General features: G+C 61.6%; 115 protein-coding genes, 1 other RNA gene, 1 pseudogene and 1 riboswitch (2 of these 118 running past the window's edge). Of the genes and pseudogenes, 71 read left to right on the top strand and 46 right to left on the bottom strand.

Annotated elements, in window-relative coordinates:
• Positions 1 to 180, bottom strand: partial view of a Tll0287-like domain-containing protein gene (locus KI610_RS19350; RefSeq protein WP_226496566.1) — the beginning only. The gene continues 387 nt to the left of window position 1, outside the view; only the first 180 of its 567 coding nucleotides appear in the window; it begins with the start codon at positions 178 to 180; its stop codon lies beyond the left edge, outside the window.
• 93 nt (positions 181 to 273) lie between these two features.
• On the bottom strand, positions 274 to 681 hold the full coding sequence (locus tag KI610_RS19345) for a winged helix-turn-helix transcriptional regulator (protein WP_226496565.1): 408 nt from the start codon (positions 679 to 681) through the stop codon (positions 274 to 276).
• 89 nt (positions 682 to 770) lie between these two features.
• On the opposite strand from KI610_RS19345, the gene KI610_RS19340 reads away from it, so the two are divergent.
• On the top strand, positions 771 to 1,646 hold the full coding sequence (locus KI610_RS19340) for an SDR family oxidoreductase (protein ID WP_226496564.1): 876 nt from the start codon (positions 771 to 773) through the stop codon (positions 1,644 to 1,646).
• A 302-nt stretch (positions 1,647 to 1,948) separates the two neighbouring features.
• Complete coding sequence (locus KI610_RS19335; RefSeq protein WP_226496563.1) at positions 1,949 to 2,863, top strand: DMT family transporter; 915 nt, start codon at positions 1,949 to 1,951, stop codon at positions 2,861 to 2,863.
• Positions 2,864 to 2,971: 108 nt separating this feature from the next.
• Here KI610_RS19335 and KI610_RS19330 read toward each other — a convergent pair whose 3' ends face one another.
• The 8 genes from KI610_RS19330 to KI610_RS19295 form a co-directional block, all read right to left on the bottom strand.
• Positions 2,972 to 3,376: a bacteriohemerythrin gene (locus KI610_RS19330; RefSeq protein ID WP_226496562.1), complete on the bottom strand. Its 405-nt coding sequence runs from the start codon at positions 3,374 to 3,376 to the stop codon at positions 2,972 to 2,974.
• A gap of 341 nt (positions 3,377 to 3,717) precedes the next feature.
• Complete coding sequence (gene pepA, locus KI610_RS19325; RefSeq protein ID WP_226496561.1) at positions 3,718 to 4,542, bottom strand: flocculation-associated PEP-CTERM protein PepA; 825 nt, start codon at positions 4,540 to 4,542, stop codon at positions 3,718 to 3,720.
• A gap of 5 nt (positions 4,543 to 4,547) precedes the next feature.
• Positions 4,548 to 4,841, bottom strand: coding sequence for a hypothetical protein (locus tag KI610_RS19320; RefSeq protein ID WP_226496560.1), 294 nt, complete (start codon positions 4,839 to 4,841; stop codon positions 4,548 to 4,550).
• 46 nt (positions 4,842 to 4,887) lie between these two features.
• Positions 4,888 to 5,280, bottom strand: a complete 393-nt coding sequence (locus tag KI610_RS19315) for a VOC family protein (RefSeq protein WP_226496559.1) — start codon at positions 5,278 to 5,280, stop codon at positions 4,888 to 4,890.
• A gap of 244 nt (positions 5,281 to 5,524) precedes the next feature.
• On the bottom strand, positions 5,525 to 5,782 hold the full coding sequence (locus tag KI610_RS19310; RefSeq protein ID WP_226496558.1) for a DUF2442 domain-containing protein: 258 nt from the start codon (positions 5,780 to 5,782) through the stop codon (positions 5,525 to 5,527).
• Positions 5,754 to 5,915: a DUF4160 domain-containing protein gene (locus KI610_RS19305; protein WP_264179110.1), complete on the bottom strand. Its 162-nt coding sequence runs from the start codon at positions 5,913 to 5,915 to the stop codon at positions 5,754 to 5,756. Before KI610_RS19305 ends, KI610_RS19310 begins: the two co-directional genes overlap by 29 nt.
• 151 nt (positions 5,916 to 6,066) lie before the next feature.
• Complete coding sequence (locus tag KI610_RS19300) at positions 6,067 to 6,657, bottom strand: DUF429 domain-containing protein (RefSeq protein ID WP_226496556.1); 591 nt, start codon at positions 6,655 to 6,657, stop codon at positions 6,067 to 6,069.
• A gap of 87 nt (positions 6,658 to 6,744) precedes the next feature.
• The gene (locus KI610_RS19295; RefSeq protein WP_226496555.1) at positions 6,745 to 8,361 is read right to left on the bottom strand and encodes a helicase HerA-like domain-containing protein; all 1,617 of its coding nucleotides are present in this window, start codon (positions 8,359 to 8,361) and stop codon (positions 6,745 to 6,747) included.
• A gap of 159 nt (positions 8,362 to 8,520) precedes the next feature.
• On the opposite strand from KI610_RS19295, the gene KI610_RS19290 reads away from it, so the two are divergent.
• The 8 genes from KI610_RS19290 (at position 8,521) to ruvB (ending at position 14,481) form a co-directional block, all read left to right on the top strand.
• Positions 8,521 to 9,246, top strand: a complete 726-nt coding sequence (locus KI610_RS19290; RefSeq protein ID WP_226496554.1) for a YebC/PmpR family DNA-binding transcriptional regulator — start codon at positions 8,521 to 8,523, stop codon at positions 9,244 to 9,246.
• Between the two features lie 72 nt (positions 9,247 to 9,318).
• Positions 9,319 to 9,795 (top strand): hypothetical protein, encoded by a 477-nt coding sequence (locus KI610_RS19285; protein WP_226496553.1) that lies wholly within the window; start codon positions 9,319 to 9,321, stop codon positions 9,793 to 9,795.
• Between the two features lie 29 nt (positions 9,796 to 9,824).
• Positions 9,825 to 10,331: a 3'-5' exonuclease gene (locus KI610_RS19280; RefSeq protein ID WP_226496552.1), complete on the top strand. Its 507-nt coding sequence runs from the start codon at positions 9,825 to 9,827 to the stop codon at positions 10,329 to 10,331.
• Positions 10,332 to 10,337: 6 nt separating this feature from the next.
• Positions 10,338 to 11,189 (top strand): DMT family transporter, encoded by an 852-nt coding sequence (locus tag KI610_RS19275; RefSeq protein WP_226496551.1) that lies wholly within the window; start codon positions 10,338 to 10,340, stop codon positions 11,187 to 11,189.
• The gene (gene ruvC / locus KI610_RS19270; RefSeq protein WP_226496550.1) at positions 11,186 to 11,725 is read left to right on the top strand and encodes a crossover junction endodeoxyribonuclease RuvC; all 540 of its coding nucleotides are present in this window, start codon (positions 11,186 to 11,188) and stop codon (positions 11,723 to 11,725) included. The genes KI610_RS19275 and ruvC overlap by 4 nt, the downstream gene beginning before the upstream one ends.
• A gap of 49 nt (positions 11,726 to 11,774) precedes the next feature.
• Positions 11,775 to 12,356, top strand: coding sequence for a Holliday junction branch migration protein RuvA (gene ruvA, locus KI610_RS19265; RefSeq protein ID WP_226496549.1), 582 nt, complete (start codon positions 11,775 to 11,777; stop codon positions 12,354 to 12,356).
• Positions 12,356 to 13,411 carry an AI-2E family transporter gene (locus KI610_RS19260; protein ID WP_226496548.1) on the top strand — a complete coding sequence of 352 codons (1,056 nt, stop codon included), beginning with the start codon at positions 12,356 to 12,358 and terminating at the stop codon, positions 13,409 to 13,411. Before ruvA ends, KI610_RS19260 begins: the two co-directional genes overlap by 1 nt.
• Complete coding sequence (gene ruvB / locus KI610_RS19255) at positions 13,408 to 14,481, top strand: Holliday junction branch migration DNA helicase RuvB (protein ID WP_226496547.1); 1,074 nt, start codon at positions 13,408 to 13,410, stop codon at positions 14,479 to 14,481. Before KI610_RS19260 ends, ruvB begins: the two co-directional genes overlap by 4 nt.
• Here the strand turns inward: ruvB and KI610_RS19250 are convergent, their stop codons facing one another.
• Positions 14,482 to 15,963, bottom strand: a complete 1,482-nt coding sequence (locus KI610_RS19250) for a sensor domain-containing diguanylate cyclase (protein ID WP_226496546.1) — start codon at positions 15,961 to 15,963, stop codon at positions 14,482 to 14,484.
• Between the two features lie 121 nt (positions 15,964 to 16,084).
• Between KI610_RS19250 and ybgC the strand changes: the two genes are divergently transcribed.
• From ybgC to KI610_RS19190, 12 genes are all read left to right on the top strand, one after another.
• A complete protein-coding gene (gene ybgC, locus KI610_RS19245) occupies positions 16,085 to 16,507 on the top strand; it encodes a tol-pal system-associated acyl-CoA thioesterase (protein WP_319004195.1) in 423 nt (140 codons plus the stop codon).
• The gene (gene tolQ, locus KI610_RS19240) at positions 16,504 to 17,181 is read left to right on the top strand and encodes a protein TolQ (RefSeq protein WP_226496545.1); all 678 of its coding nucleotides are present in this window, start codon (positions 16,504 to 16,506) and stop codon (positions 17,179 to 17,181) included. The genes ybgC and tolQ overlap by 4 nt, the downstream gene beginning before the upstream one ends.
• Positions 17,182 to 17,184: 3 nt before the next feature.
• The gene (gene tolR / locus KI610_RS19235; RefSeq protein WP_226496544.1) at positions 17,185 to 17,586 is read left to right on the top strand and encodes a protein TolR; all 402 of its coding nucleotides are present in this window, start codon (positions 17,185 to 17,187) and stop codon (positions 17,584 to 17,586) included.
• A gap of 6 nt (positions 17,587 to 17,592) precedes the next feature.
• A complete protein-coding gene (locus KI610_RS19230; RefSeq protein ID WP_226498582.1) occupies positions 17,593 to 18,369 on the top strand; it encodes an energy transducer TonB in 777 nt (258 codons plus the stop codon).
• 31 nt (positions 18,370 to 18,400) lie between these two features.
• On the top strand, positions 18,401 to 19,672 hold the full coding sequence (tolB, locus tag KI610_RS19225) for a Tol-Pal system beta propeller repeat protein TolB (RefSeq protein ID WP_226496543.1): 1,272 nt from the start codon (positions 18,401 to 18,403) through the stop codon (positions 19,670 to 19,672).
• Positions 19,673 to 19,697: 25 nt separating this feature from the next.
• Complete coding sequence (gene pal, locus KI610_RS19220; RefSeq protein WP_226496542.1) at positions 19,698 to 20,243, top strand: peptidoglycan-associated lipoprotein Pal; 546 nt, start codon at positions 19,698 to 19,700, stop codon at positions 20,241 to 20,243.
• A 5-nt stretch (positions 20,244 to 20,248) separates the two neighbouring features.
• Positions 20,249 to 20,989, top strand: coding sequence for a tol-pal system protein YbgF (gene ybgF / locus KI610_RS19215; protein WP_226496541.1), 741 nt, complete (start codon positions 20,249 to 20,251; stop codon positions 20,987 to 20,989).
• Positions 20,990 to 21,628 (top strand): 7-carboxy-7-deazaguanine synthase QueE, encoded by a 639-nt coding sequence (gene queE / locus KI610_RS19210; RefSeq protein ID WP_226496540.1) that lies wholly within the window; start codon positions 20,990 to 20,992, stop codon positions 21,626 to 21,628.
• Positions 21,629 to 21,642: 14 nt separating this feature from the next.
• The gene (locus KI610_RS19205; RefSeq protein WP_226496539.1) at positions 21,643 to 22,005 is read left to right on the top strand and encodes a PilZ domain-containing protein; all 363 of its coding nucleotides are present in this window, start codon (positions 21,643 to 21,645) and stop codon (positions 22,003 to 22,005) included.
• A gap of 264 nt (positions 22,006 to 22,269) precedes the next feature.
• Positions 22,270 to 24,414: a putative bifunctional diguanylate cyclase/phosphodiesterase gene (locus KI610_RS19200; RefSeq protein WP_226496538.1), complete on the top strand. Its 2,145-nt coding sequence runs from the start codon at positions 22,270 to 22,272 to the stop codon at positions 24,412 to 24,414.
• Between the two features lie 173 nt (positions 24,415 to 24,587).
• Positions 24,588 to 25,265, top strand: coding sequence for a 7-cyano-7-deazaguanine synthase QueC (gene queC / locus KI610_RS19195; RefSeq protein WP_226496537.1), 678 nt, complete (start codon positions 24,588 to 24,590; stop codon positions 25,263 to 25,265).
• 2 nt (positions 25,266 to 25,267) lie between these two features.
• Positions 25,268 to 26,371, top strand: coding sequence for a YeeE/YedE family protein (locus KI610_RS19190; protein ID WP_226496536.1), 1,104 nt, complete (start codon positions 25,268 to 25,270; stop codon positions 26,369 to 26,371).
• A gap of 49 nt (positions 26,372 to 26,420) precedes the next feature.
• Here KI610_RS19190 and KI610_RS19185 read toward each other — a convergent pair whose 3' ends face one another.
• A complete protein-coding gene (locus KI610_RS19185) occupies positions 26,421 to 26,639 on the bottom strand; it encodes a hypothetical protein (protein ID WP_226496535.1) in 219 nt (72 codons plus the stop codon).
• A 71-nt stretch (positions 26,640 to 26,710) separates the two neighbouring features.
• Between KI610_RS19185 and KI610_RS19180 the strand changes: the two genes are divergently transcribed.
• Positions 26,711 to 27,724, top strand: coding sequence for an MBL fold metallo-hydrolase (locus KI610_RS19180; protein WP_226496534.1), 1,014 nt, complete (start codon positions 26,711 to 26,713; stop codon positions 27,722 to 27,724).
• Positions 27,725 to 27,821: 97 nt separating this feature from the next.
• Here the strand turns inward: KI610_RS19180 and KI610_RS19175 are convergent, their stop codons facing one another.
• The 10 genes from KI610_RS19175 to KI610_RS19130 all read right to left on the bottom strand — a co-directional run bounded on the left by KI610_RS19175 (position 27,822) and on the right by KI610_RS19130 (position 40,718).
• Positions 27,822 to 29,795: a hybrid sensor histidine kinase/response regulator gene (locus KI610_RS19175; protein WP_226496533.1), complete on the bottom strand. Its 1,974-nt coding sequence runs from the start codon at positions 29,793 to 29,795 to the stop codon at positions 27,822 to 27,824.
• Entirely contained in the window at positions 29,792 to 30,343 is a 552-nt protein-coding gene (locus tag KI610_RS19170; protein ID WP_226496532.1) for a YfiR family protein, read from the bottom strand. Before KI610_RS19170 ends, KI610_RS19175 begins: the two co-directional genes overlap by 4 nt.
• Positions 30,344 to 30,345: 2 nt before the next feature.
• A complete protein-coding gene (locus KI610_RS19165) occupies positions 30,346 to 32,379 on the bottom strand; it encodes a TonB-dependent receptor plug domain-containing protein (protein ID WP_226496531.1) in 2,034 nt (677 codons plus the stop codon).
• A gap of 195 nt (positions 32,380 to 32,574) precedes the next feature.
• Complete coding sequence (locus tag KI610_RS19160; RefSeq protein WP_226496530.1) at positions 32,575 to 33,456, bottom strand: Tim44 domain-containing protein; 882 nt, start codon at positions 33,454 to 33,456, stop codon at positions 32,575 to 32,577.
• A gap of 100 nt (positions 33,457 to 33,556) precedes the next feature.
• A complete protein-coding gene (locus tag KI610_RS19155; protein ID WP_226496529.1) occupies positions 33,557 to 34,840 on the bottom strand; it encodes a cobyrinate a,c-diamide synthase in 1,284 nt (427 codons plus the stop codon).
• Between the two features lie 9 nt (positions 34,841 to 34,849).
• Entirely contained in the window at positions 34,850 to 36,463 is a 1,614-nt protein-coding gene (locus tag KI610_RS19150) for an adenosylcobinamide amidohydrolase (protein WP_226496528.1), read from the bottom strand.
• A gap of 10 nt (positions 36,464 to 36,473) precedes the next feature.
• Positions 36,474 to 37,064: a cob(I)yrinic acid a,c-diamide adenosyltransferase gene (gene cobO / locus KI610_RS19145; RefSeq protein WP_226496527.1), complete on the bottom strand. Its 591-nt coding sequence runs from the start codon at positions 37,062 to 37,064 to the stop codon at positions 36,474 to 36,476.
• Between the two features lie 64 nt (positions 37,065 to 37,128).
• Positions 37,129 to 37,902, bottom strand: coding sequence for an ABC transporter ATP-binding protein (locus KI610_RS19140; protein ID WP_226496526.1), 774 nt, complete (start codon positions 37,900 to 37,902; stop codon positions 37,129 to 37,131).
• Entirely contained in the window at positions 37,899 to 38,876 is a 978-nt protein-coding gene (locus KI610_RS19135; protein WP_226496525.1) for a FecCD family ABC transporter permease, read from the bottom strand. Before KI610_RS19135 ends, KI610_RS19140 begins: the two co-directional genes overlap by 4 nt.
• Before the next feature lie 6 nt (positions 38,877 to 38,882).
• The gene (locus tag KI610_RS19130; protein ID WP_226496524.1) at positions 38,883 to 40,718 is read right to left on the bottom strand and encodes a TonB-dependent receptor domain-containing protein; all 1,836 of its coding nucleotides are present in this window, start codon (positions 40,716 to 40,718) and stop codon (positions 38,883 to 38,885) included.
• A 108-nt stretch (positions 40,719 to 40,826) separates the two neighbouring features.
• Positions 40,827 to 41,033: riboswitch (cobalamin riboswitch) on the bottom strand.
• A 115-nt stretch (positions 41,034 to 41,148) separates the two neighbouring features.
• On the opposite strand from KI610_RS19130, the gene KI610_RS19125 reads away from it, so the two are divergent.
• The 5 genes from KI610_RS19125 (at position 41,149) to KI610_RS19105 (ending at position 43,188) form a co-directional block, all read left to right on the top strand.
• A complete protein-coding gene (locus tag KI610_RS19125) occupies positions 41,149 to 41,346 on the top strand; it encodes a hypothetical protein (RefSeq protein ID WP_226496523.1) in 198 nt (65 codons plus the stop codon).
• 1 nt (position 41,347) lies between these two features.
• A complete protein-coding gene (locus KI610_RS19120; RefSeq protein ID WP_226496522.1) occupies positions 41,348 to 41,683 on the top strand; it encodes a cell division protein ZapA in 336 nt (111 codons plus the stop codon).
• Between the two features lie 33 nt (positions 41,684 to 41,716).
• A non-coding RNA gene (gene ssrS / locus KI610_RS19115) (6S RNA) lies at positions 41,717 to 41,895 on the top strand.
• 43 nt (positions 41,896 to 41,938) lie between these two features.
• Complete coding sequence (locus KI610_RS19110; protein ID WP_264179091.1) at positions 41,939 to 42,391, top strand: EVE domain-containing protein; 453 nt, start codon at positions 41,939 to 41,941, stop codon at positions 42,389 to 42,391.
• Positions 42,388 to 43,188, top strand: a complete 801-nt coding sequence (locus KI610_RS19105) for a sulfite exporter TauE/SafE family protein (protein WP_226496520.1) — start codon at positions 42,388 to 42,390, stop codon at positions 43,186 to 43,188. The genes KI610_RS19110 and KI610_RS19105 overlap by 4 nt, the downstream gene beginning before the upstream one ends.
• Positions 43,189 to 43,285: 97 nt before the next feature.
• Here the strand turns inward: KI610_RS19105 and KI610_RS19100 are convergent, their stop codons facing one another.
• The 4 genes from KI610_RS19100 to KI610_RS19085 all read right to left on the bottom strand — a co-directional run bounded on the left by KI610_RS19100 (position 43,286) and on the right by KI610_RS19085 (position 46,242).
• Positions 43,286 to 43,945 (bottom strand): NrsF family protein, encoded by a 660-nt coding sequence (locus KI610_RS19100; RefSeq protein WP_226496519.1) that lies wholly within the window; start codon positions 43,943 to 43,945, stop codon positions 43,286 to 43,288.
• Positions 43,946 to 44,509, bottom strand: a complete 564-nt coding sequence (locus tag KI610_RS19095; RefSeq protein ID WP_226496518.1) for a sigma-70 family RNA polymerase sigma factor — start codon at positions 44,507 to 44,509, stop codon at positions 43,946 to 43,948.
• A 116-nt stretch (positions 44,510 to 44,625) separates the two neighbouring features.
• The gene (locus tag KI610_RS19090) at positions 44,626 to 45,402 is read right to left on the bottom strand and encodes an alpha/beta hydrolase (protein ID WP_226496517.1); all 777 of its coding nucleotides are present in this window, start codon (positions 45,400 to 45,402) and stop codon (positions 44,626 to 44,628) included.
• Positions 45,403 to 45,555: 153 nt separating this feature from the next.
• The gene (locus KI610_RS19085; RefSeq protein ID WP_226496516.1) at positions 45,556 to 46,242 is read right to left on the bottom strand and encodes a GntR family transcriptional regulator; all 687 of its coding nucleotides are present in this window, start codon (positions 46,240 to 46,242) and stop codon (positions 45,556 to 45,558) included.
• Positions 46,243 to 46,432: 190 nt separating this feature from the next.
• Between KI610_RS19085 and dctP the strand changes: the two genes are divergently transcribed.
• Genes dctP through KI610_RS19030 form a run of 11 tightly spaced genes read left to right on the top strand, consistent with a single transcriptional unit; the run spans position 46,433 to position 56,362 of the window.
• Positions 46,433 to 47,458 carry a TRAP transporter substrate-binding protein DctP gene (gene dctP / locus KI610_RS19080; RefSeq protein ID WP_226496515.1) on the top strand — a complete coding sequence of 342 codons (1,026 nt, stop codon included), beginning with the start codon at positions 46,433 to 46,435 and terminating at the stop codon, positions 47,456 to 47,458.
• Positions 47,459 to 47,504: 46 nt separating this feature from the next.
• Positions 47,505 to 48,089, top strand: a complete 585-nt coding sequence (locus KI610_RS19075) for a TRAP transporter small permease subunit (RefSeq protein ID WP_226496514.1) — start codon at positions 47,505 to 47,507, stop codon at positions 48,087 to 48,089.
• Positions 48,086 to 49,426: a TRAP transporter large permease gene (locus KI610_RS19070; RefSeq protein WP_226496513.1), complete on the top strand. Its 1,341-nt coding sequence runs from the start codon at positions 48,086 to 48,088 to the stop codon at positions 49,424 to 49,426. Before KI610_RS19075 ends, KI610_RS19070 begins: the two co-directional genes overlap by 4 nt.
• 18 nt (positions 49,427 to 49,444) lie before the next feature.
• Positions 49,445 to 51,097: a malonate decarboxylase subunit alpha gene (mdcA, locus tag KI610_RS19065; protein ID WP_226496512.1), complete on the top strand. Its 1,653-nt coding sequence runs from the start codon at positions 49,445 to 49,447 to the stop codon at positions 51,095 to 51,097.
• 5 nt (positions 51,098 to 51,102) lie between these two features.
• Positions 51,103 to 51,417 (top strand): malonate decarboxylase acyl carrier protein, encoded by a 315-nt coding sequence (gene mdcC / locus KI610_RS19060; RefSeq protein WP_226496511.1) that lies wholly within the window; start codon positions 51,103 to 51,105, stop codon positions 51,415 to 51,417.
• Positions 51,414 to 52,316, top strand: a complete 903-nt coding sequence (locus tag KI610_RS19055) for a biotin-independent malonate decarboxylase subunit beta (protein ID WP_226496510.1) — start codon at positions 51,414 to 51,416, stop codon at positions 52,314 to 52,316. Before mdcC ends, KI610_RS19055 begins: the two co-directional genes overlap by 4 nt.
• The gene (mdcE, locus tag KI610_RS19050) at positions 52,313 to 53,035 is read left to right on the top strand and encodes a biotin-independent malonate decarboxylase subunit gamma (RefSeq protein WP_226496509.1); all 723 of its coding nucleotides are present in this window, start codon (positions 52,313 to 52,315) and stop codon (positions 53,033 to 53,035) included. Before KI610_RS19055 ends, mdcE begins: the two co-directional genes overlap by 4 nt.
• A 4-nt stretch (positions 53,036 to 53,039) precedes the next feature.
• Positions 53,040 to 53,708: a malonate decarboxylase holo-[acyl-carrier-protein] synthase gene (gene mdcG, locus KI610_RS19045; RefSeq protein ID WP_226496508.1), complete on the top strand. Its 669-nt coding sequence runs from the start codon at positions 53,040 to 53,042 to the stop codon at positions 53,706 to 53,708.
• Complete coding sequence (mdcB, locus tag KI610_RS19040) at positions 53,701 to 54,594, top strand: triphosphoribosyl-dephospho-CoA synthase MdcB (protein ID WP_226496507.1); 894 nt, start codon at positions 53,701 to 53,703, stop codon at positions 54,592 to 54,594. Before mdcG ends, mdcB begins: the two co-directional genes overlap by 8 nt.
• A gap of 1 nt (position 54,595) precedes the next feature.
• Positions 54,596 to 55,510, top strand: a complete 915-nt coding sequence (gene mdcH / locus KI610_RS19035; protein WP_226496506.1) for a malonate decarboxylase subunit epsilon — start codon at positions 54,596 to 54,598, stop codon at positions 55,508 to 55,510.
• A gap of 42 nt (positions 55,511 to 55,552) precedes the next feature.
• Complete coding sequence (locus tag KI610_RS19030) at positions 55,553 to 56,362, top strand: sulfite exporter TauE/SafE family protein (protein WP_404827437.1); 810 nt, start codon at positions 55,553 to 55,555, stop codon at positions 56,360 to 56,362.
• 9 nt (positions 56,363 to 56,371) lie between these two features.
• Here the strand turns inward: KI610_RS19030 and KI610_RS19025 are convergent, their stop codons facing one another.
• Complete coding sequence (locus KI610_RS19025; protein WP_226496505.1) at positions 56,372 to 57,148, bottom strand: enoyl-CoA hydratase/isomerase family protein; 777 nt, start codon at positions 57,146 to 57,148, stop codon at positions 56,372 to 56,374.
• 131 nt (positions 57,149 to 57,279) lie between these two features.
• Here KI610_RS19025 and KI610_RS19020 point away from each other — a divergent pair, with 131 nt between their 5' ends.
• The 4 genes from KI610_RS19020 (at position 57,280) to KI610_RS20095 (ending at position 61,193) form a co-directional block, all read left to right on the top strand.
• Complete coding sequence (locus KI610_RS19020) at positions 57,280 to 57,600, top strand: DUF485 domain-containing protein (protein WP_226496504.1); 321 nt, start codon at positions 57,280 to 57,282, stop codon at positions 57,598 to 57,600.
• The gene (locus KI610_RS19015; RefSeq protein WP_226496503.1) at positions 57,600 to 59,273 is read left to right on the top strand and encodes a cation acetate symporter; all 1,674 of its coding nucleotides are present in this window, start codon (positions 57,600 to 57,602) and stop codon (positions 59,271 to 59,273) included. The genes KI610_RS19020 and KI610_RS19015 overlap by 1 nt, the downstream gene beginning before the upstream one ends.
• A gap of 143 nt (positions 59,274 to 59,416) precedes the next feature.
• A complete protein-coding gene (locus KI610_RS19010) occupies positions 59,417 to 59,935 on the top strand; it encodes a PAS domain-containing protein (protein ID WP_226496502.1) in 519 nt (172 codons plus the stop codon).
• Positions 59,910 to 61,193: a methyl-accepting chemotaxis protein gene (locus KI610_RS20095; RefSeq protein WP_319004194.1), complete on the top strand. Its 1,284-nt coding sequence runs from the start codon at positions 59,910 to 59,912 to the stop codon at positions 61,191 to 61,193. Before KI610_RS19010 ends, KI610_RS20095 begins: the two co-directional genes overlap by 26 nt.
• Before the next feature lie 25 nt (positions 61,194 to 61,218).
• Here KI610_RS20095 and KI610_RS19000 read toward each other — a convergent pair whose 3' ends face one another.
• Positions 61,219 to 61,878 (bottom strand): GntR family transcriptional regulator, encoded by a 660-nt coding sequence (locus tag KI610_RS19000; protein WP_226496501.1) that lies wholly within the window; start codon positions 61,876 to 61,878, stop codon positions 61,219 to 61,221.
• Between the two features lie 166 nt (positions 61,879 to 62,044).
• Between KI610_RS19000 and scpA the strand changes: the two genes are divergently transcribed.
• From scpA to KI610_RS18980, 4 genes are read left to right on the top strand one after another with little or no spacing between them, the layout of a single operon-like run.
• Positions 62,045 to 64,195, top strand: coding sequence for a methylmalonyl-CoA mutase (gene scpA / locus KI610_RS18995; protein ID WP_226496500.1), 2,151 nt, complete (start codon positions 62,045 to 62,047; stop codon positions 64,193 to 64,195).
• A 7-nt stretch (positions 64,196 to 64,202) separates the two neighbouring features.
• Positions 64,203 to 65,213 carry a methylmalonyl Co-A mutase-associated GTPase MeaB gene (gene meaB / locus KI610_RS18990; RefSeq protein ID WP_226496499.1) on the top strand — a complete coding sequence of 337 codons (1,011 nt, stop codon included), beginning with the start codon at positions 64,203 to 64,205 and terminating at the stop codon, positions 65,211 to 65,213.
• 36 nt (positions 65,214 to 65,249) lie between these two features.
• On the top strand, positions 65,250 to 66,785 hold the full coding sequence (locus tag KI610_RS18985; protein WP_226496498.1) for an acyl-CoA carboxylase subunit beta: 1,536 nt from the start codon (positions 65,250 to 65,252) through the stop codon (positions 66,783 to 66,785).
• A 21-nt stretch (positions 66,786 to 66,806) separates the two neighbouring features.
• Entirely contained in the window at positions 66,807 to 68,819 is a 2,013-nt protein-coding gene (locus KI610_RS18980; protein ID WP_226496497.1) for an acetyl-CoA carboxylase biotin carboxylase subunit, read from the top strand.
• Between the two features lie 66 nt (positions 68,820 to 68,885).
• On the opposite strand, the gene KI610_RS18975 is transcribed toward KI610_RS18980, so the two are convergent.
• A complete protein-coding gene (locus KI610_RS18975; RefSeq protein WP_226496496.1) occupies positions 68,886 to 70,421 on the bottom strand; it encodes a hypothetical protein in 1,536 nt (511 codons plus the stop codon).
• 29 nt (positions 70,422 to 70,450) lie between these two features.
• Here KI610_RS18975 and KI610_RS18970 point away from each other — a divergent pair, with 29 nt between their 5' ends.
• Positions 70,451 to 70,723, top strand: a complete 273-nt coding sequence (locus KI610_RS18970) for a hypothetical protein (protein ID WP_226496495.1) — start codon at positions 70,451 to 70,453, stop codon at positions 70,721 to 70,723.
• Here the strand turns inward: KI610_RS18970 and napF are convergent.
• The 14 genes from napF to KI610_RS18900 form a co-directional block, all read right to left on the bottom strand.
• On the bottom strand, positions 70,710 to 71,189 hold the full coding sequence (napF, locus tag KI610_RS18965) for a ferredoxin-type protein NapF (protein ID WP_226496494.1): 480 nt from the start codon (positions 71,187 to 71,189) through the stop codon (positions 70,710 to 70,712). The genes KI610_RS18970 and napF overlap by 14 nt on opposite strands.
• Positions 71,190 to 71,199: 10 nt before the next feature.
• Entirely contained in the window at positions 71,200 to 72,039 is an 840-nt protein-coding gene (gene ccmI / locus KI610_RS18960) for a c-type cytochrome biogenesis protein CcmI (protein WP_226496493.1), read from the bottom strand.
• Positions 72,036 to 72,524, bottom strand: a complete 489-nt coding sequence (locus KI610_RS18955) for a cytochrome c-type biogenesis protein (protein ID WP_226496492.1) — start codon at positions 72,522 to 72,524, stop codon at positions 72,036 to 72,038. The genes ccmI and KI610_RS18955 overlap by 4 nt, the downstream gene beginning before the upstream one ends.
• On the bottom strand, positions 72,521 to 73,105 hold the full coding sequence (locus tag KI610_RS18950) for a DsbE family thiol:disulfide interchange protein (protein ID WP_226496491.1): 585 nt from the start codon (positions 73,103 to 73,105) through the stop codon (positions 72,521 to 72,523). Before KI610_RS18950 ends, KI610_RS18955 begins: the two co-directional genes overlap by 4 nt.
• Positions 73,102 to 75,096: a heme lyase CcmF/NrfE family subunit gene (locus KI610_RS18945; RefSeq protein ID WP_226496490.1), complete on the bottom strand. Its 1,995-nt coding sequence runs from the start codon at positions 75,094 to 75,096 to the stop codon at positions 73,102 to 73,104. Before KI610_RS18945 ends, KI610_RS18950 begins: the two co-directional genes overlap by 4 nt.
• A gap of 2 nt (positions 75,097 to 75,098) precedes the next feature.
• Positions 75,099 to 75,584, bottom strand: coding sequence for a cytochrome c maturation protein CcmE (gene ccmE / locus KI610_RS18940; protein ID WP_226496489.1), 486 nt, complete (start codon positions 75,582 to 75,584; stop codon positions 75,099 to 75,101).
• Positions 75,581 to 75,769: a heme exporter protein CcmD gene (ccmD, locus tag KI610_RS18935; RefSeq protein ID WP_226496488.1), complete on the bottom strand. Its 189-nt coding sequence runs from the start codon at positions 75,767 to 75,769 to the stop codon at positions 75,581 to 75,583. Before ccmD ends, ccmE begins: the two co-directional genes overlap by 4 nt.
• Positions 75,766 to 76,512 carry a heme ABC transporter permease CcmC gene (gene ccmC / locus KI610_RS18930; protein WP_226496487.1) on the bottom strand — a complete coding sequence of 249 codons (747 nt, stop codon included), beginning with the start codon at positions 76,510 to 76,512 and terminating at the stop codon, positions 75,766 to 75,768. Before ccmC ends, ccmD begins: the two co-directional genes overlap by 4 nt.
• Positions 76,509 to 77,177 (bottom strand): heme exporter protein CcmB, encoded by a 669-nt coding sequence (ccmB, locus tag KI610_RS18925; RefSeq protein ID WP_226496486.1) that lies wholly within the window; start codon positions 77,175 to 77,177, stop codon positions 76,509 to 76,511. Before ccmB ends, ccmC begins: the two co-directional genes overlap by 4 nt.
• 13 nt (positions 77,178 to 77,190) lie before the next feature.
• Positions 77,191 to 77,799, bottom strand: coding sequence for a cytochrome c biogenesis heme-transporting ATPase CcmA (ccmA, locus tag KI610_RS18920; protein ID WP_226496485.1), 609 nt, complete (start codon positions 77,797 to 77,799; stop codon positions 77,191 to 77,193).
• Between the two features lie 138 nt (positions 77,800 to 77,937).
• Complete coding sequence (locus KI610_RS18915; protein ID WP_226496484.1) at positions 77,938 to 79,926, bottom strand: cytochrome b/b6 domain-containing protein; 1,989 nt, start codon at positions 79,924 to 79,926, stop codon at positions 77,938 to 77,940.
• Positions 79,927 to 80,025: 99 nt separating this feature from the next.
• Positions 80,026 to 82,197, bottom strand: coding sequence for an MtrB/PioB family outer membrane beta-barrel protein (locus KI610_RS18910; protein ID WP_226496483.1), 2,172 nt, complete (start codon positions 82,195 to 82,197; stop codon positions 80,026 to 80,028).
• An 11-nt stretch (positions 82,198 to 82,208) separates the two neighbouring features.
• Positions 82,209 to 83,069 (bottom strand): cytochrome c3 family protein, encoded by an 861-nt coding sequence (locus KI610_RS18905; RefSeq protein ID WP_226496482.1) that lies wholly within the window; start codon positions 83,067 to 83,069, stop codon positions 82,209 to 82,211.
• 56 nt (positions 83,070 to 83,125) lie between these two features.
• The gene (locus tag KI610_RS18900; protein WP_226496481.1) at positions 83,126 to 83,467 is read right to left on the bottom strand and encodes a c-type cytochrome; all 342 of its coding nucleotides are present in this window, start codon (positions 83,465 to 83,467) and stop codon (positions 83,126 to 83,128) included.
• A 462-nt stretch (positions 83,468 to 83,929) separates the two neighbouring features.
• Between KI610_RS18900 and KI610_RS18895 the strand changes: the two genes are divergently transcribed.
• Together KI610_RS18895 and KI610_RS18890 are read left to right on the top strand one after the other, a co-directional pair.
• Positions 83,930 to 84,628 (top strand): response regulator transcription factor, encoded by a 699-nt coding sequence (locus KI610_RS18895; protein ID WP_226496480.1) that lies wholly within the window; start codon positions 83,930 to 83,932, stop codon positions 84,626 to 84,628.
• A 3-nt stretch (positions 84,629 to 84,631) separates the two neighbouring features.
• Positions 84,632 to 86,029: a HAMP domain-containing sensor histidine kinase gene (locus KI610_RS18890; RefSeq protein WP_226496479.1), complete on the top strand. Its 1,398-nt coding sequence runs from the start codon at positions 84,632 to 84,634 to the stop codon at positions 86,027 to 86,029.
• An 87-nt stretch (positions 86,030 to 86,116) separates the two neighbouring features.
• Here KI610_RS18890 and KI610_RS18885 read toward each other — a convergent pair.
• Positions 86,117 to 86,683 (bottom strand): annotated as a pseudogene (locus tag KI610_RS18885) (cytochrome-c peroxidase); the annotation flags it as partial.
• Positions 86,684 to 86,694: 11 nt separating this feature from the next.
• Between KI610_RS18885 and KI610_RS18880 the strand changes: the two are divergent.
• Positions 86,695 to 86,886: a type 2 periplasmic-binding domain-containing protein gene (locus KI610_RS18880; RefSeq protein ID WP_226496478.1), complete on the top strand. Its 192-nt coding sequence runs from the start codon at positions 86,695 to 86,697 to the stop codon at positions 86,884 to 86,886.
• On the opposite strand, the gene KI610_RS18875 is transcribed toward KI610_RS18880, so the two are convergent.
• On the bottom strand, positions 86,868 to 91,889 hold the full coding sequence (locus tag KI610_RS18875) for an EAL domain-containing protein (RefSeq protein ID WP_226496477.1): 5,022 nt from the start codon (positions 91,887 to 91,889) through the stop codon (positions 86,868 to 86,870). The genes KI610_RS18880 and KI610_RS18875 overlap by 19 nt on opposite strands.
• Positions 91,890 to 92,144: 255 nt before the next feature.
• Between KI610_RS18875 and KI610_RS18870 the strand changes: the two genes are divergently transcribed.
• The 17 genes from KI610_RS18870 to hypE all read left to right on the top strand — a co-directional run bounded on the left by KI610_RS18870 (position 92,145) and on the right by hypE (position 107,100).
• Positions 92,145 to 93,239, top strand: a complete 1,095-nt coding sequence (locus tag KI610_RS18870; protein WP_319004193.1) for a hydrogenase small subunit — start codon at positions 92,145 to 92,147, stop codon at positions 93,237 to 93,239.
• 3 nt (positions 93,240 to 93,242) lie between these two features.
• Positions 93,243 to 95,033, top strand: coding sequence for a nickel-dependent hydrogenase large subunit (locus KI610_RS18865; RefSeq protein ID WP_226496476.1), 1,791 nt, complete (start codon positions 93,243 to 93,245; stop codon positions 95,031 to 95,033).
• A 22-nt stretch (positions 95,034 to 95,055) separates the two neighbouring features.
• A complete protein-coding gene (cybH, locus tag KI610_RS18860) occupies positions 95,056 to 95,760 on the top strand; it encodes a Ni/Fe-hydrogenase, b-type cytochrome subunit (protein WP_226496475.1) in 705 nt (234 codons plus the stop codon).
• A gap of 63 nt (positions 95,761 to 95,823) precedes the next feature.
• Positions 95,824 to 96,438: a HyaD/HybD family hydrogenase maturation endopeptidase gene (locus KI610_RS18855; protein WP_226496474.1), complete on the top strand. Its 615-nt coding sequence runs from the start codon at positions 95,824 to 95,826 to the stop codon at positions 96,436 to 96,438.
• A gap of 1 nt (position 96,439) precedes the next feature.
• The gene (locus tag KI610_RS18850) at positions 96,440 to 96,742 is read left to right on the top strand and encodes a HypC/HybG/HupF family hydrogenase formation chaperone (protein WP_226496473.1); all 303 of its coding nucleotides are present in this window, start codon (positions 96,440 to 96,442) and stop codon (positions 96,740 to 96,742) included.
• Complete coding sequence (locus tag KI610_RS18845; RefSeq protein ID WP_226496472.1) at positions 96,739 to 97,197, top strand: thioredoxin domain-containing protein; 459 nt, start codon at positions 96,739 to 96,741, stop codon at positions 97,195 to 97,197. Before KI610_RS18850 ends, KI610_RS18845 begins: the two co-directional genes overlap by 4 nt.
• A complete protein-coding gene (locus KI610_RS18840; protein ID WP_226496471.1) occupies positions 97,194 to 98,057 on the top strand; it encodes a hydrogenase expression/formation protein in 864 nt (287 codons plus the stop codon). Before KI610_RS18845 ends, KI610_RS18840 begins: the two co-directional genes overlap by 4 nt.
• An 11-nt stretch (positions 98,058 to 98,068) precedes the next feature.
• On the top strand, positions 98,069 to 98,266 hold the full coding sequence (locus KI610_RS18835; protein WP_226402793.1) for a rubredoxin: 198 nt from the start codon (positions 98,069 to 98,071) through the stop codon (positions 98,264 to 98,266).
• A 147-nt stretch (positions 98,267 to 98,413) separates the two neighbouring features.
• Positions 98,414 to 98,881 carry a [NiFe]-hydrogenase assembly chaperone HybE gene (gene hybE, locus KI610_RS18830; RefSeq protein WP_226496470.1) on the top strand — a complete coding sequence of 156 codons (468 nt, stop codon included), beginning with the start codon at positions 98,414 to 98,416 and terminating at the stop codon, positions 98,879 to 98,881.
• Positions 98,878 to 99,807, top strand: coding sequence for a hypothetical protein (locus KI610_RS18825; RefSeq protein WP_226496469.1), 930 nt, complete (start codon positions 98,878 to 98,880; stop codon positions 99,805 to 99,807). Before hybE (KI610_RS18830) ends, KI610_RS18825 begins: the two co-directional genes overlap by 4 nt.
• Positions 99,800 to 100,141: a hydrogenase maturation nickel metallochaperone HypA gene (hypA, locus tag KI610_RS18820; RefSeq protein ID WP_226496468.1), complete on the top strand. Its 342-nt coding sequence runs from the start codon at positions 99,800 to 99,802 to the stop codon at positions 100,139 to 100,141. The genes KI610_RS18825 and hypA overlap by 8 nt, the downstream gene beginning before the upstream one ends.
• Positions 100,142 to 100,154: 13 nt before the next feature.
• Entirely contained in the window at positions 100,155 to 101,207 is a 1,053-nt protein-coding gene (hypB, locus tag KI610_RS18815; protein ID WP_226496467.1) for a hydrogenase nickel incorporation protein HypB, read from the top strand.
• A gap of 7 nt (positions 101,208 to 101,214) precedes the next feature.
• Positions 101,215 to 103,566, top strand: coding sequence for a carbamoyltransferase HypF (gene hypF, locus KI610_RS18810; RefSeq protein ID WP_226496466.1), 2,352 nt, complete (start codon positions 101,215 to 101,217; stop codon positions 103,564 to 103,566).
• A complete protein-coding gene (gene hybE / locus KI610_RS18805; RefSeq protein WP_226496465.1) occupies positions 103,563 to 104,045 on the top strand; it encodes a [NiFe]-hydrogenase assembly chaperone HybE in 483 nt (160 codons plus the stop codon). The genes hypF and hybE (KI610_RS18805) overlap by 4 nt, the downstream gene beginning before the upstream one ends.
• Before the next feature lie 29 nt (positions 104,046 to 104,074).
• Positions 104,075 to 104,320, top strand: a complete 246-nt coding sequence (locus KI610_RS18800; RefSeq protein ID WP_226496464.1) for a HypC/HybG/HupF family hydrogenase formation chaperone — start codon at positions 104,075 to 104,077, stop codon at positions 104,318 to 104,320.
• Positions 104,320 to 105,447 (top strand): hydrogenase formation protein HypD, encoded by a 1,128-nt coding sequence (hypD, locus tag KI610_RS18795; RefSeq protein ID WP_226496463.1) that lies wholly within the window; start codon positions 104,320 to 104,322, stop codon positions 105,445 to 105,447. The genes KI610_RS18800 and hypD overlap by 1 nt, the downstream gene beginning before the upstream one ends.
• Positions 105,448 to 106,047: 600 nt before the next feature.
• On the top strand, positions 106,048 to 107,100 hold the full coding sequence (hypE, locus tag KI610_RS18790) for a hydrogenase expression/formation protein HypE (RefSeq protein WP_226496462.1): 1,053 nt from the start codon (positions 106,048 to 106,050) through the stop codon (positions 107,098 to 107,100).
• Positions 107,101 to 107,107: 7 nt separating this feature from the next.
• Here hypE and KI610_RS18785 read toward each other — a convergent pair whose 3' ends face one another.
• The gene (locus KI610_RS18785; RefSeq protein ID WP_226496461.1) at positions 107,108 to 107,314 is read right to left on the bottom strand and encodes a hypothetical protein; all 207 of its coding nucleotides are present in this window, start codon (positions 107,312 to 107,314) and stop codon (positions 107,108 to 107,110) included.
• Positions 107,315 to 107,481: 167 nt separating this feature from the next.
• Here KI610_RS18785 and KI610_RS18780 point away from each other — a divergent pair, with 167 nt between their 5' ends.
• The 3 genes in view from KI610_RS18780 to KI610_RS18770 are tightly spaced (each overlapping or abutting the next) and all read left to right on the top strand, a layout consistent with a single transcriptional unit that may run on beyond the window.
• Positions 107,482 to 109,161, top strand: coding sequence for a hydrogenase maturation protein (locus KI610_RS18780; protein WP_226496460.1), 1,680 nt, complete (start codon positions 107,482 to 107,484; stop codon positions 109,159 to 109,161).
• Positions 109,158 to 110,636, top strand: a complete 1,479-nt coding sequence (locus tag KI610_RS18775) for a sigma-54-dependent transcriptional regulator (protein WP_226496459.1) — start codon at positions 109,158 to 109,160, stop codon at positions 110,634 to 110,636. The genes KI610_RS18780 and KI610_RS18775 overlap by 4 nt, the downstream gene beginning before the upstream one ends.
• Positions 110,633 to 111,025: the start of an NADH-quinone oxidoreductase subunit B family protein gene (locus KI610_RS18770; protein WP_226496458.1), read on the top strand. The gene runs 609 nt beyond the window's last position; only the first 393 of its 1,002 coding nucleotides appear in the window; its start codon is at positions 110,633 to 110,635; its stop codon lies off the right edge, out of view. Before KI610_RS18775 ends, KI610_RS18770 begins: the two co-directional genes overlap by 4 nt.

The raw sequence follows: 111,025 nt of genomic DNA, 5'->3' as shown, positions 1-111,025 counted from the left end.
CTTGCACACGGGAATCGCGCCGGTAACGCCCTTTTCGGCAACGGCTTCCTGCATGGCGGCGACGACCTTGGGGACAACCGGTAGCACGGCTTTCTTGGTCTCGGCGGTCAGCGCGCCGATGTCTTGAGCCAGTGCAGGCAGGGCGGCAAGCAACAGGGCGACGGGGAGAAGTGCTTTCATGGCGGACTCCAATCTAAATCAGAAAACGCTTATTTTACGTCAGCTTGATGACAGTCTGGCGATTCCCCGCTTGGCCAGCCGCCCCGGCACCGCTCAGTCCTCGGGAGTGGGCTGAGCGGCCATGATTTGCGGCAGGTTCCCCTCGATCCAGTCGGCCAGCGCTTCGACCTTGAGGGCGACCTCGTGGCCGAGCGGGGTCAGGCTGTATTCGACGTGGGGCGGTACGACCGGATAGGCCTTGCGCGCCACAAAGCCGTCGCCTTCTAGCCATTTCAGGGTTTGGGCGAGCATGCGTTCGCTGACGCCGGCCGTCTTGCGGCGCAGGTCGCTGAAGCGGTGGGTGCCGCCGAGCAGGGCGACGAGGATGAGCACGCCCCAGCGGCTGGTGACGTGTTTGAGGACGTCGCGCGACGGGCATTTCTCGGCGAACAGGTCACCGCGGCGCATCTTGGCCGACAGCGTGGAAGATGCCTCGGCGACTTGGGTGCTGTCGTTGTGCATGGGTACTTACCTTTATGTGCGTACTTACTAAAAATTAGTATGGTTGATATTCTGCCATTTCTCCTCAACCAACCCAAGGAATTTCAACCATGATCGCCATCACCGGAGCCTCCGGCCAACTCGGCCGTCTTGTCATCGAAGCGTTATTGAAAAAATTGCCGGCTGCCGAAATCGTCGCTGCCGTGCGCAATCCGGATCGGGTCGCCGACCTGGCCACGCGCGGGGTGAACATCCGGCACGCCGACTACAACCAGCCGGCGACGCTGGAAGCCGCCTTTCGCGGGGTGGACAAGCTGCTGCTCATTTCTTCGAGCGAAGTCGGCAGCCGCCTCCCGCAGCACCGCGCCGTCATCGAAGCGGCCAGCCGCGCCGGGGTCAAGCTGATCGCTTACACCAGTCTGCTCCATGCAGATACGTCGCCGCTCGGGCTGGCTGACGAACACAAGGCGACCGAGGCGCTGCTCAAGGATTCCGGGGTGCCCTTCGTGCTGCTGCGCAACGGCTGGTACTCGGAAAACTATCTGGCCAGCGTGCCGACGGCCTTGCAGTTCGGGGCGCTGATCGGCAGTGCCGGCGATGGCCGGATCGCCTCGGCCGCACGGGCCGACTATGCTGCCGCCGCGGCCGCGGTGCTGACCGCCGACGACCAGGCCGGACGCGTGTACGAACTGGCCGGCGATGCCAGCTATTCGCTGGCCGAGCTGGCCGCCGAGGTGGCGCGCCAGTCCGGACAGCCCGTCGTCTACCAGAACCTGCCCGAAGCCGAATTCAAGGCGGCGCTGGTCGGCGCCGGATTGCCCGAGGGCTTTGCCGGCTTGCTCGCCGACTCCGATGCCGGCGCCGCTCAGGGCGCGCTGTTCGATGACAGCCATCAGTTGAGCCAGCTGATCGGACGCCCGACGACGCCGATTGCCGCGCAGATCAAGCCGGTGCTTGACGCACTGCACAATATGCCGGCAAAATGAATCCATGACTTCTGCAATTTCCCTGTTCGCCCTGAAAGCCCCGTGCCGCCGCGTTCTGCGTGCGTGGCGCGTTGCCGTTTGTCCGGGGCCCGGGGTGAGGTAGTCGACGTTTTCTGACCCGATTTCAGCAAAGGCCGCGGATTTGAAACCCGCGGCCTTTTTGTTTTCTCCCTGTTTTTTCCCACCGAAAGGAAGTGCCATGACCCGTATTGCCAACTGGACCCTGCTCGCCAAAGTACGTCACAACGCCGATCGCATCATGCATCCGCCCTCGCCCCAACCTCACTAAATCGGAGAAAGTCGTGTCCATACCCTTCGCCTATCTCGGCATCATCCTGATCTGGTCCACCACGCCACTGGCCATCCAGTGGAGCACCGAGGGCACCGGTTTTGCCCTTGCCGTCTTCGCCCGCATGCTGATCGGCGTCCTTGTCGCCGCCGCTGTCATCATCATCTGGCGCATCCGTTTTCCGCTGCATGACCGGGCGCGTCGCGCCTATGTGGTCGGCGGCCTTGGCCTGTTCTTCGCCATGGCGCTCACCTACTGGGCAGCGCGCTACATTCACTCCGGGCTGATTTCTGTCCTCTTCGGCCTGTCGCCGCTGGCCGCCGGCCTCCTCGCCGCGCTCTTCCTGGGTGAGCGCTCACTGACGCGCCTCAAGCTGATTGGTATGTTGCTCGGCGCGCTGGGGCTGGCGACGATTTTCATCAACGGCGACAGCCTCGGTCATGAGAATGCGCTGCTTGGTCTGGTCGCGTTGCTGGTCGCCGTCTTCATCTATTCCGGCTGCCTCGTCTGGCTCAAGCATATCGGCGACGACAGCCCACCACTCGCCACCACCGTCGGCACGTTGACTGTCGCGTTGCCCTTTTTCGGCCTCGTCTGGTACCTGACTGACGGCCGACTGCCCGAGATGGTCCCGTCGCGCGCCGGGGCGGCCATCGTGTACCTCGGCGTCTTCGGTTCGGTGATCGGCTTTGCGCTCTATTACTACGTGATCAAGCACCTCGAAACCTCGAAGGTGGCGCTCATCACGCTGATCACGCCGGTCATCGCGCTGTTGCTCGGTCACTGGCTCAACGGCGAGAGCATCGGCCTGCGGCTGTGGTTCGGGACCGGCCTGATCCTGCTCGGACTCAGCGTGCACGAATGGACGATGCTGGCCGGCCTGCTGCGTCCGGGCAAAGCGGAGGTCGCGGAACAGACTGTCCGTTGATTCCCACGGTCAACCGGATTTTTTACCTGAAACGTAAATGATGGCCAAAAAAAACCGGGCGGCAGGGCCGTCCGGCAAAAGAGTGGGGAGACGGGGGTCTCCCCACTTTCAGGGTTGCATGGACGAGAGGGTCGGGCCGTATTTGCGATCGACGTGCGGGATATGTTCCTTGAGCCAGTCGCGCAGGAAGGCGGTGGTTTCCTCGGTGATCTCGGTGGCCCCGGCATGGAACTGCTGTTGCAGGTTAACGCAGGTTTTCACCAGTTTTTCGTGTTCAAGGCGATGCAGATCCAGGGCCGGGTAGGCGGCCTTGCGCATATTTTCCTCCTCAGCCCCGAAGTGTTGGGCGACGAAGGCGATCAGGCCATCCAGGGAGCGGCCGATGGAGCCTCGTTCGCCACTGCCAACCGAGGCATGCAGCCCGTTGAGCAGCCCGAACAGGTGCTTGTGTTCCTCGTCGTGCTGCGTGACGCTGGTGCCGAATTCCTCAGGGGTCCATTTGATCAAAGACATGGTTAGCTTCCTTTTGTAGAACAGGTTGACGATGGTGTCTGTGCGGCGCGCCTGAAGCAGCGGCGGCACGACGGCCGGAACGAAGCCTAAATAATTCCAATGGCATGCACAATAACGCGATGGTCATACGCCGATGGGCAGAGGACTGACGATTTATTGTTGTTTAACAAATGCTTGGCGAGCTCCGCCGATCTGCCTTGTCGGGTGGTGGCGACATGTTTTTTTGCGTGGATCGGCAATTCCCACGGTCAACCGGATTTATGGCGTGAAACGTAAAAAAGGCTCACCAATGAAAATGGCGCGAACGATGTCGCGCCATTTTCATTGGGCAGAACGGTCGATCAAATGTGCTCGGGTCCTTGCTGCGAACGACGCCGACGGGCAACGGCGGCAACCACGCCGAGTCCGGCCAGCAGCATGGCTGACGACTCGGGTTCGGGTACTGCAGAAATGGTCACCGAGCCCCTGTCCTGGACGGTATACGCCAGGGGCGAGAGCGAAACCGGACCGCTCGAACAGGCCTGGGCCAAGCCGCAGACAATCCCCGAAATGATCGGACCATCGGGGATGCTCGGCTGATTGAACAGGGCCAGTTCGAGCTGAACGTTCGAGAGAGTCGCCATATCGGTGCCGGCGGCGTTGAAGAGATAACCCTCGGCAAAGCTGCCGGCGATGCCGCGGGCGTTCACAATAAACAGCCCCTGATCGTTTGCCAGGTAGCCGTCGACAATCTCGAAACTGGCGAAGCGGGTGCCATTGTCGGCGCCATAATGGGTCGCGCCGGTGCCGAAATCGAGATTGGCGTCGGAGTACAGATCGATCCGTCCAGCCGACATGCGCAGCGCACTTTGGTCAAGAAAGTTGCCGGAACCGGAAACCGAATAGCTCACGGTGATTTCATGCGCACCGAATTGCGTACTGCCATCCGTGTTGAGCGCCCGATAGGCGCCATGTTCAATGAAACTGAACAACCCCGGCGCGTTGTCGTCAGGCTGTACCTGCACGAAGCCTACGCCGTTGACATCGAGCGCCGAGACGGCCGTCGCACCGCCAGCGCCACTACCGGCCGAATTGATCTGCCAATCATTGGCCGCCAGGGCTGACTGAGAGGACACAGCAATGGCCAGAATGCTCAGGCCGTACATCATTTGTCGAAGAATACGCATGACTTTCAGATTGCTTTCTTGAGTGTATTGAACAGAGGCCTGTATTGACTACAGCGCCGCAGGTAAGGCATCCGGCCACCGAAATCAAGGTCACCGGAATATGCCAAATGAAAATGCCGGGCGATTTTATCTTCGTCGAGAGAAATGATATTGATATATATCATTTGAATTCGCGGCACATGCCGGTGTCGGCTCACCAGCAAGGCGCTAACTGCATGAAATCGCCGCTTGGCGGGATTGCTACGGTCAACCGGAAAAAAGGGCCAAAAATGAAAATGGCGCAGGAGGTTCCGCGCCATTGTTTTGAGTTGAGCCGATCAGGGCGTCAAAGTCAGGCCGCGCCTTTCACCGGGCATCCGCTCCGGTTTTTGCGGCGGGTGAGCAAAACCAGAGCTTGTTGCCCTCGCTGTCGAGAAAACTGCCAACGTAGAAATCGCCATAAACCTGCACCTCGTTGGCAATCACAACGCCGCGCGCCTGCAATGCCTCCTGCGTTGCCGGAGCATGATCGGTGGCCAGCGTAACGCGTGGATTCGGGAGTTCCGTCGGCGCCGCCCAGTCCGGCTTGAGCATCAGGATCACCTGACCCAGCCACCAGCCAACCCGTTCTTCGCCCTCGAAAGCCGGCTCCAGGCCGAGCGTTTCCTTATAGAACCGATTGGCCCGATCAATCTCCCTGACGGCCAGGGCAACAACCTTGACCCGCTGAATGCCGAGGGGCGGTAGTGTCTGGCTCATGATCTCCCTCCTGTTTTTGAACGCTGGCACAGCATTCAGCCATGCCGTTTTCCGTCTGTGGTGGACAATTTCAATCGGCTGAAATTCCCGTTTTTCACACGAATGGGGCGCCTATGCGCCTTCACCGCCGATGCCACGGTCAACCGGAAAAAACGCCCAAAAATGAAAATGGCGCAGGAGGTTCTGCGCCATTGGCTTGAGTCGATCTGGAGAATAAATTTACGCTGGCTTTTGAAGCATTTTCTCAGCCCCCTGATTTGGCTACCAGCGGGAATGTGTCTGGCTGGCGAATTGACGCCAGCGAGAGATCGATATCCAGTTCGGGCCAGTAAAGATGTTCAGGCGTGGGCCACTCGACATGAGAAATCTGATCAATCGTGGCGCGACGGAACCAGGGGAACTGCTCAAACGGCAGAAGAACCTCTTCATCGGCCAGCAGCAACCAGAATCCGTGTTTCGAAACGTGGGTGACTTCAGGCGCCGAAATGACTGTGCCAGGCATTGGTAATCTCCCCAAGATGGTTTTCGACAATGGATTGCGCTTCGCGAAGCAGGCGTTGGTTGAGACCAACCGATGTTGCCAGATGAACGTTCGGTGTCAGCCAGAACTTGGCTTCGCCGTCGGGGTGTGACACGTGGACATGGATGCGTGGCTCTTCCCGTGAAAAGAAGAAAAGCCGAAATTGACCATCGCGAAGAACTGTAGGCGCCATGCCTATACTTTACACCGTGCGCAAAGGGAGGCCGTGGTGAGAGCTGGGGTAACCGGTCTGTCCCTTGTTTTGTTCATTGGCATGGGAACCAGTAAGAAACGACATGGCCGCTTGGGAAAAATGGGGCAGTCTCATCTAGCAGGAGATCGCGCCAGCCTGAGAAATGCGCCACTGTGGCCCAAGCTGAAAATGCAGCGAGTGCGGCGTCGCGCTCATGCTCGGTGGGCGGGTTGGGAAGATATAGCTCGAGGAAGTCACTCGCAGCGGGATGGACCCGAAGAAGAGCCTTCGGGTGTGCTTCCGTCACACTGGCAGACGGCCATAGATTTGCAACTTGGTGTGCAGCGAGTATGCCTTGAACCAAGCATGCACCGCGCAACGAATTAACATGCCCGACTGTGCCCGAGTGTCCGCCAGCAGCACAAACAAGCTTGCGAATGCACGCATCAGCACTGCGATCACCTTCCATTACCCAGAAAAGCGGCGCGTCAATTCCGACTGCTATGGGCATCGCGCCGCCCGAGCGACTTGCTTCATTGAGCGCATTGGACGCGCTTGACGATACACCCGTCTCAAGGGCTACAGGGGTGCCAGACTCACCGATACGCAAGGTTGCCCAGCCAAAGCTCTTCTGGCCACCTGGATCAAGTCCAATAAAGTTCATGCTGCTCCAAAGGCATAACGGCAAAACTCATACGAGCGCGGTCAGGCCACAAATTAGGGAAAACGGGAATACGGGGCTGACTATCATTCAGCGCCTTCCGCCGAGTATTGACCCCAACACCCCCCGCAAAATCTGCTTGCCAATCTCCCGGCCAACCGTCCCGGCAACGCCGCGCGCCGCGCTTTTGGCGGCGCTTTCGAGGACGCCTTCGCGGCGTCCGCCGCGCGGGCCGGTGGTGCCGCCGAGCAGGTCGCCGATGCTGCCGAAGATGCCGCCGGATTCTTGCAGTGCCGGGGCGCTTTCGCGGGGTTGCGGGGCGGGTTCGCGGCGCGTCGGCTCCTGATTGGCGCTGTTGCCCCAGTCGCTGTCGTTGAGATTGCCGCCGGCCGGCGGGGCGGGGATGGCGCCGGGGGCGGCTTGCGTGGCGGCGGGTTTGCCGCGCAGGATTTCGTAGGCGGATTCGCGGTCGATCGTGGTGCCATAGGTGGCGAGCAGCGGGCTCGATTTGATGAAGGCCTGGCGTTCGTCGGCGGTCAGTGGGCCGAGGCGGGAAGCGGGCGGGAAGATGAAGCCACGCTCGACGATGGTCGGTCGGCCTTTTTCGTCGAGGAAGGAAACCAGGGCTTCGCCGACGCCGAGTTCGGTGATCGCAGTGGCCGCATCGAATTTCGGGTTGGCACGCATCGTTTCGGCGGCTGCCTGAACGGCTTTCTGGTCGCGCGGGGTGAAGGCGCGCAGGGCGTGCTGGACGCGGTTGCCGAGCTGGCCGAGGATTTTTTCCGGGACGTCGAGCGGGTTCTGCGTGACGAAATAGACGCCGACGCCTTTGGAGCGGATCAGGCGGACGACCTGCTCGACCTTGTCGGTCAGCGCCTGGGGGGCGTCGCTGAACAGCAGGTGGGCTTCGTCGAAGAAGAAGGCGAGCTTGGGCTTGTCGAGGTCGCCGGCTTCGGGGAGTTGCTCGAAGAGTTCGGAGAGCAGCCAGAGCAGGAAGGTGGAGTAGAGGGCCGGGGCTTGCACGAGCTTTTCGGCGGCCAGCACGTTGATGACGCCGCGGCCGTTTTCATCGACTTTCATGAGGTCGTTGATGTCGAGCATCGGCTCGCCGAAGAACTGGTCGCCGCCTTGTTGTTCGAGCGTCAGCAGGCCGCGCTGGATGGCGCCGATCGAGGCCGAGGCGACGTTGCCGTATTCGGTGGTGAAATTCTTGGCGTTGTCGCCAACGTGCTGGACCATGGCGCGCAGGTCCTTGAGGTCGAGCAGGAGCAGGCCCTGGTCGTCGGCGATCTTGAAGACCAGTTGCAGGACGCCGCCTTGCGTGTCGTTGAGGTTGAGCAGGCGGGCAAGGAGCAGCGGGCCCATGTCGGAAACGGTGGCACGGATCGGCACGCCGTTTTCGCCGAAGACGTCCCAGAAGGCGACCGGATTGGCGTAGGGGGCGAAGCCTTCAAGACCGAGTTCGGCGATGCGTTTGAGCAGCTTTTCCGAGGGGCTGCCGGCGGCGCCCATGCCCGAGAGATCGCCTTTCACGTCGGCCATGAAGACCGGCACGCCGGCGAAGGAGAGCCGTTCGGCCATCGATTGCAGGGTCACCGTCTTGCCGGTGCCGGTGGCGCCGGTGATCAGGCCGTGGCGGTTGGCCATCTGCGGCAGCAGGGCCGGGTAACCGTCTTCGGATTTGGCGAGGTACATGGGTTCGGACATGACGGCAGACTCCAGCGGGAAAGGTATTCCGGCATTCTAGCAACGCTGCGATGGCGCTTTGTTAAATAGCGTAAGTTGGCGTGCTACGTCGGCCTGACGGGAAGCCGCCGGGCGAGTAAAATCACGCCTTCTTCGTTATTTGCATTCAGGGAAAACAGCATGGCTGGTCATTCCAAGTGGGCCAATATCCAGCACCGTAAAGGTCGCCAGGACGAGAAGCGCGGTGCCGCCTTCTCGAAGATTGCCAAGGAAATTACCGTTGCGTCCAAGATGGGCGGCGGCGACATCAACTTTAACCCGCGCCTGCGCGTCGCGGTCGACAAGGCCAAGGGCGTCAATATGCCCAAGGACAAGATCGACACGGCGATCAAGAAAGGGACCGGCGAGTTGGAGGGCGTCGAGTACATCGAGATCCGCTACGAAGGCTACGGCATCGGCGGCGCGGCGATCATGGTCGATTGCCTGACCGACAACAAGGTGCGCACGGTGGCCGAAGTTCGCCACGCGTTCTCCAAGTTCGGCGGCAACATGGGTTCCGACGGTTGCGTTGCTTTCCAGTTCAAGCATGTCGGCCAGATGATTTTTGCCCCGGGGACCGACGAAGCGGCGCTCATGGATGCCGCCATCGAAGCCGGCGCCGACGACGTGACGACCAACGACGACGGCTCAATCGAAGTCCTGACCCCGCCGAACGACTACATGGCCGTCAAGGATGCGCTTGAAGCCGCCGGCTTCAAGTCGGAATTCGGCGAAGTGACGATGAAGCCGGAAGGCGAAAACGTCTTCGCGGGCGAGGAAGGCGTGAAGATGCAGAAGTTGCTCGACGCATTGGAAAACCTCGACGACGTGCAGGAAATCTACACCACGGCCGTCATCGAAGACTGACGTGCAGCGAGGTGCGTCGCCCTCGGGTGGCGCGCCTCGACCCAGCATTGCCGTTGCAGCCAAAGGACTTCCATGAATCTACGTTCGCTCACCCTTGTCCTGTTCGCTGCCACGCTGAGTCTTGCGGCCTCTGCCGGCCAGCTGGCCTGCCCCGAACTGGCCGCCACCGTCCAGGTCAATGCCTGCCCGAGCGAAGAAGAGCTCAAATTCACCTACAACGGTTATTGCAGCGATAACGCCAAGGCCTATGCCAATCAGACCGATTCATGCGTTCGCTACGAAGACTATCGCCAGATGAAGAACACGGCGCGCTGGGAATCGAAGGATGGCGAATTCGACGGCTATGTCTCCTGCGATCTGCCGGCCGACAAGTTCAAAGGGCTCAAGGCGACGAGCATGAAAGTCGTGGCGCAGGGCAAGCTGACCAAGCTGGTGTGCACCTACCCGAGCGGGATCAACTTCACCTACCGGACCAAGGGCGCCTGCAAGGTGGTCGATGCCAAAGCCTGCGCCGCCGATGCGGCCAACTGCCAGGCGGCCTGCGACTGAAATCCGAGACGCACGAGGCGCGGCAGGCCATGACGCTGCCTATCATCATCGACATCGAAGCCTCGGGCTTCGGCAAGGGCAGCTATCCGGTCGAGATCGGCTATTTCATGCCGGACGGCAGCTCGTTCTGCACACTGATCCGTCCGGAACCGGGGTGGACGCATTGGGACAGTTCGGCCGAGGCGGTGCATGGCATCGCCCGTGAACAACTGGCCAGCCACGGAAAATCCGCCGTCGATGTCTGTCTGGCGCTCAACCGCGGCCTGCGCCGCCAGCGTGTCTATTGCGACGCCTGGTCCTACGACTACGTCTGGCTCAGCGTGATGTACGACGCGGCCGATCTGGTGCCCTCGTTCGAGTTCCGGGATATCCGCGAACTGCTGTCCGAGTGCGAGAAATCGCTGTGGCACGCCACCCGGGCAGTCGTTGAAGCGCGCCTCGCGCTGCGTCGGCACCGGGCCAGCGGCGATGCGCGAACCCTCTTTGAAACGCTGCTCGAAACCCGCCGGCAATGCACCGGCGAACTGAGCGTCTGACTCTTTATGCAACGCTTTTACCCCTTTCTCTTCGTCTTCCTGTGGAGCACCGGTTTCATCGGCGCCAAGCTCGGTCTGCCTTACGCCGAGCCGCTGTCCTTCCTGCTCAGCCGTTATGGGCTGGTCATCACGCTGATGCTGCTCATCGCCCTGGCGACCCGGGCGCCCTGGCCGGAAAAGCCGCGTGACTGGCTGCACATCGGGGTTTCCGGCGTGCTCGTCCATGCCGTTTATCTCGGTGGCGTTTTCGTCGCCATCAAGCACGGCCTGCCGGCTGGGGTGACGGCGCTGGTCGTCGGTATGCAGCCACTGCTGACGGCTTTTGGCGCCGGCTGGCTGCTTGGTGAGAAAGTGAGCACTCGCCAATGGGCAGGGCTCGGGCTCGGTTTCGTCGGCGTCGGCCTGGTTGTTTCGGGAAAGCTCGGCGACGGCGCGCTCGGGCCGATGCTGATTCCGGCGGTCGTCGCACTGCTCGGCATCACGGCCGGCACGCTGTACCAGAAACGTTTCTGCCCGAAATTCGACCTGCGCACCGGCTCGGTCATCCAGTTCGTGCCGACGGCCATTGTCACGGCGATTGCCGTTGCCGTCTTCGAGGATTACCGGATCGACTGGAATGGCCAGTTCATCTTCGCCCTCGGCTGGCTCGTGCTCGTTCTTTCGCTCGGCGCCATTAGTCTGCTCAATCTGCTGATCCGCAGCGGCAGCGCGGTCAATGTCGCCAGCCTGTTCTACCTGACGCCACCGACGACGGCCCTGATCGCCTATTTCATTTTTGGCGAAAATTTGACGTTGACCGCAGCATTCGGCATGGTCGTGGCCGTGAGTGGCGTTTATCTGGTGGCGAGGACGAAATGAGCATCACCGCACCGCGTATTCTTGGCATCGATCCCGGTCTGCGGATCACGGGCTTTGGCGTCATCGAAATGCATGGCAATAAGCTCGTTTATGTCGCCAGCGGCTGCATCAAGTCGAACGACAAGGAGTCGCTGCCCGACCGCATCAAAACGCTGTTCGCCGGCATCAGCGAAGTGATCGCCACCTACGCGCCGAATCAGGCGGCGGTCGAAAAAGTCTTCGTCAACGTCAATCCGCAATCGACGCTGCTGCTCGGCCAGGCCCGTGGTGCTGCGCTCAGTGCGCTGGTCCATGCCGGTCTGCCGGTGGCCGAATACACGGCGCTGCAGACCAAGCAGGCCGTCGTCGGCCACGGCAAGGCGGCCAAGGAGCAGGTGCAGGACATGGTTGTTCGTCTGCTCAACCTGCCCGGCGCGCCGACGGCAGACGCCGCCGATGCGCTGGCCTGCGCCATCTGCCACGCGCATGGCGGGCAGGGGCTGGGGGCGCTGGCGACGGCCGGCTATCGCGTTCGTGGCGGACGGCTGGTAGGATGATAGACTGTGTGAAATTACAGTACTTTCTCCAGAAAGAGATGACCCGGAAATGATCGGAAGACTGACCGGCCTGATCGCCGAAAAGAACCCGCCGCAGATCGTGCTCGACCTCAACGGCGTCGGCTACGAGCTCGATGTGCCGATGAGCACCTTCTACAACCTGCCGGCGAGCGGCGAAAAGGTCACGCTGCTCACCCACTTTGCGGTGCGCGAGGACGGTCATTTTCTCTACGGTTTCCTGAGCGAAGCCGAGCGCTTCGCCTTCCGCCAGTTGCTCAAGGTCTCCGGCATCGGCGCCCGCACGGCGCTGTCGGTGCTCTCCGGCCTGTCGGTCAATGACCTGGCCGCCGCCGTGGCGCAGCAGGAACTCGGCCGGCTGATCAAGGTGCCGGGCATCGGCAAGAAGACGGCCGAGCGCCTGCTCCTCGAACTCAAGGGCAAGCTGGCCGACACCATCGGCGGCGTTTCACTGCACGCGGCGGTCGACGATGCCAAACAGGATATTTCCAACGCCCTGCTCGCCCTCGGCTACAACGAGAAGGAAGCGGCCGCGGCAATGAAACAGCTGCCGGCCGACATCGGCACCTCGGACGGCATCCGGGCGGCCCTCAAGTTGCTGTCGAAGGTCTGATGATCGAAGAAAACGATCCCAAGCGACTGGCGCAAATTGCGCTGGTGGTGCTCCTCATCATCGGCTGCATCGCGCTCCTGCTGCCCTTCATCGGTGCCGTGCTGTTCGCTTTCGTGGTCTGGATGTGCACCTGGCGCTTCTACGCCGAAAAACTGCTGCCGCGACTCGGTGGGCGCGACACGCTGGGCGCTTCGCTCATGACGCTGGCGCTGGTCCTCGTCATGCTGTTGCCGACGCTTTTCCTGGCCGGCTCGCTGGCCAATGGCGCCGACAACCTGATCGATTTTCTCAAGCCCTACATCGAGCAGGGCCTGCCCAACGATCCGCCGGGCTGGCTGATCGGCCTGCCGTTCGTCGGCAGCGAAATCGACGCGACCTGGCATCGTCTGGCCGGCAATCGCGAGGAACTCAATGGCCTGGTCAAGCAGATGATCGCGCCGGCCCGCCAGTTCGCGCTGGCCCTCGGCGGCATCGCCGCCAATGGCCTGCTGCAACTGGCGCTGGTCCTCTTCGTGACTTTCTTTTTGTATCGCGACGGTGCGGCGATCAGCAACGCGCTCTACGTCGGCGCCCGCAAGCTCGGCGGCGAGCTCGGCGAAAACATGATGGACAAGGCGCGCGGCACGGTCGTCGGCGTCATGCTCGGCATCGTCGGCACGGCGGCAGCGCAGGGTACGGTGGCCATGATCGGTTTCCTGATTGCCGGCGTGCCGGCCGCCATGCTGCTCGGCTTCGCCACCTTTTTCCTGTCGATGATCCCGGTCGGCCCGCCGCTCATCTGGGGCGGCGCGGCGGCCTGGCTGTACAGCGAAGGGCAAACCGGCTGGGCGATTTTCATGGTGCTCTACGGCCTGTTCGTGATCAGCAGCATCGACAATTTCGTCAAACCCATCCTGATCGCCCGCGGCGCCGGCATTTCCATCCTGCTCATCGCCCTCGGCGTATTGGGCGGCGTGCTCGTCTTCGGCTTCATTGGCATCTTTCTCGGCCCGGTTTTGCTGGCGCTCGGCGACATGCTGCTGCAACGCTGGCTGCGTGAGGAACCTTTCGCATGATCGAAACCGACAAACTGAGTCCCTCGGCGATTCCCACGGTCGACCGGATAATTGCCCCAAATTCGAAATCGGCCCAGGAAGAAGCGCTCGAACGCGCCCTGCGCCCCAAGCGGCTGGCCGACTACACCGGTCAGGTGAAGATCCGCGAACAGCTCGAAATCTTCATCCAGGCTGCCAAAAACCGCAGCGAATCGCTCGACCACGTGCTGCTCTTCGGCCCGCCTGGGCTGGGCAAGACGACGCTGGCTCACATCGTCGCCGCCGAAATGGGCGTCAACCTGCGCCAGACTTCCGGCCCGGTGCTCGAACGAGCCGGCGACCTCGCCGCCATCCTGACCAATCTCGAACCGCATGACGTGCTGTTCATCGACGAAATCCATCGCCTGAGTCCGGTCGTCGAAGAAATCCTCTACCCGGCGCTTGAAGACTTCCAGATCGACATCATGATCGGCGAAGGCCCGGCTGCGCGCTCGGTCAAACTTGATCTGCCGCCCTTCACGCTGGTCGGCGCGACAACCCGCGCCGGCATGCTGACCAACCCGCTGCGCGACCGCTTCGGCATCGTCGCCCGCCTTGAGTTCTACACGGCCGAAGAACTGCAGAGCATCGTCAGCCGTTCCGCCGCGCTGCTCAACGCGCCGATCGATCCGGAAGGCGCCTTCGAGATCGCCAAGCGCTCGCGCGGCACGCCGCGCATCGCCAACCGCCTGCTCCGCCGTGTTCGCGACTACGCCGAGGTCAAGGCTGACGGCAACATCACGCGCCAGGTGGCCGATGCCGCGTTGGTCATGCTCGACGTCGACTCGGCCGGGCTCGACATCATGGACCGCAAGCTGCTGTCGGCCATCATCGACAAGTTCGGCGGTGGCCCGGTCGGCGTGGACAACATTGCCGCCGCCATCGGCGAAGCGCGCGACACCATCGAGGACGTGCTCGAACCCTATCTGATCCAGCAAGGCTATCTGCAGCGCACGCTGCGCGGCCGCATCGCGACGCCGGCAGTCTATCGCCACCTCGGTCTGGCCGAGCCAGCCAGCGCGGTCGTTCGCGACCTGCTGGCTGATAGCTGATCAGGCTGCGTTGTCGCTCGGGGCGGAATCACCAGCCAGGCAGACGCGATTGCGCCCGGCGGCCTTGGCCGCATAGAGCGCCGCATCGGCCCGATTCACCGTATGGTCAGTCGATTCGGTGCCGTCGAACTGGCTGACGCCCAGGCTGATGGTGACCCGGATTGACGGGGCTTCCGGGCATGGAATGGCTTCTGCTATGGCCAGCCGGAGTTTTTCGGCGATCTGGCGACCCTCTTCGGCGGGGCAGCCGGGCAGCACCATGAGAAATTCCTCGCCACCCCAGCGCACGGCGAAATCGGCGGCGCGCAGCGTCGAGCGCAACCGGTGCGCGACGCTGGTCAGTACCTCGTCGCCAACGCGGTGGCCATAACGGTCGTTGATGCTCTTGAAATGGTCGATATCGGCGAGCAGGACGGTAATGGCTTGCGGGTTGCGCCGATAGTTGGCCATCAATTTGTCGATCAGGATGCTGAAGGCGTGGCGATTGAGGAGGCCGGTCAGTTTGTCGGTCGACGCCATTTCCTCGATCCTCGATTGGTAATGGCCGAGGGCAAGGTAGGTCAGGAAAATCACGACCAGCGTGACGGCCAGGCTGATCGCCAGATTGACATAAAGTGTCTGGCGAATGCCGGCCAGTGACACATCCTCGTTCTGCTCGACGAACAGGTACCACTTGAGTTCGGAAACGTAATTGACGTTGAGAATGTGGTTGTCGCCGCCATCGAGGAACTGATACGAGCCGCTGCGTTCGGCCAGGATGCGGTCAAGGATCGTGGCCATCCCCGGTCGGCTGCGCAGATCCGGCGCCTGGCCTTTCTGGCCACCGTGGAGGACAACGCGACCGCTGGCGTCGGCAAAGTAGATGGTGCGCTGGAAGCGGGCCTGATATTCCTGGATCAGGCGGCGAACCGAATCGACAGTCAGGCCGATGCCGGTGGCGCCGATGTATTGCCCGGCAAAATCGGAAACGCGGTAATTGATGAAAATGGTCAGCTTGTCGTTGTTGGCGAGATCCGGATCGACATTGATTTCATAGTCGTCCGGCATATTACGCACCCGGTAGTACCAGGCATCGCGCGGTTCGGCTTCGGATACCTGCTTGAAAGCGCCTTCGCCGGTGTAGTAATTCCCAGTCTTGTCGGAGACGAAGAAGCTGCTGAAAGCTCTGTTGCGCAGTTTGACCTCGGCCAGGTAACGGGCCAGTTCGCTGACCTCCTTTTCGCCCCTGAGCACCCATTCGCGCAGGAAAGTGTCGTGGGCCATGGTCGACGAAATGAGAACGGGCCGGACCAGATCCTTCTGGATTTCCGAATAGATGTTGCTCGAGGTCAGCGGCAGATCCTGGCCGATGATGGCGCTGCGGATGGCTTCCTTGGAGACGAAATAGCCGAACAGCGTTGTGGCGAAAAAGCCGGCACTGAGGAGCAGGCTCAACAGCAGGATCAGGCTGCGTCGATCAACGATTTTGAAATGACGGGGCATAAGCGCGATTATGTGGGACGGTTGCCGGGAACGCCATGCCTTCGCTTTGTTGGCGAGAAAAATATTGGTCTGGAAACAGATCGTTACAAAACAATGTTGCGGCGCAATGTAAAATCCCGGGATGAAATATGAGCCGAAACCCAACGCCTTCACCATTCCGGTCCGCGTTTATTACGAGGATACGGATGCTGGCGGTGTCGTTTACTACGCCAATTATCTGAAATTCTTCGAACGCTGCCGCACCGAGTGGATGCGTTTTGCCGGCCATGACCAGTCGGCACTGGCTGCCGAGGCCGGCATCGGCTTCGTCGCCCGCAAGGCGAGCTGCGAGTATCTCAAGCCGGCACGTCTCGACGACGAGTTGATCGTCGGCCTCGAAGTTGAAAAACTGACCCGTGTCCGCGTTATTTTTCGCCAGCACGTCCGCCGCGGCGACGTCGAGCTGGTTACCGGCACCGTCGAAATCGCCTGCGTCAATATGGCTACCATGACGCCCTCCGCCATCCCCGAATTCCTGCACAGCAAACTGGAAGCGCTTAAATGAACGTCACCCAGGATCTTTCCATCCTCCACCTCATTCTCCAGGCCAGCGCCGTCGTCCAGGCCGTCATGGCCTTGCTCGCCGGCGTCTCGTTCATGTCCTGGTACTACATTTTCATGAAGTGGTTTGCCGTCAAGCAGGCGCGCACCAAAACCGAAACCTTCGAGCGCGATTTCTGGTCCGGCGGCGACCTCAACAACCTCTTCAACAGCGCCGTCAATGACCGTCACCACGCCGGTTCGATGGAACGCATCTTCGAGTCGGGTTTCCGCGAATTCACCAAGCTGCGCGGCCAGAAGAACCTTGAATCCAAGGACTTCGTCGACGGCTCGCGCCGTGCCATGCGCGCCACCTACCAGCGCGAGATGGATTCGCTCGAAGCGCATCTCGCCTTCCTCGCTTCGGTCGGCTCGGTCAGTCCCTACATCGGCCTGTTCGGCACCGTCTGGGGCATCATGCACGCCTTCCGCGCCCTCTCCAATGTTGGCTCGGCGACGCTCGCCTCGGTCGCCCCGGGCATTGCCGAAGCGCTGGTTGCCACCGCTATCGGCCTGTTTGCCGCTATTCCGGCCGTGCTCGCCTACAACCGCTTCTCGCATGACATCGACCGTCTGGCCACGCGCTACGAGTCGTTCATGGAAGAGTTCTCGAACATCCTGCAAAGGCAGATGCGTTAAGCCATGCGCCAGCGTCGTCTAAAAAGCGAAATCAACGTCGTTCCCTACATCGACGTCATGCTCGTGTTGCTTGTCATCTTCATGGTGGCGACGCCGATGATGACGACCGGCTCGGTCGATCTGCCCGCCTCGGGCACGGCGCCGCAGAAGCCGGACAAGTACGTCAAGGTGCAGATCAAGGACGATGGCAGCCTGTCGCTGTTCAGCATCAAGGGTGATGAAACCAAGCTCAAGGGCATCAAGGATCTCAAGGCGCAACTGACGGCCCTCAACGAGGCGGATAAAAACACCCCGATCCTCGTCGCCGGCGCCAAGGAAACCCAGTACAAGAACGTCATCGAAGTGCTCGACGAAGCCAAGCGCGCCGGGTTCCAGCGAGTCGGCCTGGAAACCGCCAGCAAATAAGTGGACATGATCCTCGACCGTCCCGAAGAGCCCGGCAAGAAGTACGCGCTGGCGTTCACCATTTTGGTGCACGTGGCCTTGCTCGCTTTTCTGTTTTTCGGGGTGCAATGGAAGCGCAGCAAGCCGGAGGTCATGGAGGTCGAGTTGTGGTCGCCGCGGCCGATGCCGGCGCAGTACGTGCCGCCGCCACCACCGCCACCCGAGCCGGTGGTGAAAGCGCAGCCCAAAGTCGAGCCAAAGCCGGAGCCGGTGGTGAAAAAACCGGAAATCGTGGTCAGGGAAGAAAAGAAGAAGCCGGAGCCGAAGAAGCCCGAGCCCAAACCGGAGCCTCCCAAGCCTGAGCCGAAAAAGCCGGAACCGAAGCCCGAGGTCAAACCGCCGCCCAAGTTCGATTTCGGCAAGGAACTGGCGCAGGAAACCGCCAACCTCAAGCCGCGCCCGAACACCCAGCAGCTGGCCAATGCCGCGGCAGCCGAGGCCGAGCAGCGGGCCTCGTCGAACAAGCGCGGGCTGGCCGACTACGCGACCAAGATCCGCGTCAAGGTGCGTGGCAACATCATGCTGCCGCCCGGCATCCAGGGTAATCCGGAGGCCGTGTTCGTGGTCAACCAGCTGCCCGGCGGCGAAGTGCTCGACGTGACCCTCAGGCGTTCGAGCGGCAACCCGGCGCTCGACAGCGCCATCGAGCGCGCCATCCGCAAATCCTCGCCCTTGCCCAAGCCCGACGACCCGTCGCTGTTCAAGCGGGAGCTTGAAATCAAATACCGGCCGTTAGAAGAGTAAAATCGCGCGATTCTTTATGAAAATGACTGCAATGTCCCGAATTTTCCGTTTCATTTTTCTGCCTTTTTTCCTGTTGACCGTGGGATTCGCCCAGGCCCAGCTGTCGATCGAGATTACCGGCGCCGGCGCCAATCGCATTCCGGTGACCATTGTCGATTTCCCCGGCGATCCGACTGCTTCCCGCGTCATTACCTCCACCGTGCGCGCCGATCTTGAGCGCAGCGGCCTGTTCAAGCTGATCGATCACAGCAACCTGGCTTTCGACGAAAATGCCCCGATCAACCACGCCGACTGGAAGAGCAAGGGAGCCGATGCGCTGGCAGCCGGCAGCATCGCGCGCAGCGCCGATGGCCGCATGGAAGCCCGCTTCCGCCTTTACGACACGCAAAAAGGCGTGTCGCTGGGCGGTGCCGCCTACGTCACCAGCAATGCCCAGTTGCGCGCCGCCGGCCACCGCATCGCCGATTTCATCTACGAAAAGCTGACCGGTGAAAAGGGTGTCTTCTCGACGCGCATCGCCTACGTCGTCAAGGCACGCGGCCAGTTCCTGCTGCAGATTGCCGATTCGGATGGCCAGAATGCGGCAACCGCCCTGACCTCGAGCGAGCCGATCATCTCGCCGGTGTGGTCGCCCGACGGCGGTCGTCTGGCCTACGTTTCCTTCGAAAAGAAGAAGCCGGTCATCTACGTGCATTCGCTGGCTTCCGGCCAGCGTCACATCGTCGCCAACTTCAAGGGCTCCAACTCGGCACCGGGCTGGTCGCCGGATGGTCGCAAGCTGGCTGTAGTGCTGTCGAAGGACGGTTTCTCGCAGCTCTATTCGGTCAACGCCGATGGCAGTGGCCTGCAGCGCCTGACCCAGTCGTCGGGCATCGACACCGAGCCGCGCTATTCGGCCGACGGCAGCACGATCTATTTCACTTCCGACCGTGGCGGCAGCCCGCAGGTTTACCAGATGGCGGCCAGCGGCGGCGATGTCCGTCGCGTCACCTTCGAAGGCAGCTACAACGTCTCGCCGCGTCCGTCGCCGGACGGCAAGAGCCTCGCTTTCATCAGCCGCCGTGAAGGCCGCTTTCAGCTCGCCGTGATGGATCTGGCCAGTCGCCAGGTCCAGGTGGTGAGCGATTCGAACAAGGACGAATCGCCAAGTTTCGCCCCCAACAGCCGCATGATCCTGATCGCCACTGATGTCGGCGGGCGCGGCGTACTATCGGCTGTCTCCAGCGATGGCAGGATCAAACAACGTCTCACGGTCGCCGCGGGTGATGTGCGCGAACCGGCCTGGGGCCCTTACTCTCAATAATCCTCACATCCATCCGGAGAACTTTGTGAAAAAACTGCTTATCCCCGCCCTGCTGTCCGCCCTTCTCGTCGGTTGTTCGACCACCCCGCTGCCGGAAGATACCGCCGGCGCCCCGGTCGAGTCGCGCAGCGGTGCCTCCACCGGCGTTGCTTCGGTGACCGCCGGCGGTGTTGACGCCAACGGCCTGCCGCGCGAACTGACCGATCCGAAGAGCAAGCTGTCGCAGCGCAGCATCTACTTCGACCTCGACAAGTATGAAGTCAAGGACGAGTACAAGGATCTGGTCGCTTCGCACGCCAAGTATCTGAGCGCCAACAAGGGCTTCAAGGTGCTGCTGCAAGGCAACACCGACGAGCGCGGCAGCCGCGAATACAACCTGTCGCTCGGCCAGAAGCGGGCTGAAGCCGTCAAGCGTTCGCTGACCCTGCTTGGTGTCTCGGAAGCCCAGATTGAATCCGTCAGCCTCGGCGAAGAAAAGCCGAAGGACGCCGGTCATGACGAAGCTGCCTGGTCGCAAAACCGTCGTGCCGACATCCTGTACAAGGGTGCTGACGGTCGCGGCGAGTTCTAAGCATCATGCGCCCGGTTCGAATCGCCCTTTTTATCGCCGCGCTGGGGGCCGTCCAGGCTCACGCCGGCGTGTTTGACGACGAAGAAGCGCGTCGCCAGGTTGCCGATCTGCGGATCAAGACCGAGGCGCGATTCGACCAGCAGGCCAAGGGCCAGCTGGATCTGGCCAGCCAGATCCAGCGCCAGGCCGACGAGATTGCCCGCCTGCGCGGCCAGATCGAAACGCTCAATTACGAGCTGGAGACGGCCAAGAAGCGCCAGCAGGACTTCTACCTCGACCTCGACACCCGCCTGCGCAAGTTTGAAACGGCCGACAGTGCCAATGCCACGGTCAACCCGGAAAACGGGCCAAATTCCAAACCGGCCACCGACCCGGCCAAGGAAAGCCAGGACTACGAAGCCGCACTGAACCAGTTCAAGGCCGGCAAGTACAAGGAAGCCGCCGCTGGTTTCGGCGCTTATGTGCAGAAATATCCGGCCAGCTCGCTCGCCCCCAATGCCCAATACTGGCTCGGCAACGCCTGGTACGCCCAGCGCGACTGCAAGCGCGCCATCGAAGCGCAAAGCGTGGTTACTACCAAATACCCTGAGAGCCCGAAGGCAGCCGATGCCTGGCTGGCCATCGCCACCTGCCAGCAGGAACTCGGCAACCCGACGGGCGTCAAGCGCTCGCTCGAAACGGTCATGACCAAGTACCCGGGAACCCCGGCGGCCGATACGGCCCGTGATCGCCTCAAAAAGAAGTAATTGGCTCTGCGTCTCACCGAAATTTTTTATTCCCTGCAGGGCGAGGCGTCGCGCGCCGGCCTGCCGACGGTTTTCGTCCGCCTGACCGGCTGCCCCTTGCGGTGCACCTGGTGCGACACGACCTACAGTTTCACTGGCGGCGAACCGGCGACGGTCGAATCCGTGCTAGCTGAAGTCGGCAAATATCCGGCCCGCCAGATCTGCGTCACCGGCGGCGAGCCGCTGGCGCAGAAGGACTGTCTGGCGCTGCTCACGGCGCTCTGCGACGCCGGCTACGACGTTTCGCTGGAAACCTCCGGGGCGCTTGATGTCGCGGGCGTCGACCCGCGCGTGGCGCGCATCATGGACCTCAAGGCGCCGGATTCCGGCGAGTCGGCGCGGAATCTGTGGAGCAATCTCGATGTGCTCAACCGGCGCGACGAGATCAAGATCGTCATCGCCTCGCGCCGCGACTACGAGTGGGCGCGCGATGTCCTGCGCGAAAGACAGCTCGATCGCCTCTGTCCGGTGCTTTTGTCGCCGGCCGGCGGCCTCATCGAGCCGCAGTCGCTGGCCGACTGGATACTCGAAGACGGCCTCAACGTGCGCTTCCAGCTGCAACTGCACAAGCTGCTTTGGGGTAACATGAAAGGAAAATAAAGGAGGAGACGATCATGGAAAGTAATCGCCGCAAGTTTTCCCGTATTTCTTTCCGGGCCGAAGCCAGCCTTTTCCTGCCCGATGGCGAATATGTCGTCGAGGTGCTCGATCTCTCGCTCAAAGGCGCGCTGATCCATCCCAACGCCAATGTCTTCATCACGGTCGGCACCAACTGCACGCTCAAGATTCAACTCGATCAGACGGGTTCCAGCATTCGCATGGAAGCCACGGTCGTTCATCACATGGCCAATTACTACGGTCTTTCGTGCCGCGACATCGATCTCGACAGCGTGACCCATCTGCGTCGGCTGGTTGAACTCAATCTCGGTGACGAGGCGCTGGCGGAGCGGGAATTCTCTTCGCTTACTCACGATTGACTGTCGCTGTAAATCAGGTATTTCGGTATTAGCGCTTGCTGAAATGCCTATTCCTTCGCCATAATCCCCCTCGGAGCCCCTGACTATTTAAACCAATTCACGGGGGTCACATGGTTCTGGGAGGATCCATAGTCGAAAGGCGGCATTGCCGCGGCTTGACACCGTGCAGGATGGAACCGCCCTTCGGCAAGCTTGTGTCTCATGACGTCTGGCCCCCCGGTTGAGCATCCGTGCTGTTTGAGCGAATTCGCTCCAGGCGCAGTGGTGCGTCCGCCCGAGCTCTGCGCGATTCAGCAGGCGATCTTTGAAAGTGCCGGCCGCGCCATTGTCCTGACCGATCCCGATGGCCTGATCATCTATTTCAACAGCGCTGCCCAGCGGCTGCTTGGCTACTCGGCGGATGAGGTGGTGAATCGGGTCACGCCGATGATCTTCCATCTGGCCGATGAGCTGATCAGTCGGGCCGAGGCCTTGACGGCCGAGCTGCAACGACCGGTAGCGGCCGGATTCGACGTATTCATTGCCGGGCTGGGGATCAAGGCGCAATACGACACCGACTGGACACTGGTCCACAAGGATGGCTCCCGGCTTCCGGTCAGTCTGGCGGTCAGTGTCTTGCGCGATGCGCAGGGGCGCATCCAAGGCTACCTCGGCATTGCCGCCGATATCTCGGTTCGGCGCAAGCTCGAGCAGGACTTGCGCATTGCGGCGATCGCCTTCGAGTCGCAGGCGGCGATTCTGGTCACCGATGCCCGCCAGCGCATCCTCCGGGTCAATGCCGCATTTACCGAGTTGACCGGCTATTCCGCCGACGAGGCGATTGGCCAGACTCCCAGGCTGCTCAAATCCGGACGCCAGGAGAGTGCATTTTATAAAGGCATGTGGGAAACGCTTGAGCGGAACGGCCATTGGCAGGGCGAAATCTGGAATCGCCGCAAGAATGGCGAAGTCTTTCCGGAATGGCTGACCATCAATGGCGTGCGCGATGGCCAAGGCAAGATCACGCATTACGTCAGTACCTTTTCGGACATCAGCAACCTCAAAGTGGCCGAATCGGAAATCCATAACCTGGCTTTCTACGACCCGTTGACCGGGCTGCCCAATCGCCGTTTGCTCCTCAACCGGATCAACAAGGCCTGTTCCGCCGGCAAACGGAGTGGCAAGTACGGCGCCCTGCTGATCATCGACATCGATCATTTCAAGACCTTGAACGACACGCTCGGCCACGATGTCGGCGACCGCTTGCTGGTCGACGTGGCGACGCGCCTCGGGGCCTGCATTCGCGAGGGAGATACGGCCGCTCGCCAGGGCGGCGACGAATTTGTCGTGATGCTCGAAGAGCTGGGCAGCGATGCGGAAAGTGCCGGCGTCCAGGCTGAAACGGTCGCCGAGAAAATTCGCGTTGAACTCGGCATGCCGTACTTGCTGGGCGACGATGCCGAATACGTGCGAACGGCCAGTATCGGCATCAGCCTCTTTCTCGGTCAGGAAAAATCGACCGATGTATTGCTCAAGCAATCCGATATCGCCCTCTACAAGGCTAAGGATGCCGGGCGAAATACCATTCGTTTTTTTGACAATGCGATGCAGACGGCGCTCGACGAACGGGCGGCGCTCGAGGCCGGTTTGCGCCGTGCCTTGGCGCGCAACGAACTGCTGCTCCATGTCCAGCCACAAGTCGACACCCAGCGCCGGCTGATCGGCGCCGAAGCCCTGCTCCGCTGGCAACCGCCAGGCAAGCCGATGGTGCCGCCAGGTGATTTCATCCCGCTGGCCGAGGAGACCGGGTTGATCGTCGCGGTCGGACTCTGGGTTCTCGACCAGGCCTGTGCCGGCTTGCGCCGCTGGGCCGACGATCCACGGACGAGCGGCCTGTCGATGGCGGTCAACGTCAGTGCCCGCCAGTTCCGCCAGGCCGATTTCGTCATGCAGGTTGGCGATGCCTTGAGCCGCCATGGGGCAAATCCGCACCTGCTCAAACTGGAGCTGACGGAAAGCCTGCTGCTCGACAACGTTGAGGACACCGTAGCCAAAATGCAGGCCCTGCGGGCAACGGGCGTGCGTTTTTCACTCGACGATTTCGGCACTGGCTACGCCTCGTTGGCGTACCTCAAGCGTTATCCCTTCGAACAACTCAAGGTCGATCGCTCCTTCATCAGCGACATCACGCACAATCCCGATGCGGCGGCCATCGTCCGGGCGATCATCGCCATGGGCAATACGCTGCGCCTCGGGGTGGTGGCTGAAGGCGTCGAGGCCAGCGTTCAGCACGACTATCTGGTCGAGCATGGTTGCAGCCAGTTCCAGGGTTACCTGTTCGGCAAACCGATGTCGTTCGCCGACTTTGAAGTAGCCCTGGACGGATTGTCCGGGGCGTTGCTTGAAGAGTGCGACGACTGGGTGATCTGAATGCCTGGATAGCGCTCCCGGAAGTAATGGTTTGCACCCAGTGCAGGGGCCAGGATGATCAGGCGAAGCGATATTGATGTTTCCAGGCCAGGGGCGCAATGCGGCAAATTGTGGCGCAGGAACAAGCAGATACCGGATCAAAGGCGGCCAATTTTCAGGTATATTCGCGCCCCATGATGAAGCCAGCCGTCGTTCTCCTTTCCGGTGGACTCGATTCCGCCACTTGCCTCGCCATTGCCCGCAGCCAGGGTTTTGACTGTTACTGCCTGTCGTTCAACTACGGCCAGCGCCATTGCGCCGAGTTGCAGGCGGCCGAACGGGTCGTCAAGGCTCTGGGTGCCGTCGAGCACCGCGTGCTCAATCTTGCCTTGGCCCAGTTTGGCGGATCGGCCTTGACCGATAACTCCATCAATGTGCCGGTCGATGGCGTCCAGCCGGGCATTCCCGTCACCTACGTGCCGGCCCGCAACACCATCATGCTGTCGCTGGCCCTGGCCTGGGCCGAGGTGCTGGGCAGCCGCGACATTTTCGTTGGCATCAATGCGGTCGATTACTCCGGCTATCCGGATTGCCGGCCGGAGTACCTTGCCGCTTTTGAGAAGATGGCCAATCTGGCCACGCGGGCCGGCGTCGAGGGCGTCAAGTTGAGCATTCACGCACCGCTGATCGACCTTTCCAAGGCCGACATCATCCGCACCGGCGCCGCCCTGGGCGTCGATTACGGCTTGACCGTTTCCTGCTACCAGGCCGATGAACTTGGCCGAGCTTGCGGTGTCTGTGATTCTTGTCGTTTGCGCGCCGAAGGCTTCGCTGCCGCCGGCTTGACCGACCCGACCCTTTACCGAGCCTGACCATGGAAACTGCAGCCCTGTCGAATACCGTTCTCTGGCTGGCCTTTGCCGTTTCCTTCGTGTTCGGCGCCATCGGCCAGAAAACCCATTTCTGCACCATGGGTGCCGTCTCGGACATCGTCAACATGGGCGACTGGAGCCGCATGCGCATGTGGCTGCTGGCCATCGGCGTCGCCATCCTGGGGGCCGGGGCGCTGCATGCGGCGGGGCTGATTGATCTCGGCAAATCGATCTACCGGACACCGAATTTCACCTGGCTGTCGTACATCGTCGGCGGTGCCACTTTCGGCATCGGCATGGTCTTCGCCTCCGGTTGCGGTTCGAAGACGCTGATCCGTATCGGTGCCGGCAACCTCAAGTCGCTGGTCGTTTTCCTGGTGCTCGGACTGGTTGCCTACATGACCATGCGCGGCGTGTTCGGCGTTTTCCGCGTCAATGTGCTGGAAAAGGCAGCGATCACCTTTCCGGGGGGGCAGGATATTCCGGCGCTGCTGACGGCGGCCGGCCTGGAAGCGAAGACGGCGTTTTGGCTGGCCGTGCTCGCCATTGGTGGCGGCCTGACCGCTTTCTGCCTGCTCAATCGCGATTTCTGGACGCTCGACAATCTGCTTGGCGGCCTCGGTACCGGGCTCGCCGTCGTCGCCGCGTGGTACATCAGCGGTCACCTTGGCTACCTGGCCGAACATCCCGATACGCTCGAAGAGGCTTTCCTGGCGACCAACAGCGGCCGCATGGAATCCCTGACCTTCGTCGCGCCGCAGGCTTACACGTTGGAACTGCTGATGCTGTGGTCCGACACCAGCCGCACGCTGACTTTTGCCATTGCCACGGTAATGGGCGTCATCGCCGGTTCCGGCACCTGGGCCTTGCTGACCGGGAATTTCCGCTGGGAAGGCTTCGCCAGCGTTGAAGATACGGCCAGTCACCTGCTCGGTGCCGCCTTGATGGGCTTCGGCGGCGTGGTGGCGATGGGGTGCACCGTGGGTCAGGGCATCTCGGGCTTTTCGACACTGGCCCTCGGGTCCATCGTCACCTTCCTGGCGATTGTGGCCGGCGCGGCGGCGACGCTCAAATTCCAGTACTGGCGGCTGATGCGCGAAGCCTGACCGGGCATTGCCACGGTCAACCGGAAATTTGGCCGAAATTTGAAACCGCTCAGGAGCCTTCGTTTTCCTTGAGCTTCTCGATGATCAGCGGGAAGGCGCCCGAGCCGATCAGGGCGATGGCCGAAACGATGAAGGCCAGTCCGGCCATCGGGTCGTCGAGTACCGGATGAATGCTGGCGCCGAAACCGGCCAGGCTGATCGCGCCAGGAATGGCGCAGAGAACGCCCAGGGCGGTCAGGGCAACAAAAGAGAAGGGGTAGCGGCGCATGGTGTGAGTGTAGACGAGCGCCCGATTCGGCGCGATGATAGGCCGCTATTTTAACGTTTCAGGAGATGCTCATGAACCGTCGCGATTTTATGCGTTCAGTCGCCGCCATCTCGGCGCTGGGGGCGGCCGAGTTTGCTCCGTGGCACGCCGTAAGCGCCTTCGCCCGGGAGGTTGACGATTTCGTCCGTGGCCCGGCCATCAAGGACTACCCGCTGCGCCAGATTTCGCGGCACGTGGCTATCATCTTCACCCCCGACGGTTTCCCCACCCCGGAAAACCAGGGGATGATGAGCAACGTCACTTTCGTCAATACGAGCAAGGGCATCGTTGTCGTCGATACCGGCGCCTCGGTGCAGATCGGCGAAATGTCCATCCGGCAACTGGAAAAGCATCTGAAAAAGCCGGTCATCGCCATCATCAACACGCATTATCACGGCGACCACTGGCTCGGTAATCATGCCTACGTCGACCGCTTTGGCGACAGCCTGCCGATCTACGCCCATCCCGGCACCATTCAGGCGGTCAAGGGCATACAGGGCAATCTCTGGCTGACCTTGATCGAAAAGTCGACCAATCAGGCTTCGCTCGGTACGCGCATCGTGCCGCCCAATACCCCGCTTGAACATGGTGCGGAGCTCAAATTCGGCGACGTCACGTTGCGTATCCATCATTACGGCACCGTGCACACACCCTTCGACCTCTGCGTCGAGGTCGTCCAGGACGGCGTCACGCTGGTCGGCGACATCGCCATGGACCGGCGCATTGCCAATATGGACGACGGCTCCTACCTCGGTACCTTCAAGGCCTACGACACGCTGGTCAAGAAAACGGGGAGCCGGATCTGGTTGCCGGCGCACGGCGAACCGGGCGAGCATGTGCTGAAGTGGAACCGCGAACTGTTCGAAGGCATCTACCGCCCCTGCGAGCAGGCGATCAAGGATGGACTGCCGCTTGAAGAAGCCAAGGCCCTGGTCCTCAAAGACCCACGTGTGGCCAGTCGGGCCAAGGAAACCAAGGGTTTCGAGGCGAATATTGGCAAGTACGTCAGCATCGCTTATCTGGAAGCCGAGGCGGCTGGCTTCTAGGCATTCTTCCTCGCTGTCGGGTGAATGCTACGGTCAACCCGAAAAAACGGCCAAAAATGAAATCGAATTTTGCCGATCTGGCGCTGCCGGCTGACGTCTAGCTGACGCTCTCCGGCTGGCGTGCCCGCAGCCACTTGAGCATGATCACGAACAGCTTGTCGGGATCGACCGGCTTGGCGATGAAGTCGTTCATGCCGGCGTCCAGGCACAGCGCGCGGTCCTCGGCAAAGGCATTGGCGGTCATGGCGATGATCGGCGTGTCGGCGTAGCCGTCAATTTCGCGGATGGCCTGGGTGGCACCCAAACCGTCGAGCTCAGGCATCTGCATGTCCATGAGGATCAGGTCGTAGCGCTGGCTGATCGCCATGTCGAGGGCCTGGGCGCCGTCCGCTGCGATATCGACCGCGAAGCCCAGCGATTCGCGCAGAAGCTCGAGGGCGACTTCCTGGTTGACCCAGTCATCCTCGGCGACGAGAACGCGGCAATCGGGGAATTCGGCACACAAGGCATGCTCGGCAGCGATGCCGGACTGATGCGTTTCGGCTGGTTCGCCTTCTGCGGTTATCACCTTGGCCCGGCTCAGGCGAATGGCGAAAGTAAAGACGCTGCCCGACCCCGGCGTGCTGACCACCTCAATTTCCCCGCCCATCAGGCCCACGAGGCGCTGGCAAATGGGCAGACCAAGCCCGGTGCCGCCATATTTGCGCGTCGTCGAGCCATCGGCCTGCTCGAAAGGCCGGAAGATGCGTTCAAGCGCCTCCGGCGCAATGCCGATGCCGGTATCCCAGACCGAAAGTTCAAGCAGCACGGATTCGGCGCCATCTTCGGCGATGCGGGCGACGACGCGGACTTCGCCACGCTCGGTGAATTTGATGGCATTGCCGGCCAGGTTGAGCAATATCTGCTGCAGGCGCAGCGGGTCACCGAGCAGCTGAAGCGACTTGAGGCGCTCATCGATGTCGAGAATGAAACGCAGGTTTGCCGCTTCGGCCCGGGGGGCCAGCAGGTTGGCCAGTTCATGCGTCAGGGCGTCGACCATGAAGGCGGTCTGCTCCAGCGTCATCCGGTCGGCATCGATTTTCGACAGGTCGAGAATGTCGTTGAGCAACTGCAGGAGATGGTTGGCGGCATGGTCGATCTTGCTCAGCTTGTCGATCTGGCCAGTGTCATCATTGTTGCGCTGGAGCATGTAAGTCATGCCGATGATGGCGTTCATCGGCGTGCGCAATTCGTGGCTCATGTTCGACAGGAAGGTACTCTTGGCGCGGCTCGCCGCCTCGGCCGCCTCCTTGGCCAGGGACAGGGCATGGGTCCGTTCCAGCACAGTGTCCTCAAGATGGTCGCGCTGGTCGGCCAGTTGGCCGTCGCGCTCGGCGATCTCGCTGAGCATGGTGTTGAAGGCATTGCCCAGATGGCCGATCTCGTCATCCGAATAGATTTTGGCGTGCCGCGTGTAATCCTTCGATTCGGCCACGTACTGCGCCGTGTCGGTCAGCGAGCCGAGCGCGGCGAGAATCGACGCCAGCATTTGCCGGGCGATGGCGAAGGCAATGACGAACGATATGGCCAGCGCCAGCAAGGACAGGGTCAGGTTCCAGACAATTGCCCGCCAGACGGCGTCGAGGCTGGCCGAAATGGACACCGTACCGACTACTTCATCGTCCGAGCGGATGGGCACGGCGACGGTGACCGACGACCAGTCGGCATAGACCGCCCGCTCGCGATGCGCCTTGTCGCCAAGCGCCACCTGGGCCGGTAGCGGACGTTCGGCCGCATCGTAGCGATAGTGGAAATCCGAGGTGATGCCAATCAGGCGCACCGCCAGCACATCAGGGTGTTCGGCAAACGAGCTGAGCAGACGCTTGGCGCCCAAGACATCGCGGAACTCGATGACGGCGGACGCATTGAAGGCGACGACGTCGGCCATGGCAAACAGCTCGGTCGTTTTTGCTTGGCGCCGCTGATCGATTTCGCGCACGGCAAAGGTCAGGAAGGAAAGCAGCAAGCCCACACCGAGCGACGCTGCAATGGCCAGCGCAATTTTTTTCCGGATGGTCTGGCGAGCCTTCATCGGTCGCCTCCGATCACCCGGTTGGCCAGCCGCAGCATTTGCGAGCTCGGATTCAGCCCGTGCCGCGACAGGGTCTCAGCATTGACGATGAATTGCACCCGTCCGCCATTGCGCAGAAGCTCGATGCCGCCGCCCGAGCGGGCAAACCCGTCGGCATTGCTGGCAGCCAGGATGGGCATGCCCTGTATCCAGCGCAAAACGGCACCGATACGGGCTTCCTCGACATCGGGGATATACACCAGCTGGCAGTTCGGCATGTCGTCAGGGCTTTGGACCCGGCGAATACGCAATTCCTTGCCGCCAATCACTCGCCCTTCATGGCCGCTCAGGAAAGGCCCCAGCGTATCGCGGCCAAACAGGCAGATGGTGGCCGTGCTCCGGTTGCTGGCCGGCCACTCGACATACTTCAGGAAATTGACCAGATAAGCCGATTCCAGTTGCGGTTCCGAGTCAGGCTGGGCAAAAGCCAGCGAAACGCTGGCGAGCAGCACGGTTGCCAGCCAGCGAAGCGGGCAATTTCGCGGAGAACTTGAGGCGGCGGTACGCACGATCAGAATTTCCAGCGCCCCGACAGTAACAAGGAAGGTTCGATGATCACGGGCGTGGCTGGTACATAGTCGGTCACGTACTCAATGCGCCGGGGTCCGACCAGATTGCGGCCGGTCAGCGCCAACTCGATGTCCTTGTTCACCTTGTAGGCGTAACGTAAATCCAGCGTCACGTAGCCCGGGACGCGGATCGTCGTGGTGTACGGGGAAAGCGTGCGGTCAATGCCGGAAGAACCCCGTATCCAGGCATCGAATTGCTGGCTGGGCGAGACGTTCCATTGCGAGCGCAAGGACCCATAATGGCGAGCCGTGCCGCGCTCTTCCTTCAGGCCTTGAGCCTGTGTAATCGGATTGGCCGAATCGTCCATGTCGACATGCGTGTAGGTATACGACAACTGCATCCGCCAGGTCGGCGCAAGCAGCCAGTCCACGCTCAGTTCGGCCCCACTTAACCAACCATTGCCATCGTTGTTGCGGTCGAGATTCTGAACGGCAACTGGAACCCCGGAGATAACCACGGGATACAGCATATTTCCTTGGGCGCTTGATACGATATCCGTGTAGCGATACCGGTAAACCGAGACATCGAGGCCAAGCCGCTGGCTTAGCTGGCTGCGATATCCCAGTTCGAAGCCTTCCATCGTTTCCTGGCGCAAGCTGGCGTTACCGGGCTGGGCGCGAAACACCACGGGGGGCGTGAACAGGGTGGGCGGCTGGTAGCCGGTCAGCATGGTCACGTCGAATTCGGCACGTGCCGGCATCCGTGGCGCCTTCGAGTACTTTGCCCAAAGCGTGTCATTGCGCGTTGGCGTCCACATCAATGTGGCGTTCGGCGAGAAGGTGTTGCCGCCCAGATTGGTCTGGTCCCAGCGAGCCCCCAGGCCAAATTGCAGGGTGTCCTGGATCAGCGTCCAGTTGTCATGAATGAAAAAGCCGGTTGTTCTTTGCGTGAATTCTGCAGTGCCAATCTCGACTACGTACTTCGACCAGACCTCATCGGAAACGGTCCGGTGACTGGCTCCCCACAAAAGATCGTGTTCGGCGAAGGTGTAGCGGCCCTGGTAGTCGATATCGAACTGTGTGTTGTTTACCTCGAGTGCCCCCTTCAGCTCAATGCTGGAGCCGCCAATCGAAGCCTGCACGGATGACTCGATACCTGCCCCGCTCAGCCAGCGATAGCGGCCGCCCAGCGTCTGGGTGGAAATTTTCTGAGTTATCGATACAGGGGTAAGCGTGAGGGGATTGAGCGGATTGGGCGTCAGCGGATAAAGGTCGCCCAGTGAGGATTTTCCGGCATTGGCCCAGACTCGGAAATCGCTGCCGCCAGACAGCGAACGGTCGAAGCGAAAATCGACCACGCCGTTGCTCAGGTCGTCTTCGCTGTAGTGATCGTTGGCGAGTTGTCGCGAAGGCTCGGCATGACGTCCCTGGGCGGATAGTTTCCAGGTGGTGTCGGCATCGATGCGGCCGCCGGCCCGGGTGTACAACTGGCCCTGACCATTGCTGCCTATCGTTCCGGCCACCATGCCGCCAGCCTGCGTGCGGGAGTGGCGGCTGATGATGTTGATCACACCATTGACGGCGTTGACGCCCCACATGGCAGCGCCGGCACCGCGAATGACTTCAATGCGTTCGATGTCCTCGAGCGGGATCGGGTCATATTCCCAGAGAATCCCAGAGAAAAACGGGTGATAAACGCTCCGGCCGTCGATCAGCACCTGCAGTTTGTTGGCAAAACGGCCATTGAAGCCGCGCGCTGAGACGGCATAGCGCCCGCTGTCGACCTGCGCCACCTGGATGCCCGGCACCATGCGCAGCACATCCGGCAGGGCCAGCGCTCCGGAGCGGCGGATGTCTTCGGCGGTAATGACGAAGGCGGCGGCGGGAACGTTGCTCAGGCTCTGGTTACGCCGTGAAACGGAAGAAACTTCGGTTTTTGTCAGGTCTTCCAGGCTGAGATCATCGTCCTGGGCAGCGTGTGCAGGATGCAATACGACGGCCAGAACGATGGCGGTGGCCGCATGCGCAATTCTCAAGGCATCCGGTATTTTACTGTTACGAAACAATGTGTTCTGTCCGGCGCGTGAATAAGTAGTCACTATGCCATTGGTCAGGCTTCATATCAATCGGCTAATTCACGGTATTGGTGCATGGGGCTGCATCGCCAGTTGTTTGGACCAAAAAAAAGCTGGCCGGATCGCTCCGGCCAGCCTTGAGTGCGGCGTGGTTTGTTACTGGACCTGTTGAATGCCAGCCAGTACCCAGCCACGGCTGTTATCGGTCGGCTTGGTCATGTGCCAGATTTCGTCGAACGGTGCCGGTGCGGCGCCCTTCTCTTCGCTGATCAGGCCGGTGAAACGGATGCTGACGACGTAGCGGTTGGCTTCCTCGGCGACATCGAGCACTTCGCCGTTGAGCTGGGCGACGTCGGTTTCCTGCTTGGCATTGCCACGCTCGCTCATGCCCATCTTGATCTCGGCGAACATTTCCGGCGAAGTGAATTCGCGGATGTCGTCAAGATTACCGGCGTCGTTCGAGGCCTGCAGACGGATGAAGTTGACCTTGGCGTTACGCACGAAGCTCTCGACATCGAAGTCAGCCGGGATGTTGTTGCCACCACTGGTGGAAGCAGCAACCGGGGCGGCGGCAGCAGAACCGCCGGCCGGCATGAAGTCAGGCTGACGCGGGGCGTTGGCACCGTAGTTGGCGCCAGCGCCAGCATACTGCATGCCACCTTGCTGGGTCGCTCCGGCCTTCTTGCGCATGAAATAGCCGACGACCATGACGACTGCCATGATCAGCAAGCCGATCATCATCATGTTGGCCAGGCCTTCGCCGAAGCCGAAGTGCGAAGCCAGCGCGGCCAGGCCGAGACCGGCGGCCAGGCCAGCCAGCGGGCCCATCCACGAACGCTTGGGTTGAGCGGCCGGGGCGGCGGCACCGGGAGCGGAGGCGGGCGCCTGTTTGGCAGCCGAGGGCGGGGCGCTGGGGGAAACCGACTGGCGTTGCATGCCGGCCGAGCTGCCGCCACCGAGGCGCTTGGCTTCGGCGTCACCGATTTGCAGCGTGAAGCCGAGCACGACTGCTGCGGCCATCAGTACGAAATTCTTCATGGTTGTCTCCGTGTGGAAAAGTTGCAACCCGTAGTGTATCCGCTTCCTGTCGCAGAAAAACCAGTTCAGGCCTGCATGATTGTTCGTAAAAATAGAAGTATCAGGCCTTCGTGAACAGGTGGGCAACGGCAGCCGGATTTGATGGGAAGTAGAAATGCACGTAGGAGGCGGTGAGTCGGCCCTGCCGGTAGATCGCCTCACCGTCCCGGCCATCGGCGGTGGTGGCGCGGGCGAGCGGGCTGAACAGCGTTTCGCTCTTCGAGTAGTGAAAGGTGTGGCCGGCGATGCGGCCTTCGGGCAGGTCGACGAATTGGGTACCGAGCGCGGCGAGGCGTTTTTGCATGATTGAGCGCCCGGGCAGCAGGCCGCCGAAGCGATGGCTGGTGCCGGCCTTGTCCACGACTTCCTCGAACAGGCTCATCATGCCGCCGCATTCGGCGAGCAGTGGTTTGCCGGTGGCAACATGGTTTTTTAGGGCTTGCCACAGCCCGGCGTGCTGGCTCAGGGCCTCGGCGTGCAGTTCCGGGTAGCCGCCGGGCAGCCAGACGGCATCGCATTCGGGTAGCGGGTCGCCGGCGACCGGCGAGAAGAAGCGCAACTCGGCACCCAGCGTGCCCAGGGTTTCGAGATTGGCCGGGTAGATGAAGCCGTAGGCGGCATCGCGGGCGATGGCGATGCGTTGGCCGGCGAGCCGGGGTTCGATGCGCGGCGCCGGGGCGGTTTCGAAATTCACCGGTTTTGGCAGGTCGACCGTAGCACTGGCGGCTAACCCATCGGCCAGGGCATCGAGGCGGGCCTCGAGGTCGGTGATTTCGGCTGCTTGGAGCAAGCCGAGGTGGCGTTCGGGCAGGCTGTCGCCGCTTTTGGGCAGGGCGCCGAACCAGCCCATGCCGGGAGGGACGCTGTCGCGCAGCAATTGGGTGTGGCCTTCGCTGGCCGAACGATTGGCCAGTACGCCGGCGAAGGGCAGGCCGGGTCGGTAGGTGGCGAGGCCATGGGCGACGGCGCCGAATGTCTGGGCCATCGCTCCGGCGTCGATTAGGGCCATGACCGGAATGGCGAAGCGCTCGGCTATGTCGGCGGCGGAAGGCTGGCCATCGAACAGGCCCATGACGCCCTCGACGAGGATGAGGTCTGATTCTTCAGCGGCGCGGGCCAGTCGCCAGCGCGCATCGTCCTTGCCGCACATGCCGAGGTCGAGATTTTGGCAAGGGCGGCCGCTGGCGAAGGCGTGAATCTGCGGGTCGAGAAAGTCCGGGCCGCACTTGAAGACGGTGACGCGCCGTCCCTGGCGGGCGTGCAGCCGGGCTAGTGCAGCGGTGACGGTGGTCTTGCCCTGACCGGAGGCGGGGGCGGCGATGAGGAGGGCGGGGCAGGCGGGCATTCTTGTTCCTTAACGCGCGGGCTGGCTGAAGCCTTGCCGGCGGTCCCAATCGATATAAAACAGGCGGCTCTGGCTGGCACTGAACGAGAACAGCCGCTCGCCGCCGGCCGCGACGACGCTTTCGCCGAGCGAGAAATCAAGTTCCGGTTCGCGTCCGGTGCGGTTGTTCACGATCAGCGGCAGGCCGGTTTCAGCGCTGCGCCGCTCCCACAGGTCGCCCGGCCCCATGCCTTCGACCGGCGGCCAGTTGGCCGGGGCGAGCAGGATGGCGGCGCCTTGCTGGCGATAGCTGGCGGCCGGTTCAGGTTTGTAGGTATCGGCGCAGATCAGGACGCCGACCGGGATGCCGTCGACGACGAAGGGCGCGCCGCCGGTGCCGGGTGTGGACCAGCTTTCGGCCCCGCCATGCACGCGCTGCTTACGGTAGGCGCCCCGGATCACACCGTCGCGGTCGATCACGGCGACGCTGTTGTGGAGCTTGCCACTTTTTGCGTCGCGTTCGGCGAAGCCGACGAAGAGCGCCACCCGGTTGTCGCGGGCGATGGCGGCCAGCGTGCTGATCCAGGCATCGGGAAAGGGGGCGATCCAGTCGGTGCCGATGCGGCTGGCGAAGTTGTAGCCGGTTTCGGCCAGTTCGGGCGTCATGACCCAGTCGGCGCCGTGGCCGACCGCCTCCTGAATGCCGGCTTCGATGCGGGCGCGGTTGCCGGCGATGTCGCCGGGAACGGCATCGAGATGAAGCAAGGCAATGCGCAGCGCCTCCGTTGTCTTGGCCGGCGCTGCGGTTCCGGCTGCAAAACGCTTGGCGCCGGGCAGGAAGAAGCCGTTCTGCTTGCCGAGCGCTTCGAGCACCGCTGCGTAGCTGGCCTTGCCGATCAACTCGCCAATCCGGCTGTGGCCGCCGGTATAGCTGGCTTGCGGGCCCTGTGTGCCGGAGACGACGATGATGCTGTCGGTGCCCGTCCCTGTCGCCTGCACGGTTTTGGTGTAGGTGCTCGGTACATTCAAATCCTGCAGCGCCGCGGTCTTGCCCTCGGTGACGGTGATCAGGGCACGTGCCATTGCCGCGTCGGTCAGCCGGATATTGGTCAGCAGCAAGATGTTGATGGTACCGGCCGGCGTGTTGCCTTCGATGTAGGTTCCGGCATCGACGCCGGTGCGGATGGCGTTGCTTTTGGCGCCGGCCGTGGCCAGCACGGTGACGGTCAGCGGGCCGTGGTTTTTCGTGACGACCGCCAGGTTGTCGAGGTCGGCGGCTGTGGCCATGTGGGCGACCGCCGACTTGTTCAGATGTTGCTGGCGGGCGGTCTGTTCGTGCACATGCTCGGCATAGGCTTTGCCGCCCCGGCCGTCCTGGCCCATGAAACGCATGCCGAGCGTTTTCCAGAGCTGCGGGTGGCCGGCGTGGTTCATCGCAGCACGGGCATCGAGCAGGCCGTCGGAGGTGGACAGCGTGCGCCGTGCTTCGGGAAAGCTGACGAGCAGCACCTTTTCCCAGTAGCCGTCGCGTTCGCCACGGATGATCTTGGCCTCGGCCTGGATATTGGCCGGGATGTCGATTTCGCCCGCCCAGGCGGCAGCGGAAACGAACAGCAGGAAGACGAAACGGGCCAGTTTTTTCATTGACTTGAACTCAGAATTCGAGGCCGGGCATGGCCTTGATGCCGCTCTGGAAGGCATGTTTTTCCATGCCGATGTCGCTCACTGTGTCGGCGACGTCGCGCAGGGCCTGCGGCGCCCCGCGGCCGGTGATGATGACGTGCTGCATGGCCGGGCGGCCGAGTAGTTGGGCGATGACGGTATCGAGGTCGAGCCAGCCGTATTTGAAGGCGTAGGTCATTTCATCGAGGACGACGAGGCCGATTCCCGGATTGCGCAGGTGGTCACAGGCGATTTCCCAGGCGGCTTGGGCAGCCTTGGCGTCGCGCTCCTTGTCCTGGGTTTCCCAGGTGAAGCCTTCGCCGCCGACGTGCCAGGTGACGTTCGGCTGCTGGCTGAAGAAGGCTTCCTCGCCGGTGTCCGAACGGCCTTTGACGAATTGCACGACGCCAACCTTGAGGCCGTGGCCGAGGGCGCGGGCGACGACGCCGAACGCGGCACTCGATTTGCCCTTGCCGTTGCCGGTGTTGATGACCAGCACGCCGCGCTCTTCCTGCGCGGCGTCGATCTTGCCGTCGATGACGGCTTTCTTTTTCTGCATGCGTTGTTCGTGGGTGACGGTCATATTGATTGGCTCGAAAAAGGCATTGCTACGGTCAACCGGAAAAAATGCCCAAAATTGAAATGGTTTACTCGGGGATGAAGCAGCGATGGCCGCGATCTTCGATCTGACGCAGGCCGTAGCCGTAAAGTTCGGACAGCGTGTCGGCCGTCAAAATGGCGTCGACGGTGCCAATTTCGGTATGGCCGTCGCCATAAACCAGCAGCGCCCGGTCACAAAAACGATGGGCCAGCGCCGGGTCGTGCAAGACCATGATGACGCCGGCGCCACCATCGCGGGCCGTGCCGGAGAACAGTTCGAGGACGGCCATCTGGTGATTGAGGTCGAGGTGCGCCAGCGGTTCGTCGAGCAGGTAGAGCGGCGCCGCCTGGGTGAGCAGCGTGGCGATGGCCAGCCGTTGGCGTTCGCCGCCGGACAGCGTGTGAATCTGGCGGGTTTCCATGCCGTCCAGCCCGACCGCCTTGAGCGCCGCACGGGCCAGTTCGGCATCGTGCTTCGATTCCCAGTCCCAGCGCCCAAGATGCGGATGGCGACCGGTCAGCGCCGTTTCCAGCACGGTCGAACCGAAAGGATCGGACTGGAACTGGCCGAGCCAGGCGCGTCGCAGGGCGGCCTCGCGGGCGTGCAGCAAGGCCGCATCTTCGCCATCAAGCAGCAGAGAACCGCCAGCCGCCGGACGCAGGCCGGCCAGCGTCGACAGCAGCGTCGATTTGCCGGCACCGTTGCGGCCGAGGATGGCAATGCGCTCGCCGCTGGCAACGCTCAGGTCGACACGGTCGACCACCGTTTTGCCGCCGATTTCGACGACCAGTTGTTTGGCTTCGAGCAACGGCCGGGTCATTTCGGCTGCCGCGAAAGCAGGAAGAGGAAGACGGGAACGCCGATCAGCGCCGTCAGTACACCGACCGGCAACTGCTGCGGGGCGATCAAAGTGCGGGCCAGCGTGTCGGCCAGAACGAGCAGCGAACCGCCGGCCAGCACCGAGGCAGGCAGCAGCAGGCGTTGGTCGTTGCCCGTCGCCAGCCGGACCAGATGCGGTACGACCAGCCCGACGAAACCAATCGAGCCAGCCGTCGTCACTGAAGCAGCGGTAGCCAGCGAAGCGAGCAGATAGATGGCGTAACGCAGCCGGCCGACGGCGACGCCCAAAGCCTGCGCCTGCATGAGGCCGCGCGACAGTAAATTCAGTTCGCGGGCGAAGGGCATCGCCAGCAGCAGCGCGATGGCCAGTGCAGCAAAGGCCGGCCACCATTGGGCGCTTTGCCCGAGATCGCCCATCAACCAGAACAGCATGCCGCGCAGCTTGTGCTCGTCGGCGATGCTCAGCATCAGCGCGACCAAGGCGCCGCAACCGGCGGCGACGATGACGCCGGTTAGCAACAGTCGCGTCTGCGTCCAGCTCCCGTCGCCGTGGGCCAGCCCGAAAACCAGCAGCATCGCGGCGAAGGCGCCAACAAAGGCCAGCCCGTCGATGCCGAGCACCGGCCAGCCGAGCAGCATGGCGAACATCGCCCCGACCCCAGCGCCGCCGGAAATGCCCAGCACGTAAGGATCGGCCAGCGGATTGCGCAACAAAACCTGCATCAGCGCCCCCGCCAGCGCCAGCAAGCCGCCGCAGGCAAAGCCGGCCAAGGCGCGCGGCAGACGAAGCTGCAGCACGATATCGCCAGCCCCGCCCTCGTTACCCAACAGCGCGGCCAGCACTTCACCGTAAGAAACCTTGAAACTGCCCACCGTCAACGCCAGCCCGATACTCGCCACGGCCAAAAGGCCGAGGCTGGCGAGGATCAGGAAGGCACGCTGGCGGGTGGGCATGGTTGCTTACTTGGGACTGTAGCGGATGCCGACAAAGGCGTTCAGGCCCGGCGTGGCATAGGTGTCGGCCAGCACGTATTCATGGTCGAACAGATTGTTGACCCGGGCGAAAACTGACCAGTCCTTGGCAACGCGATAGGCTCCATACAGGTTGGTGAGCGCGTAGCCACTCAGTTTCTTAGCCGGCTCGCCGTAAGGATAATCGATGCGGTCGTCGCTGATCTGTTGCTCGATCCGCCATTCCCAGGCGCCCAATGATTTGCCAAGCGCTGCTGCCGCGCGATTTTGGGCGCGGCGGGCCAAGCGCTGGCCGGTGTCGGCATCCTTTGCATCCAAATAGTCATAGCTGGCCTGGACATTAAGACCGGCAACGACGCCTTCGTAGGCCAGGGTAAAGCCTTCGAGCCGGGCGTTGCCGACGTTGTTGGGCGTCGAGGTCCAGACGATCAGGTTTTCGACGCGGTTCAAATACCAGGTCAGGGAAACGTGGTGCTGCCCCGTCTCAAAATGCAGTGCAGCTTCGCGGTTCCTGGAGTTCTCTGGCAGCAAGTTTGGATTGCTGCCATAGCAGCCATAACCGGGGTAGCAGGTCACCGGGAAATACAGGTCATTAAAAGTGGGGGCCTTGAATGCCGTGCCGTATCCGATGTTCGCTCGCCAGTTTCGGGAGAAGCGATAGCCGTAGGCCAAAGAACCTGTCGTCTTTTCGCCAAATTGGGAATTGTCGTCGCGGCGCAGGTTGGCCTGTACACGGTGGGCTTCGTAGCCTATGTTCCAGCCGGCCAGCAGGGAGTTGTTGGTTCTCTCCATAACGGTGTAGATGGAACTGGTGTCGATCTTCTGTTCCAGCCGCTCGATGCCGAGCAGGAAGTTGCCAAAGCCAGTGCGTAGATCGTTTTGCCAGGAATACAGCTGCTGATCGGTGCGGAAGTTGCTGTTCGTGGCCCCGTTCATCAAATCCCTGGATTCATCGATGCTGCTGCCGACGTTCAGAGTGCTTGTCCAGCGGTCGGTGATGGCATTCTTTACGAACGCATTCAGGCTGGTAACGCTGTTTCGGTTGCGCCAATCCACTGTTGCGCCGCTGCCGTCATACTTGTTTTCGCCGTCGCTGTGCAGGAAGCTGACGCCGGCTTCGTGACCCTTTGCGAAGCTGTAGGCCAGCCGTCCTGACAGGCTGTTGTTCCAGAAACCATCGCGATCATTGTTGGCGATGGCAGTCGATGGCTTGCTGTTGAAACCATCAGTCGACATCGCCGCGGCGTTCAAGGCGTAACGCCACCCATTCTGGGAACCGGAAAAGCCTCCGGAAGCCGAATAAGTGCCATAGGAGCCGCCGCCGATTTCGCCGTGAAAGCTCAACGGACCGTCACTTTGACGAGTGAAGACTTGAATGACGCCACCGATAGCGTCGCTACCGTAGAGGGAGGAGGTTGGTCCGCGCACAATTTCGATGCGCTCGATCTGGCTGGTTGGGATACGCCCCCAGGAGACGCTGCCCAGCGTTGCGGAACCGACGCGCATGCCGTCGATCAACAGCAGAACATGGCCGGCATTGGTGCCGCGTACGTAAATGGCAGAACTGCCGCCAAAGCTGCCGTTGGCGGCATATTCGATTCCGGGTTGCCGAGAGAGCACTTCTTCAAGCGTCGATTGGCCAGCCGCATCGATTTCCGCACGTTCGATGACTGAAACATCCGACAGTTGTTCTGAAACGCGCATTTCCTGCCGCGTCGCGGTGATCAGGACGGGATCGAGAGCGGCAAGTTGCTCGACTGCAAATGCGGCGGGCGCAAAAGACAAAGCCAGCATGGCGGCCATTGGTTTCAAACGTGGATACATGGTTTTCCTTTTCCCGGCGGGCGTCCCCGCATGCCGGAAGAGCATTGAAAAGGAAGGGCGAGGGGAGAAGGGCTGGTTGCGATAACCCGCACCACACCCCCGTGGCACTTCCGCTTTTTGTCTCAGGCCGGTATCCGGGCTCACAAGTCTTGACGTATCGCCTTCCCAGGTTGGCACCCAGTGGCATGTTGATACGCCCGCACTTGCTTACCGTTGCGGGGGCAGCAGCGGATTTGTCTCGTTCGAGACGCACCGCTTTCCCGTTTAACTGCGTTTGGAGAATCCGTACGCAGCACCTAGAACGGCTCGCATTCTACATTCATTGTTGCTGCAGCGCACCAGCAGCGCTACGGCCATTTGCGATAAACCACTTTTAGAATAATGGCTTAGTCCTTGACCACGCGGCGTTTTTCCCTCTATAGTTCGCGCCATGAATGTGGAACTCGAAACGCTTGAAGCCAAAATCGAACAGGTCGTTGCGCTGGTTCACCAGCTGCGCGCCGAGAATGAGGTTTTGAAGAATCAGATGACCGCGGCCGAGGCCGAACGGCTGCATCTGCGGCAGACGATGACGGTCGCCCGGGAGCGGCTTGAGGGTCTGGTCGACAAGATTCCCGAGGATGTCTGAGATGAGTGGCGAGCCGAATTTCCTCGACGTCAAGATCATGGGCCGCGAATACCGCGTCGCCTGCACGCCGGAAGAGCGCGAAGCCCTGCTCTCGGCAGTCGATCTGGTTGACAACAAAATGCGCGACATCGCGCAGCGGACCAAGAACACCATCGCCGAACGCGTCGCCGTCATGGCTGCCTTGAACATCGCCCACGAGCACCTTTCCGGGGTTTCGGGCGGCGCTCAAAAAGAGTTTTCGGAAGCAGTTGATACTTCCGAAACGAAGCGTAGAATCGGTGACATGGGAGCACGACTTGATGCCGTGCTTGCGCCCCAGCAGCAACTGGACTTGTAGTCGGTTCTGCTGACCCCGGCGCCGCCCGCCGAGCGTCCCCTGCGGTGTTTGTTAAGGCCATATATTCCTTGAACCAATGCTAATTGGCATCGGTTGCGGACCAACAATCCGCTGTTGAGCGCGCTCCCAGTGAGTGTGCCTGATGCGGAAGGAATGCGACCACTCTGGACCCAGGTTCAGGATGCCGGCCTGACGACATTCGCGGGGGCCTTTTTTTTGCCCTCGAAATTACCCGAACGCATGCAATATTGGCTGATGAAATCGGAGCCGGACGAGGTTTCCATCGACGACCTCGCTGGCGCGCCAGGACAGGCGTTTCCATGGTTCGGCGTACGCAACTATCAGGCGCGCAATTTCATGCGCGATGCGATGCAGGTCGGCGATCTCGCCTTCTTTTATCATTCCAGTTGTGCCGAGCCGGGCATTGCCGGCATCTGCGAAGTGTGTTCCGAGCCTTACCCGGACGAAACTCAGTTTGCTACGGTCAACCGGTATTTTGACCCAAAATCGAAACCCGAAAATCCGCGCTGGTGGCTGCGTGACGTCCGGTTTGTGAAGAAGACGCGCCATGTGTCCCTGACTGAACTGCGCAGTCATCCCGAACTGGCCGACATGCGTCTCCTTGCCCGCGGCAACCGGTTGTCGATCATGCCGGTCACGCCCGAAGAATGGGCATTCATCAACCGTCTCATGGCAGAGAGTTCATGACAATCTGGTGGCTGGCCTACCCCCTGCTGGGAATCTTCGGCGGCTTTGTTGCCGGTCTGTTCGGCGTTGGCGGCGGGCTGACCCTCGTCCCGTTCATGTACATGCTGTTCGTTGCCCAGAACTTTCCGCCGGAGCATGTCATGCATCTGGCGCTCGGCACTTCGATGGCGACCATCGTTTTCACGTCCATATCCAGCATGCGCGCCCACCACGCCCACGGTGCGGTGCGCTGGGACGTTGTCCGCAATCTGGCGCCGGGTTTGGTGCTCGGGACTTTTGCTGGCTCTCTGGTGGCCGGGCAGGTGCCGACCGGGCCGATGACGGCAATTTTTGTCGTCATCGTCTATTACGCCTCGATCCAGATGATGCTCGATTTCAAGCCTCATGCCCATCGGCAACTACCCGGACCGGCCGGGCTGTTTGCTGCCGGCGGCGTCATCGGCGGCATATCGAGTCTGGTCGCCGCAGGCGGCGGATTCCTCTCGGTGCCCTTCATGCTGTTCTGCAACGTCGCCATCCATTCGGCCGTCGGCACTTCGTCGGCGCTGGGTTTTCCGATCGCCGTCGCCGGTGCCGTCGGCTACATCGTCGCCGGCTGGAGCGATAGCGGACTGCCGCCCTTTAGCTTCGGCTATATCTATTTGCCGGCTTTCGTCGGCATCGTCGTGATGAGTATTCTGATGGCGCCGGTCGGCGCCAAACTGGCGCACAAATTGCCGGTCAAACAACTGAAGCGGGCATTCGGCGGTTTTCTCGCCCTGCTCGCCACCAAGATGTTGCACAGCCTGATCGGCTAGGGGGATTTCTCTGTCGCTTGTTCTCGGAGCGACCTCGGAGAATAGGCGGACCCCTGTCCGCCCATGCCTCCAGATACTGATGTCGAGCGGATTGTAGTCACCAGGCCAGCGCGTAGCGGCCGGCAAACGCCCCAATCGCAGTCGTGATGGAGATTGCGGCGACGTACCAGATGGCAACAAACACGGCACCATCGTTCACGCATGCAACCGTATAGGCCAAGGCTGCGAGCGAGCCCGACAGGACACCGGAAATCGCGCCAGCGGAAGCCAGCCGAGTCGGAATACCCCTGCGCAATCCAGCCAGAATGATGGTGAGGCCAGGTAGGGAGGCGGCGACGATGACCCCTACACAGACTGGCGCGGACAGTTGCTGCACCCCCAGCGGTGGGAAGCCGCTGCGATCGAAGAGCGCGCCACCGAGAAGGAATAGAACGCCTGGGAGCAAAGCCAGGTGGGGCCTTGTCGCCATCCCCGGGGTTCCGGCGGCACGGACGAGAATGAAGCCACCGCCGGCGAGCAGGGTCATTGCCGCAACCTTGAACTGGAATGGCCAGGCCGTCAGCATCGTGGGCAGATCCGGACGCAACCCGGATACGCCGATTACAACGAGCATGGCTATGGCAATGGACAGCGTCAGGCATACCCACACGGTGCGACCGAAGGACATGGCTGCTGGAGCCTTAATGCCGGCCTGATTGGACAGCCGATGAATAAGCTCATCCGTCCGCATAATCTCGTTGTTACGCTTACGCATCATTTACGCTCCCTTTGCTGCCGCGATCAATCTCTTTAATGCTCGGTGAAACGCAACTCTCACAGCCCCCTCTTTCATCCCGAGTTCGGTGGCAGCTTCACTGGGTGACGCCCCATTAACGCCAATCGCGCGGACAACCGACTGCTGGCCTGGCGGCAGCTCGGAGATCAAGCGTTCGACGTCAATGCCGGACTCTTCCGGGTCTCTCTGATTGAAGGCTGGCAGGGAGGACCATTGCTCATCGTCGAGATCCATCCTGCCGTGCGCTTCCTTTCGCAGACGCCGCGCCGTATCGATGATCTTGTAGCGCGCAATGGCATTCAACCATGGCAGGAGCGGCCGACCGTGATCCCATTGGTCGCGTCTTGAGTGCACAGCGATCAGTACGTCCTGCACCACGTCCTCGGCCTCCACGGAGTTTAATCCAGCATGATGCAACCGATATCTGATGACTCGCCGCAGATACGCCGCCAGTTCCAGGAGGAAATCCTCGTATGCAAAGCGATCACCCTCTCGCTCCTTGCGCATCGCATTTGCCCAAGTGTTTTCTCGCTCTTGCAATCCCACTCCTGATGCTCCGTTCTCATACCACGCCGTCGTTGCAAGGCATGATGTCGTGGTCAAGCTTCGCGGATGCTCACGGGAATTGGCTAAGCTATCCACGTCATCTCTTGGCTAGCAAATTACAATCCCCGTTTCCCGGCTGCAGCCAGAATAAGCGCCGCAATGTCTTTCGGATGTGAAACGAGGGGGAGATGTCCGGATTCGACTTCTATCGTCTTGGCCTTCATGCGCCCAGCAAGGAATCGCTGGAAATCAGGCGAGATCGTGTTGTCGTTCTTTGCGACCGCGTACCAGGATGGCTTGGTTTTCCAGGCTGCAGTTGTGGTTCTGTCAGCAAACAGATTTGCTGCGACCGGTTGTTGCACGGAATAGAGCGTCTTTGCCTTCTCCGCAGGTATGCCGTCCGCAAAGTGGTTGAAGAAAGCCTTCTCCGAAACGGTCAAATAGCCATTGTGTTTTTCGACGCCAGCGCGGAGGGGCATCGTCGGAAATTGACTGCCAAGCGCCAGAAAATCTTCGCCGGCATCAGGTGCGCGAGCCGCGACGTAGACCAGCGCCGTGACCTTCGGCTCTCCCCCTGCTTCACTGATGACACTTCCCGCGTAGGAATGTCCTACGAGGACCGTGGGGCCATCCAGCAGGGCGAGCGCCCGCTTGGTCGCGGCAACGTCATCAGCGAGGGAGGTAAGGGGATTCTGGACCGCTATCACCTTCAAGCCGGCCGCCCCTAGGTAGGGGATGACATCGGACCAACTGGAACCATCGGCCCAGGCTCCATGTACAAGGACGACATTCTTGGCCTCGACAGGTACAGCCTCTCTTGCGAATGCGGTACCGCCAAAGGTCGCGTGCATCAACCCGAAGGCCAGCGCAATTGTGGAAAAGAATGTTTTCATCAAATAACTCCTGAATGGTAACGAAGCACAGCGCTTCATCATGGCTATTCGGCAATCGGAGTGATTTGTTACATCCACAGGTAAAAATATGTTCAGAGAGAAGAGACGGCGCACAACGCGGTCGGCATCTCGGCTGCGCTCAGTTGACTGGCTTCACACGCCGGCCTTGAAGTCGCGCAAGGTGGCGACGAGGTCGGCGAAGCGTTCGCCCTGAACGGTCACGTGGGCGCGTAGCTGCGCCGAGGCGAGTTCGCTGTCGCCCTTGATGATGGAATCGACGATGGCCTGGTGCTCGTTGAACGAGGTCGCCATCCGGTTGCGCACGCGCAACTGCAGCCGGCGATAGGGGCGCAGCCGGCGGTGCAGGGCGGTCGCCTGCTCGACCAGGAAGCCGTTGTGGCTGGCTTCGTAGATGCGCTGGTGGAAGACCTCATTCAGCTGGTAGTAAATATCCGGGGTGTTTGCGTCGCGCGCCGCTTCGCAGGCGTCATGTGCCTCCTGCAGGGCCGCTTGTTCGCTTGGTGTGATACGCCGGGCGGCCAGTCGGCCGCACATGGCTTCCAGTTCGGCCATTACCTCGAACATTTCGCAGACCCGGTCGGCCCCGACTTCCGGGACGGTCGCGCCGCGTCGTGGCTTGATTTCGATCAGTCCGACCGAGGCGAGCTGGATCAGTGCTTCGCGCACCGGCGTTCGGGATACGCCGAAAGTATCGGCCAGTTCCTGCTCGTCGAGCCGCGTGCCGGGGGGATAGACGCCGGTGACAATGCGCTCCTCGATAAGTTCGCCGAGGCGTTCCGACTGGCGGGTGGCAGGGGGTATTTCGACAGGGCTGTTCATGATTGATGCTCCAGCGTGCGGCAATGATTTAATTATACGAAATTAGTTGACCAGTATTCAATGTTTGACTATCTTGTATACACAACGGTGATTTTTGAACACAAAATAAGAGTGCGGTATTCCCTAGTGTGGATAAGCCAGCCAGTGAGGTTTCACCGTCAGTGCTTTTTAAACCTTGGAGGAGATATCCATGTTCAGCAAGACTAAACGCCAGCTTACGCTGGCCATCGCTGCAGTCGCCCTCACCTGTGCTCTGCCCTCGGCCCAAGCTCAGACGCCGCGCATCATCAAGATTTCCCATCAATTCCCTGCCGCAACCAACGAGGACGGCGATTTCCGCGATCGCCTGGTCCGTCGCTTCGCCGCCGAAGTCGAAAAGCAGTCCAAGGGTAGTTTGAGGTTCGAGATTTATCCCGGCAGCTCCTTGATGAAGACCAACAGCCAGATCGGTGCCCTGCGCAAGAGCGCGCTGGACATGAGCCTGGTGCCGCTGGCTTATGGCGGCGGCGAAATTCCGCAGGTCAACATCACGCTGATGCCGACGCTGGTAAACAGCTACGAGCAGGGCATGCGCTGGAAAACCGCCCCGGTCGGCAAGGAGCTTGATCGCATCTTGGCCGACAAGAATATCAAGATCATCACCTGGGTCTGGCAGGCGGGCGGTATCGCCTCGACTAAGAAGACAGTGGTCGTTCCCGACGATGCCAAGGGCCTGAAGTTCCGAGGCGGAAGCAAGGAGATGGACCAGATGCTGAAGGGCGCCGGCGCCGCAGTGACCGGCATGCCTTCCTCGGAAATCTACAGCGCGATGCAGTCCGGCGTGCTCGACGCGGCGCTGACTTCCAGTACCTCGCTGATCAGTTTCCGTCTGCAGGAGTTCAGCAAGTACGTGACGACGGCGCGCAACAAGAGCTTCTGGTTCATGTTCGAGCCGCTGCTGATTTCCAAGGGCCTCTACGACTCGCTGACGCCGGAGCAACAGAAGATCATCAGCGACGTCGGCGCCAGTCTGGAGAAGTTCGGTGTCGAAGAAGCCAAGAAGGATGACATGCGCATGGCCGAGGTGTTCGCCAAGGCGGGTGCCAAGGTGGCCGACATGGACGAGAAAGCCTTCATGGCCTGGCGCGGTGTCGCCGAACAGACGGCTTTCAAGGATTTCGCCGAGAACATCAAGGATGGCCGCGCCCTGCTCGACATGGCGCTGTCGGTCAAGTAATCCACCGGCCGGGCAGCGCCCGGCCCATCCTTCTTAAAGGTGAATCATGAGCCCCGGATATTTCATCAGCCGAGCGGTCAAGGCCTTCAATATTGCGACAGGTTACCTGTCGGCCTTTCTGATCGTAATCGCTACCTGTGTCCTCGTCTTCGAAGTTGCGGTCCGTTATTTCTTTGCCTGGCCGACCGACTGGGAAATCGAGTTTTGCGTCTATTTACTGATCGCTTCCAGCTTCCTGGCCGCCGCCCATACTCAGCTCAATCGCGGTCACGTGACGATTGAAATTCTCGACGAAATCACGCCGCCGAGCTGGACACAGTGGCGCATGGCGTTTTCCGATCTGCTGTCCTTCCTGTTCTGCGCCTTCATCGCCTGGAACTGCTGGCACCTGTTCTACGAAGCCTGGGACGAAGGCCGGATGAGCGACACCTCCTGGGCGCCGAAGATGTGGCCGGTCTTTGCCACCATGGCAGTCGGTATGACCTCGCTGACCCTGCAGATTTTTGTGCAGTTCATCGAAGACTCGCTGCCCGAAGCCATGCGCTCGCACCACCCCCCACCCCAGCACAATGCAGCCATTCAGGTGGCCATCGAACGCATCCAGCACGACGACGAAGGAGAGCGCAAATGAGCGTCGGAACTTTAGGCTTGCTCTACGCGGCCGCTACTTTCATATTTCTCTTTTCCGGGATGCCGATTGCCTTTGCCGTTGGTTCGGTCGCCCTGATTTTCATGTACTTTTTCATGCCGGTGGCGCAGCTGTCGATCATCGCTGAAACCATCTTTTCCGAGTTGAACAGCTTCACGCTGCTGACCATTCCGCTCTTCATCATGATGGGCGCCGCCATCGGCAAATCACGCGCTGGCGCCGATCTCTACAACTCGCTGAATCGCTGGCTATACAAGGTGCCGGGTGGTCTGGGCCTGGCCAACACGCTGGCCTGCTCGGTGTTCGCCGCGATGTGTGGTTCATCGCCGGCAACCTGCTCGGCGATTGGTTCCTCGGGCATTCCGGAAATGCGCAAACGCGGCTATTCCGAGCGTCTGGCGACTGGCCTGATCGCCGCCGGCGGTACGCTGGGCATCCTGATTCCGCCATCGCTGACGCTGATTCTCTACGGTCTGGCCACCGAACAATCGATCGGCAAGCTGTTCATGGCTGGCGTCGGCCCCGGCTTACTCCTGACGACGATGTTCTCGATCTGGGTGGTGTACAAATCCTGGGCGGAAAAGAACGAGAAGATTTCGGCCAATCGTTCGACCGGCATCGCCATGCCGGCGGAAGAGTCGTACAGCTGGAAACAGCGCCTTGAAACGCTGCCCCGCCTGGCGCCCTTCATCGGCCTGATCATCATCGTCATGGTTGCCCTCTACGGTGGCTGGGCGACGCCTTCGGAAGTCGCCGGCATCGGCGCCTTCGGTGCGCTGCTCATGGTCATGGCGATCTACGGCTGCTGGCGCTGGAACGACCTCAAGGTGATCCTCTCCGGGACGGCCCGCGAGTCGTCGATGATCATGCTGATCATCGCGATGTCCTTCCTCTACACCTACGTCATGAGCTACCTGCACATCACCCAGTCGGCTGCCGCCTGGATGATTTCGCTGGAGTTGAGCAAATGGGCCTTCTTCTTCTGGGTCAATATCCTGCTCATCGTGCTTGGTTTCTTCCTGCCGCCGGTTGCCATCATCCTGATGGTTACACCGATCATCCTGCCGGCGCTGAACGCCCTGGGTATCGACCTGATCTGGTTCGGCGTGATCATGACCATCCTCATGGAAATGGGCCTGATTCACCCGCCGGTCGGCCTCAACCTGTTTGTAATCAGCGGCATTGCTCCCGACATCAAGCTCAAGGAAATCATGTGGGGTACCGTGCCCTTCCTGCTGCTCATGGTGCTCGGCATTGTGCTGCTCTGTGTCTTCCCGGAAATTGCCACCTGGCTGCCGTCGCAGTACAGCGGCTCCTGAGTCAGCGGAAAGACGATCATGAACGCACCACTCCCGCGTGACTGGGACACTCTGCGCCAGAGCCGTGGTCGCCGCCTCGAGCGGGCGGCGAGCCTCGGTTTTGGCCAGGAAATTCCGGTCGACCGTGTCATTGACCTGCTCGAAGCCGTCATCCAGCCCGGTGACCGCGTCTGTCTGGAAGGCAACAACCAGAAGCAGGCCGATTTCCTCTCCGAAGCGCTGGCCGATTGCGACCCGGCGCGTATCAATCACCTCAGTATGGTCCAGTCAGTCCTGGCTCTCCCGAGCCATGTGGACCTTTTCGAGCGCGGCCTGGCAAACCGCCTCGACTTTTCTTTCAGCGGTCCGCAGGGCGCCCGCCTGGCCAAGCTGGTCCAGGAACATTGCATCGAGATCGGGGCGATTCACACCTATCTCGAACTGTTCGGCCGCTATTTCATGGACCTGACGCCCAACGTCGCGCTGATCGCGGCGCAGGCGGCGGATGCCGAGGGCAACCTTTACCTCGGACCGAATACCGAAGATACGCCGGCTATCGTCGAGGCGACCGCCTTCAAGGGCGGTATCGTCGTCGCTCAGGTCAACGAGCGGCTGGAAAAGCTGCCGCGCGTCGATGTGCCGGCCGACTGGGTCGATTTCACCGTGCTCGCCCCGAAGCCGAACTACATCGAGCCGCTCTTCACCCGTGACCCGGCACAGATCACCGAAGTCCAGGTGCTGATGGCGATGATGGCGATCAAGGGCATCTACGCCGAATATGGCGTGACGCGCCTGAACCACGGCATCGGTTTCGACACCGCGGCGATCGAGTTGCTGCTGCCAACCTACGCCGCCGACCTTGGCCTGAAGGGCAAGATCTGCACGCACTGGGCCTTGAATCCGCACCCGACGCTGATTCCGGCCATCGAGTCGGGTTTTGTCGAATCGGTGCATTGCTTCGGTTCGGAAGTCGGCATGGATGTCTACATCTCGGCCCGATCCGACGTCTTCTTCACCGGCGCCGACGGCAGCATGCGTTCCAACCGGGCGTTTTCCCAGACGGCCGGGCTCTACGCCTGCGACATGTTCATCGGCTCGACCTTGCAGATGGACCTGGCCGGCAACAGTTCGACGGCGACGCTGGGCCGCATCACCGGCTTTGGCGGCGCCCCGAACATGGGCTCCGACCCGCACGGCCGGCGCCACGCCAGTCCGGCCTGGCTCAAGGCCGGGCGCGAGGCCTACGGGCAAAACGCCATCCGTGGCCGCAAGCTGGTCGTGCAGATGGTCGAAACCTTCCGCGAACACATGGCGCCGGTTTTCGTCGAGGAACTTGATGCCTGGAAACTGCAGAAGTCGATGGGCGCCGAACTGCCGCCGATCATGATCTACGGCGATGACGTCAGTCACATCGTGACCGAGGAAGGCATCGCGAACCTGCTGCTCTGCCGTAGCCCGGAAGAACGCGAGCAGGCGATTCGCGGCGTTGCCGGCTTCACGCCGGTCGGCATGGCCCGTGACAAGGCGATGGTCGAGAACCTGCGCGACCGCGGCATCGTCCGCCGTCCTGAAGACCTCGGCATCGACCCGCGACTGGCCACCCGCGACCTGCTCGCCGCCCGTTCCGTCAAGGATCTGGTGCGCTGGTCGGGCGGCCTCTACGCCCCCCCTTCACGCTTCCGCAACTGGTGACCGCCATGGAAACACTCGATTTTCGTTTCGATTCCAAGCCCGTTCCGCGGGCCGCCGATCCCGCGCTGTGCGGCGTGGTCGGCTCGGGCAATCTGGAAATTCTCGTCAAGCCCGGTATTGAGCCGGAGGTTTGCCGGGTCCGCATCAAGACTTCGGCGCGCGGCTTCGGTGAAACCTGGCAGGCTGTGATCGGCAGCTTTGCCGTCAGCCATGCGGCCGGGGGCACCGTCATCGCCATCAACGACATGGGCGCGACACCCGCCGTCGTCACCTTGCGCCTAGCCCAGGCGCTGGCCGAGTACCAGGGAGGTGCCCAATGATCGCGTCGCTTGCTGCACGCCACAGCTGGTTTGAGGCGACCGCCCGGGCTCGCCTCGCCGGCCTGCTTGATCCCGGCAGTTTTAGTGAAATCCTGCCACCGGCCGAATCCAACCCCAGCCCGCATCTCGCCTTGCTCGATCTGCCCGGAGCCTTTGATGACGGCGTGGTCGTTTGCTACGGTCAACTGGAAAAAAAGCCGATTTTTGCAATCGCCCAGGAAGGCCAGTTCATGGGCGGCGCGGTTGGTGAAATCCACGGTGCCAAGATCGTCGGGATGCTCCGCCGCGCGGCGCAGGAAAAGCCGGCCGCCGTGCTCTTTCTCATCGATTCCGGCGGCGTTCGTCTGCACGAGGCCAACGCCGGCCTGATCGCCATTTCCGAAATCATGCGCGCCGTGCTCGACGCCCGCGCGGCTGGCGTCCCGGTCATCGCGCTGGTCGGCGGCAGCTGCGGCGCCTTCGGTGGCATGGGCATCGTCGCCAAGCTCTGTTCGGCCATCATCATTTCCGAAGAGGGCCGACTCGCACTGTCCGGCCCGGAGGTCATCGAAACCGTCGCCGGCGTCGAGGAATTCGACTCGAAGGACCGGGCCCTGGTCTGGCGCGTCACCGGCGGCAAGCATCGCTACCTGATGGGCGATTGCGCCATGCTGGTCGACGACGACATCGCTGCCTTCCGCCGCGGCGCCACGGAATTCCTTGCCGGCTGGACGGAACCCGCGCCGAGCGTCGCCCATCTGCGGGCCGGCCAGCAGGCGCTGGAAAATCGTCTCGCTGCCTACGCCAGCTATCGCGACGGCCTGCAAGTCTGGGCCGCGCTCGGCGTCGCTGAGCCGGAAAGCGTGCCGCTGCTTGATCGCGACGCGCTGGTCGCCTTGAAGGAAGGATTGCCGACATGAGCCTCAACAACATTCTTGATAGCCTGTTCCCGGCCGGTCACGCGGTCGCCGTGAACAACAAGGTGATTACCGGTCAAGCGACGACCGCACAGGGCACGGTCGCCGTGCTCGGCACCACCGACGCGGCAGCCATCGATCACGCCATGGCGCTGGCCCTGTCCGCCTTCGTTCTCGACACCATCGAACGGCACCCCGGCCGGCCTCTGGTCTATTTGGTCGACACCAGCGGTCAGGCTCTGTCGCGCAGCCAGGAGCTGCTCTGCCTGAACGGCTCGTTGGCCCATCTCGCCCAGTGCGTCGATCTGGCCCGCCGTCAGGGTCATGCCTCGCTCAGTCTGGTGACCGCCAACGCGGTCAGCGGCGGTTTCCTCTCCTTCGGCCTGATGGCCGACCGGGCCTATGCCCTGGCCGACGCCCAGGTCCGGGTCATGGATTTGCGGGCGATGTCGCGGGTGACCAAGATCGCCCACGAACGTCTGGTCGAACTGGCGGCCGGCTCGCCGATTTTCGCGCCGGGTGCCGAGAGTTACGTCCGCATGGGCGCCATCGAAGCGATCTGGCCGGCACCATCGGCCAGCCTGCTGGAGGCGGCACTCGCTGCTGGCGGTCTGGCCGCGCCGGCCAGCGATCAACGCCAATACAGCGGTCTGCTGCGCGGTGGTCGCCAACTGGCGGCGGGCATAACCAAAACCGTTCAGAACGCCGCGCGCGGAGCCTGACCCGATGCGTCGCCACGACCTCGTTTATCTGGATCGGGATGCCGTATTCGCAACACCCTGTGCTGAAACAGGCGATTCATTTTGGCTGGCGGCGCGGGACTGGATCGCCGCTGGCCGTCCTCTGGTCGCCGCCCGCCAGCCGGCCGGCGATGGGCCGCTGCTGCTCGGCCTGAGCCTGCCGCTGAACCAGCAACGAAAGCGGCTGACCATTAACGTCGACCGCCGGGCCGTAGCCGGAATCGACGCGCCGCTGGCCATCGCTCGCTGTTGTTCCCGACTGCCGGCGGCCGAGGCCGACGTGCTGCGCCGACTGGCCGAGCGGGCTGCTGCCTGTTCTGCCGGCCTCGGCGTTTTCGGCTCGCTGGCCTGGGAGGCGTTGAGCGGCGAGGACTACCGCCATGCCGAGTCCGACATTGACCTCATCTGCGATGTCGCGACGCTGGCGCAATTGGACGCCATGCTGGCGGCGCTGCAACTGGCGGCTGGCGAACTACGCTGCCGGCTAGATGGCGAGTTGCGTTTTCCGGATGGTGACGCAGTTGCCTGGCAGGAATTTGCTACGCAGCGGGAAAATCCGGCTGCCCTGGTCCTCGTCAAAGGCCTGCACGAGGTTGGCTTGCGGACGGTGCACACCTTGCTCGCCAGCCTGAACGAGGCTTGCTGCCATGCTTGAACGCATCGTTCCAGTCAATCGCCCTGCCCAGCCGGCCATCCCGGTCGAGCGCGCCGCAACCGAGCGCATCGGTCGCCTGGCCATCCGCAGCCTGTACCGTGAGGCTGCCCTGGCGCCCAAGCCCGGGCTGGTCAGCCCGGTGAGCCAGGGCAGCCACCGCGACATGGATTTCAGTACTTTCCTGCGCAGTTTGCAGGCCTTGCGCAGCTATTTTCCCGCCATTGCTGCTTGCGGCCTGCAACGGCCGGGCTTTGCGCCCTTGCGAGTGCTCGGCATCGCGGCCGAAGCCGCCATGCTGGCGGCAACCGGCGGCGTCAACACCCATCGCGGGGCGATTTTCAATCTTGGCCTGCTTTGTGCGGCGGCCGGCCGCCTGATTGCGGATGGCGAAATACCGAGTGCCGCGATAGTTTGCGCGGCCGTCCAAATGAACTGGGCGGCCGACATTCTCGATGGTCTGGCCGTCTTGCCTGCCGCTTCGCAACTGAGCCACGGATTGGAAGTCGCCCGCCGCTATGGCAGCGGCGGAGCGCGTCAGGAGGCGGCGAGCGGTTTTCCTGCGGCGCTGGAGATTGGCCTGCCGGCCTATCGAAGCATTCTGGTCGCCACCGGGGACGGCGAACTGGCGGCGGTGCAGGCCTTGTTTGCGCTGATCGCCGAACTCGACGACACCAACCTGCTGTGGCGCGGCGGTCCGGCCGGGCTGGCCAGCGGGCGGTGTGCCGCAAGTGAATTTCTCGCGGCCGGTGGCGTACTCGCCGACGATTGGCGCGAGCACGCGGCGGCCATCGACCGCGATTTCGTGGCGCGCGATCTGAGCCCCGGCGGCAGCGCCGACCTGCTCGGCGTAACACTTTTTCTCGCCGAACTCGACGGCCGGGACTGAAATGCGCCTGGCCCTCCTTTTCAGCGGCCAGGGCGGCCAAACCGTTGCGCACTGGCAGCAGGCGCAGGCCGGCGTCGCTGGCGAATTGCGTGAGGCGCTGGCGCAGGTTCTGCCCGACATCGCGGAGCCGAATGCTACGGTCAACCCGGAAAAACTGGCAAAAAACAAAATCGCCCAACCGCTGATCTTCGCCCAGCAGATGCTCCTCTGGGGCAGCCTGCAAAGCCGTCTGCCGCGGCCGATCTGCGCCGCCGGCTATTCGCTGGGCGAAATGGCGGCGTGCAGTGCGGCCGGCGCCTTCACGGCCGCCGAGGGCGTCGCCCTGTGTGCCGAAAGGGCAGCAGCGATGGATGGCGCCGCGGCCGGCGAGCACGGCATGCTCGCTGTTCTCGGGCTGGATGAGGCGTTGGTGGAAAAACTGGCCAGCGAGGCCGGGCTGGCCGTGGCGATCCGCAATGCGCCGCGCCATCTGGTGGTCGCCGGGCCACGCGCCGGCATCGTGGCCGTCGCCGACAAGTTCGCAGCCGCCGGGGCGAGCCGGCTGGTCCATCTGGCCGTGCACACGCCATCGCACACACCATTGCTGGCCAAGGCCGCGGTCGACTTCAAACAACGACTGGATTTGCTACCTGATCGCCGCCTGGCTTTTCCCGTGTTCAGCGCCATCGATGCGACGGCAGCACGCACCGCCCGTCCGGCGCTAGCCGCGCTGGCCCGCCAGATCTGCACGCCGCTCGATTGGGCGGCCTGCCTGCAGGCGGTGCGCGAAATGCAGCCCGACGCCGTGCTCGAAATCGGTCCCGGCAATGCGCTTGCCCGGCTGTTTGGCGAACTGGCCCCGGAGATTCCGGTGCGCGCCTGCGATGATTTTCGCAGTCTCGACGGCATCGTTCGCTGGCTCGAGGCCGGTCACTGATAAAGTTCGGCGCTTGCCAATATTGTCGCTGCCTCCATCCTCGTGATCCCTTTCGATGTCATTCCGGCGTATCTGCTGACCGGCGCCGTAGCCGGTTTTTTTGCCGGGCTGCTCGGCGTGGGCGGTGGCGTCGTGGTCGTCCCCTTGCTGACCGTCATCTTTGCCGGGCAGGGTTTTCCGGCCAACGAAGTCATGCATCTGGCGCTCGGTACCTCGATGGCGACTATCCTGTTCACGTCAATTTCCAGCTTGCGCGCCCATCACGCGCACCGCGCCGTATTGTGGCCGGTGATGCGCGACCTGACGCCGGGCGTTCTGGTCGGCACGCTGTTCGGGGCGATGCTGGCGGCCGGTATTTCGTCGCGGGGGCTGTCGATTTTCTTCGTCGGATTCATGATTTTCGTCGCCGTGCAAATGATGGCCAACCTGCGTCCGAAGCCAAGCCGCAACCTGCCGGGGCGCGGGGGCCTGGGCCTTGCCGGCAGTGTAATCGGCACGGTGGCCAGTCTGGCCGCGATGGGCGGCGGGGCGCTCACTGTGCCTTATCTGATCTGGTGTAACGTCCGGCCGCACCAGGCCATCGGCACCTCGGCGGCGGTCGGCTTGCCGATCGCTATCGGCGGCAGCATTGGCTATGTCTGGAACGGCTGGGGACACCCCGGCTTGCCGGCAGGCAGCCTGGGATTCATCTATTTACCGGCGCTGGCCGTCATCCTGCTCGCCAGCGTGCTGGCCGCCCCGCTCGGCGCCCGCCTCGCCCATCGTCTGCCGGTGGTCGTGCTCAAGCGGATTTTCGCGGGGCTGCTCCTGGTGCTGTCGAGCAAAATGCTGTGGAGCCTCTACGGCAGCTGATTGCCGAGTTCAGCGCGCCTTGAAAGACGGTTTGCGCTTTTCCAGAAAGGCAGCCAGTCCTTCCCGGTAATCCTCGGTGTCGAGGAAGGCGAATGAGGCGGCTTTCTCCTCGTCGCTGAGCGGCGTTCCGTCCAGCAGGCGGCTTATCCACTGCTTGTGCCAGCCGGCGACCAGCGGCGCCCCGGCGCAAATTCGTTTGGCCGTGGCGTAGGCTTCGTTTTCGGTTTCGTCATCGGCGACGACGCGCGTCACCAGCCCTTTGGCGTAGGCCTCGGCGGAAGTCAGGATGCGGCCTTCAAGCAGGATTTCCTTCATCACGGCCGGCCCGGCCAGGCGCAGCAGACCTTCCATTTCGCCGGGGTACATCGAAAAGCCCAGACGATTGATCGGCGCACCAAAACGCGCGCTTTCACCGCAGATACGGAAGTCGCAGACGCCGGCAATTTCCAGCCCGCCACCAATGCAGGCGCCCTGAATCAGCGCCACGGTCGGATGCGGACAATTGTCGATGGCTTGCAGGGCGAGCGCGACCTGTCCGTGGTAATGCAGAGCCTGTTCCAGCGTCGCCCGATCCGTGACGAACTCCTCAAGATCGCCACCGGCGGCGAAGGCATCGCTCCCGGCGCCACGCAGCACGACGCAGCGAATGCTACGGTCAACGCTGATTTCAGCCATCTTTTGGGCCAGCTGGTTCCACATCCCGAGGTTGATGGCGTTGAGCTTGCCGGGGTTGTTGAGGGTCAGGGTGGCGACTTCGTTGTCGCAGAAAAACTCAATGGTGCTCATGGGTTATCTCGAATGACCATAAAAAATAATGGGATTAGTCGATGCAGATCAAAGGCAATGGGTCTTATATAAGATAGAATATTGCGGCTTTTTCGTTGGTAATTATTAATTAAAAGTTAGGAGATCAAGCCATGAGCAGCGCGATGTATGAGCGGATGCGGGCCAATCCGAAGTTTCAGGAGCTCGTTTCAAGACGGGGACGTTTTGCCTGGACGTTGGCTTTTGTCGTATTAACCATGTTTTACGGCTTCGTGATGGTCGTTGCCTTCAACCCGGCGGCTCTCGGCCAACCGGTTTCCGAAGGCTCCATGTTGACGGTGGGTGTGGCCGTTGAGCTATTCATGTTCATTTTCTTCTGGTCGCTGACGGCAGTTTACGTCAAACGTGCCAATTCCGAATTTGACGCCCTGACGCAGGAAATCGTCAAGGAAGCCTGGAAGGAGAACAAATAATGCGACGTTTGACTCAACTCGGCACAGCGCTCGGTCTCTTCGCCGTTGCCGCCATGGCATTTGCCGGTGGCCCGCTGGAAGGCGTCACCGAAAAGCAGGCGACCAACTGGCACGCCATCATCATGTTCTGCCTCTTTGTCTGCATGACCATGGGCATTACCTACTGGGCTTCCAGCCGGACCAAGTCGACTGCCGACTTCTACACGGCCGGCGGCGGCATCACCGGCTTCCAGAACGGCTTGGCGATTGCCGGCGACTACATGTCGGCCGCCACGTTGCTTGGTCTGACCGCCATGGTCTACGGCCAGGGCTACGACGGCTACATCTACATGCTGGCCTTCTTCGCCGGCTGGCCGATCATCCTGTTCCTGATGGCCGAACGCCTGCGCAATCTGGGCAAGTTCACCTTCTCCGACATCACCGCCTATCGCCTCGACCAGGGCAAGGTGCGCACCATGGCCGCGATTTCCTCGCTGACCGTGGTCTGCTTCTACCTGATCGCCCAGATGGTCGGTGCCGGTCAGCTCATCAAGCTGCTCTTCGGTCTGGAATACAACGTTGCCATCTTCGCCGTCGGCATCCTGATGATGGTGTACGTCACCTTCGGTGGCATGGTCGCCACGACCTGGGTGCAGATCATCAAGGCCTGCATGTTGTTGGCCGGGGGAACACTTGTCATGTTCCTGGCTTTCAGCCAGTTCGGATTCTCGTTCCAGACGCTGCTTGAGAAGGCGACGGCCGTGCACAAGCTCGGTCCCAAGCTGATGTATCCAGGCAGCCTGCTGGCTGATCCGGTCACCGCCATCTCCCTGGGTCTCGGCCTGATGTTCGGCACGGCTGGCTTGCCGCACATCCTGATGCGATTCTTCACCGTGACCGATGCCAAGGAAGCCCGTAAGTCGGTGCTCTACGCGTCCGGCTTCGTGGCCTACTTCTTCAACGTGATCTTCATCATGGGCCTGTGCGGCATCATCATCGTTGGCCAGAATCCGGAGTTTTTCGAAGGCGGCACGATAGGCGGCAAGATGGTCGGTGGCGGCAACATGGTTGCCATGCACCTCTCCAAGGCGGTCGGTGGCGACATGCTGCTCGGCTTCCTGGCGGCAGTTGCCTTCGCAACGATTCTCGCCGTGGTGTCAGGCTTGGCGCTGGCTGGTGCATCGGCCATTTCGCATGACCTCTACGCTCGCGTGATCAAGAAGGGTACGGCTACGGAAGCTTCGGAAATCCGCGTCTCGAAGATCGCCACCATCTGCCTCGGTTTCGTTGCCATCATCCTCGGCATCCTGTTCGAAAAGCAGAACATCGCCTTCATGGTCGGCCTGGCCTTCGGGGTGGCAGCTGCGGCCAACTTCCCGGTGCTCATCCTCTCCATGTACTGGAAGGGTCTGACCACGCGCGGCGCACTGTTTGGCGGCTACGGCGGCCTGGTTTCTGCAGTGCTCTTCGTGCTCTTCTCGAAGTCGGTATGGGTCGATGTGCTGCACAACGCGGCTCCGCTTTTCCCCTACACCCAGCCAGCCTTGTTCGCGATGCCGATTGCCTTCCTGCTGGCGTACATTTTCTCGAAGACCGATTCGAGCGTGCGTGCCGGTCAGGAAATCGAGGCCTTCGAAGACCAGTATGTCCGTGCCCAGACTGGTTACGGCGCTGCTTCTGCCAGCAATCACTAAGCACCGCTAGTACAAGTCAAACCCTGACGGCGAAAGTCGTCAGGGTTTTTTATTGATTTTGTTTTTGGTGATTTGGGCTTTTAATGTAGTAAGTTTATTGATCGTGTCAGCAGTCAAAATATCTTCCATCGGGGGAAGGCGGGATGAAACGACAAATCCAACCAAGCGCCATTGAGCGAATGATGCGAGAGAGTGATTTCATTGTCTCCAAGACCAATCCCAAGGGCATCATTACTTACGGCAACCCCATATTCATCGAGTTCTCCGGGTATTCCGAAGAAGAACTCCTGGGATCGCAGCACAACATCGTTCGCCATCCAGATATGCCACGGGCTGCGTTTCAGCTGGCTTGGGACACCATTCAGTCAGGCAAGGAGTTTTTTGGCTATGTGAAAAACATGGCCAAGGATGGCAGTTTCTACTGGGTATTTACCCACATCACCCCGGATTTCGATGCGCAGCGCAATATCGTCGGTTATACCTCGGTTCGGCGTTGTCCGAAACGCGATGCCGTCAGTAAGGTCGAGCCGGTCTATCGCCTGATGCTTCAGGCTGAGCAGGGTGCCGGCGCGCGTGATGCCATTGCTGCCGGGACCAAGGTATTGCTTGATTTGTTGAATCAGACAGGAATGAGTTATGAAGAACTCGTCTTTTCCCTTTAGGCGCCTGTTACTGGCGTTGCTCATTACGGGTGGTGCTGGAGCGGCATTCATCGCGCCCTGGGTGCCCGCACTGCTGCTGATTCCTGCGCTCATCGTCTTGGTATGGCCGGATACCGCCGGGCAGGCGCCACTGGTTGAACTGGATCGCTTGCTGGATCAGGTTGGGCAGGGGCAGTTGGTCGGACGTCTGCCCCACGCGCTAGAGACACCGAGGCTGGAGGCCATTCGGGTCAATCTGAATTCGGTGCTCGATCAGACAGAAACCACCTTCCGGGAAATACTGGGTGCGCTGAGTGCCTCTTCTGAAAGCCGATATTGGCGCCGCCTGCAAACGACCGGCCTGCACGGTTCTTTCAGGAATGTGCTCGAGGAAATGCAGGCGCTACTTGATCGATGGGGCGCGGCACAGGAGTCTATTGCCCGGGAAGCACTGTTGTCGGAGATATTTTTGCGCTCGGAACGTGGACTTTCTTTGGCAATTGACCATGTTGGAGCAGCGCTCACTGAAGTGGGTGGCCATTCGGAAAATACACAGACGCTGGCCGCTGACTTTGCCAGTTCAGCCAGCGACATGGCCGATGCGTCCAACCGCATGTCGGGGGCACTGGGCGGCGCTCAGGCCTCTGCCGAGAACAGCGTCCTTGCCCTGGCTGACTTGAACGTCAAAGCCGCTGCTATCCGCCAATTGACCGGGCAGATCGATGCCATCGCCAAGCAGACCAATCTGCTGGCTCTCAACGCAGCCATTGAGGCTGCGCGTGCCGGTGAGGCAGGGCGGGGCTTTGCAGTTGTCGCTGATGAAGTGCGCAAATTGGCGGACCAGTCCCAGCGGGCAGCGGAGGAAATAGCGGCGGCCATTTCCGCAGTTTCCGGTTCGATGGAAGGGGTCACTACCCGGATTGCCTCGCTGAATCATTCGGTTTCAGAAGCGCGGGCAACCGCTGATGAATTCGGCCAGAAACTGACGTTTTCAGCCTCGTCGGCGGTCAAGGTCAGGGATTTGTCGGTAACTATCGGCAGCGGGGCTGCATCGATGGGTGATTCAATGCGACTGGTCGCGATGGCCCAGAAAGCTCGTGCCGATGTCACTGCCATCCTGCACGGAGAGGAGATCGATATCGATAGCGTCCACGACATCGAGAGGGAGGCGATAGCCGCGGTCAAGGGGCGTCAGTGGATGAAGGGGGCTGCCGACCGCGATGCGCTGATCGACATCTACGATCGATTGTTCGCCAATATTGAGGGGCAGATGCGCTAGTCTGCATCGTGTTGCAAGGAGCGCCCTAGCTGGAAGCGCCGTCGCGAATCTTGGCCAATGCCTCGCGGCCGGAGAGCAGGTGGTCGTGCATCAGTTTTTCAGCCTTGACGGCATCCCCAGCCTGTAGCGCAGCCATGATCAGGCGGTGCTCGTCCAGCGACTGTTGAAGGCGGCCTTCGAGCGACAGCGAATGTAGGCGAGAGAGCTTCAATACTTTGCGCAGATCCTGAATGACCGACAACAACCAGCGATTACCCGACAATTCCTGAATTTTTTTGTGGAATTCCTGGTTCGACTCGAAGAAGGCGTCAATACGGCCGTCACGAGCCGCCGACTCCAGTTTTTCGTGAATGGCCTTCAGCGCCGAGATGTCCGCAGGTTTCGCCCGCTTGACCGCTTCGGCGGCGCAGCGCCCTTCCAGCAAGGCCATCAGCGGGAAAATGTCGTCCGTATCCTGCCGGGAAATTTCGGTGACGTAGCAACCACGGCGAGGCCTGAGATCGACCAGCCCTTCCGACGCCAGAACCTTGAGCGCCTCGCGCAAGGGCGTACGGGAAATGCCGTATTCCTCGGCGAGCTTCTGCTCGTCGATCCAGGTACCCGGGGTCAGTTCGTGTGCGAAGATGCGTTGACGCAGTCGTTCGGCCACTTCCTGATAGAGCGCGGTAGGTGCGATACGTGTCATGGTTTTGGTGTGATGTGATTGAGCCGATCGGGACATTGCCGACTTGCTTCCATAATTATGGATAAAGTATTATGTAGGGCTTGGTATGTCAAGCTGGGCCCAAAAGCGTAGAATTTTGAATTCTGCATCATAAGCCCGAAAAAATCGAATCAGCGAGGGGTATGTCATGTCTGAAAAGTTCTTTGATTCCAATAACCTGGATGCCTGGGAAAAGGCAGCAGCAAAACAGTCACCGGGTGGCGATATCGGGAATCTGGTCTGGAACACCCCGGAAGGCTTGGCCGTCAAGGCGCTGTATACGAAGGCTGATGTCGCAGGTCTTGAATTCGCTGACACCCTGCCCGGCTTTGCGCCCTATCTGCGTGGCCCGCAGCCGACGATGTATGCGGTCAAGCCGTGGACGATTCGTCAGTACGCCGGCTTCTCCACCGCCGAAGCTTCCAATGCCTTCTACCGCAAGGCGCTAGCTGCCGGTGGTCAGGGCGTTTCCGTCGCTTTCGACCTGGCAACACACCGCGGTTACGACTCCGATAACGCCCGCGTCACAGGTGACGTCGGCAAGGCTGGCGTGGCGATCGATTCCGTCGAAGACATGAAGATCCTCTTCGACAGCATTCCGCTCGACAAGATTTCCGTTTCGATGACGATGAACGGCGCCGTGCTGCCGATTCTCGCCGGCTACATCGTTGCGGCCGAAGAACAGGGTGTGCCGCAGGACAAGCTGTCTGGCACCATCCAGAACGACATCCTCAAAGAATTCATGGTGCGGAATACCTATATCTATCCGCCCAAGCCGTCGATGAAAATCATTGCCGACATTTTCGGCTACACGGCACAGCACATGCCGAAGTTCAACTCGATCTCGATTTCCGGTTATCACATCCAGGAAGCAGGTGCCAACCAGGCCATCGAACTGGCCTTCACGCTGGCCGACGGCATGGAGTACGTGCGCACTGGCGTCGCTTCGGGTATGGACGTCGACACCTTCGCCGGCCGCCTGTCCTTCTTCTGGGCGGTGGGCATGAACTTCTACCTGGAAATCGCCAAGATGCGCGCCGGCCGCCTGCTGTGGGACCGCATCATGACCGGTTTCAACGCCAAGAGCGCCAAGTCGAAGATGCTGCGTACGCACAGCCAGACGTCCGGCTGGTCGCTGACCGAGCAGGATCCGTACAACAACGTCGTGCGCACCACCATCGAAGCGATGGCAGCCGTCTTTGGCGGCACCCAGTCGCTGCACACCAATGCGCTCGACGAAGCCATCGCTCTGCCGACCGAGTTCTCGTCGCGCATCGCCCGCAACACGCAGCTGATCATCCAGGAAGAAACCCACATCACCAATGTCGTTGATCCGTGGGCTGGCTCCTACATGATGGAAAAGCTGACCCAGGACATGGCTGACAAGGCCTGGGGCATCATCCAGGAAATCGAGGCGATGGGCGGCATGACCAAGGCCGTCGAATCGGGCTGGGCCAAGATGCAGGTCGAAACCTGCGCCGCCGACAAGCAGGCGCGCATCGATTCCGGCAAGGACGTCATCGTCGGCGTCAACAAGTACAAACTGGCCAAGGAAGACGCCATCGACATCCTCGATATCGACAACCACGCCGTGCGTGACTCGCAGATTGCCCGCCTCAAGCAGATTCGCGCGACGCGCGATAGTGCTGCGGTCAACGCCGCTTTGGAGGCATTGACCAAAGCCGCCGAATCCGGCGAAGGCAACTTGCTCGACCTGACAGTCAAGGCCATGCGTCTGCGTGCCACGGTCGGTGAAGTGTCCGATGCGTTGGAAAAGATCTTCGGTCGTTTCCGCGCCAACAACCAGACCATTTCAGGTGTGTACGGAGGCGTTGTGGAAGGTCAGGAAAGCTGGGAAAAGATCAAGGCCGATGTCGCCAAGTTCGCCGAAGAAGAGGGCCGTCGCCCGCGCATCATGATCGCCAAGCTCGGCCAGGATGGCCATGACCGTGGTGCCAAGGTTGTCGCCACTGCTTACGCCGACCTCGGCTTCGACATCGACATGGGGCCGCTCTTCCAGACCCCGGAAGAGGCTGCTCGCCAGGCCATCGAAAACGACGTGCATGCCGTTGGTGTGTCGTCGCTGGCCGCCGGTCACAAGACCCTGCTGCCGCAACTGGTCAAGGCGCTCAAGGACCAGGGCGGTGACGACATCATCGTCTTCGCTGGCGGCGTCATTCCGGCTCAGGACTACGATTACCTCTACAACGCAGGTGCCAAAGCCATCTTCGGGCCGGGAACGCGGATCGAGGATTCGGCTATCAAGGTGATCGAAGAAATCCGCAAGGCACGCGGCTAATTCACGGATGAATCTGGGCGAAGCTCCCGTGCGTGCCAATATTCTGTCTGCTGCCGACCAGTCGCTGGTCGACGGCGTGCTGGCCGGTCAGCGCCGTGCGCTGGCCAAGGCCATCACGCTGATCGAATCGACGCGTCCCGACCATCAGCAGCGCGCCCAGCAGGTGCTCAATGCGCTCCTGCCGAGTACCGGCAAGGCGATTCGCATCGGTATTTCCGGCGTGCCGGGGGCGGGCAAGTCGACGTTCATCGAAGCACTCGGTGTCTGGCTTATCGAACAGGGTAAAAAACTGGCTGTACTGGCGGTAGACCCGTCGTCTTCGGTTTCCGGCGGCTCCATCCTTGGCGACAAGACGCGCATGGAATTGCTCAGCCAGCGCGAGGAAGCCTTCATCCGCCCGAGTCCGTCGTCAGGTTCGCTTGGCGGCGTGGCTGAAAAGTCGCGTGAGGCGATGTTGCTCTGCGAAGCCTCGGGTTACGACGTGATCATCATCGAGACCGTCGGTGTCGGCCAGTCGGAAACGACGGTGGCCGGCATGGTCGACATGTTCTGCCTGCTGCAGTTGCCGAATGCCGGCGACGACTTGCAGGCGATCAAGAAGGGCATTGTCGAGATCGCTGACATGGTGATCATCAACAAGGCGGATATCGACCGCCAGGCTACTGCCGTGGTCCGCGCCCAGTGGCGCAACGCCCTGCACATGCTGCGTCCGGCCTCGCCCAACTGGGCGCCGCCGGTCATCACGCTGTCCGCCTTGCACAAGGAAGGCATCGCCGATTTTTGGGAGCAGGTCGAGAAGTACCAAGCTGCCTTGAAACCGACTGGCGAATTCGACGCCAAGCGCCAGCATCAGGCCCTGAGCTGGATGTGGCAACTGATCGACTCCGGCCTGCGCCAGTATTTCCGCCATCACCCGCGCGTGCAGGAAAACCTGCCCGCCTTTACCCGATCCGTCGAGGAAGGCCACACGACGCCGGCTGCCGCCGCGTACGCCCTGCTCGGCTATCTGAAACACTGAAGTTCCGAATTACCCGATCCATTTAGGGAGTTTTCTATGCACGACATCATCCGCCAGCTGGAAAAAAAGCGTGAACTGGCCTACCTCGGCGGTGGCCAGAAGCGCATCGACAGCCAGCACAAGAAGGGCAAGCTGACCGCCCGCGAACGCATCGAGTTGCTGCTCGACCCGGACTCCTTCGAGGAATGGGATCTGTTCAAGGAACACCGTTGCGTCGATTTCGGCATGAACGAAGCCGAAAAGACGCCGGGTGACGGTGTCGTGGTCGGTTACGGCACCATTAACGGCCGTCTCGTCTTCGTCTTCTCCCAGGACTTCACCGTCTTCGGTGGCTCGCTGTCGGAAACCCACGCCGAAAAGATCTGCAAGGTCATGGACCACGCCATGAAGGTCGGCGCCCCGGTGATCGGCCTCAACGACTCGGGCGGCGCGCGGATTCAGGAAGGCGTTGCTTCCCTGGGCGGCTACGCCGACGTCTTCCAGCGCAACGTGATGGCCTCCGGCGTCGTGCCGCAGATCTCGATGATCATGGGCCCCTGTGCCGGTGGTGCGGTGTATTCGCCGTCGATGACCGACTTCATCTTCATGGTCAAGGACTCGTCCTACATGTTCGTGACCGGTCCGGAAGTCGTCAAGACCGTCACCCACGAAGACGTGACCGCCGAAGAACTGGGCGGTGCCGTGACCCACACGAGCAAATCCGGTGTCGCCGATCTGGCCTTCGAGAACGACGTCGAAGCCCTCTCCATGCTGCGCCGCTTCATGAATTTCCTGCCGGCCAACAACCGCGAAAAGCCGCCGGTCACGCCGACCAACGATCCGGTCGACCGCATGGATTACTCGCTCGACACGCTGGTGCCGGACAACGCCAACAAGGCGTACGACATGAAGGAACTGCTCGTCAAAGTGGTCGACGACAATGACTTCTTCGAGCTGCAGGCCGATTACGCCAAGAACATCATCATCGGCTTTGGCCGCATCGATGGTCATCCGGTCGGTATCGTCGCCAACCAGCCGCTCGTGCTGGCCGGCTGTCTCGATATCAAGTCGTCGATCAAGGCGGCTCGTTTCGTTCGCTTCTGCGATGCCTTCAATATTCCGGTCGTCACCTTCGTCGATGTCCCGGGCTTCATGCCGGGCACCACGCAGGAATACGGCGGCATCATCAAGCATGGCGCCAAGCTGCTCTACGCTTACGCCGAATGCACCGTGCCGAAGGTTACCGTGATCACCCGCAAAGCCTACGGCGGCGCCTACGACGTGATGTCGTCCAAGCACCTGCGTGGCGACGTCAATATCGCCTGGCCATCGGCAGAAATCGCGGTCATGGGGCCGAAGGGCGCCGTGGAAATCATTTTCCGCGAGGAAAAGAACGATCCGGCCAAGCTGGCCGAGCGCGAAGCCGAATACAAGGCCAAGTTCGCCAACCCGTTCGTGGCGGGCGCCCGTGGCTTCATCGACGACGTCATCATGCCGCATGCCACCCGCAAGCGTATCGCTCGCTCGCTGGCCATGCTGCGCGACAAGAAACTCGACAACCCGTGGCGCAAGCACGGCAACATTCCTCTGTAAGCGTCAGGGAGAAAAAGGAATATGTTCACTAAGATTCTGATCGCAAACCGCGGCGAAATTGCCTGCCGCGTCATCAAGACGGCCCGCAAGATGGGCATCAAGACCGTCGCCGTCTATTCCGAAGCTGACAAGGATGCCTTGTTCGTCGACCTCGCCGACGAAGCCGTCTGTATTGGACCGGCTGCCTCGAAAGAGTCCTATCTGGTTGCCGACAAGATCATCGCCGCCTGCAAGCAGACTGGCGCTCAGGCCGTCCATCCGGGCTACGGCTTCCTGTCTGAAAATGCTGAGTTCTCCCGTCGTCTGGAAGAAGAAGGCATCAAGTTCATTGGTCCGAAGCATTACTCCATCGCCAAGATGGGCGACAAGATCGAGTCCAAGAAGCTGGCCATCGCTGCCAACGTCAACACCATTCCGGGTTACAACGACGCCATCGCGGGTCCTGACGAAGCCGTCAAGATCGCTCAGGGCATCGGCTATCCGGTCATGATCAAGGCTTCCGCCGGCGGCGGCGGCAAGGGTCTGCGCGTGGCTTACAACGATGCCGAAGCGCACGAAGGTTTCTCCTCCTGCGTCAATGAAGCGCGCAACTCCTTCGGTGACGACCGCGTCTTCATCGAAAAGTACGTTCTCGAGCCGCGCCACATCGAAATCCAGTTGCTCGGCGACTCGCACGGCAATTATGTTTACCTGAACGAGCGCGATTGCTCGATCCAGCGTCGTCACCAGAAGGTCATCGAAGAGGCGCCGAGCCCCTTCGTTGATGCCGAGATGCGCAAGGCGATGGGTGAGCAGGCCGTGGCCCTGGCCCGTGCTGTGAATTACGAGTCGGCCGGTACGGTCGAGTTCGTGGTGTCCGGTGCGACCAAGGAATTCTACTTCCTGGAAATGAATACCCGCCTGCAGGTGGAGCATCCGGTTACCGAGCTGATCACCGGCCTCGACCTGGTCGAGCAGATGATCCGCGTCGCCTACGGCGAAAAGCTGCCGTTGAGCCAGGCCGACGTGAAGATCGACGGTTGGGCCATGGAGTGCCGGATCAACGCCGAAGACCCGTTCCGCGGCTTCCTGCCGTCGACCGGCCGTCTCGTGAAGTTCCAGCCGCCCAAGGAAACCAGCGATGCCAACGGCACCACCCGTGTCGATACCGGTGTTTACGATGGTGGCGAGATTTCGATGTTCTACGACTCGATGATCGCCAAGCTCATCGTGCACGGCAAGGACCGCAACACCGCCATCACCCGCATGCGTGATGCACTGAATGGTTTCGTGATCCGTGGCATTTCCTCGAACATCCCGTTCCAGGCCGCGCTGATGCAGCATCCGGTTTTCCATTCCGGCATTTTTGACACCGGTTTCATCCCCAAGCACTACCCGACGGGCTTCGATGCCTCGATGGTTCCGCACGATGATCCGGCCTTGCTGGTTTCGGTGGCTGCTTATGTCTACCGTGCCTTTACCGATCGCTCCGCTTCCATCTCCGGCCAGCTACAGGGCCACGAGCGTCTGGTCAGCGACAACTGGATGGTCGTTCGCCTCGACGCCGCTGGCAATCAGCATCATCCGGTCACCGCCCGTCTGGTCGATGGCGGCTATGATATCGAGTACGGCGGTCAGCACTACGAGCTGCGCTCTTCCTGGAAACTCGGCGAGTCGCTGTTCGTCGGTACCTGCAATGGTCAGGCTTTCACGCTGCAGGTCGAGCGGCACAAGACCAAGTACAGCCTGTTCCACTGGGGCACCCGCGCCGACTTCATGGTGATGAGCGCCCGCGCAGCCGAATTGCTGGCGCTGATGCCCGAGAAGCAGGCGCCTGATCTGTCCAAGTTCCTGATCTCGCCGATGCCTGGCCTGCTCCGTGAAGTCGCGGTGACGGTCGGTCAGGAAGTGAAGGCAGGGGAGAAGCTGGCCGTCATCGAAGCCATGAAGATGGAAAACATCCTCAAGGCCGATCAGGACTGCAAGGTGAAGAAGATTTCAGCGGCCGCCGGCGAAAGCCTGACGGTGGATCAGGTCATCATCGAATTCGAGTGATTTGATTTTCGGCCGGTTTTTCCGGTTGACCGTAGCATTCAAGGCCCGCCAACCGGCGGGCCTTTTTTATTGTTTGTTGATTGCGTAACGGACGAAATCGACGCCGCGTTCGAGCACTTCGGTCGGCATCAGGTGGCTGACCGAGGTGCCTTCCAGCGTCACGCCGGTATCGAGGCGGATACCGGCCACACTGGGGACGATCAGCGAACAGTCGTCCCCGTCGTGGAGCAGGAAGACGGGCACCACGACGTTGGTCTGGCCCGGTGCGGCCGGACGAGCCAGGCGGCCGGCCTCGATGCGCTCTTCGTACCACTGGAGATCGGCGGCCAGCGCGCCGCCGGGAATGCTTTGCAGGCCGACCATGACCCCGAGTCGTGGGCTGCCGAGCGAGGCCGAGGCGATCAGGCAGGGCGACTGGCGGCGGGCGCCCTTGCGGTCAGCCGGGCGGATGGCCTTGCCGTCCACGAGCAGCCAGTTTTCACCGGGGACATTGAGTTTCTTGACGGCGGTTGGCATGGTCGACACGCGGTCGAAGCCGAACATGGCCGTGCGCTGATGGGCCAGCGATGCACTGGTGGCATCGAGCGCCCCGCTCTGCACGATCATTTCGCCGGTAAAGGCGGCATAGGCATATTCAGCGCCGAAGGCGAGTTCGATTTCGCCGATTTCCGTGCTCCGATGCTGGCCATGCGATTCAAGGCTGGCCTCGATGTCGCGCAGCAGGCGGATGCACGCCGCCGGTGACAGTTCGCGGCCAAGTTTCAGGGCCTCGGGTGATTCGCCCGCCTTGAGCGCGGCAATTCGCTGGGCGATCTTGCGGGTCACCCTGGGGACGTCGAGCCAGCGCGGAATGCCTTCCGGCAAGCTGTCGCCAAACAACGGCGCGAGATCGACCGAGTGGCCCTTGGGGTCGTCGTCCGGCATGGTCTGGAAGCCGGCCAGCTCGCGCCAGCGACTGAGCGCCCGGTTGGCAACGGCGAGCTGGGCGGAAGACAGGCGATACGGGTCGATCAGGCGCAGCATGAAAGCCCAGGCCAGATGGCCGGCGATGGTGGTGTCGACCAGATGGGGGAAGTCCGGGTCGGGCAGGGAATGGCGCATCAGGCCATCTCTTTCGGCTTGGTCGAGGATGGCGAACAGCAGTTGATCGAGTAGGGTTGGACATTCCCTGGCCGCCAGGAAATGACAGTATTCAGCCATCCGGATGGCACAGGCCGACCGGTGCAGCAGTTCGCTTTTGTCGGCCGGGGCGAAGTGCGGCGCCAGGCGCAGGTAAGCCGTTCCCAGGCGCAGCCAGAGGCGTTGGGCGACGTCGAAAGCGCGCTGGTCGTCGTCGAGCATGGGCAGTGCCTTGCGCACATAGCGCGGCTCGATGGCTTCCTGGCCGGGCACGGAGGCGGTGCGCAAGAGGTTGAGCAATTCGACGGCCAGTGTTGGCGGCAGGGTCGACGCCTCGATGGCCTCGACCTGCAGACTGATGGCGGCCAGCATGTGCATGGGCTGGGCTTGTGGCTGGCTGGCCAACCAGGTTTTTGCCGATGCCAGGTCGTGAAAGGCCTGAGCAATATTCTTGCGCGGTTCGGGCAATGTTAACCAATGCATGGTCGCTCCTTCCGGAGTAAGCTTGAACGATGAGCGGATTTGAACATTATGATCGCGAATTGCGGGATCTTGATAGCGAGATTCACCGGTACGCTGCTGTCTGTCGCGTCAACCTGGCCAATCGCCACGAAATTGATGCCTGCTTGCGCAATCACCACGAGAACTGGGTCGACGACAAGGCGCGGGAGTCCTTGCATGGGCTGCTGATCCTTCGCATCAAGCTGGAGGCCGAGATGATAGCCCTTGGATTTTCGCCGCCACCACTGGTTCCGCCTTCATTGGAAGAGGCTAGCGAACGCTGATCGCCGTCACCGGGCAAGGCGCGACGCAGGCGCCGCAGCCGGTGCATTTTTCCGGGTCGATCTCGGGCAGCGGGCTGCCGCCCAGGCGCGGCGCGAAACGGATGGCGCGGGCATCGCAGAAGTCGCCGCAGACGCGGCATTCGACGCCCTGGCGGGGCAGGCAGTCTTCGCCGATGGCCGCTTTGTAAGGCCAGGCGGCCTGTTCGGCATCCTGGCGCAGCAGGGCCTTGGGCTGGCAACTGGTGACGCAGTCGCCGCAAAAGGTGCATTCGCCAATGCTGAAATCGACGGTTGGATAGCCGCCGTCGCCAGCCACCAGAATTTTTGTCGGACAGGCTTTCAGACAATCATTGCAGCGCGTGCAGCGGTCGATGAATTCGCCTTCCGGACGCGCCCAGGGCGGGCGCATTTCGGCCCGGGGGCGCGGTCGACCGCGGAAGAAACCGCGCCGGGACAGGTTGACCATGGTTTTCCGGCTACTTGCCGGCCTTCATTTTGTCGATGCCGCTGCGCAGCATCCGGTCGATGTCGGAACCGGGCTCGACCTGTTCCAGCAAGGGTTCCCAGTAGGCGATGCCTTTCTTGTTGTCGCCGGCTTCCATGGCGGCGGCGCCGGCCAGGAAGAGGCTGTGGCCATGCTTGGGATCGACCTTGAGGGCGCGCTCGATGAGCTTGAGGGCCTTGTCGGTGATGCCCTTGCCGTTGGCCATGGCGATCGTTTCGGCGTAGCTGGCAAGCTGGTCGGGATCGTCGTTGATGGCTGATTCGGCCTTGGCGAAGGCCTCGACGGCTTCGTCGTAGCGGCCCATAGATTTGTAGGAGCGGGCGAGCATGAGCCAGCCCGGCATGTTGTCCGGGTTGGCTTTGAGCTTTTCGGCCAGGCTGGTGACCATTTCATTGATCTTTTCCGGCGTCATTTCCTGCGGCGCAGCGGTTTGTACCGGGTCGAGCGCCTTCGGATTGCCGAGGATGCCGTAGCCGAGCAGGCCGAGGATGGGCAGCAGGAGCAGGATGGCGATGGCCGTCTTGCGGCTCGGGCCATACGTGGCCGGGGCGGGGCCGCCAGCGGCATCCGGCTCGACTTCTTCGAGCAGGCGGCGTTGCAGCTCGCCTCGGGCTTGCTCGAAATCGGCTTCGGCCAGCGAGCCTTCGGCTTTTTCACGAGACAGTTCGGCCAGCTGGTCGCGGAAGATGGCGAGGTTGGCTTCCTTGCGGTCGGCCTTGCTGGTCGAGCGCAGGCCGAGCCAGAGCGGCGGCAGGATGAAGGCGGAAACGACCACGATAAGCAGGACGGCAAAGATGGAAAACTGGGTCATTTCGGGTCGATTTCCTTGAGCAGCGCGTCGGCGCGGCTGGTCTGGTCAGCCGACAGCGGCTGGTCTTCGGCATTGATGCGGGTGGCGCGCCGGCGCAGGTAGCGTTGCAGGACAAAGAGGCCGAGCAGCATGAGGGCGACCGGGCCGCCCCAGAGGAGCAGCGTGATGCCCTTGACCGGCGGGCGGTAGAGGACGAAGTCGCCATAGCGGACGACCATGAAATCGACGATTTCCTTGTCGCTCTTGCCGTCTTTGATCATGGTCCGGACTTCGCGCCGAAGGTCTTGCGCCAGCTCGGCGTTGGAGTCGGCGATGGTCTGGTTCTGGCAGACCAGGCAGCGCAACTCCTCGGAAAGCTTTTGCAGACGCTTTTCGGCTACCGGGTCGGCCGCCGTCGCCGCTTCGGTAGCCGCATCGGCGAATGCCACGGTCGACCCGAAAAATGAGCCAAAAATGAAAAGGGCAATCAGCGCGGCGCGTTTCATTTGTTCAACTCGGCGAGCAGCGGCATGATCTTCTGGGCCAGAACGTCGGGCGAGATCGGCCCGGTGTGCTTCATGCGGATGATCCCGGTCTTGTCGATGACATAGGTCTCAGGCACGCCATATACGCCGTAGTCGATACCGACGCGGCCATCGATGTCCATGATGGTCAGCGTGTAGGGGTCGCCGTGCTGGGCCAGCCACTGGTTGGCGCGCTGGAAGGCCAGTTTCTTTTCTTCATCGGCCGGCATCTTGCTCATGTCGAAATTACCGTCGCCGCGCACTTCCTTGTAATTGAGTCCGACCAGCGGCACGTTGGCCTTCTTCGAAAACTCGACGAGCACCGGGTGCTCGGCGCGGCAGGAGACGCACCACGAAGACCAGACGTTGAGCAGCCAGGCCTTGCCCTGCATGTCCTTGGGGCCCATCGTTTTTTCCGGTGTGGCCAGGACATTCAGGTTGAAGGCCGGGGCCGGCTTGCCGACCAGCGGCGACGGGACGTCGCGCGGGTTGAGACCGAGGCCGACGGCAAGCAGGGCGACCAGCGCGGCGAAAGCGCCGAGTATCCAGTAGTAACGGTTCATGCGTGTTGGCTTCCAGCCGGGGTGGTGACAGTCGCGGAGTTGCGGGATTTGGCGCGATAGCGCCGGTCGAGCATGGCCAGCAGGCCGCCCAGTGCCATCAGCACGCAGCCGCCCCAGATCCAGTCCACGAAGGGTTTGTAATAGACACGGACGGCCCATTCGCCCTCCGGCTTGTCGCGTTCGATCGGTTCGCCGAGCGAGACATAGACATCGCGCAGGATACCGGCGTCGATGGCGGCTTCGGTCATCGGCATGCCGGACGACGCGTAGTTGCGTTTTTCCGGTTTCATTTTCAGGCGAAATTTCCCGTCGACCGTGAGATCGAAGTCGCCCTGCGCCGCAACGTAGTTCGGCCCCTGAACTTCCCTGACGCCGTTGAACTTGAAACTGTAGCCGGCGACATCGACGGTATCGCCGGGCGCCATCTTGATGTCCTTTTCATCCTGGAAGCTGCTGACCATGGTCACGCCGACGACAAAAACGGCGATCCCGAAGTGGGCGACACACATGCCGACGAAGCTGCGCGGCTGCTTGAAGGCAGCGCTCAGGAAAGACTGGCCGGCGCGGGTGTGCTGGACGCGCTGGACGAAAGCGGTCAGCGTCGTGAAGGTGACCCAGGCGGCAAGCAGAATGCCGAGTGCGGTCAGTGCGCTCCATTGGCCATAAACCAGCGGCAGCGCGATGGCGACAACGGCAGCGGCAATCATTGCCCAGCGCACGGTCCGGGTGATTTCCGATATCGACGCTTCCTTCCAGCGGGCGAAAGGTGCGATGCCCATGAGGAACAGCACCGGCGCCATGACCGGCACAAAGACGGCATTGAAGTAAGGCGGCCCGACCGAAATCTTGCCGACACCGAGCGCGTCGATGAGCAGCGGATAGAGCGTGCCGAGCAACACTGTGGCGCAGGCGACCACGAGCAGCACGTTGTTGGTGAGCAGCAGCGATTCGCGCGACACTAGCCCGAAGCGGCCGCCCAGACCGACCTTCGGGGCGCGCCAGGCGAACAGGGCGAGCGAGGTGCCGATGACGGCGACCAGGAAGATCAGAATGAAAATGCCGCGTCGCGGGTCGGTGGCAAAGGCATGGACCGAAGTCAGCACGCCGGAACGGACGAGGAAGGTGCCGAGCAGCGACAGCGAGAAAGCCGAAATGGCCAGCAGCACGGTCCAGTTCTTGAAGCTGCCGCGCTTTTCGGTTGCCGCCAGCGAATGGATCAACGCCGTGCCGACCAGCCAGGGCATGAAGGAGGCGTTTTCGACCGGATCCCAGAACCACCAGCCGCCCCAGCCCAGTTCGTAATAAGCCCACCACGAACCCATGGCGATGCCCAGGGTCAGGAAGCACCAGGCGGCCATCGTCCACGGCCGTGACCAGCGCGCCCAGGCGGCGTCCAACTGGCCGGACAGCAGGGCCGCGATGGCAAAGGCGAAAGCGACCGAGAAACCGACGTAGCCCATGTAGAGCAGCGGCGGGTGGATGACCAGCCCGAAATCCTGCAGCAGCGGGTTGAGGTCGCGCCCTTCGGCTGCGGCCGGCAGCAGGCGTTCGAAGGGGCTCGAAGTGATCAGGATGAACAGCATGAAACCGAATGCGACCAGGCCCAGCGTACCGAGGACGCGGGCGACCATCGTTTCCGGTAGCTGCTTCGACAGCATGGCGACGCCAAAGGCCCACCAGGTCAGCATCAGCATCCACAGCAACAGCGAACCTTCATGGCCGCCCCAGACGGCGGCGACGCGATATTGCAGCGGCAGCAGCGAATTGGAGTGCTGGGCGACATAGACCACGGAGAAGTCATTGGTCACGAAGGCCTGGGTCAGGCAGGCGAAGGAGAAAGTGACGAGCAGCGCCATGGCCGACGCGGCCGGCCGGGCGACGGCAACCCAGGCCATGCGGTTCTGGTGGGCGCCGAGCAGCGGCAGGGTGCCAAGGATCAGGGCGACCAGCGCGGCAAGGATCAGGGCGAAATGGCCGAGTTCGGGAATCATGCTCAGTAGCTCGCTTTCGGCTTGTCGCCAGAGGAAGACGGGGAAACATGCTTGCTGGCGGCGCGGGCCTGGGCGTCGTCGACGGCCTTGGCGGCTTCCGGCGGCATGTAGTTTTCATCGTGCTTGGCCAGCACTTCGGTGGCCATGAAGGTGCCCTCGCCATTGAGCTTGCCCTGGGCCACGGCGCCTTTGCCCTCCTTGAAGAGGTCGGGCAGGATGCCCTTGTAATGCACCGGGATTTCCTTTTCGGTGTCGGTGATCGTGAAGCCGATGGTGACCCCGTCGGCCTGGCGACTGATGCTGCCTTCCTTGACCAGCCCGCCGATGCGGAACAGTTTGTCCTTGGGCGCCTTGCCGGCAGCCACTTCGGTCGGTGTGATGTAGAGCGCGATATTGCTGTTCAAGGCGTTGAGAACTAGCGCGGCGATGATGCCGATGATGGCCAGCGCGCCGCCGATCAGGGCGAGTTTCTTGTGACGGGATTTCATTCAGCGGTGTTCCTTGTTTCGGCGCGCAACTGGCGCTTGAGACGGGCGATGGTGCTCTTTCGATTGCGGACGACGACAATCGGTTCAACAATCATGATCAGCGCGGTCAGGCCGAACGAGCCCCAGACGTAAAAGCCGTAGCCGCCCATGGCGATGAAGTCGGAAAAACTGTTCCAGTGGATCATTTTTCGTCTCCCGCCAACTCGGCCTTGACCCAGTCGGTATTGCGCTCACGTTCGAGCATGATGGTGCGCACGCGCATCAGGGCGATGGCAATCGAATACATCCAGAAACACATGGCCATGAGCAGCATTCCCCAAAGCATGGTTTCGGCCATCGACGACTTGGTCAGGTTGACGCTCGAGCCTTGATGCAGGGTGTTCCACCATTTGACCGAGAAATAGATGATCGGGATGTTGACGACGCCGACCAGCAGCAACAGGCCGCCGGCCTTGTCGGCCCGCTTGGCATCGTCGATGGCGGCGGTCAGGGCCATGTAGCCGATGTAGAGAAAGAGCAGGATCAGTTCAGAGGTCAGGCGGGCATCCCACACCCACCAGGCGCCCCACATCGGCTTGCCCCACAGGGCGCCGGTCCATAGCGAGAGGAAGGCCATGAGCGCGCCGGTCGGCGCCAGCGCCTGCGCCATCATGCCTGACAGCCGGGTGTTGAAGGCGAGGCCGATGGCTGCCCAGCCGGCCATGATCAGATAGATGAACATCGACATCCAGGAAGCCGGAACGTGGATGAAGATGATCCGGTAGCCCTCACCCTGCTGGAAGTCGGTCGGCGCGACAAGCATGCCGAGCCATAGCCCGGCGAGGCCGAAGACGACCGATATGGCGACGAAGTAGGGAATCAGCGTGCCGGCCAGAGGATAGAAAGTGGCGGGCGACGCGAAGCGGTAGAGATTGAAGCGATCTTTCATTCGAGGGCGATCTTCAAGGCAGCGGCCGACGCCCAGGGGGCGAAGCCAAGTGAGGCAAAAGTAAGTGCGGCGAGCAGTGACAGGTGACCTTCTCCCCCGAGCCCGGCCACCGTCGCATCCACTGCGCCAGCGCCGAATATTAGCACCGGAATATATAGTGGCAGAACCAACAACGAGAGCAGCACGCCGCCGCCACGCAGGCCCAGGGTCAGCGCCGCACCGATGGCGCCAATGCCGGACAGCGCCGGGGTGCCGATCAGGATGGCGAAGGTCAGCATCAGCAGGGCATCGGTGCTCAGATCGAACTGGATGCCGAGGACCGGAGCGATCAGCGCCAGGGGCAGGCCGGAGACCAGCCAGTGAGCAATCACTTTGCCGGTAACAACCAGCCCGAGGGGGTGCGGGGCCAGCGCCAGTTGTTCCAGCGTGCCGTCGCGATGGTCGTCGGCGAAGAGGCGGGGCAGCGACAGCATGGTGGCGAGCAGGGCCGCCACCCAGAGCACGCCGGGCGCCAGCTTGCGCAGCAGATCCGGCTCCGGACCGATGCCGAGCGGGAAGAGGCTGACCACAATGACGAAGAAAAACAGTGCCGAGACGATGTCGGCCTGGCGCCGCATGGCCAGTTTGAGATCGCGACCAATGACCGCGGTGATGATCTTGAACATCAGCGCCCCGCTCTCAACCGAGCCGCAATTCGCGCACGGTGCCGGCCGGGATGTTGACCAGCTGGTGCGTCGTCATCACGGCCAGACCGCCGCGTTGCAGATGGCCGGAAATGATTCCGGCCAGCCAGTCGACCGCAGCAACGTCGAGGGCGACGAAAGGTTCATCGAGTATCCACAGCGGACGTTTCTCCTTGACCAGTCGCGCCAGTGCGACACGGCGCTTCTGGCCTTGCGACAGGTACTTGCAGGCGAGGTCTTCGCGGCCGGCCAGGCCGACCTGTTCCAGTGCATCGATCGCATCGTCCTCGGAGAGTTCCTCGTCAGTCAGATGGGCTGAGGCGAGCAGGTTTTCGAGCGGCGTCAGCTCTTCCTTGATGGCGTTCAGGTGGCCGAGATAGCAGAGGTCGGCACGGAATTCGTCGGATTTGATCGGCTGGCCTTTCCAGCGGATTTCGCCGGCTTCCGGCGGCAAAAGGCCGATCAGCATGCGCAGCAAGCTGGTCTTGCCGGCGCCGTTTTTGCCCTGCAGGTAAAGCAGCTCCCCGGCCTCCAGCTTGAAGCCAAGGCCTGCGAACAGGCGGCGCTCGCCGCGCACGCATTCCAGATTGTCAGCTTCAAGCATCAGGGGGAAAACCGAAAGAAATCAGGCACAAATTATGGACGCGCAAGTTTAACGGCAGATTAACGGGAATCAAATAAATACAATCCGAAAAAAGGGAGGGACGAATCCCTCCCCCTTTCGTCAAGCCTGCTTTGTGACCTAGCCGCCGAAGAAACCGATGGTTACCAGTGCCAACAGGGTCAACCCGGCAGCAATGAGAACCAGACCGAGAATCTTCGAGCCTCTGGCCATGGGCGCCGAGGGGGCATCGACCAGATATTTCTCCAGTTCGCCAGCATCCACCAGGCGCTGATACTGGGCCGGGTGGTCATGACGGAACTCCTCAATCGACTGTGTTCCTGTGAACATGACGATGTCCGGTGGTGGCAACTTGTCCGGGCGGAAGTGATTGTTGAAGAAATGCACCGTAAAGAGGAAGACGGCTGCCAGGAAAGCCTCTTCACCATGGACCAGGGTCGCAACATTGAATACCCAGCCCGGCAGATAGCTGGCGGTGATGTGCGGGAAAGCCAGCATCAGGCCGCTCCAGCCAATCACATTGACACCCCAGAAGACAGCCCAGTAATCGAATTTCTCGTAATAAGCCCAGCGGTCGAACTGCGGCCGTGGCCCCTTACCGAAGAACCACTTGAACATGCCTATGCAATCGGCGAAATCCTTCCAGTTCGGAATCAGCGAATCCGGGCCAAACCAGCGAAATTTCCTGTCGCGCAACAGCTTTTGCATGACATAGATAAAGTGGATGACGAAGATGCCGATGAACAAAGCCGCCGCGATGCGGTGGATCAGACCGAGAATCTTCGGACCGCCGAGTGCGTTCGAAACTACCGGGGCCCAACTGCTCTCGGCAAAGAGCGCCGAGGTGCCGGTGAGTACCAGCGTCATGGTGACCAGCGCAAAGACCAGATGGGCAATACGCCAACCCCACGGGAAGCGCTGGAAGTGCTTCCGCTCGTCCAGGTTCAGACCTTCCGTCTTGACGTGTACTGCCCGTTTGCCTTCCTTGCGATCCTTCCACTCACGGTAATACCAGAGACCGGAGTGCGCCCAGAAGAAAGCAAAAACGAAAATCAGCAGGCCAACCATGAACTTGGTGGCGATCCACATTTCGGGATACTTCTCGTAGTCACCACCGTGGGCGTGCGGACCGAAAGAGACGAAACCGGCGGTCGCTGTGCGCATGCCCGGTTTCTTGTCGGTATGGCACTTCTGGCAGGTTTCCAGCAGATTGTTCGGGTGAATCGATGATTCCTCGTTATCCGCCTTGAGAATGCCATGGCTGCCATGACAGTCGAAACACTTCGCCGTGTAGGCATGCCCCAGCGAACCAACTTGGCCATGATAGGTTGCCCGGTAACTCTTCAGGTTTTCCTCGTGGCAGTTGCCGCAACGCTCGGTAATTGCCAGCCTGACCGGGGAAGCCGCAGTGGCACCGATGGCGTGGCTGGTGTGGCAGTCGACGCAAACAGCTGCCTTGGCATCTCCCTTGTCCAGTACCGCTGCACCGTGTGCCGAGGCGGCATATTCTTCGAGCTGCTCCTCGTGACAGCTATTGCCGCAGACCTTGGGGGTATTCAGTCGCCATTCGGCGTATTCCGGACTTTCCTTTACGGGAATATTGAAGCTGTGTGTGTCGTGGCACTGATCGCAAGTGGCATTGATTCGTGACGGGTCGTCCTCGTTGGTCCGGCCATGAAAGGATTTGTTGTGCGCCTCGATATTTTCGACGATCAGACCAAGGCGCGGCTTTTCGGTAGCCTTGCCCTCTTTCCGGGCATTTTCCCAGAGCTCGGTGTGGCACTCGACGCAGTCAACTTTTGCCGCCGGCCCGCTTTTTTCGTGCGGCGTCTTGTTGTCCTTGATGTCAATGTGGCAAGCGATACATTCAATCTTTGCATGCACGCTCTTGCTGAAAGCAGCATAGCGAACCGATAGCAATGCACGTTTTTCGCCATCTGCGCCATCGACTTCCAGCTTGCCTTTCTTGCCGTCATGGCAGGAAAGACAAGTGGCATTGTCTAGTTTGTCGCTAGCTGCCGGCGTGGCGCCACTCGCCCCTGAAAACAGGGCAGCGGTCACTAGGAGGAGTCCGCCAAGCAGCGGACGGAGGGATTTCGTACTAAACATGGCTTACGCCTCAAGAAAAAGGCACGAGGAATTCGCTCGTGCCTTGATGGAAACTGTCAGTAATCGAAGACCGCCTCGCGAACGAGGACGGTCGGCGCATCAAAAGCCCAGCGAAACTCCGACCATAAGGCCTTGATAAGCCCCGGTCAGGGCTGTGTAGGCGTTGTCGGTGTAGTAGTCATAGACATACGTGCCCCGTAGCTTCATTCGCTTTTTCAACTCGTAGTCGACGCCAAGGGTTAGCGTATGAACGTTATTGTTGATCACGCCGTCGATGCTGTTGCCGGCAGCCAATTGAGTACCGACATAACCGGAAGCCGTATCGCCCTTCGATTGGGTCCAGGTATAACCGGCATTCAAGCGGAGCGGATCGCTGACCTGCCAGTCGCCGCCCAGTGAGACGACATAGCTGTCGATCTTGTAGTTTGGCCGGTCGATCGCCAGGAAATTGATAGCTGCCGTTGGGGCGTCATAGCGACGAGCGTCATTACGCATCAGGTAGCTGGAAAAATCATCCTGAAGCCACGAAAAACTGGCGTACGTATTGATCCATTCGCTGATTGGCACGTTCACCGAAACGCCTGCAGATTGGAGCGTTTTCTCGGTTTCCTGTTGAACCGACGCGCCCAGGGCACCACCTGCTGCGCTACTGGTAAAGGCGTTGTTGCCGTTTTCTGCCCGCTTGTAATTGTAATAACCGCTAGTCTGAATACCCTTGGTAGTCGTATAGCTCAGCTGGGTTTTCAGATTGAGAGCCCTTTCAGGTTCAGTTACCAACCCCGTGCTGTTGGCCAAGGCGTAGGAGGGCGTGACGCGCAGGATGAGTCCCTGCATCGGACGGGCGACCCACTTCAGGAAAAGCTCGTCGACGCGGGTGTTGTTACGGTAGAGGGTCTGCGCTTGGTTGATCGAGACTACACCACCACCCCATTGACTCCAGGTCAGGTCGCGATCCTTGTCTTCATGTTTCCAGCCAAGAGTTGCTGTCGATTTCAGGAAGCCGGGTCGCATGGTGGCAGAGATGCCATAGCTCAAGGCTTCAATCTGGTTGATCCGGACATCAAGGCCTTCAGTAGCCGTTGGCGTGATCAGCCCGGCAACCGGAAAATCCGAGTTGTTTTTGCGATGGTTGTAGCGGATAAAGCCGTCGAGACCAACGCCACTAATGATGTTGCTGCTGACGCTGGCATAGGCACTGTTGGTGGTGATTTTCCCGGTGCTATAGCCGACAAACTGCTGTTGTTGCGAGAAGGAATCCTGATCAAGTACAGACAGGCCATAGCCGGCAGCGACAGAAGTGGCCCCGAAGCGCTTGGCTAAACGGAAATTGTTGGAAATTAGAGTGCTGTCCGGAGCGTACTGAATAGGACGGCGTGCGACGGCTGCATTGGTTGGCGCGACCGTTGCATCTTGAGCGGTAATCTGGGCACCGAAATCGCCAATCGTGAAGTTTCGGCTACTTTCGAACTTTTCGAGGCGACCTTCGTAGCCCAGATTGAATCCTCCCGGCGAGCCATTCAGGCTGAAGGTGTAGCGGTTCATTTTTTCATCGATGGGGGCATCGAAGCCGCGCCAGCGGAGCGGCCGCTTATTGGCGTTGCCACCAGTGAGGTCACCGTTACCCAGCACGTAAGTGGCAAAACGATTGCCGTCCCGGGCGTATCCGTCGTATTCCAGCGAAGCGCTGAGCTTGTTGCCAAGCAATTCAGGTTTCAGATCGACACCAATACCGTAAGTTTGACGGTCAACCTTGAAAATATTTTGCCCAAGCGAGTCGTTGTTGAATTGCCTGACGAAGCCAGTCTGAGATGCTGCTGCGTAAGTCGTATCTACACCGCCGCTCGGAATTTGTCCCGGGCTGTAAAGGAAACTCAGCCCGCCAGATGATGAGCGGAAGTTGGTGTAGTAGCCGGCAAGCCCGAACAGGTCGGTATTGGCTTTGAAGATATTGCGCTGATTGTGCTCGCCGAAGCTGTCGCGCTTCAGCACGAAGACATTGCGCTGGCCATTGTTGGCGACGATATCGAGATCCAGATCGAGATAGGCGCCAGAGCGATTGTCGTCGCCGATGCCTTTCTGGTAGTTATAGCGTTCCAGGAACTGGGTACGGCCTGCATCGGCACCCTTGAAATAATCGAAGGCAAAGAATTTGGCGGTCACATCTCCGGTGACGACCATCCCTTCCGCCGCAGCTTCGGCAGCGTACAAGGGCGAGGCAAACAGGCCGGCAACGGTGAGGGCCAGGATTTTTTTCTGTGTTTTCGCATGCATGATGTTTCCCCTCAGAATCTCAGATGCTGGTCAGTCGAGCTGCCATGGATGGCGCTGTGGCAACTGACGCAGTCGCGCAGCACTGACCCCGAGATCGGCGCGACGTTGCTGGAGGTGCCACTCTGGCCATGCCGGTTGCCGGCAATCGAGTGACACTGCAGGCACTGCATCGGCTGGGCGATGGTTTGCAGCTTGCGATTCGGCGCGCCGTGAGGGTCGTGGCAGGTCGTGCAGCCTTCGACGACTGGTGCGTGCTCGAAGACGTGGGGGCCACGAACAGCTTGGTGGCAGGATGTGCATTGCTCGGTGACCGCACCCAGAGTGGCTTGCTTGGAAGCATGCGGGTCATGGCAGCCGGTGCAGGTGGCGCCGCCTTCCTTTACGGGATGATGCGAAGGCATGTTGAACTTGGCCAGAACGTCCTGGTGGCAGGTTGCACACAGAGCCGTAGTTTTTCCGCCTTTGAGCTGAGAGGCATTCAGCTTTTTGACCTTGTCAGTGTGGTTGCCGTGGCAGTCGTTACATTGAACGCCGGCCTTGTTGTGTTCGGCAAAGGCGAAATGCGTGCGCTTTTTGTCGGTTTCGTGACAGGTCAGGCATTGCTTTGAGTCCGGCAGTCCGGCCAAAACACTTTTGGGTTTGGCTGTCTTGGCCGTGGCGTTTTCGCGCGCCTCTTCGACCTTGCCGTGCTCAACTGCGCTGGTGTGGCAGCTGACGCAGTCGCCGTGATAGGCGTGAGCCTTGGTTTCGGCTTCGTGGCAACTGACACACTGCGCCCCGACCGGAGCAGATTTTGCGGCAGGTGCCGCGATGGCGGGGGCTGACAGCAATGTCCCCAGTAATACCGCTGCAATTCCAATAAAACGTTTCATGACAAAACCCCTCGCGTTTTCTTGCTTTGTTTTTGTAACTCCGGACTTGCCAAATTTCAGCGAGCCAATATCCAGTCGATCAGATTGTTGATGCGCTCGGCGTCACGTGTCTTGACGGTGCCGTGATCGACTTTTTCCCCTTCGACCTCAACCTGATTCGGTTCGGTGACATGCTTGATTAGTTCAGCCTTGGCTGTGGCCTTGCCTTTGTATTCGGCGGCGATTTTCTTGTACGGCTTGCCCTTCTTGGTCTTTTCGACGTCATGGCATTTCAGGCACTTGCTGTCCTTGAGCAATTTTTCGGCATCGGCGTCGTCGACCGCAGCGTAAAGATTGCCGCTGGTGGCGAGGGCAAGGGCCACTGATGTGATCAGAAGGAATGTGGTTTTCTTGTTCATGGGTGCGCTCCAAAATCGTGGACAGAAACTCTCAGGTCTAGCCTTGGGAAGGTAGGCTCCGCTTCGGGAGCAGTGAGGTCAACGCGGTCACCGGGCACTCGTATCTACAAGCTGACATTTCTTTACTTCGAATAACCACAATCGTTTGGAGGAATAGAAATGGCCAATCCGGGGCATATTTTTGGCTGTCGGCCAGCATGACGTGTCAGCTCAGGCCGGTCATGGGGGATTGTTGCCTAAGCCTATGTTTGAAAATATCTAATTCCGCCCTTGGGGTGCGTCTCTTGGGGGCGTGCGCAAGGGCCGACATGCTGGGCATGAATTCCGACTAAAAAACTGCGATATTTACGAGTGTCAATGAATGTAAATTATCGAAAATTTTGCGTTTGCATGGCCTCAAATGCCCAGCCGGTGCGGTGCGGTTTAAAGTAAGCTTCTCCCATGAGCATTCGAGGAGTGGTGGTGGAAACCCGGTTGCCGCAAATCCTGCTGGTTGATGATGACCAGGCCTTCTGCGTCATGCTGACTGAGTTTCTTGGCGGCGAGGGGATGGCGGTCTGTGCGGTACACGATGGTGAGACCGGTTGCCGTGAAGCGGTCAGTGGTGGTTTCGATCTGGTGCTGCTTGATGTCATGATGCCGGGCATGAATGGTATCGAGGTACTTCGTCATATTCGTCGGCATGGCGATTTGCCGGTGCTGATGTTGACGGCGAAGGGCGATGATCTGGATCGCATCATCGGTCTCGAGTTGGGGGCTGACGACTACCTGCCAAAACCCTGTAATCCCCGTGAACTGGCAGCTCGCTTGCGAGCGCTTTTGCGTCGCTCCGGCCACGCGCACGAAGGTAAATCTGTTGAGGCACTGGCCAATGAAATGCTTTCGCTGTCGTCGGCGAAGCGCATCGCCAAATGGCGGGGCGAATTGTTGCAACTGACCAGCACCGAGTTCGGCGTACTTGAGGTTCTTTACGAGAACGCCGGGCAGATTGTTCCCAAGGCTGAACTCGCCAGCCGTGTATTGGGACGAGTCCCTGCCCGCTATGACAGGAGCCTCGACATGCATGTCAGCAACCTGCGACGGAAGCTGGGCAAATTCGATGATGGTCGGGTACCCATTCAGACCATTCACGGCATTGGTTACCAATTGCTCCGAGGCTAGGCGGTGAAATCGATTTCGGCCATGCTGGGTTTGCCGGTGCCGAGTCGCCTGTTCTGGAAGATTTTCGGATCGCTGTGGCTGGCCATCGGCACCATCACGTTTTGCGTCGACTTTGTCGTTGATGCCATGTTTCAGGCAGAGCTCCGGCAGTCGCCTGACCTGTCGATAGGCTATCGCGCCGAACTGGCTACGACGCTGGTGGCAACAACGCTGCGTCATGCCGAAATTGAAGGCGCCCGGCAGTTGCTTGTTGAATGGACGGGAAAGCGCGAGTTGCCGGTGCTGGTGGTGAATGCCGAAGGAGAGGATATTCTTTCCCGAACGGTACCTGTACCCGCACTCACCCAGGCTTTGTCGTTGCTTGAGAAGGAGACCGACGAGCGTTCCGTGCAGCGGGTGGTGACACCGAGTGGTGAGGCATATGTGCTGTTTGTGCCTTTACTGTTGTTGCCGGCCTCGGCTCCCCATCAGCACGTCTATCGCTATGCCGAATCGACTCGTGCCGAGCTGTTGGCTATGGCACTGGTCAGTCTGTTCTTCGCGGCCGGCCTGACCTGGTATCTGTACCGCCCGATTCGCCATTTGCACGAGGCCAATCGTCGTTTTGCCGCAGGCGATCTGGATACCCGCGTTGGCCAGTTGATTGGTCAACGTCGTGATGAGATTGCTGATTTGGGGCGTGACTTTGATGACATGGCGGGTCGGGTACAGAGCACCATTGAGGCCAAATCGCGCCTGCTCCACGATGTGTCGCATGAATTGCGCTCACCATTGGCGCGAATGCAAATTGCACTGGCGCTGACCCGGCAGACACCGGCCAAGACCGGAGAAATGCTCGAGCGGATTGCCTACGAAATTGAGCGACTAGACAAGATTCTGGGGGAGACGCTGACCCTCTCGCGGCTAAGGTCGGGGCCCGAACTGCCTGGCGATGAGTGCTTCGATCTGGTCGAATTGCTGACCGATATCGTCGAGGATGCACGTTTCGAAACAGCCAAGACAGGCCGGCCGATAGCGTTGCTGGCCCAAGGCGACGTCCTGATAGCCGGTCGTAGCGAATTGTTGAGAAGTGCCATCGAGAACGTGATCCGCAATGCGCTTGTCCATACACCGGACGGTGCAGCAGTCAGTGTCGAGCTGGGTAATCCCATAGCTGGCTTTGTCACCGTGAAGGTTTGCGACGGCGGGGCCGGGGTGCCGCAAGACGAGCTGGATGCCCTGTTCGATCCATTTTTCAGGGGGCGCAACGGGGACAAGGCGCAAGGATATGGCCTTGGGTTGTCGATTGCACGACATGCCGTAGAGGCCCATGGCGGGCAGGTCGGTGCAAGCAATGTCGAGGGTGGAGGCCTCTGCATCAGTATGCGGTTGCCGGTGACAACGCTTGACGAATGGTCTTGAAGAGGGCCTCCGACGCGACCGCAGGAAAAGCGGTGACCGGCGGGGGCCGCAGCCCCCGTCGATTCTCTGGAGCGGTTGTAATTTCTTTTCGAACGGTGTCGGACGCGGTGTCGCGTCGGAGGATGGTGGCAGGATCGGCATCTTGAAGTTCGGCTGGTCGCCGGTCAGGGTCTTCAGGAAGGCGACGATCTTGGCGTTTTCTTCTGGCGTGAACTTCTTGCCGAGCTGGATGCGGGCCATGGTGTCGACTGCTTCCGGCAAGGTGTTGGCGGCGCCATCGTGGAAGTACGGATAGGTCATTTCAACGTTGTGCAGGGTCGGCACCTTGAAATTGAAGCGGTCGGCATTCTTACCGGTCACGGCAGAGCGGCCTTCGGCCGGGCTGGAGGCCTTGTAGGCTTCGACCAGACCCATCTTCTGGAAGGAGTTGCCGCCGACGGCCGGGCCGTTATGGCAGGCGACGCAACCGCTGTCCTTGAACAACTGGTAGCCGGCCAGTTCATCCTTGGCAATGGCCTTGGTGACCTTGTCCATATCGACTGTCTCGGAGCCGAAGGCTTTCTTGAATTCCGCCACGTAGCCGGGGATGGTTTGCAGCATGCTGACGGCCAGCGTGTGGGTGAAACCCATTTCGCCCGGGTTGGCAATCGTGCCTCGGGGTTTCCGTGTTGCCGGACAGCGCGCTGGGGCATCCTTACAGCAACGACATGATCAGCGTCATTCCCTTCAAGGAGCCCGCTCCGGCCCGCCGCGTGGCGCTGGCCTGGCGGCCGGGCTTCGTGCGTCCGAAGGCCATCGAGGCTCTGCTCGACGCCTTGCGCGGCCTAAGTTCGCCGGCCTATCGCTTGCTGGTCTGAGTGTTCATGAGTACTTCGGCCTGAATTTGCTGGATGCATTCGGTCAGCCTGATGTTCTGCTCATCGAATTCCCGCTTTAGTGACTCAATGGCGCCATATTCTCCGGCTGCGTGGCTGTGCAGCAGTTGGCTGCCGAGATCATGCATGTGCCGGTGCAGGTCTTCGAGCGCCTGGAAGGCTTCGACGCAGGCATAGTGCCGCCCTTCCTGGCTGTAATACCAGCGACCGAATCGGCACTGATGATGGTCGAGTTCCGGCGGGTGCAGGGTGCCGGTGGTGTCATCGAGGTAGGTGTAAAGGGCTTTTTTCCAGCGGTTGTGGTCGACGTCGGCGATCAGCATGGGCAAATCCTCGCGTGACCACTTGAAGGCCGTGGCCAGACCCCACAGCTCATCTGGCTTGAATTGCCGAATCCAGGCGGGCATCAGTGCTGCCGGCATCGGATGGGCGATGCCGAAACCCTGCGCCATGTCGCAGCCAAGGAGGAGCAGGACGAGGCCGTGCTCGACCGTTTCGACGCCTTCGGCGATGACCTGACGGCGAAAGGCCTGGGTCAGCCCGATGACGCCTTCGACAATGGCCAGGTCGTCGGCATCGTCGAGCATGTTGCGGATGAATGACTGGTCGATCTTGAGCACGTCGGCCGGTAGCTGGCGGAAGTAGGTCAGCGACGAATAGCCGGTGCCAAAATCGTCAAGGGCGAAGCTGACGCCGAGGCGCCGGCATTCGGCGAACAGCTCGGCGACCTTGGCCATGTCTTCAAGCGCCGCGGTTTCGAGGACTTCAAGCTCGATCAGGCCGGGAACCAGATTCGGGTGGGCGCTGAGCAGTTCGGCCAGGCGCCGGGAAAATCCCTCATGCAGCAGGTGCTTGCCGGAAATGTTGATGCTGACCGGCAGGTCGACGCCCTGTTCATGCCATTCGTCCATCTGGCGCAGTGCTTCCCGGATGACCCAGTCGCCGACTTCGATATCGAGTTCGCTGTCCTCGATGACGGGCAGGAAGCGCCCAGGCAGGAGCAGCCCTTCTTCCGGGTGCTGCCAGCGGATCAGTGCTTCGGCCCCGGTCACGCGGCCCTTGCGCATGTTTACCTTGGGCTGGAAGTAGAGCTCGAACTCGCCCTTGTCCAGGCCTTCCCGAATACGCCCGATTTCCTCGCGGCGAATGCGCGTGCGGCGGTCGTTTTCCGGGTCGAACAGGTGATGGCGATTGCGGCCGCCCTGCTTGGCCGCGTACATCGCCTGGTCGGCGTGGCGGAGCAGGGTGTCGGCATCGGAACCGTCATGCGGGTAGAGCGTGACGCCGATGCTCGCCGAAATGGTGATGCTGTGTTCGGAGACGCGGAAAGGCTGGCTCAGTGCGCCAATGATGCGGCCGACGGCGTGATCGCACTCGTGCAGGTCATCAAGATTGGAAACGAGCAGGACGAATTCATCGCCACCTAGTCGCGACACCGTGTCGCCGGCGCGGACGCAGGTCTTCAGGCGCTGGGCGACTTCGATGAGCAGGAAATCGCCGGCCGAATGGCCGAACTGGTCGTTGATCGGTTTGAAGTTGTCGAGATCGAGATAGCAGATGGCCAGCATCTTCCCGCTGCGTTCGGTTTGTGCCATGGCCAGCTGGAGGCGGTCGCTGAGCAGCATGCGGTTGGGGAGCTGGGTCAGCGCATCGTAATGGGCAAGATGCTCGAGGCGTTGCTGGTGCTGCTTGATGACGGTGATGTCGGAAAAAATGGCGACGAAGTTGGCGATTTCGCCGTTCCGGTTACGGACTGTGGAGATGGTGAGCAGTTCGACGAATATTTCGCCGGACTTCTTGCGGTTCCATATCTCGCCGCGCCAATAGCCTTCCTCGCCGATTTTTTGCCACATTTCATGATAGAAGGCCGGGTCGTGGTGTCCCGATTTGAGGAGGTCGGCGGTCTGGCCGATCGCTTCGTCGCGGGGATAACCCGTCAGTTCGCTGAAGGTTGAATTGACTTCGACGATCCGCCCTTTCGGGTCGGTGATCATGATGCCTTCGTGCGCATTGTCAAAAACGCTGGCAGCAAGTTGCTGGCGCTCTTCGGCGATCAGGCGCTCGGTGATGTCCTGCGATGTGCTGATCAGCGCCGGGCGACCATTCCAGTAACCATGGGTGATTCGCGTCTCGATCATGCTCTGCTCGCCATTGGCGTGCAGGATGGGCAGCGGGCAGTTGAAACGGCGGCCGGCGATGACGTCGGCCATGCTGTCGTTGGCAATTTTTTGCAGATTTTTCGGGTGTACCGTGGCAATCGGCTGGCCGATCAGGGCGTCAGGTCCATAGCCGAGGTCGTCGGCAACTGCCCGGTTGTAATGCAGGATGCGGCCATCCTCGTCGAGGATGAAAATGAAATCCTTGAGCGCATCGAACAGGCCGCTCAGGTTCTGTTGCAGGCGTCGGGCTTGCTCCTGAGCATCGAGCTGGAGCAGGGTCTGGCTGAAATGATTGCCCAACATGTCGAGCGAACGCAGCGTCGATGCCAGGATGCCGGTGGCCCGGCGGCTGCCTAGCGTGATGCAGGCGGCCGGCTGACCGGCCAGCATGATCGGCAAGGTGGTCAGGCAGCCCAGACCTTCTCTCTGGATCGCTTCGTTGTCGAGAACGCTGGTGTCAGCGCAGTGATCGCTCGGCTGCTGGCAATTGCAAATTGTCCCGCCGTCCATCGCGAAACGGGCAAACGGACTATCGGCATCGAGGCGGGCGACTTTGTCGACAAAGTCGGCGGAAACCCCGACGTGGGTCATTAGCCGGTAGCTACCATCGGCCTGTCGCCAGTGCAGGCAGCCGGCATCGATATCGGGAAAGCGCAGGGCGGCATTGAGCAGCACCTGCAGCACGGCGTCGCGCTGCAGGCCGGCAGCCAGCGCCTGGGCGATGTCGTGCTCGATTTCAAGGCGCAACTCGGCATTTTTGCGCTCGGAAATATCGACGGCGGAGGCGATGACCGCCGGCCGGCCGAAGTATCTTGCGCTGTGGAGCCGGATTTCGACCGGGAAAATGCGGCCCCCGGTGTTTTTGGCGAGGACTTCGAAGATCTGTGGCGTACCGGCCAGCGCCGCGGTGATGTGCTGGTTTATGGTCGCTACATCGGTCAGCCCGGGTTGCGTAAATGCCGCATGGCTCAGACCGATCAACTGGGCACGGGGGATGCCGGAAATTTGCTCGGCGCCGGTATTGACGTCGAGGAAGGTGCCATCCTCGGACTGGATGAACAGTGCTTCGCTGATGCGGTTGAAAATGCCGTGGAAGGTTTCCAGGCTTCGGCTCAGCTCCTGCGACCGACGCTGATGAGCGATGAGCAGCGCGGCCAGCTGGCAGGCTTGGGTCAGGCAGCCCAGATCCTCTTCGCGCGGCTGGCTGGGCTGGCGGTGATAGGCGGCGAAGGTGCCGAGCAAGAGGCCATCCGGACCGATGATCGGGTCTGACCAGCAGGCGGCGATGTCGCTTTCCCGCGCGAGTTCGTGATAGGCGGCACACAGCGGGTCGGCGAAGACGTTTTCGACAATGATGCGTTGCCTCAGCGCTGCTGCCGTGCCGCAGGAACTGAGGCCTTCGCCGATCGGCAGGCCGTCGATCGCGGCGCTATAGGCTGCCGGCAGGCTGGGGGCTGCGCCAACGCGGAGCTGCTGCCCGGCTTCGTCGCTGAGCATGATCGAACACCGCCACTCCGGCATCTCGGCTTCGACCGACTTGATGAGCAATTCGAGGGCGCGGGGCAGCGTTTCGCCGCCGATCATCCCGGCCAGCGCGGCGTTGCGCAGGCGCATGGCTTCTTCGCCGCGCCTCCGCTCCGAGATGTCGCGGGCGAAGCCGACCGTGCCGAGCAGGCTGCCATCGTCGCCGATGACCGGGGCCTTGTAGGTTTCATGCCAGATGCTCTGGTGGCCGATGACGATCTGTTCGACCACCACCTTGTTCTTGCGCGAGGCCATGACTTCAGCGTCGTCGGCCCGGAAATGATCGGCCATCTCGGGCGGCCAGAAATCCAGATCGCTCATGCCGACGATGGCACCGGTGTTGGGCAGGCAGACTGCATCGGCAAATGCGCGGTTGGTGGTCAGAAAGCGCGATTCCGTATCCTTGAGCCAGACCAGGTAGGGGAAGTTGTCGAGCAGGGCACGCTGGTAACGCTCGTTGCGGGCGGTTTCTTCAAGAATCTGCTCGCGGTTGCGGAGTATCGATTGTTGCTCGCTCAGTATGGAGTCCACCTGGCCGAGGCTGAGCGGGCTCATCAGTGTATGTTCGGAGAGCAGGCCGACGAGCAGGCCTTTGTCGTCGACGACGGCGAGGTGGCGAATGTCGTGATCGAGCATCTGCTGGGCAGCATCGGCCAGCGGGCGGTCGGCCCGGATGCAGATGGCAGGCCGGGTCATGATGGCGCCCAGGGTCGGATTGGGCTGGTCGTCGAGAAAGAAGCGAACAATGTCATGTTCGGTGACGATGCCGAGCGGTCGCCGGCCATCGACGACGAAGACACAGCTGACGCTGACCGCCGCCATGGCAGTCAGCGCATCTTCGAGATGGGCGTCGGCCGGCAGGCGGGGGAAGGTGCGTTCCATCAGCGTGTCGGCGCTGTTGAGCTGGAGGAAGAAATCGGCACCGAGATGCTTGCGGAAATCCGATTCGCTGACGACGCCGAGGGGCAATCCCGCCGCGTCGGTGACGATGACGTGGCGGATGCCCAGACTGGCGGCTTCGCGATAGGCTTGCTGGAACAGCATGTCGGCCGGGACGCTATGGACCGGGCTGGTCATCGTGTCGCCGGCCGTTTGATCCGGCGAATGATGCTGGCGCATGACGCGCACGATGTCGCGTTCGGTAATGATGCCGAGCGCCTTGCCCTGGTCGACGATGATGACCGACGAGATTTTCGCCGCCAGCATGCGTGTAGTCACCTCGCGCAGGCTGAGGCCGGGCTCGACGCGATCACTTTGGGTGGATATCAGCTCGACGATTCTGGTCGCGCGTTTTCTTGTCATCTTCGAATTCTAGAACGATTCCTGCAGTTTTCCGCTTGATGGGAGTCAATCGGACGGGCTATTCGGATGTGGAAGTGCAGTTTCCACCATGGATTGCCAGTGACCATCTGGCGCCTCGTCAAGGCTTGCCCATGGTCGGGTTTGGCTTGGGAAATGCCTTGATTCCAATCGATAAATCAATAAGTGCCGGTGTGTGGCACACGCTTTGCGTAGTGGTTCCCCTGCTCGGCAACAAAACCAACGGGGGACATACCAGTGACCGAAACCTTTTATGAAGTGCTTCGCCGCCAGGGGATTACCCGGCGCAGCTTTCTCAAATTCTGCAGCCTGACCGCGACCTCGCTCGGGCTGGGCTCTGCCGCCGCACCGCGCATCGCCCATGCGCTGGAAACCAAGGCGCGCACGCCGGTGATCTGGCTGCACGGCCTGGAATGCACCTGTTGCTCGGAATCCTTCATCCGCTCGGCGCATCCGCTGACCAAGGATGTCGTGCTCTCGATGCTCTCGCTCGACTACGACGACACGCTGATGGCTGCCGCCGGCCACCAGGCCGAGGCGATCATCGAAGAGGTCAAGAAGAAGTACAAGGGCAACTACATCGTTGCCGTCGAAGGCAATCCGCCGCTCAACGAGGACGGCATGTTCTGCATCCACGGCGGCCGTCCGTTCGTCGAAGTGCTCAAGGAAACCTGCGCCGACGCCAAGGCGATCATCAGCTGGGGCGCCTGCGCTTCCTACGGCTGCGTCCAGGCCGCCAAGCCGAACCCGACGCGTGCCACGCCGGTGCACAAGGTGATTTCCGGCAAGCCGATCATCAACGTCCCGGGTTGCCCGCCAATTGCCGAGGTGATGACCGGCGTCGTCACCTACATGCTGACCTTCGACCGCATTCCCGAGCTCGACCGCCAGGGCCGCCCGAAGATGTTTTACGGCCAGCGCATCCACGACAAGTGCTATCGCCGCGGCCACTTCGATGCCGGCCAGTTCGCCGAAGCCTGGGACGACGAGGGTTCGCGCAAGGGTCACTGTCTGTACAAGATGGGCTGCAAGGGGCCGACGACCTACAACGCCTGTTCGTCGATGCGATGGAACGGCGGCGTCAGCTGGCCGGTGCAGTCCGGCCACGGCTGTATCGGTTGCTCTGAAGAGGGCTTCTGGGACAAGGGCAGCTTCTACGACCGGGTGACCGACATCAAGCAGTTCGGCGTCGAAGCGAACGCCGACACCATTGGCAAGGCTGCCGCCGGCACCGTTGGCGCCGCGATTGCTGCCCACGCCGCCGTCTCGGCACTGGCGAGGGCGCGGAATTCGACTTCCCACGGTCAACCGGAAAAAGAGGGGGAACAGTAAAAAATGGCTGCTTACGAAACTCAAGGATTCAAGCTCGACAACTCCGGCAAGCGCGTCGTCGTTGACCCGGTCTGCCGCATCGAAGGCCACCTGCGGGTGGAAGTCAATCTCGACGACAAGAACGTCATCCGCAATGCCGTGTCCACAGGGACCATGTGGCGCGGCCTCGAAGTCATTCTCAAGGGCCGCGATCCGCGTGACGCCTGGGCCTTCACCGAACGCATCTGCGGTGTCTGTACCGGCACCCACGCGTTGACTTCGGTGCGCGCCGTCGAGGATGCGCTCAACATCAAGATTCCGGAAAACGCCAACAGTATCCGCAACATCATGCAGCTCAACCTGCAGGTGCATGACCATCTGGTGCACTTCTACCACCTGCATGCGCTCGACTGGGTCGATGTCGTCTCGGCGCTGAAAGCCGATCCGAAAGCCACCTCGGCGCTGGCCCAGAGCATTTCGAGCTGGCCGCTGTCGTCGCCGGGTTATTTCCGCGACATCCAGAATCGCCTCAAGAAATTTGTCGAATCCGGCCAGCTTGGCCCATTCATGAACGGCTACTGGGGCAATCCGGCCTACAAGCTGCCGCCCGAAGCCAACCTGATGGCCGTGGCGCACTACCTCGAAGCCCTCGATTTCCAGAAGGAAATCGTCAAGGTGCACACCATCTTCGGTGGCAAGAACCCGCATCCGAACTGGCTGGTCGGCGGCGTGCCTTGCGCCATCAACATGGAAGGCACGGGGGCGGTCGGCGCCGTGAACATGGAGCGGCTCAATCTGGTCAAGAGCATCATCGACCGCAGCATCGAGTTCACCGAGCAGGTGTACATCCCCGACCTGATCGCCATCGCCAAGTTCTACAAAGGCTGGCTGCACGGTGGTGGCCTGTCGTCGAAGAACGTCATGTCCTACGGCGACATCCCGGACAAGGCCAACGACTACTCGGCCGGCAACCTGCTGCTGCCGCGCGGCGCCATCATCAATGGCGACCTGTCCAAGGTCCATGAAATCGACCTCAAGGACCCGGAGCAGATTCAGGAATATGTGAATCACTCCTGGTACAAATACGCCGACGAAAGCAAGGGCCTGCACCCCTTCGACGGCGTCACCGAGCCGAGCTTCGTGCTCGGCCCGAACACCAAGGGCACCAAGACCAACATCAAGGAACTCGACGAAGGCGGCAAGTACTCGTGGATCAAGGCCCCGCGCTGGCGCGGCCACGCCATGGAAGTCGGCCCGCTGGCCCGCTACATCATCGGCTACGCCCAGAAGAATCCGGAGTTCAAGGAGCCGGTCGATGCCCTGCTCAAGGAACTCGACGTGCCGGTCACCGCCCTGTTCTCGACCCTCGGCCGCACTGCGGCGCGCGGTCTGGAATGCCAGTGGGCGGCGCACAAGATGTCCTATTTCTTTGACAAGCTGATGACCAACCTCAAGGCAGGCGACCTCAACACGGCGAACATCGAAAAGTGGGAGCCGAGCACCTGGCCGAAGGAAGCGATGGGCGCCGGTTTCACCGAAGCGCCGCGCGGCGCACTCGGCCACTGGATCAAGATCAAGGACACCAAGATCGACAACTACCAGTGCGTCGTGCCGACCACCTGGAACGGCGGTCCGCGCGACCACAAGGGCCAGATCGGTGCCTTCGAGGCGGCGCTGATGGACACCCCGGTGGCCAAGGCTGACGAGCCGCTCGAAATCCTGCGCACGCTGCATTCCTTCGATCCCTGCCTGGCCTGCTCGACGCATGTGATGAGCCCGGATGGACAGGAAATGACGTCGGTCAAGGTCCGCTAAGCGGTCCGGAAAGGAGGCAATCATGCTCTCTCAACAGGACATGCTGGAAGCCGAACGGCACGGTAAACAAGTCCGTTCGATCTATGTCTACGAGGCACCGGTCCGTTTGTGGCACTGGATCAATGCGCTGGCCATGGTGGTGTTGGCGGTAACCGGGTATTTCATCGGCAAACCCTTGCCGACGATGCCCGGCGAAGCGTCGGACAACTTCCTGATGGGCTACATCCGCTTCGCCCATTTCTCGGCCGCCTACATCTTTGCTGTCGGGCTGCTCGGGCGGGTGTACTGGGCGTTCGTCGGCAATCACCACGCCAAGCAGATCTTCCGGCTGCCGATCACCAATCCGCAGTGGTGGAGTGAAGTCCTCTTCGAGTTGCGCTGGTATCTGTTCCTCGAAAAGACACCGAAGAAGTACGTCGGTCACAACCCGATGGCGCAGCTCATGATGTTCTTCTTCTTCACGATTCTGGCCGTCGGCATGCTGTTCACCGGCTTCGCGCTGTACAGCGAAGGAGCCGGGCTGGGCAGCTGGCAGGACAGCCTGTTTGGCTGGGTCATTCCGGCCCTTGGCGGCTCGATGCAGGTGCATAACCTGCACCGGCTGGGCATGTGGATCATGATGACTTTCGTGCTGGTGCATGTCTACGCGGCGATCCGCGAGGACATCATGAGCCGGCAGTCGCTGATTTCCACCATGATTTCCGGCTGGCGGATGTTCAAGGACTGAGGCTTCAACTTGCGTTCGCCCCGGCGTACAGCCGTACCCGGGGCACTTTTTCAGGTGGTGACAATGACTTCAAAACGCATACTGGTCCTCGGTATCGGCAACATCCTGTGGGCCGACGAAGGTTTCGGCGTGCGCTGTGTCGAAGCCCTCAACGCCGGCTGGGAATTTCCGCCGCAGGTGACGGTGATGGACGGCGGCACGCAAGGTCTCTACCTGCTGCCCTACGTCCAGGAGGCCGATTGCCTGCTGGTCTTCGACGCCGTCGATTACGGCGATGAGCCGGGCAACTTGCGCGTCGTGGTCGGCGATCAGGTGCCACGCTTCATGGGCGTCAAGAAAATGAGTCTGCACCAGACCGGTTTTCAGGAAGTGCTCATGGCCGCCGAACTGACGCAAAAATTGCCCGCTGAACTCGTTCTCGTTGGCGTTCAGGCCGAGCAGCTAGAAGATTTCGGCGGCAGCCTGCGCGATATCGTCAAGGCGCAGATGGTGCCGGCCCTCAACATCGCGCTCGACTGGCTGGAAAAATGGGGCGCGGCCGGCCGGGTGCGTGAAGGGCTGAGCGAAGGCATCACTGACAACGCGCTGGCGATGGATGTTTATGAATCCGAACGGCCGCCGGCGGAAGTAGCTTATCGCCTCGGCGATGCGCGTTTCCTGAATATGGAAACTGCCTGACATGTGCCTCGGCATCCCCGTCCAGGTGCTCGAATGCGGCGAACATTTCGCCCGCTGTGCCGGCCGCAACGGCGAAGTGCGGGTCGACCTCAGTCTGGTCGGTCAGCAACTGCCGGGCACCTGGCTCATGACTTTTCTCGATGCAGCCCGCGAGGTGATCGACGCCGAGCGGGCGGCCGCCATCGACGCGGCGCTCGATGCGCTCGATGCCGCGCAATCCGGCGCCACCGATTTTTCTGCCTTCTTCGCCGATCTCGATCGCGAACCCCAACTCCCCGATTTCCTGAGGACACAACAATCATGAGCCTCGAACTCAAAGCCGGCCCGACCTCGCTCGAAAGACTCGAAACAGCCATCAGCCGATTACTTCAAAAACACGGCTTTTTTCCGGTTGACCGTAGCAATCCCGAATTCCCGGCCGGCCTGACAGCACTGCTCCTCACCGAAGACCCACAGCGCAATCTCGAAGTTCTGGACGCCTGCGTGATCCTGCCCGAAGCCCTCAAACCGGTCGGCGAGCAGATCGCCCGCTGGGTCGCCGGCCCCGATTTTTCCGCGGCCCTGATGCAGCAATACGGCGTGCCGCGCGCCCCGGCCGTCGTCTTCCTGCGTGATGGCCAGTTCGTTGGCGTCCTCAACGGCATCCGCGACTGGAGCGAATACCAGAATGAAATCGCCCGCCTGCTCACCGGCCCGGCTCAACCGAAGCCGATCGGCATCCCCGTCCGCGCCGCCAGCACGCAAGGAGCCTGCGCATGAACCCGTCCACGATGCGTCCCTTCCCGATTTCCGTCGTCGCCATGGGTCCCGGCTCGCAAGGCGATGAAACGCCGGATTACCTGCCGATGCCGAAAGGCATGGAAACCTTCTCGCAGCCGCGCCTGCCCGACAACGTGGCGCAAGAGGTGGTCAATCTGGCGGCCAGCCTGCTCGGCGCCTATGTGGACGAGGCCGAGAAAGTCGGCTTTGCCGGCGGCGCGACGCTCAACCTGCGCGACCTTGACGCGACGATGCGCGATGTGATCAATCAGTCCATGGGCTTCGGCGAAGTCAGCGCCTTCACCACGGCGCCGCAACACTGGCGCGTTCAGGAGACGGCATTTTCCGGCATCTGGCGCGTCCTGCAGGTCGCTGACGATGGCGCGATGGTGGTCGATCGCCTCGAAACCGGCGATATCCCGGCGCCCCTGACCGAAACGATGCTGGCCACGGCGACCGCCGATCTGCCGCCGCCCGACTACCCGGTCGGCTGCATGAACGCCCAAGCGCTCGTCGAGGAAATCCGCATGCAGGCAGCGGCCTGGCAGCCCGGCGACGCGGCGCACATCATCAACCTGACGCTGTTGCCGGTCAGCGATGCCGATCTCGACACGCTCTACGGCTGGCTCGGCCACCGCGAAGTGTCGATCCTGTCGCGTGGCTACGGCAATTGCCGGATCACCAGCACGCGGCTCAAAAACGTCTGGTGGGTGCAGTACTTCAACAGCATGGACGCGCTGATCCTCAACTCCATCGAAGTCATCGGCATGCCCGAAGTGGCGCTGGCGGCTGAAGAGGATTTCACCGATTCCGTCGAACGCCTGCGCGAATATCTCGACATGATGGTGGAGCCGGTCTAGTCTCCTCCTTCATGCGCTTCGAAGGTTCGTTTCTCAATGTCCAGCCGGGCGACCGGCTGGAATGCGGCATCTGCTGGTGGGTCTATGACCCGGAGCAGGGTGACGACGTGCGCGGCATTCCGCCCGGCACGCCGTTCGCCGATTTGCCCGATGACTGGTGTTGCCCGGGCTGTGATGCGCCTAAACACAAGTTCATGGTGACCGAATGAGCAGGGAGCAAGGCTCCATGGCTTGCCATGGAATGCGACCGGCCGCGAATGAGGTCCAGGCCCTCCCTGGACTTCTTTTGCCGGCAGGTCGCTGGCCTTGGATAGTGTCTGTTCCGGGTAAGTGGAGGGCGGAATGAGGGCTGCCAAGTGAGGTTCTGGACGACCGACCCGTCGCCCGAACTGGTCGCTGCCTTCGCCACCATTGCCCGGAGCCGGATGCACGATGTGCCGATCTGCAACCGGAGCCTGCAGGTCGAGGCCGTCGGTTTCCAGCGGACGCCGGATGGCCATTGGGCCGGGGCGATGATCACGCCGTGGGCGATCAATCTGCTCTGCCTGCCCGGTCAGGCCGAAGGCTGGCCGGCGCTGGCCGCCTGCAGCAAGCACGACTGGCATTTTCCGTCCGGCGACTATGAATTCACCGTGGCCGAGGAAGACAGCATCGGCATCTACCACCTCTGTTCGCTGTTCTCGCCGGCGCTCGAATTCGACAGCCACGAGGCCGCCCGCCTCACGGCGCTGGCCGCGGCGCACGCCCTGTTTGCCGATCCGCTGGCCGAACCGCCGCCAGCCAAGGCGACCAGCCGCCGGGCCTTTCTCGGGTTGGGGCGATGACCACCAGCGCCGGCTTACTCACTGTCAAGGCGCGTTTCAAGGCGCGCGGCCTGCACGACATTCGCGTCGACCTTAAACGCCCTTCGGTCACCCGCCTGTTCATCGGTCAGTTGCCCGATGTGGTGACCAAGACGGTTCCTTATTTGTTCACGCTGTGCTCCCATGCCCAGCGGGCGGCGGCCGAGGCGGCAGTGACAGCGGCCCAGGACGAGGCGCCACGGGTGTTCGATAGCGCCGAACTGTGGCTGGAAGTACTGCATGAAAATCTCTGGCGCCTGCTGCTCGATTGGCCGCCGGCGCTCGGTCTGCGCCCGGAAAAGGACGCTTTCATTGCCTGGCGCAACGCGCGGCAGGGTGGCGATTGTCTGGCGGTAACGCAAAATTTGTTGCACCAAAGCCTGCGCCCGATTGCTGAAAAATGCCTCGAAATGCTGGTTGACCGCAGCACCGATGAAGTGGCGCCGGACGATGGCGAACTGGAGATTCCTGCCGCCCCTTTGCTCGCCCCGGAGGCATGGCTGGAGTACTGGCAGGGCACTGCGGCACAAATGCCGGCGCTGCCTGTACCGACCTCGATTCGCTCGGCTTTTCTGGCGCGCCTGGCCGAAACCCTGGCCGCCGTCGATGCCCTGGCCAGCAGAGCACCGTTTCCCGTCGCCGGTGCCGGCGAGGGCGGCTGGGGCGTCGGGCAAACCATGACGGCGCGCGGCGTACTGACCCATGCGGTGCATGTGGTTGAGGGCGCGGTGGCCAATTACCGCGTCCAGGCGCCGACCGACAGTTATTTTGCCGATGCCACGGCCCTGTCATCCCTGCTCGGTAATCTCCAGTTTGCCTCTCTTGATCAGGCCAGACGGGGCTTGAACCGGGCCATACTGGCGCTCGATCCCTGTCTGCCCTATGTCGCCGAGGTAGTCGATGCATGAAATGTCGCTGGCCGAAGGCGTGCTGCAACTGGTCGAAGACACCGCAAAACGCGAGAATGCCAAGCGGGTCAAGCTGGTCGTACTGGAAATCGGCCGCATGTCGTCGGTCGAGCCGGAGGCGATCAAGTTCTGTTTCGAGGCGGTGACGCACGGCAGCATTGCCCAAGGCGCCGCGCTGGAGATTGTTAACGTGCCGGGCGCCGGCTGGTGCATGCTATGTGCCGAAACAGTGCCGATGCAGGAACTCTACGGCGCCTGCCCGAAATGCGGCAGCCACCAGGTCCAGGCCACCGGCGGCACGGAAATGCGGGTCAAGGAAATAGAGATCGAATAATCAGGAGACGGATATGTGTACAGTTTGCGGCTGCGGCGCAGGGGAAACGAAGATCGAAGGGGAGCACGAACATACGCACGTCCATGAGGACGGAACCGTGCATACCCACACCCACGATCACGGGCATGACCACGATCACAGCCACGCCGCCGCGCCGCTTGGCGCCCATGCCCACAGCCATCACCACGGCGATGGCAGCGAACACAGCCACGACCACGTTCATTCCGGCGAACACGCCCACAGCCATGGCGACGAGCATCACCACGAACACGGCGTCGCCGGCGATCTCGACTACGGCACCGGCCCGGCCCGCGCCCATGTGCCCGGCATGTCGCAGGCCCGCATGGTGCAGATCGAGCAGGATATCCTGTCCAAAAACAACACCTACGCCGAGGCCAACCGGCAGAGTTTCGACGACAAAGGCATCTTCGCGCTCAATCTCGTTTCCAGCCCCGGCTCGGGCAAGACCACGCTGCTCTGCAAAACCATCGAACTGTTGAAAGACAAGGTCGCCATCAGTGTTGTCGAAGGCGATCAGCAGACTTCCAACGACGCCGAGCGCATCCGCGCCACCGGCGTTCAGGCCCTGCAAATCAACACCGGCAAGGGCTGCCACCTCGACGGCCACATGGTCGGCCACGCCATGGAGCGCCTCAAGCCGGCCGACGAGTCGCTGTTCCTCATCGAAAACGTCGGCAACCTCGTCTGCCCGGCCGCCTTCGATCTTGGCGAACACCACAAGGTCGCCATCCTCTCGGTCACCGAAGGCGAAGACAAGCCGCTCAAGTATCCGGACATGTTTGCCGCGGCCGACGTCATGCTGCTCAACAAGGTCGACCTGCTGCCCTACCTCGAATTCGACGCCGACCTGGCCGAAGCCAACGCCCGCCGGGTCAATCCCGATTTAACGATCTTCCGCGTCTCGGCAACCAGCGGCGATGGTTTGTCCGCCTGGCTCGACTGGATTCAATCGGGGCTGGAGGCGCAACGCGCCAAGCGTTCGGAATCGGTCGACGCGCTGAAGCGCCGGGTGGCCGAGCTGGAGCGTCAGTTGGCGGCAAAGTAGGCCGCCGATGAGCGGCCGCCTGTTCCGCATTCGCGGTCTCGTCCAGGGCGTCGGCTTCCGACCCTACGTCTGGCGGCTGGCCACTGAGCTCGGGCTGACCGGCTGGGTGCGCAACGACGGGGCCGGGGTGATTGCCACGGTCAACGGGAAAAATTGGCCAAAATTCAAATCCCGTTTGCCGCTCGAAGCTCCGCGTCTGGCGCGTATCGACAGCATCGAGGATGAAGCGGCCGAGGTGACTGGCGATGGCTTCGTGATTCTCGACAGCGAACCGGGCGAAGTCAAAACCGCCATCGGCCCCGACGCCGCCATCTGCCCCGAGTGCATCGCCGACATTTGCGACCCGGCCAGCCGCCGCTGGCGCTACGCCTTCACGACTTGCACCCATTGTGGCCCGCGCTATACCGTCAGCCGCCGGATTCCCTACGACCGCGCGCAAACCAGCCTCGCCGCCTTTCCGCTCTGTGCGCCGTGCAACGACGAATACCGCGCCCCGGCCGACCGCCGTTTCCATGCCGAAACTACCTGCTGTCCGGACTGCGGCCCGCAACTGCGCCTGCTTTCGGCTGACGGACAGCCACTGGCCGGCGACCCCATTGCCGAAACCCTGCGCCTGCTGCGCGATGGCAAAATCGTCGCCATCAAGGGGCTGGGCGGTTTCCATCTCGCTTGCGACGCGCGGAACGCTGCCGCCGTGGCCGAACTGCGCGAACGCAAGCAGCGCGAGGAAAAGCCCTTCGCCGTGATGGGCCTCAACGCCGCCTCGCTGGCCGAATTTGCCCGGATCGGCGATGACGAACTGACGCTGCTGCACAGCGTTGCCGCACCCATAGTCCTCTGCCCCAAGGGCGCCGCCGAACTGAAAGGCATCGCTCCCGGCCTCGCCTGGCTCGGCGCCATGCTGCCGGCAACGCCGCTCCACCTGCTGCTCTGGCACGAAGCGGCTGGCCGTCCGGCCGGCACCGACTGGCTGACGCAAACCAACGATCTCCTGCTGGTCATGACCAGCGCCAACCCGCACGGTGAGCCGCTGGTCATCGCCAACGACGAAGCGCTCGACCGCCTGTCCGGCATCGCCGATGCCTACCTGGTGCACGACCGCGACATCGTCATCCGCTGCGACGATTCGGTTGTCCGCGCAGGCCCTGCTTTCATCCGCCGCGCCCGCGGCTACGTGCCGGTACCGATTGCACTGGCCGACGACGGCCCGACCGTACTGGCGCTCGGCGGCTACCTCAAGAACACGATCTGCCTCATGAAAGGCCGCGAAGCCTTCCTGTCGCAGCACATCGGCGGTCTCGACAACGCGGCGGCCATCGGTTTCCTCGAAGAAACGGTCGATCATCTGCTGGCCATCCTCGACGTCCGGCCAGAGCTGATCGCCCACGACCTCCACCCCGATTTTCCCTCCACGCATCTGGCGGTCAGGCTGGCCGAAAAGCTCGGCATTCCAGCCGTCGCCGTCGGCCATCATCACGCCCACATTGCTCCGATCTGCGCCGAACATGGTATCAACGAGCCGATCATCGGCCTGGCGCTCGATGGCGTCGGCCTCGGCCCCGATGGTGGCGCCTGGGGCGGTGAGTTGCTGCATCTTGATGGCGCAAACTGCGAGCGCCTCGGCCATCTCAGCCCGCTGGCCATGCCCGGCGGCGACCGCGCCGCTAAAGAGCCGTGGCGCATGGCCGTCTCCGCCCTGCACGGCGCCGGCTTCGGCTACCGCGTCGGCGGCTGGATCAAGCAGTATTACCCGACGCGCGACCCCGGTCCGCTGCTCACCATGCTCGCCCGCAATCTGCGCTGCCCGCCGACGACCAGCCTCGGCCGCTGGTTCGACGCTGCCGCCGGCCTGCTCGGCGTGCGCGACCTCATGCAATTTGAGGGGCAGGCGGCGATGGAACTCGAAGGTCTGGCTGCCCAATACGGCCCGGTCGAACCGCTGCCCGGCGGCTATACCTTGCTCGAAGGCGGCACGATCCTCGACTTTTCACCGATGTTGTCGCCTCTGATGGGCTGCAAGGACGATGCCGCCCACGGCGCCGCGCTGTTCCACGCTACCGTCGCGGCCGGTCTGGCCGACTGGGCGATTGCTACGGTCAACCGGAAAAACAGCCCAAAATTGAAAGGCACTAAAATCGCCGTCGGCGGCGGCTGCGCGATGAATACCGTGCTCATGACGGCGCTACGCAGCCGTTTCGACGCCGCCGGCATCAAGCTACTTGAAGCCCGCCAGGCGCCGCCCAACGACGGCGGACTGGCTCTCGGTCAGGCCTGGATCGCCCGCCGTCTGGCGCTTGCCGACCGGCTGGCGAGCGGCGAAAATCGGTCGGAACAGGTTTCGACAAAGGAAATGTCTTGAGCGATAAGGCGCCAACTTCGTGGCAGTTTGATCCGGCCAGTGCGCTGGCCCGGCGCTGCGCCGCCCTGTCCGAAGGCTTGCCGGTCAATCCGGCGCTGACGGCCGAAGTCTGCTGGTGCGTTCAGGAACGTGGCGACTGGCTGGCCGGCGTCATCGCGCCAGGCTTCGTCCGCATTTTTCTCTTGCCCGGCGGCGGCGATTTGTGGGGCGACATTCCGCTCGGCCAGCAGCGCTACCTGGCGCTGGGGAACATGGACTGGCGTTTCGTCGCGGCCCACGACCCGGAACTTGGCGATTATCAGTGCGTCGAACTGGTGCAGCCGATCAGCCAGGTGCTCGGCATGGCGGCGGCCCGACTTCTCGTCGGCGACGCCCGTTTGGCGCTCGGTCTTGGCGCCCATGTGGCCGTGGTTGGCGATGAACCGCGTCAGCCGGTCAGTCGGCGCGGCTTTCTGCGCGCCCTGAGCGGCCGGCGATGAACCGAATTTTGAGAGTTTGAGGAGCCGTCATGTGTCTGGCCATTCCCGCGCAAGTCGTTGAACTGCGCGACAACGACAACGCTCTGGTCGATCTGGCCGGGGTCAAGAAGGAAATTTCTCTGGCCTTGGTCGAGGGCGTGGTGGTCGGCGATTACGTGATCGTCCATGTCGGCTACGCGCTGAACAAGCTCGACCCGGAAGAGGCAGCCAAGACGCTCAAGCTGTTTGCTGAAATGGGCGAGTTGGCACCCGGCGACGATCTGACCATCCACTGATGAAATACATCGACGAATTCCGCGACGGCGAAGTCGCCAAGGGCCTGGCCGAAGCCATCCGCCGCGAGGCCAACCCGGCGCGCAACTACCATTTCATGGAATTCTGCGGTGGCCACACCCACGCCATTTCGCGCTACGGTGTTTCCGACCTGCTGCCGGCCAACGTCAAGATGATCCACGGCCCGGGTTGCCCGGTTTGCGTGCTGCCGATTGGCCGCGTCGATCAGGCGATCAGGCTGGCTTTGGAGCAGGGCGTGACGCTGTGCACCTACGGCGACTGCCTGCGCGTGCCAGCCTCCGACAGCCTCTCGCTGCTCAAGGCCAAGGCCCGTGGCGGCGACATCCGCATGGTCTATTCGAGCGCCGATGCCGTGACGCTGGCGCAGAAAAATCCGGACAAGCAGGTCGTCTTCTTCGCCATCGGCTTCGAAACGACGACGCCGCCGACGGCCGTGGCCATCAAACAGGCCGCCGCCCTCGGCCTCAAGAACTTCTCGGTACTCTGCTGCCACGTGCTGACCCCGTCGGCCATCTCGAGCATTCTCGAATCGCCGGAAGTGCGCCAGTGGGGCACCGTGCCACTCGACGGCTTCATCGGCCCGGCCCACGTGTCGACCATTATCGGCAGTCGGCCCTACGAGTTCTTCGCCGAGGAATACCGCAAGCCGGTGGTCATCGCCGGTTTCGAACCGCTCGATGTCATGCAGGCGATCAGGATGCTGGTTCGCCAGGTCAACGAAGGGCGGGCCGAGGTTGAAAACGAGTTCTCGCGGGCGGTTGATCGTGATGGCAATCTCAAGGCGCAGGCCTTGGTGGCCGAAGTTTTCGAGATGCGCAAGAATTTCGAATGGCGCGGGTTGAACATCCTGCCCTACTCGGCCTTGCGCATTCGCAGCCAGTTCGCCGAATTTGATGCTGAAAAACGCTTTCCGCTTGGTTATAAGTCGGTCGCCGACCATAAGGCCTGCGAATGTGGGGCGATCCTGCGCGGGGTCAAGCGGCCGCAGGACTGCAAAATTTTCGGGACGGTTTGTACGCCGGAGAATCCGGTGGGGTCGTGCATGGTGTCGTCGGAGGGGGCTTGTGCGGCGCATTACACGTATGGGCGGTACAAGGATGTGGCCTGAAGTGGGGGTTTCTTTTTTTAATTGGCTTGGGGTTCCGCCTTGTTGGCGGGCGTACTTTCTTTTGCTTCGCCAAAAGAAAGTAGCCAAAGAAAAGGCGACCCCGGGGGCGGCGCCGGCTTTGCCGGTTCCTTGCGCTACTCGGCAGGCCGGGCGGCTGCGGAACTCGGGCTTCGCCCTCAGACAGTCCTCGCCGACTGCCCCCGTCCTTCCTGCGTTGCTCAGCGCCTTCCACGGGGGCCCCAAAGGCGTCCGTGCTCGACCGTCGTTCCGAAAAACAGACATCCACGGTCAACCAGAAAAAACGGCCAAAAATGAAATCCGCCATTCAGGCACAAAAGCTCAAGTACGGGTCGTTTCACCGGGCCCCTTGAGAGGTGCCGAGCAACGCAGGGGCTGGCGGATAAAGGGCGAGGACTGTCTGAGGGCGCAGCCCGAGTTCCGCAGCCCCCGCCAGTCCCGAGTAGCGCAGGGAACCGGCGCAGCCGGCACCGACCCAGGGTCGCCTTCTTCTTTGGCTACTTTCTTCTTGGCGAAGCAAGAAGAAAGTACGCCCGCCAGCAAGGCGGAAACCCAAGCCGATTTAACGGAACCCTTCACCCCATGACCGAAACCCGCAAAACCTACGTCCGTCCCCTCGACATCAAGCACGGCCATGTCGACATGGCCCACGGCTCCGGCGGCCGGGCCATGGCGCAATTGATCGAGGAATTGTTCGCCAAATATCTCGGCAACGAATACTTGGCCCAGGGTGACGATGGCGCGCTGCTGCCGAACCCGGGCGAGGGCAAATTGGTCATGGCCACCGACTCGCATGTCGTCTCGCCGCTGTTCTTCCCGGGCGGCGATATCGGCTGCCTGTCGGTGCACGGCACGATCAACGACGTGGCCATGATGGGCGCCAAACCGCTTTATCTTGCTGCCGGCTTCATCCTTGAAGAAGGCTTCAAGCTCGCCGATCTGGCGCGCATCGTGCAAAGCATGGCGGCAGCGGCCAAGGAGGCTGGCGTGCCGGTGGTGACCGGCGATACCAAGGTCGTCGAGCGCGGCAAGGGCGACGGGGTGTTCATTACGACGACTGGCGTCGGCGTCGTCGCGCCGGGCCGCGAACTGTCCGGCCGTTATGCCAAACCGGGCGATGTCATTCTGGTTTCCGGCACATTGGGCGATCACGGCATGGCGATCATGGCCGAGCGCGAGAGCCTCGGCTTCGAGTCGCCCATCGTTTCCGATACGGCTGCGCTGCATGGCTTGATCGAGGCGATGCGGGCCAGTGGTGCCGATATCCATGTCCTGCGCGACCCGACGCGAGGCGGGCTGGCGACGACGCTCAACGAGATTGCCAAGCAATCAGGCGTCGGCATGATGCTGCAGGAGAAGGCTTTGCCGGTGAACCCAGCGGTCAATGCAGCCTGTGAATTTCTGGGATTGGACCCGCTTTATGTCGCCAACGAAGGCAAGCTGGTGGCGATCTGCGCCGAAGCGGATGCTGAAAAGCTATTGGCCGCCATGCGCGCCCACCCGCTGGGTGGGGCGGCGGCCATCGTCGGCTCGGTGCATGAAGATGCGCACCATTTCGTCCAGATGACGACCGGTTTTGGCGGCCGTCGTATCGTGGACTGGCTGAGCGGCGAGCAGTTGCCGCGGATTTGCTGAGACCGGCTTAGTGGCGCAGCGCGATCATCACCGACAGCACGTCGCCGACTTCGGAAATGACCAGTTCGCGGGCGTCGGCAAAATTGTCGGCATTGCGGATGTGGAACAGGTCACGACGACCGTCCGGATAGCGGATGGCGGCGACGTATTCCGGACGCGGTGCCCGGCTGACGGGAAGATCCCGAGTTTTGACTCGCTTTTGCTGTGTTTGCATTGTTGTTCTCCGATCCCATTTTTGTTGATGTGCATCGTAGTCAAAGCCAAGTGTCTGAAAAATATCGCGAAAGTTATAGAAGTATGCGGCATGGGACGACACACCCCGCAAAGCCCCGTCCTGCCTCGCTTCAGGTTGCTGACATGAATTGTAAAGAACTGTAAATCGTGCGAATTCTCCTCATTTCCCATAGCTTCAACGGCCTGACCCAGCGACTTTGTTGCGAACTTGTTACACGCGGCCACGAAATCAGCATCGAATTCGACATTGCCGATGCAGTCAGCGAGGAGGCCGTGGCCCTGTTCCGGCCGGATTTGATCATCGCTCCGTTCTTGAAACGGGCGATTCCCGAGTCGATCTGGTCGCGCCATTGCTGCCTGATCGTCCATCCAGGGCCGGTTGGCGACCGCGGTCCATCGGCGCTCGACTGGGCAATTCAGGGGGGCGCCAAGGAGTGGGGTGTCACAGTGTTACAAGCCGAGGCTGAAATGGATGCGGGGCCGGTCTGGGCGTCGGCGACCTTTCCGATGCGCTCGGCTCGAAAAGCCTCGATTTATCGCAGCGAAGTCACCGAAGCAGCCGTCCAGGCGGTGATTGCTACGGTCAACCGGAAAAATGAGCCAAATTTCAAACCGGCGCGCGTGCCGGGGCAGGCGCACGCGCTGATGAAGCAGGCTGACCGCGCCATTGACTGGCAGACCGAAACCAGCGCCGCCATCCTGGCCAAGCTCAATGCCGCTGACGGCTTCCCTGGCGTCGCCGATGAACTGTTCGGTCAGCCCTGTCACCTGTTCGATGCCTGGCCGGAAGCGTCGCTCAAGGGCGATCCGGGTAGTCTGCTTGGCCGCCGTGAAACGGCAATTTGTCGGGCAACGGCTGACGGCTCGGTATGGATCGGCCACGTCAAGCCGGCTGGTGGCATCAAGCTGCCGACAACGCTGGCTTTCACGGAGGCTGCCGAGCTGCCAGAGTTGCCGCTAGACGGTGGCTACTGGAAGTCGCCGACCCCGACCTGGCAGGACATCGCCTACGAAGAGGCTGGCGGCGTGGGCTTCCTGAGCTTCGAGTTCTACAACGGCGCGATGAGCACCGGCCAATGCCGGCGCCTGACCGAAGCCTTTCAGTGGGCGACAACGCGGCCAACCAAAGTCATCGTGCTGCGCGGCGGCAGCGATTTCTGGTCGAACGGCATTCACCTCAACACCATCGAGGCGGCCGAAAGCCCGGCCGACGAGTCGTGGGCCAACATCAACGCCATCGACGATCTGGCCGAGGCCATTTTGCGCTGCGAAACGCAGCTGACCGTGGCCGCGGTTGGCGGCAATGCCGGTGCCGGCGGTTGCTTCCTGGCGCGCGCCGCCGATTTCGTATGGTTGCGCGACGGCGTCATGCTCAACCCGCATTACAAGAACATGGGCAATCTCTACGGTTCGGAATTCTGGACCTATCTGCTGCCACCGCGCGTCGGCGATGAGGGGGCGAAGGCCATCATGCGCCACCGCCTGCCGATGACCGCGCCGGAAGCAGTCAAGCTCGGCTTTTACGACGCCTGCCTGCCCGGTCCCGCCTTCGCCGTCGATGTCGCCCGCCGTGCCGCCGAACTGGCTTCTGCTCCAGATTTCCCGGAAAAACTCGCCGCCAAGCAGGCCAAACGCCGCGCCGACGAAGCCACCAAACCGCTGGCCGCCTATCGCGCCGAGGAACTGGCCGAAATGCGCCGCAACTTCTACGGCTTCGACCCCTCGTATCACGTCGCGCGCTATCATTTCGTCTCCCGCTCGGCCCATTCTTGGACGCCGCGCCACCTTGCCCGCCACCGCGATCTCGACTGGAAAGTTCCGGCATGACCCTTCCGTCTTCCCACAGCAGCCTGCGCCGCTTGCCGGCCATCCTCGTCGTCGACGACGAGGTGCGCTCGCAGGAAGCCCTGCGGCGGACGCTGGAGGAAGATTTCGAGGTGCTCTGCGCCTCCAGTGCCGACGAGGGCATGGAAATCCTCTTGCGGGAGCAAGCCGTCCGCATCGTGCTATGCGACCAGCGCATGCCGGGGACGACCGGCGTCCAGTTTCTCAAGGAAGTACGCACGCGCTGGCCGGACATCGTGCGCATCATCCTTTCCGGCTACACCGACGCCGAGGACATCATCACCGGCGTCAACGAGGCCGGCATCTGGCAATACCTGCTCAAACCCTGGCAGCCCGAGCAATTGTTGTTGACCCTGCAGCGTGCCGCCGAAGTCTGGCGTCTGCAGCAGGAAAACCAGCGCCTGTCGCTCGATCTGCGTACCGCCGAGCCGGTGTTGAAAAGGCAGGTCGATCACAAGCAGGAAAAAGTCAAAAGCAGCTTCGGCCTGGCCAGCCTGATCCGCGCCCCGGGCAGCCCGATCAACGCCGTTTGCGACATGGTCGGCCGCGTCGCGCCCTTCGACCTGTCGATCATGGTCACCGGCGAATCGGGCACCGGCAAGGAAATGATCGCCCGCGCCATCCACTACGAAAGCAGTCGGGCGAGCAAGGCCTTCATCACCGAAAACTGCGGCGCGCTGCCCGATAACCTGCTCGAATCCGAGCTCTTCGGCTACAAGCGCGGCGCCTTCACCGGCGCCGTCGATGATCGCGTCGGCCTCTTCCAGCAGGCCGATGGCGGCACCTTGTTCCTCGACGAAATCGGCGAAACCAGCCCGGCTTTCCAGGTCAAGTTGCTGCGCGTGCTGCAGGAGGGTGAGTTCCGCCCGCTCGGCAGCAATCGTCCGGTGCATGTCGACGTCCGGGTCATCGCTGCGACCAACCGCGATCTTGAAGACGATGTCCGCACCGGCCGCTTCCGCGAAGACCTCTATTACCGGCTGGCGACCATCGCCCTGCACGTGCCGCCGCTGCGCGAGCGGCCGATGGACCTGCCGCTGCTCGCCAGCCGCCTGCTCGCCAGTAGTTGCAACGCCCTCGGCAAGCCGGTCGAAGGTTTCACCAACGAGGCGCTCGCCAGCATCGCCGCCTACCGCTGGCCGGGCAATGTGCGCGAACTGCAGAACGAAATCCTGCGCATGGTCGCCCTGTCCACGACACCGCTGCTCGGTCCCGACCTGCTGTCGCCGCGTGTGCTGCGCACGCCGGTTGGTGAAGCGCCGACGGCCGACTTCGCTTGGACCGATGGTCTCTCCGGCGGTCTCAAGGAACGCATGGACCAGCTCGAAATGCACGTTCTCAAGGAAGCAATGAGCCGCCATCGCTGGAACAAGTCGCGCGCCGCCCGCGAGTTGGGTTTGTCGCGCGTCGGCCTGCGCGCCAAGCTGATTCGCCACGGGCTGGAGCAAGCCGAATGAAGGTCCTCTGGCTGCAGAGTGGCGGCTGCGGCGGCTGCACGCAGTCGATGCTCTGTTCCGAGCCACGCTCGCTGTTCGACGAACTGCGTGATGCCGGCATCGAGTTTCTCTGGCACCCGGCGCTCTCGGTCGACAGCGGTGAGGAAGCGCTCACCATCCTCGAAGACTGCGCCGAAGGCCGGCTTGCCTTCGACGCCCTGTGCATCGAAGGGGCCATGCTGCGCGGCCCGAACGGCACCGGCAAATTCCACCTGATGGCCGGCAGCGGTCGGCCGCTGACCGAATGGGTCGCTCGTCTGGCTCGCCACGCCAAATGGGTTTTCGCCATCGGCTCGTGCACGGCCTACGGCGGCTTTTCGGCCAATACGCCGGGCAATCCGCTCGAAGCC

It is taken from the genome of Ferribacterium limneticum, assembly GCF_020510565.1.
Taxonomy (GTDB): domain Bacteria; phylum Pseudomonadota; class Gammaproteobacteria; order Burkholderiales; family Rhodocyclaceae; genus Azonexus; species Azonexus limneticus_B.
Note: the sequence above shows the minus strand (reverse complement) of the source record. Positions and strands in the feature narration are given on the sequence as shown.

What these genes read in the sequence shown, in the direction of transcription:
- KI610_RS19345 (WP_226496565.1), bottom strand. Translation starts at nt 681, where the DNA reads ATGCACAACGACAGCACCCAAGTCGCCGAGGCATCTTCCACGCTGTCG.
- KI610_RS19340 (WP_226496564.1), top strand. Translation starts at nt 771, where the DNA reads ATGATCGCCATCACCGGAGCCTCCGGCCAACTCGGCCGTCTTGTCATC.
- KI610_RS19330 (WP_226496562.1), bottom strand. Translation starts at nt 3,376, where the DNA reads ATGTCTTTGATCAAATGGACCCCTGAGGAATTCGGCACCAGCGTCACG.
- pepA (WP_226496561.1), bottom strand. Translation starts at nt 4,542, where the DNA reads ATGCGTATTCTTCGACAAATGATGTACGGCCTGAGCATTCTGGCCATT.
- KI610_RS19320 (WP_226496560.1), bottom strand. Translation starts at nt 4,841, where the DNA reads ATGGCGCGGAACCTCCTGCGCCATTTTCATTTTTGGCCCTTTTTTCCG.
- KI610_RS19315 (WP_226496559.1), bottom strand. Translation starts at nt 5,280, where the DNA reads ATGAGCCAGACACTACCGCCCCTCGGCATTCAGCGGGTCAAGGTTGTT.
- KI610_RS19310 (WP_226496558.1), bottom strand. Translation starts at nt 5,782, where the DNA reads ATGCCTGGCACAGTCATTTCGGCGCCTGAAGTCACCCACGTTTCGAAA.
- KI610_RS19300 (WP_226496556.1), bottom strand. Translation starts at nt 6,657, where the DNA reads ATGAACTTTATTGGACTTGATCCAGGTGGCCAGAAGAGCTTTGGCTGG.
- KI610_RS19295 (WP_226496555.1), bottom strand. Translation starts at nt 8,361, where the DNA reads ATGTCCGAACCCATGTACCTCGCCAAATCCGAAGACGGTTACCCGGCC.
- KI610_RS19290 (WP_226496554.1), top strand. Translation starts at nt 8,521, where the DNA reads ATGGCTGGTCATTCCAAGTGGGCCAATATCCAGCACCGTAAAGGTCGC.
- KI610_RS19285 (WP_226496553.1), top strand. Translation starts at nt 9,319, where the DNA reads ATGAATCTACGTTCGCTCACCCTTGTCCTGTTCGCTGCCACGCTGAGT.
- KI610_RS19280 (WP_226496552.1), top strand. Translation starts at nt 9,825, where the DNA reads ATGACGCTGCCTATCATCATCGACATCGAAGCCTCGGGCTTCGGCAAG.
- KI610_RS19275 (WP_226496551.1), top strand. Translation starts at nt 10,338, where the DNA reads ATGCAACGCTTTTACCCCTTTCTCTTCGTCTTCCTGTGGAGCACCGGT.
- ruvC (WP_226496550.1), top strand. Translation starts at nt 11,186, where the DNA reads ATGAGCATCACCGCACCGCGTATTCTTGGCATCGATCCCGGTCTGCGG.
- ruvA (WP_226496549.1), top strand. Translation starts at nt 11,775, where the DNA reads ATGATCGGAAGACTGACCGGCCTGATCGCCGAAAAGAACCCGCCGCAG.
- KI610_RS19260 (WP_226496548.1), top strand. Translation starts at nt 12,356, where the DNA reads ATGATCGAAGAAAACGATCCCAAGCGACTGGCGCAAATTGCGCTGGTG.
- ruvB (WP_226496547.1), top strand. Translation starts at nt 13,408, where the DNA reads ATGATCGAAACCGACAAACTGAGTCCCTCGGCGATTCCCACGGTCGAC.
- KI610_RS19250 (WP_226496546.1), bottom strand. Translation starts at nt 15,963, where the DNA reads ATGCCCCGTCATTTCAAAATCGTTGATCGACGCAGCCTGATCCTGCTG.
- ybgC (WP_319004195.1), top strand. Translation starts at nt 16,085, where the DNA reads ATGAAATATGAGCCGAAACCCAACGCCTTCACCATTCCGGTCCGCGTT.
- tolQ (WP_226496545.1), top strand. Translation starts at nt 16,504, where the DNA reads ATGAACGTCACCCAGGATCTTTCCATCCTCCACCTCATTCTCCAGGCC.
- tolR (WP_226496544.1), top strand. Translation starts at nt 17,185, where the DNA reads ATGCGCCAGCGTCGTCTAAAAAGCGAAATCAACGTCGTTCCCTACATC.
- KI610_RS19230 (WP_226498582.1), top strand. Translation starts at nt 17,593, where the DNA reads ATGATCCTCGACCGTCCCGAAGAGCCCGGCAAGAAGTACGCGCTGGCG.
- tolB (WP_226496543.1), top strand. Translation starts at nt 18,401, where the DNA reads ATGTCCCGAATTTTCCGTTTCATTTTTCTGCCTTTTTTCCTGTTGACC.
- ybgF (WP_226496541.1), top strand. Translation starts at nt 20,249, where the DNA reads ATGCGCCCGGTTCGAATCGCCCTTTTTATCGCCGCGCTGGGGGCCGTC.
- KI610_RS19205 (WP_226496539.1), top strand. Translation starts at nt 21,643, where the DNA reads ATGGAAAGTAATCGCCGCAAGTTTTCCCGTATTTCTTTCCGGGCCGAA.
- queC (WP_226496537.1), top strand. Translation starts at nt 24,588, where the DNA reads ATGATGAAGCCAGCCGTCGTTCTCCTTTCCGGTGGACTCGATTCCGCC.
- KI610_RS19190 (WP_226496536.1), top strand. Translation starts at nt 25,268, where the DNA reads ATGGAAACTGCAGCCCTGTCGAATACCGTTCTCTGGCTGGCCTTTGCC.
- KI610_RS19185 (WP_226496535.1), bottom strand. Translation starts at nt 26,639, where the DNA reads ATGCGCCGCTACCCCTTCTCTTTTGTTGCCCTGACCGCCCTGGGCGTT.
- KI610_RS19180 (WP_226496534.1), top strand. Translation starts at nt 26,711, where the DNA reads ATGAACCGTCGCGATTTTATGCGTTCAGTCGCCGCCATCTCGGCGCTG.
- KI610_RS19175 (WP_226496533.1), bottom strand. Translation starts at nt 29,795, where the DNA reads ATGAAGGCTCGCCAGACCATCCGGAAAAAAATTGCGCTGGCCATTGCA.
- KI610_RS19160 (WP_226496530.1), bottom strand. Translation starts at nt 33,456, where the DNA reads ATGAAGAATTTCGTACTGATGGCCGCAGCAGTCGTGCTCGGCTTCACG.
- KI610_RS19155 (WP_226496529.1), bottom strand. Translation starts at nt 34,840, where the DNA reads ATGCCCGCCTGCCCCGCCCTCCTCATCGCCGCCCCCGCCTCCGGTCAG.
- KI610_RS19150 (WP_226496528.1), bottom strand. Translation starts at nt 36,463, where the DNA reads ATGAAAAAACTGGCCCGTTTCGTCTTCCTGCTGTTCGTTTCCGCTGCC.
- cobO (WP_226496527.1), bottom strand. Translation starts at nt 37,064, where the DNA reads ATGACCGTCACCCACGAACAACGCATGCAGAAAAAGAAAGCCGTCATC.
- KI610_RS19140 (WP_226496526.1), bottom strand. Translation starts at nt 37,902, where the DNA reads ATGACCCGGCCGTTGCTCGAAGCCAAACAACTGGTCGTCGAAATCGGC.
- KI610_RS19135 (WP_226496525.1), bottom strand. Translation starts at nt 38,876, where the DNA reads ATGCCCACCCGCCAGCGTGCCTTCCTGATCCTCGCCAGCCTCGGCCTT.
- KI610_RS19130 (WP_226496524.1), bottom strand. Translation starts at nt 40,718, where the DNA reads ATGTATCCACGTTTGAAACCAATGGCCGCCATGCTGGCTTTGTCTTTT.
- KI610_RS19125 (WP_226496523.1), top strand. Translation starts at nt 41,149, where the DNA reads ATGAATGTGGAACTCGAAACGCTTGAAGCCAAAATCGAACAGGTCGTT.
- KI610_RS19120 (WP_226496522.1), top strand. Translation starts at nt 41,348, where the DNA reads ATGAGTGGCGAGCCGAATTTCCTCGACGTCAAGATCATGGGCCGCGAA.
- KI610_RS19110 (WP_264179091.1), top strand. Translation starts at nt 41,939, where the DNA reads ATGAAATCGGAGCCGGACGAGGTTTCCATCGACGACCTCGCTGGCGCG.
- KI610_RS19105 (WP_226496520.1), top strand. Translation starts at nt 42,388, where the DNA reads ATGACAATCTGGTGGCTGGCCTACCCCCTGCTGGGAATCTTCGGCGGC.
- KI610_RS19100 (WP_226496519.1), bottom strand. Translation starts at nt 43,945, where the DNA reads ATGATGCGTAAGCGTAACAACGAGATTATGCGGACGGATGAGCTTATT.
- KI610_RS19090 (WP_226496517.1), bottom strand. Translation starts at nt 45,402, where the DNA reads ATGAAAACATTCTTTTCCACAATTGCGCTGGCCTTCGGGTTGATGCAC.
- KI610_RS19085 (WP_226496516.1), bottom strand. Translation starts at nt 46,242, where the DNA reads ATGAACAGCCCTGTCGAAATACCCCCTGCCACCCGCCAGTCGGAACGC.
- dctP (WP_226496515.1), top strand. Translation starts at nt 46,433, where the DNA reads ATGTTCAGCAAGACTAAACGCCAGCTTACGCTGGCCATCGCTGCAGTC.
- KI610_RS19075 (WP_226496514.1), top strand. Translation starts at nt 47,505, where the DNA reads ATGAGCCCCGGATATTTCATCAGCCGAGCGGTCAAGGCCTTCAATATT.
- KI610_RS19070 (WP_226496513.1), top strand. Translation starts at nt 48,086, where the DNA reads ATGAGCGTCGGAACTTTAGGCTTGCTCTACGCGGCCGCTACTTTCATA.
- mdcA (WP_226496512.1), top strand. Translation starts at nt 49,445, where the DNA reads ATGAACGCACCACTCCCGCGTGACTGGGACACTCTGCGCCAGAGCCGT.
- mdcC (WP_226496511.1), top strand. Translation starts at nt 51,103, where the DNA reads ATGGAAACACTCGATTTTCGTTTCGATTCCAAGCCCGTTCCGCGGGCC.
- KI610_RS19055 (WP_226496510.1), top strand. Translation starts at nt 51,414, where the DNA reads ATGATCGCGTCGCTTGCTGCACGCCACAGCTGGTTTGAGGCGACCGCC.
- mdcE (WP_226496509.1), top strand. Translation starts at nt 52,313, where the DNA reads ATGAGCCTCAACAACATTCTTGATAGCCTGTTCCCGGCCGGTCACGCG.
- mdcG (WP_226496508.1), top strand. Translation starts at nt 53,040, where the DNA reads ATGCGTCGCCACGACCTCGTTTATCTGGATCGGGATGCCGTATTCGCA.
- mdcB (WP_226496507.1), top strand. Translation starts at nt 53,701, where the DNA reads ATGCTTGAACGCATCGTTCCAGTCAATCGCCCTGCCCAGCCGGCCATC.
- mdcH (WP_226496506.1), top strand. Translation starts at nt 54,596, where the DNA reads ATGCGCCTGGCCCTCCTTTTCAGCGGCCAGGGCGGCCAAACCGTTGCG.
- KI610_RS19025 (WP_226496505.1), bottom strand. Translation starts at nt 57,148, where the DNA reads ATGAGCACCATTGAGTTTTTCTGCGACAACGAAGTCGCCACCCTGACC.
- KI610_RS19020 (WP_226496504.1), top strand. Translation starts at nt 57,280, where the DNA reads ATGAGCAGCGCGATGTATGAGCGGATGCGGGCCAATCCGAAGTTTCAG.
- KI610_RS19015 (WP_226496503.1), top strand. Translation starts at nt 57,600, where the DNA reads ATGCGACGTTTGACTCAACTCGGCACAGCGCTCGGTCTCTTCGCCGTT.
- KI610_RS19010 (WP_226496502.1), top strand. Translation starts at nt 59,417, where the DNA reads ATGAAACGACAAATCCAACCAAGCGCCATTGAGCGAATGATGCGAGAG.
- KI610_RS20095 (WP_319004194.1), top strand. Translation starts at nt 59,910, where the DNA reads ATGAAGAACTCGTCTTTTCCCTTTAGGCGCCTGTTACTGGCGTTGCTC.
- KI610_RS19000 (WP_226496501.1), bottom strand. Translation starts at nt 61,878, where the DNA reads ATGACACGTATCGCACCTACCGCGCTCTATCAGGAAGTGGCCGAACGA.
- scpA (WP_226496500.1), top strand. Translation starts at nt 62,045, where the DNA reads ATGTCTGAAAAGTTCTTTGATTCCAATAACCTGGATGCCTGGGAAAAG.
- meaB (WP_226496499.1), top strand. Translation starts at nt 64,203, where the DNA reads ATGAATCTGGGCGAAGCTCCCGTGCGTGCCAATATTCTGTCTGCTGCC.
- KI610_RS18985 (WP_226496498.1), top strand. Translation starts at nt 65,250, where the DNA reads ATGCACGACATCATCCGCCAGCTGGAAAAAAAGCGTGAACTGGCCTAC.
- KI610_RS18980 (WP_226496497.1), top strand. Translation starts at nt 66,807, where the DNA reads ATGTTCACTAAGATTCTGATCGCAAACCGCGGCGAAATTGCCTGCCGC.
- KI610_RS18975 (WP_226496496.1), bottom strand. Translation starts at nt 70,421, where the DNA reads ATGCATTGGTTAACATTGCCCGAACCGCGCAAGAATATTGCTCAGGCC.
- KI610_RS18970 (WP_226496495.1), top strand. Translation starts at nt 70,451, where the DNA reads ATGAGCGGATTTGAACATTATGATCGCGAATTGCGGGATCTTGATAGC.
- napF (WP_226496494.1), bottom strand. Translation starts at nt 71,189, where the DNA reads ATGGTCAACCTGTCCCGGCGCGGTTTCTTCCGCGGTCGACCGCGCCCC.
- ccmI (WP_226496493.1), bottom strand. Translation starts at nt 72,039, where the DNA reads ATGACCCAGTTTTCCATCTTTGCCGTCCTGCTTATCGTGGTCGTTTCC.
- KI610_RS18955 (WP_226496492.1), bottom strand. Translation starts at nt 72,524, where the DNA reads ATGAAACGCGCCGCGCTGATTGCCCTTTTCATTTTTGGCTCATTTTTC.
- KI610_RS18950 (WP_226496491.1), bottom strand. Translation starts at nt 73,105, where the DNA reads ATGAACCGTTACTACTGGATACTCGGCGCTTTCGCCGCGCTGGTCGCC.
- KI610_RS18945 (WP_226496490.1), bottom strand. Translation starts at nt 75,096, where the DNA reads ATGATTCCCGAACTCGGCCATTTCGCCCTGATCCTTGCCGCGCTGGTC.
- ccmE (WP_226496489.1), bottom strand. Translation starts at nt 75,584, where the DNA reads ATGAAATCCCGTCACAAGAAACTCGCCCTGATCGGCGGCGCGCTGGCC.
- ccmD (WP_226496488.1), bottom strand. Translation starts at nt 75,769, where the DNA reads ATGATCCACTGGAACAGTTTTTCCGACTTCATCGCCATGGGCGGCTAC.
- ccmC (WP_226496487.1), bottom strand. Translation starts at nt 76,512, where the DNA reads ATGAAAGATCGCTTCAATCTCTACCGCTTCGCGTCGCCCGCCACTTTC.
- ccmB (WP_226496486.1), bottom strand. Translation starts at nt 77,177, where the DNA reads ATGTTCAAGATCATCACCGCGGTCATTGGTCGCGATCTCAAACTGGCC.
- ccmA (WP_226496485.1), bottom strand. Translation starts at nt 77,799, where the DNA reads ATGCTTGAAGCTGACAATCTGGAATGCGTGCGCGGCGAGCGCCGCCTG.
- KI610_RS18915 (WP_226496484.1), bottom strand. Translation starts at nt 79,926, where the DNA reads ATGTTTAGTACGAAATCCCTCCGTCCGCTGCTTGGCGGACTCCTCCTA.
- KI610_RS18910 (WP_226496483.1), bottom strand. Translation starts at nt 82,197, where the DNA reads ATGCATGCGAAAACACAGAAAAAAATCCTGGCCCTCACCGTTGCCGGC.
- KI610_RS18905 (WP_226496482.1), bottom strand. Translation starts at nt 83,069, where the DNA reads ATGAAACGTTTTATTGGAATTGCAGCGGTATTACTGGGGACATTGCTG.
- KI610_RS18900 (WP_226496481.1), bottom strand. Translation starts at nt 83,467, where the DNA reads ATGAACAAGAAAACCACATTCCTTCTGATCACATCAGTGGCCCTTGCC.
- KI610_RS18875 (WP_226496477.1), bottom strand. Translation starts at nt 91,889, where the DNA reads ATGACAAGAAAACGCGCGACCAGAATCGTCGAGCTGATATCCACCCAA.
- KI610_RS18865 (WP_226496476.1), top strand. Translation starts at nt 93,243, where the DNA reads ATGGCTGCTTACGAAACTCAAGGATTCAAGCTCGACAACTCCGGCAAG.
- cybH (WP_226496475.1), top strand. Translation starts at nt 95,056, where the DNA reads ATGCTCTCTCAACAGGACATGCTGGAAGCCGAACGGCACGGTAAACAA.
- KI610_RS18855 (WP_226496474.1), top strand. Translation starts at nt 95,824, where the DNA reads ATGACTTCAAAACGCATACTGGTCCTCGGTATCGGCAACATCCTGTGG.
- KI610_RS18850 (WP_226496473.1), top strand. Translation starts at nt 96,440, where the DNA reads ATGTGCCTCGGCATCCCCGTCCAGGTGCTCGAATGCGGCGAACATTTC.
- KI610_RS18845 (WP_226496472.1), top strand. Translation starts at nt 96,739, where the DNA reads ATGAGCCTCGAACTCAAAGCCGGCCCGACCTCGCTCGAAAGACTCGAA.
- KI610_RS18840 (WP_226496471.1), top strand. Translation starts at nt 97,194, where the DNA reads ATGAACCCGTCCACGATGCGTCCCTTCCCGATTTCCGTCGTCGCCATG.
- KI610_RS18835 (WP_226402793.1), top strand. Translation starts at nt 98,069, where the DNA reads ATGCGCTTCGAAGGTTCGTTTCTCAATGTCCAGCCGGGCGACCGGCTG.
- KI610_RS18825 (WP_226496469.1), top strand. Translation starts at nt 98,878, where the DNA reads ATGACCACCAGCGCCGGCTTACTCACTGTCAAGGCGCGTTTCAAGGCG.
- hypA (WP_226496468.1), top strand. Translation starts at nt 99,800, where the DNA reads ATGCATGAAATGTCGCTGGCCGAAGGCGTGCTGCAACTGGTCGAAGAC.
- hypB (WP_226496467.1), top strand. Translation starts at nt 100,155, where the DNA reads ATGTGTACAGTTTGCGGCTGCGGCGCAGGGGAAACGAAGATCGAAGGG.
- hypF (WP_226496466.1), top strand. Translation starts at nt 101,215, where the DNA reads ATGAGCGGCCGCCTGTTCCGCATTCGCGGTCTCGTCCAGGGCGTCGGC.
- KI610_RS18800 (WP_226496464.1), top strand. Translation starts at nt 104,075, where the DNA reads ATGTGTCTGGCCATTCCCGCGCAAGTCGTTGAACTGCGCGACAACGAC.
- hypD (WP_226496463.1), top strand. Translation starts at nt 104,320, where the DNA reads ATGAAATACATCGACGAATTCCGCGACGGCGAAGTCGCCAAGGGCCTG.
- hypE (WP_226496462.1), top strand. Translation starts at nt 106,048, where the DNA reads ATGACCGAAACCCGCAAAACCTACGTCCGTCCCCTCGACATCAAGCAC.
- KI610_RS18785 (WP_226496461.1), bottom strand. Translation starts at nt 107,314, where the DNA reads ATGCAAACACAGCAAAAGCGAGTCAAAACTCGGGATCTTCCCGTCAGC.
- KI610_RS18775 (WP_226496459.1), top strand. Translation starts at nt 109,158, where the DNA reads ATGACCCTTCCGTCTTCCCACAGCAGCCTGCGCCGCTTGCCGGCCATC.